The organism is Psychrobacter sp. ER1 (genome assembly GCF_048631835.1).
GTDB lineage: Bacteria > Pseudomonadota > Gammaproteobacteria > Pseudomonadales > Moraxellaceae > Psychrobacter.
Map to the genome: position 1 here is coordinate 980,414 of NZ_CP184640.1, position 115,343 is coordinate 1,095,756.

Annotated in this window: 83 protein-coding genes, 2 tRNA genes, 1 other RNA gene and 14 pseudogenes (2 of these 100 running past the window's edge); 49 read left to right on the forward strand and 51 right to left on the reverse strand. The window is 42.7% G+C overall.

From position 1 onward, the window contains the following. The 17 genes and pseudogenes from cgtA to ACOBWA_RS04615 all read left to right on the forward strand — a co-directional run. Positions 1 to 849: the 3' portion of an Obg family GTPase CgtA gene (cgtA, locus tag ACOBWA_RS04535; RefSeq protein WP_057759175.1), read on the forward strand. 357 nt of this gene lie to the left of the window's left edge; only the last 849 of its 1,206 coding nucleotides appear in the window; its start codon lies off the left edge, out of view; its stop codon occupies positions 847 to 849. Positions 850 to 927: 78 nt separating this feature from the next. Then, a complete protein-coding gene (gene proB, locus ACOBWA_RS04540) occupies positions 928 to 2,100 on the forward strand; it encodes a glutamate 5-kinase (protein WP_057759177.1) in 1,173 nt (390 codons plus the stop codon). A 92-nt stretch (positions 2,101 to 2,192) separates the two neighbouring features. Then, positions 2,193 to 3,329 carry a uroporphyrinogen decarboxylase gene (gene hemE, locus ACOBWA_RS04545; protein WP_420230330.1) on the forward strand — a complete coding sequence of 379 codons (1,137 nt, stop codon included), beginning with the start codon at positions 2,193 to 2,195 and terminating at the stop codon, positions 3,327 to 3,329. 137 nt (positions 3,330 to 3,466) lie between these two features. Then, positions 3,467 to 4,534, forward strand: a complete 1,068-nt coding sequence (argC, locus tag ACOBWA_RS04550) for an N-acetyl-gamma-glutamyl-phosphate reductase (protein ID WP_102094429.1) — start codon at positions 3,467 to 3,469, stop codon at positions 4,532 to 4,534. A gap of 103 nt (positions 4,535 to 4,637) precedes the next feature. Beyond that, complete coding sequence (locus ACOBWA_RS04555) at positions 4,638 to 5,504, forward strand: hypothetical protein (protein ID WP_420230331.1); 867 nt, start codon at positions 4,638 to 4,640, stop codon at positions 5,502 to 5,504. A 163-nt stretch (positions 5,505 to 5,667) separates the two neighbouring features. After that, positions 5,668 to 6,063, forward strand: coding sequence for an ATP-dependent Clp protease adaptor ClpS (locus ACOBWA_RS04560; RefSeq protein WP_101206289.1), 396 nt, complete (start codon positions 5,668 to 5,670; stop codon positions 6,061 to 6,063). Positions 6,064 to 6,699: 636 nt separating this feature from the next. After that, a pseudogene (locus ACOBWA_RS04565) lies at positions 6,700 to 9,239 on the forward strand (AAA family ATPase). 180 nt (positions 9,240 to 9,419) lie between these two features. Further along, positions 9,420 to 10,157 carry a uracil-DNA glycosylase gene (locus ACOBWA_RS04570; protein ID WP_201605546.1) on the forward strand — a complete coding sequence of 246 codons (738 nt, stop codon included), beginning with the start codon at positions 9,420 to 9,422 and terminating at the stop codon, positions 10,155 to 10,157. Positions 10,158 to 10,247: 90 nt separating this feature from the next. Beyond that, positions 10,248 to 10,709, forward strand: coding sequence for a tRNA adenosine(34) deaminase TadA (gene tadA / locus ACOBWA_RS04575; RefSeq protein WP_420230332.1), 462 nt, complete (start codon positions 10,248 to 10,250; stop codon positions 10,707 to 10,709). A 189-nt stretch (positions 10,710 to 10,898) separates the two neighbouring features. Continuing rightward, positions 10,899 to 11,666 (forward strand): (d)CMP kinase, encoded by a 768-nt coding sequence (cmk, locus tag ACOBWA_RS04580; protein ID WP_420230333.1) that lies wholly within the window; start codon positions 10,899 to 10,901, stop codon positions 11,664 to 11,666. 307 nt (positions 11,667 to 11,973) lie between these two features. Further along, positions 11,974 to 13,662 carry a 30S ribosomal protein S1 gene (gene rpsA, locus ACOBWA_RS04585; RefSeq protein ID WP_057759193.1) on the forward strand — a complete coding sequence of 563 codons (1,689 nt, stop codon included), beginning with the start codon at positions 11,974 to 11,976 and terminating at the stop codon, positions 13,660 to 13,662. A 319-nt stretch (positions 13,663 to 13,981) separates the two neighbouring features. Beyond that, complete coding sequence (locus ACOBWA_RS04590) at positions 13,982 to 14,287, forward strand: integration host factor subunit beta (protein WP_057759195.1); 306 nt, start codon at positions 13,982 to 13,984, stop codon at positions 14,285 to 14,287. Positions 14,288 to 14,349: 62 nt separating this feature from the next. Next, the gene (locus ACOBWA_RS04595) at positions 14,350 to 14,757 is read left to right on the forward strand and encodes a lipopolysaccharide assembly protein LapA domain-containing protein (protein ID WP_102091942.1); all 408 of its coding nucleotides are present in this window, start codon (positions 14,350 to 14,352) and stop codon (positions 14,755 to 14,757) included. Positions 14,758 to 14,861: 104 nt separating this feature from the next. Further along, entirely contained in the window at positions 14,862 to 15,560 is a 699-nt protein-coding gene (gene pyrF / locus ACOBWA_RS04600; protein ID WP_420230334.1) for an orotidine-5'-phosphate decarboxylase, read from the forward strand. Between the two features lie 208 nt (positions 15,561 to 15,768). Next, a complete protein-coding gene (locus tag ACOBWA_RS04605; protein ID WP_420230335.1) occupies positions 15,769 to 16,320 on the forward strand; it encodes a metallophosphoesterase in 552 nt (183 codons plus the stop codon). Further along, positions 16,320 to 16,580: a hypothetical protein gene (locus tag ACOBWA_RS04610; protein WP_420230336.1), complete on the forward strand. Its 261-nt coding sequence runs from the start codon at positions 16,320 to 16,322 to the stop codon at positions 16,578 to 16,580. The genes ACOBWA_RS04605 and ACOBWA_RS04610 overlap by 1 nt, the downstream gene beginning before the upstream one ends. A 157-nt stretch (positions 16,581 to 16,737) precedes the next feature. Then, positions 16,738 to 17,574, forward strand: a complete 837-nt coding sequence (locus ACOBWA_RS04615; protein ID WP_238053188.1) for a histidine phosphatase family protein — start codon at positions 16,738 to 16,740, stop codon at positions 17,572 to 17,574. 154 nt (positions 17,575 to 17,728) lie between these two features. Here the strand turns inward: ACOBWA_RS04615 and rpsT are convergent. Next, positions 17,729 to 17,994, reverse strand: a pseudogene (gene rpsT / locus ACOBWA_RS04620) (30S ribosomal protein S20). Between the two features lie 464 nt (positions 17,995 to 18,458). Between rpsT and ACOBWA_RS04625 the strand changes: the two are divergent. From ACOBWA_RS04625 to ACOBWA_RS04645, 5 genes are all read left to right on the forward strand, one after another. Then, positions 18,459 to 19,160: an NAD-dependent epimerase/dehydratase family protein gene (locus ACOBWA_RS04625; RefSeq protein ID WP_420230337.1), complete on the forward strand. Its 702-nt coding sequence runs from the start codon at positions 18,459 to 18,461 to the stop codon at positions 19,158 to 19,160. A gap of 208 nt (positions 19,161 to 19,368) precedes the next feature. Next, complete coding sequence (rraA, locus tag ACOBWA_RS04630) at positions 19,369 to 19,887, forward strand: ribonuclease E activity regulator RraA (protein WP_420230715.1); 519 nt, start codon at positions 19,369 to 19,371, stop codon at positions 19,885 to 19,887. 217 nt (positions 19,888 to 20,104) lie between these two features. After that, complete coding sequence (mfd, locus tag ACOBWA_RS04635) at positions 20,105 to 23,815, forward strand: transcription-repair coupling factor (protein ID WP_420230338.1); 3,711 nt, start codon at positions 20,105 to 20,107, stop codon at positions 23,813 to 23,815. 149 nt (positions 23,816 to 23,964) lie between these two features. Continuing rightward, positions 23,965 to 24,396: an HIT domain-containing protein gene (locus tag ACOBWA_RS04640; protein WP_057759208.1), complete on the forward strand. Its 432-nt coding sequence runs from the start codon at positions 23,965 to 23,967 to the stop codon at positions 24,394 to 24,396. Between the two features lie 307 nt (positions 24,397 to 24,703). After that, positions 24,704 to 26,125, forward strand: a complete 1,422-nt coding sequence (locus ACOBWA_RS04645) for an adenylate/guanylate cyclase domain-containing protein (protein ID WP_420230339.1) — start codon at positions 24,704 to 24,706, stop codon at positions 26,123 to 26,125. 96 nt (positions 26,126 to 26,221) lie between these two features. Here ACOBWA_RS04645 and fdx read toward each other — a convergent pair whose 3' ends face one another. The 9 genes from fdx to ACOBWA_RS04690 all read right to left on the reverse strand — a co-directional run bounded on the left by fdx (position 26,222) and on the right by ACOBWA_RS04690 (position 33,381). Then, entirely contained in the window at positions 26,222 to 26,560 is a 339-nt protein-coding gene (gene fdx / locus ACOBWA_RS04650; protein ID WP_101206134.1) for an ISC system 2Fe-2S type ferredoxin, read from the reverse strand. An 86-nt stretch (positions 26,561 to 26,646) separates the two neighbouring features. Beyond that, on the reverse strand, positions 26,647 to 28,527 hold the full coding sequence (hscA, locus tag ACOBWA_RS04655; protein WP_420230340.1) for a Fe-S protein assembly chaperone HscA: 1,881 nt from the start codon (positions 28,525 to 28,527) through the stop codon (positions 26,647 to 26,649). 209 nt (positions 28,528 to 28,736) lie between these two features. Next, entirely contained in the window at positions 28,737 to 29,318 is a 582-nt protein-coding gene (gene hscB / locus ACOBWA_RS04660) for a Fe-S protein assembly co-chaperone HscB (protein WP_420230341.1), read from the reverse strand. Positions 29,319 to 29,491: 173 nt separating this feature from the next. Then, on the reverse strand, positions 29,492 to 29,812 hold the full coding sequence (gene iscA / locus ACOBWA_RS04665) for an iron-sulfur cluster assembly protein IscA (RefSeq protein ID WP_021814983.1): 321 nt from the start codon (positions 29,810 to 29,812) through the stop codon (positions 29,492 to 29,494). 232 nt (positions 29,813 to 30,044) lie between these two features. Next, on the reverse strand, positions 30,045 to 30,455 hold the full coding sequence (gene iscU, locus ACOBWA_RS04670; protein WP_057759218.1) for a Fe-S cluster assembly scaffold IscU: 411 nt from the start codon (positions 30,453 to 30,455) through the stop codon (positions 30,045 to 30,047). Positions 30,456 to 30,609: 154 nt separating this feature from the next. Continuing rightward, the gene (locus ACOBWA_RS04675; protein ID WP_420230342.1) at positions 30,610 to 31,836 is read right to left on the reverse strand and encodes an IscS subfamily cysteine desulfurase; all 1,227 of its coding nucleotides are present in this window, start codon (positions 31,834 to 31,836) and stop codon (positions 30,610 to 30,612) included. Continuing rightward, positions 31,833 to 32,342: an Rrf2 family transcriptional regulator gene (locus tag ACOBWA_RS04680; protein WP_420230343.1), complete on the reverse strand. Its 510-nt coding sequence runs from the start codon at positions 32,340 to 32,342 to the stop codon at positions 31,833 to 31,835. The genes ACOBWA_RS04675 and ACOBWA_RS04680 overlap by 4 nt, the downstream gene beginning before the upstream one ends. Positions 32,343 to 32,737: 395 nt before the next feature. Further along, positions 32,738 to 32,869 carry a hypothetical protein gene (locus tag ACOBWA_RS04685; RefSeq protein WP_420230344.1) on the reverse strand — a complete coding sequence of 44 codons (132 nt, stop codon included), beginning with the start codon at positions 32,867 to 32,869 and terminating at the stop codon, positions 32,738 to 32,740. Then, entirely contained in the window at positions 32,866 to 33,381 is a 516-nt protein-coding gene (locus ACOBWA_RS04690; protein ID WP_420230345.1) for a hypothetical protein, read from the reverse strand. The genes ACOBWA_RS04685 and ACOBWA_RS04690 overlap by 4 nt, the downstream gene beginning before the upstream one ends. Before the next feature lie 523 nt (positions 33,382 to 33,904). Between ACOBWA_RS04690 and ACOBWA_RS04695 the strand changes: the two genes are divergently transcribed. Beyond that, positions 33,905 to 34,177 (forward strand): HU family DNA-binding protein, encoded by a 273-nt coding sequence (locus ACOBWA_RS04695; protein ID WP_045445077.1) that lies wholly within the window; start codon positions 33,905 to 33,907, stop codon positions 34,175 to 34,177. Positions 34,178 to 34,527: 350 nt separating this feature from the next. Then, on the forward strand, positions 34,528 to 36,402 hold the full coding sequence (locus ACOBWA_RS04700) for a SurA N-terminal domain-containing protein (RefSeq protein WP_420230346.1): 1,875 nt from the start codon (positions 34,528 to 34,530) through the stop codon (positions 36,400 to 36,402). 191 nt (positions 36,403 to 36,593) lie between these two features. On the opposite strand, the gene purH is transcribed toward ACOBWA_RS04700, so the two are convergent. The 7 genes from purH to mrcB form a co-directional block, all read right to left on the reverse strand. Continuing rightward, positions 36,594 to 38,174, reverse strand: coding sequence for a bifunctional phosphoribosylaminoimidazolecarboxamide formyltransferase/IMP cyclohydrolase (purH, locus tag ACOBWA_RS04705; protein WP_201605573.1), 1,581 nt, complete (start codon positions 38,172 to 38,174; stop codon positions 36,594 to 36,596). 168 nt (positions 38,175 to 38,342) lie between these two features. Next, on the reverse strand, positions 38,343 to 38,519 hold the full coding sequence (locus ACOBWA_RS04710; protein WP_420230716.1) for a helix-turn-helix domain-containing protein: 177 nt from the start codon (positions 38,517 to 38,519) through the stop codon (positions 38,343 to 38,345). A 343-nt stretch (positions 38,520 to 38,862) separates the two neighbouring features. Continuing rightward, positions 38,863 to 39,777, reverse strand: coding sequence for a DUF3426 domain-containing protein (locus ACOBWA_RS04715; RefSeq protein ID WP_420230347.1), 915 nt, complete (start codon positions 39,775 to 39,777; stop codon positions 38,863 to 38,865). Positions 39,778 to 39,803: 26 nt separating this feature from the next. After that, positions 39,804 to 40,124, reverse strand: a complete 321-nt coding sequence (locus ACOBWA_RS04720) for an MJ0042-type zinc finger domain-containing protein (protein WP_420230348.1) — start codon at positions 40,122 to 40,124, stop codon at positions 39,804 to 39,806. Positions 40,125 to 40,296: 172 nt separating this feature from the next. Continuing rightward, positions 40,297 to 41,223: a 50S ribosomal protein L11 methyltransferase gene (gene prmA, locus ACOBWA_RS04725; protein WP_102090395.1), complete on the reverse strand. Its 927-nt coding sequence runs from the start codon at positions 41,221 to 41,223 to the stop codon at positions 40,297 to 40,299. A 133-nt stretch (positions 41,224 to 41,356) separates the two neighbouring features. Beyond that, the gene (locus tag ACOBWA_RS04730) at positions 41,357 to 42,169 is read right to left on the reverse strand and encodes a tetratricopeptide repeat protein (RefSeq protein ID WP_420230349.1); all 813 of its coding nucleotides are present in this window, start codon (positions 42,167 to 42,169) and stop codon (positions 41,357 to 41,359) included. A 63-nt stretch (positions 42,170 to 42,232) separates the two neighbouring features. Then, complete coding sequence (gene mrcB, locus ACOBWA_RS04735; RefSeq protein WP_420230350.1) at positions 42,233 to 44,737, reverse strand: penicillin-binding protein 1B; 2,505 nt, start codon at positions 44,735 to 44,737, stop codon at positions 42,233 to 42,235. Positions 44,738 to 45,174: 437 nt separating this feature from the next. Between mrcB and ACOBWA_RS04740 the strand changes: the two genes are divergently transcribed. After that, the gene (locus tag ACOBWA_RS04740) at positions 45,175 to 48,036 is read left to right on the forward strand and encodes a heavy metal translocating P-type ATPase (protein ID WP_420230351.1); all 2,862 of its coding nucleotides are present in this window, start codon (positions 45,175 to 45,177) and stop codon (positions 48,034 to 48,036) included. A gap of 119 nt (positions 48,037 to 48,155) precedes the next feature. Here ACOBWA_RS04740 and ACOBWA_RS04745 read toward each other — a convergent pair whose 3' ends face one another. After that, entirely contained in the window at positions 48,156 to 48,878 is a 723-nt protein-coding gene (locus ACOBWA_RS04745) for a Bax inhibitor-1/YccA family membrane protein (RefSeq protein WP_420230352.1), read from the reverse strand. A gap of 415 nt (positions 48,879 to 49,293) precedes the next feature. On the opposite strand from ACOBWA_RS04745, the gene ACOBWA_RS04750 reads away from it, so the two are divergent. Together ACOBWA_RS04750 and ACOBWA_RS04755 are read left to right on the forward strand one after the other, a co-directional pair. Further along, positions 49,294 to 50,202 (forward strand): NAD(+) kinase, encoded by a 909-nt coding sequence (locus ACOBWA_RS04750; protein WP_057762401.1) that lies wholly within the window; start codon positions 49,294 to 49,296, stop codon positions 50,200 to 50,202. Positions 50,203 to 50,257: 55 nt separating this feature from the next. Beyond that, the gene (locus ACOBWA_RS04755; RefSeq protein WP_102094259.1) at positions 50,258 to 50,569 is read left to right on the forward strand and encodes a YeaC family protein; all 312 of its coding nucleotides are present in this window, start codon (positions 50,258 to 50,260) and stop codon (positions 50,567 to 50,569) included. 125 nt (positions 50,570 to 50,694) lie between these two features. Here ACOBWA_RS04755 and ACOBWA_RS04760 read toward each other — a convergent pair whose 3' ends face one another. The 5 genes and pseudogenes from ACOBWA_RS04760 to ACOBWA_RS04780 form a co-directional block, all read right to left on the reverse strand. Beyond that, positions 50,695 to 51,069, reverse strand: a complete 375-nt coding sequence (locus ACOBWA_RS04760) for a HopJ type III effector protein (RefSeq protein ID WP_057759243.1) — start codon at positions 51,067 to 51,069, stop codon at positions 50,695 to 50,697. A gap of 179 nt (positions 51,070 to 51,248) precedes the next feature. Next, positions 51,249 to 51,416: pseudogene (csrA, locus tag ACOBWA_RS04765) on the reverse strand (carbon storage regulator CsrA); the annotation flags it as partial. 430 nt (positions 51,417 to 51,846) lie between these two features. After that, positions 51,847 to 53,133 carry an aspartate kinase gene (locus tag ACOBWA_RS04770; protein ID WP_057759246.1) on the reverse strand — a complete coding sequence of 429 codons (1,287 nt, stop codon included), beginning with the start codon at positions 53,131 to 53,133 and terminating at the stop codon, positions 51,847 to 51,849. A 387-nt stretch (positions 53,134 to 53,520) separates the two neighbouring features. After that, positions 53,521 to 56,192 (reverse strand): annotated as a pseudogene (gene alaS / locus ACOBWA_RS04775) (alanine--tRNA ligase). A gap of 154 nt (positions 56,193 to 56,346) precedes the next feature. Beyond that, positions 56,347 to 58,062, reverse strand: coding sequence for a DUF389 domain-containing protein (locus ACOBWA_RS04780; protein ID WP_420230353.1), 1,716 nt, complete (start codon positions 58,060 to 58,062; stop codon positions 56,347 to 56,349). Positions 58,063 to 58,372: 310 nt separating this feature from the next. Between ACOBWA_RS04780 and ACOBWA_RS04785 the strand changes: the two genes are divergently transcribed. Continuing rightward, positions 58,373 to 58,585, forward strand: coding sequence for a hypothetical protein (locus ACOBWA_RS04785; protein WP_057759250.1), 213 nt, complete (start codon positions 58,373 to 58,375; stop codon positions 58,583 to 58,585). Between the two features lie 131 nt (positions 58,586 to 58,716). Here ACOBWA_RS04785 and ACOBWA_RS04790 read toward each other — a convergent pair whose 3' ends face one another. Continuing rightward, complete coding sequence (locus ACOBWA_RS04790; RefSeq protein ID WP_420230354.1) at positions 58,717 to 60,120, reverse strand: L,D-transpeptidase family protein; 1,404 nt, start codon at positions 60,118 to 60,120, stop codon at positions 58,717 to 58,719. Positions 60,121 to 60,478: 358 nt separating this feature from the next. Between ACOBWA_RS04790 and prmB the strand changes: the two genes are divergently transcribed. Further along, the gene (prmB, locus tag ACOBWA_RS04795) at positions 60,479 to 61,651 is read left to right on the forward strand and encodes a 50S ribosomal protein L3 N(5)-glutamine methyltransferase (RefSeq protein ID WP_101206117.1); all 1,173 of its coding nucleotides are present in this window, start codon (positions 60,479 to 60,481) and stop codon (positions 61,649 to 61,651) included. A gap of 144 nt (positions 61,652 to 61,795) precedes the next feature. Continuing rightward, positions 61,796 to 62,899 carry a chorismate synthase gene (aroC, locus tag ACOBWA_RS04800; protein WP_093068921.1) on the forward strand — a complete coding sequence of 368 codons (1,104 nt, stop codon included), beginning with the start codon at positions 61,796 to 61,798 and terminating at the stop codon, positions 62,897 to 62,899. Between the two features lie 151 nt (positions 62,900 to 63,050). Here the strand turns inward: aroC and ACOBWA_RS04805 are convergent, their stop codons facing one another. The 4 genes from ACOBWA_RS04805 to ACOBWA_RS04820 form a co-directional block, all read right to left on the reverse strand. After that, on the reverse strand, positions 63,051 to 63,251 hold the full coding sequence (locus ACOBWA_RS04805; RefSeq protein ID WP_420230355.1) for a hypothetical protein: 201 nt from the start codon (positions 63,249 to 63,251) through the stop codon (positions 63,051 to 63,053). 235 nt (positions 63,252 to 63,486) lie between these two features. Then, positions 63,487 to 65,280, reverse strand: a complete 1,794-nt coding sequence (gene creC / locus ACOBWA_RS04810; RefSeq protein WP_420230356.1) for a two-component system sensor histidine kinase CreC — start codon at positions 65,278 to 65,280, stop codon at positions 63,487 to 63,489. 16 nt (positions 65,281 to 65,296) lie between these two features. Continuing rightward, the gene (locus ACOBWA_RS04815) at positions 65,297 to 66,076 is read right to left on the reverse strand and encodes a response regulator (protein WP_420230357.1); all 780 of its coding nucleotides are present in this window, start codon (positions 66,074 to 66,076) and stop codon (positions 65,297 to 65,299) included. 230 nt (positions 66,077 to 66,306) lie between these two features. Then, on the reverse strand, positions 66,307 to 67,671 hold the full coding sequence (locus tag ACOBWA_RS04820) for a glycerophosphodiester phosphodiesterase family protein (protein WP_420230358.1): 1,365 nt from the start codon (positions 67,669 to 67,671) through the stop codon (positions 66,307 to 66,309). 445 nt (positions 67,672 to 68,116) lie between these two features. Between ACOBWA_RS04820 and ACOBWA_RS04825 the strand changes: the two are divergent. The 3 genes and pseudogenes from ACOBWA_RS04825 (at position 68,117) to ACOBWA_RS04835 (ending at position 71,148) form a co-directional block, all read left to right on the forward strand. Beyond that, positions 68,117 to 68,787: pseudogene (locus ACOBWA_RS04825) on the forward strand (alpha/beta hydrolase). A gap of 85 nt (positions 68,788 to 68,872) precedes the next feature. Next, positions 68,873 to 69,231: a transfer-messenger RNA gene (ssrA, locus tag ACOBWA_RS04830) on the forward strand. Between the two features lie 288 nt (positions 69,232 to 69,519). Then, the gene (locus ACOBWA_RS04835; RefSeq protein ID WP_420230359.1) at positions 69,520 to 71,148 is read left to right on the forward strand and encodes a long-chain-fatty-acid--CoA ligase; all 1,629 of its coding nucleotides are present in this window, start codon (positions 69,520 to 69,522) and stop codon (positions 71,146 to 71,148) included. A 281-nt stretch (positions 71,149 to 71,429) separates the two neighbouring features. Here the strand turns inward: ACOBWA_RS04835 and ACOBWA_RS04840 are convergent. From ACOBWA_RS04840 to ACOBWA_RS04885, 10 genes and pseudogenes are all read right to left on the reverse strand, one after another. Next, a tRNA-Leu gene (locus tag ACOBWA_RS04840) sits at positions 71,430 to 71,516 on the reverse strand. Between the two features lie 124 nt (positions 71,517 to 71,640). After that, a tRNA-Cys gene (locus tag ACOBWA_RS04845) sits at positions 71,641 to 71,714 on the reverse strand. 181 nt (positions 71,715 to 71,895) lie between these two features. Beyond that, entirely contained in the window at positions 71,896 to 72,030 is a 135-nt protein-coding gene (locus ACOBWA_RS04850) for a putative transporter small subunit (RefSeq protein WP_219621825.1), read from the reverse strand. An 84-nt stretch (positions 72,031 to 72,114) separates the two neighbouring features. Continuing rightward, the gene (locus ACOBWA_RS04855; RefSeq protein WP_319823146.1) at positions 72,115 to 73,764 is read right to left on the reverse strand and encodes a sodium:solute symporter family protein; all 1,650 of its coding nucleotides are present in this window, start codon (positions 73,762 to 73,764) and stop codon (positions 72,115 to 72,117) included. Positions 73,765 to 74,549: 785 nt separating this feature from the next. Continuing rightward, on the reverse strand, positions 74,550 to 75,629 hold the full coding sequence (locus ACOBWA_RS04860) for a formate dehydrogenase accessory sulfurtransferase FdhD (protein ID WP_420230717.1): 1,080 nt from the start codon (positions 75,627 to 75,629) through the stop codon (positions 74,550 to 74,552). Positions 75,630 to 75,738: 109 nt separating this feature from the next. Next, positions 75,739 to 78,060: an FdhF/YdeP family oxidoreductase gene (locus ACOBWA_RS04865; protein ID WP_420230360.1), complete on the reverse strand. Its 2,322-nt coding sequence runs from the start codon at positions 78,058 to 78,060 to the stop codon at positions 75,739 to 75,741. Positions 78,061 to 78,276: 216 nt separating this feature from the next. Then, positions 78,277 to 79,070 (reverse strand): annotated as a pseudogene (locus ACOBWA_RS04870) (ABC transporter ATP-binding protein). Between the two features lie 64 nt (positions 79,071 to 79,134). After that, entirely contained in the window at positions 79,135 to 80,034 is a 900-nt protein-coding gene (locus tag ACOBWA_RS04875; RefSeq protein ID WP_101204314.1) for an ABC transporter permease, read from the reverse strand. Between the two features lie 441 nt (positions 80,035 to 80,475). Continuing rightward, positions 80,476 to 81,516: pseudogene (locus ACOBWA_RS04880) on the reverse strand (ABC transporter substrate-binding protein). Between the two features lie 77 nt (positions 81,517 to 81,593). Continuing rightward, positions 81,594 to 82,643: an ABC transporter substrate-binding protein gene (locus ACOBWA_RS04885; protein ID WP_420230361.1), complete on the reverse strand. Its 1,050-nt coding sequence runs from the start codon at positions 82,641 to 82,643 to the stop codon at positions 81,594 to 81,596. 604 nt (positions 82,644 to 83,247) lie between these two features. Between ACOBWA_RS04885 and ACOBWA_RS04890 the strand changes: the two genes are divergently transcribed. Then, positions 83,248 to 83,649 carry a hypothetical protein gene (locus ACOBWA_RS04890; protein ID WP_420230362.1) on the forward strand — a complete coding sequence of 134 codons (402 nt, stop codon included), beginning with the start codon at positions 83,248 to 83,250 and terminating at the stop codon, positions 83,647 to 83,649. Positions 83,650 to 83,743: 94 nt separating this feature from the next. Here the strand turns inward: ACOBWA_RS04890 and metG are convergent. After that, a pseudogene (metG, locus tag ACOBWA_RS04895) lies at positions 83,744 to 85,836 on the reverse strand (methionine--tRNA ligase). A gap of 359 nt (positions 85,837 to 86,195) precedes the next feature. Next, positions 86,196 to 87,611 (reverse strand): GntP family permease, encoded by a 1,416-nt coding sequence (locus tag ACOBWA_RS04900; protein WP_420230363.1) that lies wholly within the window; start codon positions 87,609 to 87,611, stop codon positions 86,196 to 86,198. A gap of 391 nt (positions 87,612 to 88,002) precedes the next feature. Between ACOBWA_RS04900 and ACOBWA_RS04905 the strand changes: the two genes are divergently transcribed. The 6 genes and pseudogenes from ACOBWA_RS04905 to dcd all read left to right on the forward strand — a co-directional run bounded on the left by ACOBWA_RS04905 (position 88,003) and on the right by dcd (position 94,138). After that, positions 88,003 to 89,343, forward strand: coding sequence for a short-chain fatty acid transporter (locus tag ACOBWA_RS04905; RefSeq protein WP_420230364.1), 1,341 nt, complete (start codon positions 88,003 to 88,005; stop codon positions 89,341 to 89,343). Positions 89,344 to 89,598: 255 nt separating this feature from the next. Next, a complete protein-coding gene (locus ACOBWA_RS04910; RefSeq protein ID WP_420230365.1) occupies positions 89,599 to 90,312 on the forward strand; it encodes a CoA transferase subunit A in 714 nt (237 codons plus the stop codon). A 141-nt stretch (positions 90,313 to 90,453) separates the two neighbouring features. Continuing rightward, positions 90,454 to 91,082, forward strand: a pseudogene (locus ACOBWA_RS04915) (3-oxoacid CoA-transferase subunit B). Positions 91,083 to 91,209: 127 nt separating this feature from the next. Continuing rightward, positions 91,210 to 92,009, forward strand: a pseudogene (locus ACOBWA_RS04920) (3-hydroxybutyrate dehydrogenase). Between the two features lie 196 nt (positions 92,010 to 92,205). Beyond that, a pseudogene (apbC, locus tag ACOBWA_RS04925) lies at positions 92,206 to 93,428 on the forward strand (iron-sulfur cluster carrier protein ApbC). A 134-nt stretch (positions 93,429 to 93,562) separates the two neighbouring features. After that, positions 93,563 to 94,138 (forward strand): dCTP deaminase, encoded by a 576-nt coding sequence (gene dcd, locus ACOBWA_RS04930; RefSeq protein ID WP_058024138.1) that lies wholly within the window; start codon positions 93,563 to 93,565, stop codon positions 94,136 to 94,138. Positions 94,139 to 94,287: 149 nt separating this feature from the next. Here the strand turns inward: dcd and ACOBWA_RS04935 are convergent, their stop codons facing one another. The 6 genes and pseudogenes from ACOBWA_RS04935 to ACOBWA_RS04960 all read right to left on the reverse strand — a co-directional run bounded on the left by ACOBWA_RS04935 (position 94,288) and on the right by ACOBWA_RS04960 (position 100,656). Continuing rightward, on the reverse strand, positions 94,288 to 94,725 hold the full coding sequence (locus ACOBWA_RS04935; protein WP_102078541.1) for a ClpXP protease specificity-enhancing factor: 438 nt from the start codon (positions 94,723 to 94,725) through the stop codon (positions 94,288 to 94,290). Between the two features lie 132 nt (positions 94,726 to 94,857). Beyond that, a pseudogene (locus ACOBWA_RS04940) lies at positions 94,858 to 95,471 on the reverse strand (glutathione S-transferase N-terminal domain-containing protein). Positions 95,472 to 95,665: 194 nt separating this feature from the next. Then, the gene (locus ACOBWA_RS04945) at positions 95,666 to 96,379 is read right to left on the reverse strand and encodes a cytochrome c1 (RefSeq protein ID WP_101205476.1); all 714 of its coding nucleotides are present in this window, start codon (positions 96,377 to 96,379) and stop codon (positions 95,666 to 95,668) included. After that, on the reverse strand, positions 96,379 to 97,599 hold the full coding sequence (locus ACOBWA_RS04950; protein WP_370587744.1) for a cytochrome b: 1,221 nt from the start codon (positions 97,597 to 97,599) through the stop codon (positions 96,379 to 96,381). Before ACOBWA_RS04950 ends, ACOBWA_RS04945 begins: the two co-directional genes overlap by 1 nt. Positions 97,600 to 97,606: 7 nt before the next feature. Then, the gene (petA, locus tag ACOBWA_RS04955; protein ID WP_057759305.1) at positions 97,607 to 98,191 is read right to left on the reverse strand and encodes a ubiquinol-cytochrome c reductase iron-sulfur subunit; all 585 of its coding nucleotides are present in this window, start codon (positions 98,189 to 98,191) and stop codon (positions 97,607 to 97,609) included. 521 nt (positions 98,192 to 98,712) lie between these two features. After that, on the reverse strand, positions 98,713 to 100,656 hold the full coding sequence (locus ACOBWA_RS04960) for an ATP-binding cassette domain-containing protein (RefSeq protein ID WP_420230366.1): 1,944 nt from the start codon (positions 100,654 to 100,656) through the stop codon (positions 98,713 to 98,715). Between the two features lie 231 nt (positions 100,657 to 100,887). On the opposite strand from ACOBWA_RS04960, the gene ACOBWA_RS04965 reads away from it, so the two are divergent. The 3 genes and pseudogenes from ACOBWA_RS04965 to ACOBWA_RS04975 all read left to right on the forward strand — a co-directional run bounded on the left by ACOBWA_RS04965 (position 100,888) and on the right by ACOBWA_RS04975 (position 104,307). After that, the gene (locus ACOBWA_RS04965) at positions 100,888 to 101,145 is read left to right on the forward strand and encodes a SlyX family protein (protein ID WP_420230367.1); all 258 of its coding nucleotides are present in this window, start codon (positions 100,888 to 100,890) and stop codon (positions 101,143 to 101,145) included. 219 nt (positions 101,146 to 101,364) lie between these two features. Further along, a complete protein-coding gene (locus tag ACOBWA_RS04970) occupies positions 101,365 to 102,597 on the forward strand; it encodes an OmpP1/FadL family transporter (protein WP_420230368.1) in 1,233 nt (410 codons plus the stop codon). A gap of 382 nt (positions 102,598 to 102,979) precedes the next feature. Beyond that, positions 102,980 to 104,307: pseudogene (locus ACOBWA_RS04975) on the forward strand (OmpP1/FadL family transporter). Positions 104,308 to 104,725: 418 nt separating this feature from the next. Here ACOBWA_RS04975 and putP read toward each other — a convergent pair. Both putP and ACOBWA_RS04985 read right to left on the reverse strand, forming a co-directional pair. After that, positions 104,726 to 106,224: pseudogene (gene putP, locus ACOBWA_RS04980) on the reverse strand (sodium/proline symporter PutP). Positions 106,225 to 106,680: 456 nt separating this feature from the next. Further along, on the reverse strand, positions 106,681 to 107,553 hold the full coding sequence (locus ACOBWA_RS04985; RefSeq protein ID WP_101205469.1) for a LysR family transcriptional regulator: 873 nt from the start codon (positions 107,551 to 107,553) through the stop codon (positions 106,681 to 106,683). Positions 107,554 to 107,928: 375 nt separating this feature from the next. Between ACOBWA_RS04985 and leuC the strand changes: the two genes are divergently transcribed. From leuC to ACOBWA_RS05015, 6 genes are all read left to right on the forward strand, one after another. Then, a complete protein-coding gene (gene leuC, locus ACOBWA_RS04990; RefSeq protein ID WP_057759320.1) occupies positions 107,929 to 109,347 on the forward strand; it encodes a 3-isopropylmalate dehydratase large subunit in 1,419 nt (472 codons plus the stop codon). A gap of 142 nt (positions 109,348 to 109,489) precedes the next feature. Then, the gene (leuD, locus tag ACOBWA_RS04995) at positions 109,490 to 110,140 is read left to right on the forward strand and encodes a 3-isopropylmalate dehydratase small subunit (RefSeq protein ID WP_057759322.1); all 651 of its coding nucleotides are present in this window, start codon (positions 109,490 to 109,492) and stop codon (positions 110,138 to 110,140) included. Positions 110,141 to 110,277: 137 nt separating this feature from the next. Beyond that, positions 110,278 to 111,000, forward strand: coding sequence for a hypothetical protein (locus ACOBWA_RS05000; protein WP_420230369.1), 723 nt, complete (start codon positions 110,278 to 110,280; stop codon positions 110,998 to 111,000). A 63-nt stretch (positions 111,001 to 111,063) separates the two neighbouring features. Next, positions 111,064 to 112,167 (forward strand): 3-isopropylmalate dehydrogenase, encoded by a 1,104-nt coding sequence (gene leuB / locus ACOBWA_RS05005; protein WP_420230370.1) that lies wholly within the window; start codon positions 111,064 to 111,066, stop codon positions 112,165 to 112,167. Positions 112,168 to 112,532: 365 nt separating this feature from the next. Continuing rightward, complete coding sequence (locus tag ACOBWA_RS05010) at positions 112,533 to 112,796, forward strand: hypothetical protein (RefSeq protein ID WP_420230371.1); 264 nt, start codon at positions 112,533 to 112,535, stop codon at positions 112,794 to 112,796. 53 nt (positions 112,797 to 112,849) lie between these two features. After that, positions 112,850 to 113,653, forward strand: a complete 804-nt coding sequence (locus ACOBWA_RS05015) for a L,D-transpeptidase family protein (protein WP_420230718.1) — start codon at positions 112,850 to 112,852, stop codon at positions 113,651 to 113,653. A gap of 259 nt (positions 113,654 to 113,912) precedes the next feature. Here the strand turns inward: ACOBWA_RS05015 and infA are convergent, their stop codons facing one another. The 3 genes from infA to ACOBWA_RS05030 all read right to left on the reverse strand — a co-directional run. After that, on the reverse strand, positions 113,913 to 114,134 hold the full coding sequence (gene infA / locus ACOBWA_RS05020; protein WP_021814850.1) for a translation initiation factor IF-1: 222 nt from the start codon (positions 114,132 to 114,134) through the stop codon (positions 113,913 to 113,915). Between the two features lie 121 nt (positions 114,135 to 114,255). Continuing rightward, a complete protein-coding gene (gene truA, locus ACOBWA_RS05025) occupies positions 114,256 to 115,089 on the reverse strand; it encodes a tRNA pseudouridine(38-40) synthase TruA (protein ID WP_102094922.1) in 834 nt (277 codons plus the stop codon). A gap of 43 nt (positions 115,090 to 115,132) precedes the next feature. Further along, a protein-coding gene (locus ACOBWA_RS05030; protein WP_420230372.1) for an asparaginase crosses the window boundary here: on the reverse strand, positions 115,133 to 115,343 show its end. Its footprint extends 890 nt past the window's final position; 211 of the gene's 1,101 nt are visible here — the last part of the coding sequence; the start codon falls outside the window, past its right edge; the stop codon is at positions 115,133 to 115,135.

Here is a 115,343-nt window from a genome sequence, read left to right on the forward strand (position 1 = left end):
GGTGGTGATGGTGGTCTAGGTAATACCCATTTCAAAAGCTCGACCAACCAAGCACCGCGTAAAGCGACGTCAGGTTTTGAAGGTGAGCTAAAAGTTCTTAAGTTTGAGCTAAAAGTGGTGGCTGATGTTGGTTTGATTGGTTTGCCTAATGCTGGTAAATCGACTTTTATCCGTCAAGTCTCTGCTGCTAGACCGAAAGTGGCTGATTATCCTTTCACCACGCTAGTACCAAACTTGGGTGTGGTCGATATTGGTCGTCATCGCTCATTTGTAATGGCCGATATTCCTGGCCTTATCGAAGGTGCATCAGAAGGCGCAGGACTTGGTATTCGCTTCTTAAAACATGTTGCGCGTACGCGTCGTCTGCTACACTTAGTTGATGTCAAGCCTGTTGATGGCAGCGACCCAGTCGAGAATGCCCGTGTTATCTTAAACGAGCTTGAGCGTTTTTCTCCTGAATTGGCTAATTTACCGCAGATTTTGGTATTAAACAAAATCGATCAGGTCAATGATGAAGATTTGAATGCGCTTTGTACTCATATTGTCGCAGAGCTTGGTTGGACTGGTATGGTCTTCCGTACGGCAACGCTAACTGGTGAAGGCGTTGATGCGGTCAAATATCATCTAATGAATGATATCGAACTTGAGCGTGAGCGTGAAATAGAAGATCCTATCTTCGCTGAAGCACAAAAAGAACGTTTTGAGCGTTTAGAAGCTGAAGTACGTCTTAACACTGAAGCACAGCGTGAAGCATATCGTGCAGCTCGTAAAGCGGCGCGTGAAGGCTTGGATGCGTCTGATTTTGACGACGATGATGATGATGGCGTTGAGGTAATGTACGTTCCTTAAGCTAGTATGCTTGAGCAGTTATACTTGAATTGTGAATTTAATCCCTACAATCAATTGATATGAAAAAAAGGAGTTTATATGGCAGATGACATAGCAAACACGATGGAAGAAGCAAGATTTGTTAAGCAAACTCGCAACTTTGATATTCAGCGCGTTATTGTCAAAATTGGTTCATCACTATTAACCAATAACGGTCGAGGGCTGGATCGTACTGCCATATATGAGTGGGCAAAGCAAATTGCTAAGCTGCACAAAAAAGGCGTTGAGGTACTGCTGGTATCGTCAGGTGCTGTTGCTGAAGGTGTGGTACGTATGAATCTTGAGGAACGTCCCAAGAAACTAGCAGCACTACAAGCCTGTGCTTCTATTGGTCAAATGGGGTTGATTGAAACATGGTGGTCAGCTTTGATTCAGCATGGCATTCAAAGCTCGCAGCTCCTGCTAACTCATGATGATTTATCTAATCGTAGTCGTTATCTCAATACGACTGGGGCGCTGACACAGTTATTAGAATGGCGCGTACTACCTGTTATCAACGAAAACGATACCATCACGATTGATGAGATTAAATTTGGCGATAACGATACTTTGGGTGCGATGGCAGCCGCGATGGTTAATGCTGATTTGTACATTATCTTAACCGATCAAGAAGGTGTCTTCACTGATAACCCACGTGATAATCCTGATGCCAAGATGATTCGTCAAGAACGTGCAATGGCGGATTATTTATTTGATATTGCAGGAGACGGCGGTAAGCTTGGACGCGGTGGTATGTTGACCAAAATCCGTGCTGGACGCCTTGCGGCAATGGGCGGATGTCCTACCGTTATCGTCAGCGGTGCTATCGATGACGTTATTACCCGTGTGGTATCAGGCGAAGCTGTAGGTACGTTGCTGACGACCAATGACGAAGATAAAATCATCGCACGTAAACAGTGGCTAGCAGCGCATCTACGTATGTCAGGTAGCTTGGTCGTTGATGCAGGTGCTGCAAGAGCATTGACTGAGCACAATAGAAGTTTATTGCCAGTGGGTGTTGTAGAAGTGCAGGGCGGTTTTGATGAAGGTGATGTGGTAGAAATTATCCATCAAGATACAGGCGAACGTATAGCCGTTGGGCAGGTAAATTTCTCATCGAATGATGCGCGCCGCGTCGCTCGTGAGCGTACCGAACAGTTCGATAAGATCTTTGGCAGTAGCGAAGAACGTGTCGTCATGGTACACCGCGACAATCTTGCATTAACTGTATAGCGCTTTCATATAACTTTTTTTATTCAACTTATTTTATCCAGCAAAATATCCATTTATAAATATGGATATTGTGCTGTTTTGGAGATTTGTACATGAGTGCTTCAGACGGTAGTAACTCGGTTCAGCAACAGTTTGCACCTTTAAAAAATGATAGATTGCTACGTGCATTACGTTTTGAACCCATTGATACCACACCGGTATGGATGATGCGTCAAGCTGGTCGTTATTTACCAGAGTATAAGGCCACTCGTGCTGAAGCGGGTGACTTTATGAGCCTGTGCAAAGATACAGACCGAGCTACTGAAGTGACTCTACAGCCATTGCGCCGCTATGACTTAGATGCTGCTATTTTGTTTAGTGATATTTTAACTATCCCTGATGCGATGGGATTGGGCTTGTATTTCGAAACAGGTGAAGGTCCTAAATTTAAGCATCCTATTCGTACGCAAGCAGATCTTGATAGATTGCCAGTGCTTGAGCCAAACGATTCTCTAGACTATGTCATGCGTGCTGTAACCAGCATTCGTAAAGCATTGAATGGTCAAGTTCCATTATTTGGTTTTTCTGGTAGTCCGTGGACATTGGCTACTTATATGATAGAAGGCGGTAGCTCGAAGGATTATCGTTATACCAAGGGCTTTTTGTATAGTAACCCTGACTTTTTACATCAGTTATTAGACAAGCTTGCAACGTCAGTTATTGACTATTTAGATGCCCAAATCGTCGCTGGTGCTCAAATTGTACAAATATTTGATAGTTGGGGCGGGGCGTTAGGCCATCGTCAATTTATCGAATTTTCACACATTTATAATAAACGTATTGTCGCCGAACTAAAGGAACGTCATCCACAAGTACCTGTAGTGCTATTCACTAAAGGCGGTGGGTTATGGCTTGATATTCAGGCTGACAGCGAAGCAGATGTGTTAGGTCTAGACTGGACGATGCCGATTGATCGTGCACGTCAAGTATTGACTGAAAGTCAGCGTCAATTGACCAAAAAGCATAAAAAACTGCAAAGCAGCAAAGCTATCCAAGGTAATCTAGATCCAGCGACGTTATATGGTTCGCCTGCAACTATCCGTTCGGAAGTGAATGCGATGCTTGACCGTGCTTACGCTGATGGTGAAAAGACTGGTTACATAGCAAACTTAGGTCATGGTATCACCCAGTGGGTCAACCCTGACAATGCCAAAGTGTTTGTGGATGCAGTACACGACTATAAAATTTAAGAATCAGAATATTTAGAGAGTGATTCTGTCTTTGTTCTGTATTTGTAGAATTGCATGATTTGTAAAATTACACGTATTACAGGCAAATATAGAATCTATCAGTGCGTATTTAGTATTTACCAAGAAAAGGGTGTTTTATGATTTCAGCAGCGATCGTCGGTGGCACAGGCTATACGGGTATTGAGCTCATTCGCTTATTATCTGCTCATCCTGAGGTTTCTATTGATTTATTAACTTCTCGTAGCGAAGCTGGCACTCGTGCTGATGAAATCTTCCCAAGCTTACGCGGTGTGTCTGACATCGTTTTTAGCGACTTGGGTGATAATACGCTTGCTGCATTGCAAAAATGTGATGTTGTGTTTTTTGCGACGCCACATGGCGTAGCAATGAAGCAAGCTGAAGCGCTTACTCAAGCTGGCGTCAAGGTTATCGATTTGGCTGCTGATTTTCGTTTGCAGTCACTGACTGACTTTGAGCATTGGTACAAGCAGTCACATGCTTGCCCTGAATTGTTGAAAACAGCAGTCTACGGCTTACCAGAAATCAATCGTGACAAGCTTGCGAATGCGTTACTAGTAGGCAACCCAGGCTGTTATCCAACCACTGCGATTTTGGGTCTAAAACCAATTATCGAAGCTCAGAATAAGCAAGCAGAGCGTTTGATCGAGTCTCGTATTGTAATTGACGCAAAATCTGGTGTATCTGGCGCAGGTCGTCAAGCATCACTTGCACTCAATTATGCTGAGACAACAGATAGTTTTAAGGCTTATAGCGTCGAAGGTCATCGTCATTTACCAGAGATTGAGCAGGGTGTCGCACAGTTATTAGACAGTCAATTTACGCACCGTATTCGCTTTTTGCCGCATTTAGTACCGATGATTCGTGGCATGCTCAGCTCTATTCATATGGAACTGACCGATGCTGGTGCGGCTATCGATTGGCAGCAAGCGTTTGACAATAGCTATGCGTCAGAGTTGTTTGTTGATGTCATGCCAAAGGGGCTTTATCCCGATACGCGCAGTGTTCGCGCTAGTAACCGTTTACGCATTGCGGTACATCAGGACAATGAGCGCGCTGAGCTAACAGTTATCGTTGTTCAAGATAACTTAGTCAAAGGTGCTGCTGGGCAGGCTGTTCAAAACATGAACGTGATGTTTGGTTTTGACGAGTCAATGGGGCTAAACTTTGCACCGATTGTTCCTTAATATCAACGACTTCATATTCCAATCATTCACATTTGCGGTGCTAGGTATTGATTATAAATTCGGCTATAATGACTTGCCCTTACCCTTAAGAGATACTGTCTAAATGCGTTCTCAGCTCGTACTACGCTTTTGCTCACAGCCAGCACGTCTATCGTGCAAAGACTTGGTTATAGATAGCTTGGAGCGCAAACAGCATTCCTTTAGAAATAATAATGTCCCTATAAGTGGTATTGCTAGCTCACAACGCGGCGCTTCTACATTGGTATTGGCACTGTTTGTAGTGGCTGTATTAGTGACAGCGGTGGTTGGGCTGGTATTCGGTCATAAGCTTGGTTACCAACGTGGCCTTCATTCGATGGAAACAGAAGCCAAGCAAGCAATCATCGATAGCACTGAAGCGACACAAGCATTAGAAGACTTGCGCCTTAGCAATAAGATAGCCACTAACCAAGCGGCAACTGCCAAACAAGAACTGGCCATCAGTTTGGCTAATTTAAAAGAACTGCGTGAAAGCCAGCAAGAATTAACAGTAGAAAATAAGCAAGTATCGCAGCTCAATGAGCTATATTCAGATGTCATCCGTAAGAAAGGTGGCATGCCTTTACAGGTATTAGGTGCCAAAATTTCGCCATTACCTGAAAATGCTTTTGAGTATGGTTTTGATATTGGGATGCTCAGTAGCGATGGTCAAGCCAAACGATTGAGGCCTGTATTGACGCTACTTAACAATGATGATCTTGTAGAAGTACCTCTTGACCCTGCATACCATATGATCGAAGGTATCGTTCGGATACGTGGTCGCTTTGTAATGCCATCAGGCTTTAGACCATTGCAAGCCAAACTGACTTTGCAAGCTGGTGGTCAGAAAGTAGAGCAATTGTATGACTGGAAGCTCGGTGATAGTGTGGATAACATGCTACCATCGCTCCTAGATTTACCAGAAGTTGATGAAAGTCCTATCGTACCTTAATTACCTCATGTCTTAATAAAATACTCAGTGACGATGCTGTGGTTGAAATCAAAGCACAATGACCTTAATTAGTGGTTGTGCTTTATACCATGCCTTATCGCCTGCCTTAACATTCTCTATCTTAAACTTACCTTATAATTATATTTTGATTATGATGAAAAAAATGATATCACAAGCCACGCCAACGGTTGCTGATTGGCACTTTCCCAATATGCCTGCTCATCGTGCACAAGACGGTGATACCGATGGCGAAACGTCACCGCAAGCAGATGTATTGGTCGCAGAGCCTGAAGTAGCCAAACCGCCCATGTATGCGGTCGTTATGTACAATGACAACTACACGCCGATGGAGTTTGTTGTATACATATTGCAGTCAGAATTTCGTCATAGTATGGATTCTGCAGTTGAGATTATGCTGACCATTCATAATAGCAGCAAAGGCATTGCTGGCATTTATCCCAAAGATATCGCCGAGACTAAGGCCAAAAAAGTAAATAGTCTGGCACATCGTGAAGGTTATCCGCTATTGACCCAAATCGAACCGCATCAAGGCGAGTAGAGCAATTTATTAATTTCTTATACTGATATATGGCTCTATTAAAGCTTTACCTATTGTTCTCTACTTCTAAGCAATCCATATCAAAGCTCACCTTTATAGTGAGCTTTTTCGACTTTTCAGTCATTCCCTTTATATACAAGTATAATCTTTTAAAATAGTTTTATTATCCATATAGTATTGATTTTTATAGCTAATAACCCTATCTATTAAACAGCCTGTCCAATAGTTTTAGACTAAGTATCTCCGTTGAACTTGATAAAACTCCGTCATTTCTAGCTTTTCAACTATCAATCTCTCTTTCTATCTAATCAGTTTTTCAACATTTAATATTCGTTATTAAGGTTGTCGCTACTAGCTTGTAGCACGCTTTGATACATTTTAGTCTGTGTTAATAGATTGACTCCGTCGAAGTATCGTGTTGATATAAAGAAAAGCGGCCATGGATAGTTGTGATTACTGTTGGCTGATAGCGAGATTATAGTATTTAATCAATAGTCTACCGCTCACCTCATTTATTCATGACGTCTAATAATACGAATATAGCCCTTGAACAATTCATCTATCGCCCTGATTTACTTACTAACTCATTCATAAAACTATCAATTATAAAGATAGATATAACCGTAGGAAGTTGTTATGTTAAGTCGTCATCTTGAAGTTTCTCTACGTTTAGCAATGACGCTTGCGCGCCAAAAATCGCATGAGTATCTCACTGTTGAACACTTGCTTTTGGCCTTATTAGAAAACACTCATGCTGCCAATACGTTGACTGCTTGTAATGCTAATGTCTCGGCGTTGCGTACTGAGCTTGAGGTTTATATTAATAAACACACGCCAACTATCGATGCTGATACAGAACAGTCACCGCAGCCGACTCAAAGCTTTGATCGTATTTTGCAACGTGCTATTTTTCACGTGCAGTCGATTGGTGGTGGTCGATTGGTAGAAGGTTCTGATATTTTGGTCTCTATGTTTTCAGAACATGATACCTATGCTGTCTACCTGCTTAAAAAACAGGGCATCAGTCGCCTTGAGTTAACCCAGTATTTATCACATGGTCAAGATAAAGAAGAGCCATCTGAATCACGTGGTTCTGCAGGCACTGAGCGTCGTAGTGCTTCTGAAAAGACCAACAAAGATCCCTTGGTTGAATTTGCAACCAATCTAAATCAGCGAGCTGCTGAAGGTAAAACAGATCCTTTGATTGGTCGTGCTTCTGAAATTGAACGTGCTGCCCAAGTACTGTGTCGTCGTCGTAAAAATAACCCATTGCTAGTAGGTGAGCCTGGTGTAGGTAAAACCTCTATCGCTGAAGGTTTAGCATGGTTAATTATTAATGACAAAGCACCGAAGCCCCTTAACGGTTGCGTGATTTATAGCCTTGATATTGGCTCACTGATTGCGGGAACTAAGTATCGCGGTGACTTTGAAAAACGCATGAAGTCATTGCTTGATGCGCTAAAGAAAAACCAAATGCTATTCTTTTTATCGATGAAATTCATATGATTATTGGTGCTGGTTCATCTATGAGCAGCAATATGGACGTATCGAACCTTATCAAGCCAGCGCTTGCTAACGGTGAGCTGCGTTGTATCGGTTCAACAACCTTTACTGAGTATCGCCAAGTATTTGAAAAAGACCATGCATTGTCACGTCGTTTCCAAAAAATCGATGTTAAAGAACCGAGTGTGGATGATACCATCGATATCCTGCGCGGTCTGAAACCTCGTTATGAAGAATTTCACAATGTTGAGTATACGGATGAAGCGTTGGTCACAGCGGTACAGTTATCAGCCAAACATATTCATGAGCGTTTCTTGCCTGACAAGGCTATTGATGTGATTGACGAAGCAGGTGCGTATAAGCGCTTAGGCGTGGTGCCTGATGTCGATGATATCGAAGCGGAAGAAAGTTTCATTGCTGATTTAGAGCAAGATTTTGATGCGCAGATTGATGCTGATATCGAAGGTATCGATGGTGATACAGATAATGAAATGCAGGATGAGGCAGCGACTGCGAAAGCGAGCGATAGTGCTAAATCAGCAGATGGTGTGAAATTATCAAAAGGTCAAAAGCCACCGATGAAAATCGATGTGGCTGATATCGAAGCTATCATTGCTAAACTGGCACGTATTCCACCTAAATCTGTATCGAGTGATGACAAGAGTATCCTTGAGCACCTAGATCGAGATCTAAAGCACTTGGTATTTGGTCAAGATGAGGCGATTGCTACGTTGGCTGATGCTATCAAGCTATCACGTGCAGGATTAAAAGCACCAGATAAGCCAATTGGTTCGTTTATGTTTGCAGGTCCGACTGGTGTGGGTAAAACAGAAGTATCGCGTCAGTTAGCGAACCTGTTAGGTGTAGAATTAGTACGCTTTGATATGTCAGAGTATATGGAAGCGCACACGGCATCACGTTTGATTGGCGCACCTCCAGGTTATGTTGGCTATGATCAAGGCGGCTTACTCACCGAAAAAATCAATCAGCATCCACATTGTGTATTGTTGCTTGATGAGATTGAAAAAGCGCATCCAGATGTGTTCAACTTGTTACTACAAGTGATGGATCATGGTACGTTGACTGATAACAATGGTCGTGTGGCCATCTTTAAGCAAGTCATCGTTATTATGACAACGAACGTTGGTGCTGATAGTATCAGTCGCTCGTCAATGGGCTTCACGCAACAAGACCATAGTCGTGATAATACAGAGTCGCTGAAACGTGTCTTTACGCCAGAGTTCCGCAATCGCTTAGACGCCATTATTCAGTTCAATCCTCTAGATACGTCAGTTGTTGTATCGGTTGTCGATAAGTTCTTGGTTGAATTACAAGTACAGCTTGATGATAAGCAAGTGACATTAGAGATTGATGACGATGTACGTGACTACTTGGCGGATAAAGGCTATGACCGTTTAATGGGTGCACGTCCGATGCAACGTCTGATTCAAGATGAAATCAAAAAACCGTTGGCAAGTATGATTTTGTTTGGTGATTTGGTCAATGGCGGTGTCGTACACCTGACCTTAGAGCCTAAAGTCGATGATTCCCAAGAGAATGATACAATGAAGCCTGATAAGGTGTCAGACAAAGGCTCAGCTGATAGTCGTATTATTCTGACAGTTGTTGAAACTCATGAACCACAACCTGACTCTGAGTCTTTAGCCAGTTAAGTTGTTTAATGTTGATGTCACAAAAACGGCTACCGTACTACTGCGGTAGCCGTTTTTTTATTGCTATAATTCATCAACAAAGCGTACACCATTTTTTGTTAGTATGATTATTTACAGTAAGCTAGCTTTAACAAAGCTATGGAACTTATAACAAGATAACAAGTATAAAAAGGACACACTATGGAACTATTTGATGAACCGACAACCAAGACTCCAGAACAAAAACAAGCAATTTTAGACAATGTCCGTTTACCAGAAGATTGGAAAACAGCGTTAGCAGATGAACTAACGTCTGAGAATATGGACAATCTACGCGCGTTTTTAAAGGAAGCCTATCAGTCGGATGATAGTATCTATCCGCCTGCACCATTGATGTTCAATGCGCTTAATCTCACGCCGTTATCACAAGTCAAAGTGGTAATCTTGGGCCAAGATCCTTACCATCGTCCAGGTCAGGCTATGGGGTTATCATTTTCTGTTCCTAAAGCCATTCCAAAGCCACCATCATTAAATAACCTGCTCAAAGAAATGGCAGATGACATTGGCATTCGCCCTTCAGCGCATGGCGATTTGACATACTGGGCGCAGCAAGGCGTTCTCCTGCTTAATAGCTCATTAACTGTCCGAGAAGGCGAACCAAACAGTCATCAGAATAAAGGCTGGGAGCAGTTTACTGATGCTGTCATCGATGCAGTTAATGAACAGACAAAGCATACCGTATTTATTTTGTGGGGTAGTAAAGCCCAGAAGAAAGGTAAGTATATCGATACCGATAAGCATTTGATCCTGACAGCGGTACATCCATCACCACTGGCGGCAAACCGTGGCGGCTTCTTTGGTACTAAACCTTTTTCTAAAACAAATGATTACTTGGTGCAGTATGGCCAAACTCCAATTGACTGGCAATTACCACAATAAATGCAAAATATACAGAATATAAGCTTAATGCCATATCAATCTTCAACTATTCAATCCAACACCTTTTGGTCAGTTGAAGATGTTAAATGGATGCGAGAGGCAATTGAACTTGCTAAGCAAGGTGCTGAACGAGGAGAGGTGCCGGTAGGTGCGGTATTGGTACATGATCAGCAGATTATTGGCCAAGGGTTTAATCAACCCATTAGTAGCCATGATGCTACTGCTCATGCAGAGATAGTTGCATTAAGAGATGCTTGTACGCGTTTAGAAAACTATCGATTGCCGCTACAGACTACTTTATATGTCACTCTAGAGCCTTGTACGATGTGTATCGGCGCATTAATCCATGCGCGTGTAAACAAGTTGGTGTACGCAGCGAGTGAACCGCGTGCCGGGATGGTTGGTAGTCAAATGAACTTATCATTACAACCTTTTTACAACCATAGTATTCAAGCCTATAGCGGGTTATGCAGCGAGCATAGTAGTCAAATACTCAAGACATTTTTTCGTGAGCGTAGGCAAGCGGCAAAAAAGAATAAGGCCACTATGTAAACTCAAAATACTAATAAACAAGATATCAGTCTTGGTGCTAGTGGTCACGATGATTTTTTGCTATAATATTGCCCTATTTGATAGCACCCATCTTAATAGGCTATTAAAGACTTAACATACGAATAAATATTGTTTTATTAATGACATACGATAAACGATATAAGTAACGCATATTATTGAGTAAGTATTATGACTAGTTCTACACCTGATAATGTTTTACTCAATACAGAGAATAGCCACATCTCATCAGTGCGCTATCCTGTTATTTGTATCGATGGTCCTAGTGGCGCTGGTAAAGGTACTGTTACATGGCGTCTGGCACAAGTGTTAGGTTATCAGTTGTTAGACTCTGGTGCGCTTTATAGAATTGTTGGTCTAAAAGCCTTTCAAGCGGGTTTAATCAGCGCAGATGCCAGCCAACCAATTGACGAAGATGCTGTATTAACATTAACTGAAAGCTTAGAGATAGCGTTTGTACCAAACAATGACTCAGGACGTGTAGATATCATTGTTAATGGACAAGCGGTAGGTGAGCAAGTACGCAATGAAACGGTCGGAGGCTATGCATCACAGATAGCTGTCTTTCCACAGGTTCGTCAAGCATTGCTCAAGCTACAACAAGATATGGCCACTCGTTCTGGTTTAGTAGCTGATGGTCGCGATATGGGTACGGTTGTTTTCCCAGATGCTGATGTTAAAGTATTTTTGACGGCCAGTGCTGAAGCCCGTGCAGAGCGCCGTGTGACTCAGTTGTTGAACGCTGGTCAAACAGCAGATTTTGAAGCGATTTTAGCGACGATAAAAGAGCGTGATGACCGTGATGAAAATCGTAGTACAGCGCCGTCGAAGCCTGCGGCAGATGCTTTATTACTTGATAGTTCAGCGCTTAATGCTGATGCAGTATATGAGCAGGTCAAAAAGCATTGCCAAGATAAAGGTGTGTTTTTCACTAGTTAGTCATTTAATAGCTAGTAAAAACAACATATTAAGTACTAAAAAGTTTCCTATTAATCATTGTTTTAGTATAAAATAATACGGTTAAGTGAAATTTTATTGAAGCAGTAAGAAAAATTTAGTTTATTCAAGATGTTGTATTCGATATAAGACAGTTGTTGTTAGTCAGTTTTTATTACGATGAGCTCGCTATCAACAAACGTTTTTTTATATGATTGCATGGGATATAAAACCAGTATTTCGTTCTATACAATCATAAATTTGATCCGTACTGTGCTGGACAGGATACGGCTATACAAAGGTAGACATAATGGAATCATTTGCTGAACTATTTGAAGCGAGCATTGAAGAGCAGGGCCTAGATATCGAGCGTGGCTCGGTTATTACAGGTGCTGTTGTGGCCATCGATAGCGATTGGATCACAGTAGATACTGGTCTTAAATCTGAAGGTATCGTCGCTCGTGAAGAGTTTTTAAGCGAAGAAGGCGAACTTGAAGTTGAAGTTGGCGATAGCGTTGATGTCGTAGTTGAAGCGGTTGATAACGGCATGGGTCAAACCTTGCTGTCACGTGAGAAAGCTAAACGTGTTGAAACTTGGAACTTCCTTGAAAAAATCGCTGATAATGATGAAATCGTTAAAGGTATCATTTCAAGCAAAGTTAAAGGCGGTTTCACTGTAGATATCGGTTCAGTACGCGCATTCTTACCAGGTTCATTGGTAGATGTACGTCCTATCCGTGATACAACGCATCTTGAAGGCAAAGAGCTAGAATTCAAAGTCATCAAACTTGACCAGAAGCGCAACAACGTTGTTGTTAGCCGTCGTGCAGTTATGGAAGCTGAAAACTCAGCTGAGCGCGAAGAGCTATTGAACAAGCTTGAAGAAGGCATCGAGATCGAAGGTATCGTTAAGAACCTTACTGATTACGGCGCGTTCGTTGATCTAGGTGGTATCGATGGTCTATTGCACATCACTGACATGGCATGGCGCCGTATCAAGCACCCATCTGAAGTTGTTGAAGTTGGCCAAGACCTAAAAGTTAAAGTATTGAAGTTTGACCGTGAACGCAACCGCGTTAGCCTAGGTCTAAAACAACTTGGTACTGATCCTTGGGATAACGTTGGCGGCACTTACCCAGTAGGTAGTGTTGTAAAAGCTCGCGTAACCAACTTGACTGACTATGGTTGTTTCGCTGAGATTTCTGAAGGTATTGAAGGTCTAGTACACGTATCAGAAATGGATCATACCAACAAAAACATCCACCCATCTAAAGTGGTTCAAGTGGGCGATGAAGTTGAAGTAATGATTCTTGATATCGATGAAGAACGTCGTCGTATTAGCCTAGGTATCAAACAAACTCTAGCTAACCCATGGGATGAGTTTGATAAGAAACATGAGCGCGGTGATAAAATCACTGGTACTATCAAATCAATCACTGACTTCGGTATCTTTATCGGTCTAGACGGTGGTATTGATGGTCTTGTTCATCTATCTGATATCTCTTGGAACGAAACTGGCGAAGATGCTATTCGTAACTACAACAAAGGCGACACCGTTGAAGCAATGGTATTGTCTGTAGATGCAGAAGCTAACCGTATCAGCCTAGGCGTGAAGCAGTTAAGCTCTGATCCATTCAACGAATACCTAGTCAATAATGACCGTGGTGCTATCGTTAATGGTAAAGTAAAAGAAGTAGATGCTAAAGGCGCTACTATCGAACTTGCTGACGAAGTTGAAGCTTATCTACGTGCTTCTGAAATTCAACGTGACCGCGTTGAAGATGCAACTAAGCATCTGACTGTTGGTGATGACGTTGAAGCGAAAATCATCAGTGTTGATCGTAAAACACGCAACATCAATTTGTCTATCAAAGCGAAAGACGAAGCTGAAGAGCGTCAAGCGATTAAAGATCTTGGTAGCACCAACACTACTGCTGCTCCAGGTTCTGATGCACAGCCAAAAACTATTGGTGATTTGATCAAAGAGCAAATGCAGTAAGCTGTAAGCTATTGATATAAAAGTAATATAAAAAAGCGACTTCGGTCGCTTTTTTTATGATTAGATTTTATTAATACAGTTAGTAATAGAGGTTTTTAGCCAAATGGGAAAACTCTTATTCCCATTTACGCTAATATCCGCTATCATTTGCACCATTGAGCAACGAGATGATAGTTATAAGCTTTTTATAGTCATAATGTGATTCTGAAGATTTTTTAAAAGATTCAGTCTTTATAATTCAATTATCCAAACGCATTTCATGCTATAGAGCGTTGACTTATCATCAGCTTATCCATCAATCAACAAGGCAAGCTTAATAATGCAGCAAGCGATTAACAAATCCGAATTTATTAGTAATTTGAGTGCAAACTGTGACAACATGGCAGATACCGTGGTTGATGACGCAGTGCGTGAAATCTTAAACTTGATGACCCATACTTTAGCCAATGATGGCCGAGTCGAAGTTCGCGGATTCGGTAGTTTTTGTCTACATCACCGCCGTGCCCGTATGGGGCGCAATCCTAAGACAGGTGAAAGCGTACCTGTACCGGCTAAAGCGATTCCACATTTTAAGCCAGGTAAGGCCTTACGCGAAGCAGTAAACGATACGGTAGCAAACGGTTAATTAAACCAGCACTGGCTATCTAACCGTCAAAATTTATCATTCCAAACAGAGGTAACTGTCTCATGCGCTTTCTACTATTTGTATTGCTATTCTTGAGCTTTGCCTATTCACTTGGTTTGGTATTGGCAAATAATACTGAGGTCGGAGTCAACCTACTGTTTTCACAAGCACCTACGATGAATCTAGGGTTGCTACTTATTTTGTGTTTGATGCTAGGTATTGTTATTGGTATTTTACTGGCATTGCTTATCTTTCGTGTGCTGCAAAATAAGTGGGAAATCTCACGTCTGCAAAAAGCAAACGCAAATCTACAAGAGCAATTGACTCAAGCCAATACAGTTATCGATCGTCAAGCAAGCGCGCCAACAGTAGATGAAGCTGTTTATGGTGCTTCTGCTGCCAATGTACAAAGTAGTGACGCAACTAGCCTAACTGAAGGCTCTACTCTGTCCAAGCGTAGACGAGATTAAGTCGTTAAGTGATTTTTTAGGTGATCTGCTAGGTGATAGCTTAACGATCGCAGTACTGACCTCAAATACAATACTTTGATAACTTCAAAATATATGGTAAAACCATGAATAATGTAATTAACTCTCCAGTTGTCGTCGCTCTAGACAATATGACGGTAGAGGCGTCTCTAGCGTTAGCTGACCAGTTAGATCCATCTCAATGCCGATTAAAAGTCGGTAAAGAGCTGTTTACCCGTTGTGGCCCTGATATCATCAAGGCACTGCATCAACGTGATTTTGAAGTGTTCTTAGACTTAAAATTTCATGACATTCCGAATACCACTGCTCAAGCAGTGTTAGCGGCCGCTGAGCTTGGTGTATGGATGGTGAATGTCCATGCTAGCGCAGGGTTAGAGGCCATGTCGTTGGCAAAACAGCGTTTGCTAGATAGAGATCTTGATACCTTGCTCATCGCAGTTACCGTATTGACCTCTATGGATAGTGAAGCGTTGATGCAAACAGGCATCACTGATAGCTTAGATACCCAAGTGAGCCGACTAGCACAACTGACTAAGCAAGCTGGACTTGATGGGGTGGTGTGCTCGGCTCAAGAAGCAAAGGCACTTAAAGCATTATGTGGTCAGGATTTTAAACTGGTGACGCCTGGTATTCGCTTAGCTGAAGACAATGCAGATGATCAAAAACGTATCTGTACACCAAGTCAGGCGCTAATAGACGGTTCTGATTATTTAGTCATTGGTCGTTCGATCACTCAAGCTTTAGATCCTGCTGCTAAACTACAGACAATACTTCAAAGTATTTAAGTTTGAATAAATGTTAAGAAAAAGACAGCCTAAATGGCTGTCTTTTTACTTTTTGATGGTATAGAAAAAGCTGCTACACTACTTAAATTTATTCTTACAACCTTTCTAAAATATAATAACTATATTAAAAACGCTCATTTAGCTAAATATCAGTAGTACTGCTATGAGCGTTTATCGCTAATTAGATTTTTAATAATAACGCCACTAAATGATGTTGAATAATATGAAATTACAGATATTGAGTGACTTACATATTGATAGTTATGCACGTCAATCGCACCCCGTTGGACATATTCCTAAAACTGATGCAGATCTAGTATTGGTAGCAGGAGATACTGCTAATAGCGACAAAGGTATGCCGTGGTTGCAAGAACAAGCGGCGCGCTTAGAAGTTCCCCTGATTACTATCGCTGGTAATCATGAATACTTTGATGAAGACGTATTGAGCTTTGACCATAAACTGGCAACTTGGGATAACTATGATACTGTGTCTAAAAAAGGCGTTCGCGTCTTACAATGTCAGCATATCGATATCGGTGATATACGCCTTTTAGGTTGTACGCTTTGGACAGACTATCAGTATCATGCTAACGAAGATACCATGGCTGCTGCTAGGCATTTTATGCGTGATTACAAGCAGATTTACGCAGGCAACGAACTGTTTTCACCTGAAGTATCTATGCAGATTCATGCTGAGCATCGTCAGTGGCTACAGCAAGCTTTGATCGAATCTTATAAACTTGGTAAAAAACTGTGGTAATGAGTCATCATAGCGTCAGTGCGTTATCGGTGTCTGAAAAGTATGCCAATCTACCGAGTAATGCGGCTTTCGTTAGTGACTTGTCAGGATGGATGCACGAAGACTGGGCACCGATGCTATGGGTACACGGACATACTCATGAAGCATTTGATTATAAAATTGGTAATACGCGAGTGATTGTCAATCCACGAGCTTATCCAAATGAGGTTAGCAGTACGGCATTAGAGTTCGCGTGGGACAAAGTCATTGATGTTGGCTAGGACCGTGTGTAAATATTTGGCAAATCTCCATTTATTCTAGGTATAGACTCTTTTGAATAACGCATTTTTCGAAAGAGTACATAGTATTTATAAGATATATTGCAACTAGATTTGTCTGTGGTTCATTCCTGATAAGAAATCTGCTAGGCTTGCTGTCATGAGTAAATATTTGAATAACACCCTGTCAAAAATATCTGCTGACAAGCTTGCGAGTCACACCCCAAGCGCGCCTGCACCTTCGCACCTACCAGATAGCATGATCTCTTCCGTCAGTCTATTGCCTGAAAATAAGCGACTGATTCTATTTACTAGGCACTCTTTACGAGAGCGCTCTGATGGTAATGGTTTTGCCAGCTATCAGTTACCGTTGACTCCTAAAGGCCGTATACTGGCAAAGTCTTGGGGTCGTTGGTTATCAGGTCATCTACCATATTCGCTCGACGTCGATAGTATTTCTAGCCCCATTGGACGTTGTATCGATACCGCGCAGCTGATGCAAGAGGGGGCAGGACTACGGCGTGACATTACGCATCAATCATTGTTAGTTGAGCCTGGTAGCCTTGTCACTGAACCTGAAATAGCCAATCCAGTATTTAAAGAAATTGGCGTCCTGAACTTTATCAATCGCTTTTTGCAAGGCAATTTGGAAGGGACTAAAAACACCTATCAGGGCGGTTTGGATATTCTGTCGCTTTTTTACCAGAATCAGCCGCAGCATGGCCATCTGATGCTCGCTGTGAGTCATGATACGTTGCTATCTGCATTCTTAGCGGTTATGTTCGATGTGGTAGAGATTGATTGGAATGATTGGCCAAAGATGATGGAAGGCGTGTTCTTATGGTTCGATGATAAACCCTTTGATCAAGCGAGCGCGCATTTCATTTGGCGGGGTCAAGTATATACTCGGCCGATTAGTTCATTGTTAGACAGTTATCGTGCAGCTGGTTACCATCCTAGCAAGTTGCTATTGCCACCAGAAGTGCAGTGGAATTAATGTTTTGTTTAAACATTGAAATGAGTTGATAGAGCCCCTATTCGTCGAATACATTTTGAATAGGCATAAAAAACCTTGCCACGGTATTAGAACCAGTAACAAGGTTTTAATCATTACGCTATAAAAGCGAAATGCGGTCTAACCAATACAAATCTTAAGCTTGTAGGCCTTTGATTGTTTTGTTTAGGCGGCTCTTACGACGAGCAGCTTTATTCTTATGAATAATACCTTTGTCAGCCATACGATCAAGAACTGGTACCGCTTTTTGTAAGCTTCGGTAGCCGCGTCATAATCTTTAGCTGCGATAGCCGCATCAACACGTTTTAAGTAAGTACGAACCATAGAGCGTTGTGACGCAGAGTTCTGACGACGTTTGGTGTTTTGACGGGCGCGTTTACGAGCTTGTGCAGTATTAGCCACGCGTATCTCCTTGATAAAGATAGATAAAAATATGAATGTTGATTGCAATAATGGGTTTAACAATCATCGGTGACGAGCAGCCGTCTCGTCAAATATGATGTCGATGTCTGATATTAAAGTATCTAATATGAATAGATCATCGTAAGCGCCAGAGCTGTTTGGAATAATTAAACAGCGTTGACGTGTAAAGCCGATTATCTTAGCAAATTATTGAACTAAGGACAATATATTTGATGATTAATGCTCAAAGAAGTTACGTAATATCATCGAATTTGGGTCATTCTAGTAACTAAATCAATAGTAAGCGTTGATAGACGTAGAGGGTTGATAAAATCTCTTACAATATATCCTATATAATAGCGTCAGTTATTGAGGAATTTAGGTATGATATTCTAACGATAGACCTTGATATAGGTATTTTCTCATCAATATAGTTCATCTAATGTTATATAAGTGGATAGGATATGCAGCGAAAAGCAATTGTGATTGGCGCAACGGGGTTAGTAGGGCAGCATTTGGTAAAGCAACTGAGTGAGCTTTATGACACATTGATTGTGATTGCTCGTCGCCCGCCACGCTACATTAATGCCAGCATGCGTTTTTATCAAATCAATGATTTTGATAATCTCTCTGAAGTGTTTGCAAGTGTCGGTGCCGATCGAACCACGGATGCTTTTAGTTGTTTGGGTACGACAAAAAAGCAGGCTGGTAGTGATGAGGCGTTTCGCAAAGTAGATCGAGACTATAATGTAAACTTTGCCAAGTTATGTCGTGACAAAGGGGTAGAGAATTTCTTTTTACTCTCCTCAATGAATGCGGATATTGACAGTCGTTTTTTATACAATCGAGTCAAGGCTGAGACAGAGCAGGCTGTTATGGCATTAGATTTTGGCCAATTGGTCGTCTTTCGTCCGTCATTATTGCTTGGTAAGCATAAAGGTCGTCCGCTTGAGAGCATTGGTCAAAAAGCCTTTAGACTTATCTCGCCGCTCGTGTCAGAGTCACTATCGTTACATCCTATTTCTGCTAAACGCGTTGCCAGTGCTATGGCCATGAGTGCTCATGATATCTACCATCGTAGTAAATATCGTACTGAACCTCAAATTAAGCATATCGACATTATCGAAAATAAGCAGATGCTAGCGATGACCCGTGTCAAAAAATAAAAGGACAGTTTTTCTAGTGACAGATTCAGTCTCAAAACTGGAAAGCTACAGATACCGATTGTTAATTATGTCAGGACAAGTTTGCATTAGAACAAGAATACAAGAGTAAAAAATACAATAACTATTATCAAAGCATCAATAAGTATTTCAATAACAGTCAGTTGAATCACTAAAACAAGGAGCAGAAGCAATGTCAGAATCGATACAAATGGATAGAGGGACTTTTGTCACTTGTGATCTATTGGATGCCAATCCTGAGTCGCAAGTATGCTTACCAAATATCGAAGGTAAGTCATTCCGTCAGTTTGGTGCAAAAGACAAATTCTGCGGTGAAATCGTGACGGTCAAGTGCTTTGAAGACAATAGCCGTGTTAAGTCACTGTTGAATAGCGATGGCAAAGATAAAGAAGGCAATGGCAAAGTGTTGGTCGTTGATGGTGGCGGCTCTATGCGATGTGCATTACTAGGCGATATGATTGCACAATCAGCTATCGACAACGGTTGGGCTGGGGTTATTGTATATGGTTGTGTCCGCGATATTGATGACATGGCAGCGATGAATCTTGGTGTGATGGCGCTTGGTTGTATCCCGCGCAAATCAACTCGCCGTGATGAAGGTCAAACGGATATCGAAATCAGCTTCGGTGATTTGACGTTGAATTCGGGTATGTTTGTTTATGCGGATAACAATGGCATCATCGCTAGTGATAAACCACTTATCAGCTGAAGCTTTAGGCTTGGCTTGATTAGCAAAAGCGAAAACCTCAGCTGATAAGTTGGGGTTTTTTGTTATGTAACGACAGTTAAAGCGCAATAATCGTTGTTAACCCTCAATCATTAATGGGTAAACTCTTAAGTGACAAACCGTTACGGCATAAGTTTTGGTAATTGCTCAAATATTCGTATAATAGCTTTCTGACTCCTTAACTTTGATCCTATTCTTTATGCCTATTACTGCTTTGACTGACGCGTTTGACCCTATTAACCAGCAGTTGTTTCCTATCCAAAATGCCGAGCGGCGTTGGCTAGCGCCTGTCCATGGTGCGGTCAGCAGTTTATGGTTGGCAAGCTTGGTGCAAACGCCTATGTGGAATGTTGCCGAGCGCCTAAAAGTTGTGGTGGCACGTGACCAGAACCAACTTAATCAGATAGAGACTGAGCTGGCATTTTGCGGAGTCGATGCTTATGTGTTCCCTGACTGGGAGACACTGACTTATGATGAGCTATCTCCGCATCAAGACATCGTCAGTGAACGTATCAATCTGTTGACAGATATGCCAAAAACGGGCGTGCTGCTTATTTCAATACAAGCCCTCATGCATCGCGTCGCACCGCCAAGCTGGTTGATTGGACAGCATTTTGATTTAAGTGTCGGCGATCGTTTTGATATCAATACCCAACGTGGGCTATTGGCAAAAGCAGGTTACCGAGCGGTTGAAAATGTCTTTGAACCAGGTGAGTTTGCAGTACGTGGCAGTATTATTGATATTTTTGCCATGGGTCAGCCTTTTCCGCTACGTTTAGACTTGTTCGATGATGAAATCGAAACGATTCGCTTTTTTCATCCTCAAACGCAGCGTACATTGACTGCCGATGATTTGAAGGCGATGTTAACAGGCAATGATACCAGTATGGCAAAAGAGTCATTGTCACTACTGCACAAAATGCCAGATATCTCTAAACCTATTGACCAATTTCAAATCTTGCCCGCAAAAGAATTCCCGCTCGATGAAGGGCGTGAGACGTTCCGCACGAACTTTGCTGCGATGTTCCCTAATACCAGTAGCCGTAAGTCTGAGCTGCACAAAGACGTAATGGCAGGAATTGCTAGTAGCGGATTAGAGTATTATCAACCACTATTTTTTGACTTAAAAGACTGGAAGGCGGAGAGTAGTTTATTTTCCTATTTACCAAGCGATGCGTTATTTATCACCGATGAATTAATCAATGAAAAACAAGCTGATTACTGGTCACAAATCCAGCGCCGCTACGAAGAGCGTCGCCATGATATTGATAAGCCTATATTAGAGCCAGCAATGCTGTATCTATTATCTAACGCGCTTAACGAGCAGCTAAACCAGTATCCAAGAGTGATATTAAGTGCTCGTGATGAACTGGCTACGATGAATGATGTGGCAGTTTCAGAAAGTATAGATGCCTCACAAATACCATTGCCAGTGAGTGTCACTAAACAACAAGGACTGGTGACATTAAGTGCTCAAGAGCCGCCACAGTTAGCAGTCAATCATCAAAAGTCTGAACCATTATCCGAATTGCTCGACTTCTTGGATACGCAATCAAAGACTTCAACACCCGTACTAATCGTTGCAGAAACCGCAGGCCGTCGCGAGATTCTTATTGAATTGTTCAAAGGCAAAATTGACATCAAGGCGTACGATAGCTTTGAGGCCTTTCTAGCCGCAGATAAAACCAGCGCTATTAACAACAGTCACCTACCGCATGTCGGTCTGACCGTGGCACCGATCGAACGTGGTGTCTATGTGCCTGAACGCTTGGTGTTAATTAGCGAGACACAGCTGTTTGGTCGTCAAGTCTTACAGACACGCCGTCGTCGCCAAAGCGGGGTATCAGAAGAGTTCTTAGTCAAGAGCGTTACTGAGATAACAGATGGCAGTCCAGTGGTGCATATTGAGCATGGTATCGGTCGTTATAATGGCTTGATTACCTTAGATGTGGGCGATGGCGAGCAAGAGTTTATCCATTTAAAATATTCTGATGACGCTAGTATCTATGTGCCAGTGGCCAATCTGCAAATGATTAGTCGCTATAGTGGCGGCGATCCGGCCTTAGCACCGCTACATAAGATTGGTAGCGGCAAATGGGATCGAGCCAAGCAAAAAGCATTGGAGCAAATTCATGACGTCGCTGCTGAATTGCTCAATATGCAGGCAAGACGTGAGGCCAAAGTTGGTATTCATTTTAAGATAGACCCATCACAGTATGAGCTATTCGCTAGCCAGTTTGCCTTTGAAGAAACCGCCGACCAAGCCAATGCTATTCATGCGGTAATGGAAGACATGAGACAAAACCAGCCGATGGATCGTCTTATTTGTGGTGACGTTGGTTTTGGCAAAACAGAAGTCGCGATGCGAGCCGCCTTTATTGCCGTTAGTGCTGGCTATCAGGTTGCCGTACTGGTGCCTACTACGTTGCTTGCTGGTCAGCATGAAGACAATTTCCGTGATCGTTTTGCCGATTGGCCAGTTCGCATTGAAAGCTTATCGCGCTTTGGCGGCAAAAAACATCAAGAAATGGTATTGGCTGATTTGGCCGCTGGTAAAGTGGATATTGTCATTGGTACTCATAAACTGCTACAACCAGATGTGAAATTTGCCAACCTTGGCCTGATGATTGTTGATGAAGAGCATCGCTTTGGAGTGCGTCATAAAGAGCGTATCAAGGCCATTCAAACAGATGTGGATAGCATGTCTATGACGGCGACTCCGATCCCTAGAACACTTAATATGGCGCTCTCAGGTATGCGTGATATGTCGATTATCGCCACACCGCCTGCACGACGACTTGCCATCAAAACTTTTGTAATGCAAAAAACAGAAGCTTTGATGAAAGAAGCCATATTGCGTGAGTTATTACGTGGTGGGCAGGTCTATCTACTACATAATGATGTTGCTAGTATCGAGCGTATGGCAGAGACCATTCGTGACCTAGTTCCAGAAGCGCGAGTAGGGGTGGCACATGGGCAAATGCAAGAGCGTCAGCTTGAGCAGATCATGCAGCAGTTTTATCATAAAAAGTTCAACGTGTTGGTTTGCTCTACCATTATCGAGACGGGTATTGATGTGCCCAATGCTAATACGATTATCATTGAGCGTGCAGATAAGTTTGGTCTTGCGCAATTACATCAGCTGCGTGGCCGAGTAGGACGTAGTCATCATCAAGCGTATTGTTACTTACTAGTGCCTTCCCTTAAAGGCCTCAAAGGCGATGCCAAGCGCCGTTTGCATGCGATCGAGCGTGCTAATACTTTAGGTGCAGGCTTTATGCTGGCAAGTGAAGATTTAGAGATTCGCGGCGCAGGTGAGATATTGGGTAAGCAGCAAAGTGGTAATATGCAGGCGATTGGTTTTAGCTTATACATGGATATGCTTGAGCGTGCGACTAAAGCCATTAAAGCTGGCAAGGAGCCTGACTTAAATACACCATTGTCGTTGACCAGTGAAATCAATCTACACAGCTCTGCCCTCATTCCAGAAGAGTATCTACATGACGTGCATCAGCGCTTATTGTTCTATAAGCGTATTAGTAATACCGATGATAAAGAAGCATTGACGGATATTCGTACGGAGATGATAGACCGCTTTGGAGCACTGCCAGATCAAACCAAGCAGCTATTCGCTATTCATGGATTACGCTTACAAGCAGAGCCGCTTAAGATTAACAAAATTGATGCCAACAGTAGTAGTATGACGCTGGAATTTGCGCCAGATACTCCAGTTGATGCGTTAGCGATTATTAAATTGATCCAATCAAATGGTCAGCATTATCGTATGAATGGCGCATCTGGTATCCGTTACCAAAATAGCGATAAACTGGCCACACCGCAACAGCGCGTAACGGTCATACAAGAGCTGCTGCGCTATTTTAGCGAGCACATGGTGACAGAGCCTGCTTAGTACATGGCTAGATATCAGTAGGCTCAGTAGTCATATTAAACCAATAAATTATGGTGCTATTTTATCAACCCGATAACTGATAAAATAGCCCAACTAACTTTTTAACCCTCTGTATTTTATTTGCATTAAACAACAAGAGAACCGTCATTATGTTCCAACTTCATCATAAACTTGCTGCTGATAGTTTTTTAGTGGGGGATTTTCCATTATCCACTTGTCGTTTAATCAATGACTGCCAATTTCCTTGGCTGATATTAGTGCCACGTGTCTCCGGTATCAAAGAGTTATATGAGCTGTCTGAGGCAGATCAAACACAGTTTTTACGAGAGTCCAGCTGGTTGTCGAGTCAGTTAGCTAAAACCTTTCAAGCTGATAAAATGAATGTGGCCGCTCTTGGTAATCAAGTGCCACAACTTCACTTTCATCACATTGTCCGTTATCAAAATGACATGCAATGGCCAAACCCAGTATGGGGTGTGCCAGCTGTCCCATATACTAAAGAAGTATTGGCGCAAATGCAGCAAACATTGATGATGGCATTACGTGGTCATCACCAAATGCCGTTTGATTGGCAAATGTAATTATCATTCTATCCTGCATTCAATAAGAGTAGATTGAATTTAAATTCAATATATAAAAGAGAGGCCAGATACTTAAATGTATCTGGCCTCTCTTTATTTAAATTTTAATAAAACTGTAAAATAGCAAATAAACTAGACAAAAGGTCGTCTTTTAGTCATCAGTAACCTTGTTTTACCTTATTTCGAAAGTATAATATATTATTAGATATATCTTATGATAAATCGTCATAAGGGCAAATGATGCACGTGTGCTAGTGTGATATATCCTTGTCTCTCATATCGCTCGAAACATTTAAGTGAAACTCATATGACCTTCTCAGAGACACTAAAATCAAGGTCGCCGCTGAAAGATGCTGGAGTTTGTCGTTTCGATTATCCAGAAGTGTTCGTTTTAATAATGACGGTTGTTTTGCGTGCTATGTATTACGACTTCCGTCCTATCTCAATGGCACTATTGGTTATTATTACATTGCCAAGTCTCCTGATCCTGATATACAACTACCGACGTCAAACTAGCTTTTGGACGTCTAACATCGTTATTATTCTATTATCGGTTGTCATTGGCTCCCTACAATTTTGTATGATCATATCAATCAGCTTGGCTGTTTTGATTGGTATACGTATCATTCTTAGCCGGCCTGAGAACCAGCTCAAATTGCTTACAGTGTCATTTATAACGGCTATTGTTTTTTATTACGTGGTTACCATTTTAAGTAATGATGAATTGGACTGCGGTGATAGTTGGCTACCACCTACAGTACTGCTAGCTAGTATGATTGTTATCCTATGTCAGTTTCGACGTATGTATCAAGAATATATTGGTTATAAGGCTTCCGCCCATAAGGCAGCGGGACGCCTAAGCACGATGGTATCAGTGATCAATAAGCTTACCCGTTTTGTACCACCACAAATTTGGGAGCCTATTGTCAAATCGGATAGCCCTGTTAGGGTTTCTAATAAACGTGCAAAAATAACTATCATGTTTTCGGATATCGTCGGCTTTACCGAGCTATCTGATAGTCTAAGCTCTGATAATTTGGCAGATATACTTAATACCTATATGCATTGCATGACGTCGATCGCTAATAAGCATGGTGCAGTGCTTGATAAGTTCATTGGTGATGGTATGGTATGTTTCTTTGGTGAACCGAATAGCCGTGGCTCGCGTCAAGATGCACTAGATTGTGTGGCGATGGCAATTGATATGCGCCGAGAAATGCGCACTTTACGTCAAAAATGGCGGCTAATGGGGTTTGAAGGCTTATATATACGTGTTGGTATCACCACTGGCTACTGTCACGTTGGTAATTTTGGTAGTAATAGTCGATTAAGCTATACCATCATTGGTAAAGAAGCCAATTTGGCCTCTAGGCTTGAGTCCTGTGCGGGCAAAGATCAGATATTGGTCAGTGAAAGCACTTACGATTATATATGCCATAACTATGAATGCGAGCACGTTGCCGCATTTTGCTTGAAAGGTATTGATGAAAAGGTCGATGCATGGCAAGTACTTGATCCTAGTGCCAGTACAGGTCATCTGTCTAAATGGGTTGACCACACATTGCCTGGTTTCAATTTGCATTTGAATTTCAAGGATATGAAAGACAATGATTATCAAGATATTAGAGCTCGTTTGAATTTTGCGCTAGAACTCATCGAGCAAGAGGAAGAAAAAGTAGTAAAGGACATAGCAGCAGAAAGTAAGCGTGAGGATGCCAATCGCAAATAAGCGTTTCAAGTTTGATATATTAAAATCATATATAGAAAAAGGCCAGCTATGTGATAGCTAGCCTTTTTAATCTTAACTAGGAAGTATTATCAGTGTTTAATGATTTTCTTTAGCATGATTGAGGGTATATTTAGGAACTTCGATGGTCAAATCCTCGTCATCAAGCATGACCTGACAAGATAAACGTGAGTCAGGCTCTAGTCCCCAAGCACGATCAAGCAGATCCGCCTCGATATCATCCATCTCATCCAAACTGTTGAAACCTTTACGTACTACAACATGACATGTGGTACAAGCTTTTGACATCTCACAAGCATGCTCAATTTTAATGCCTTTTTCTAATAGTGCTTTGCATAAGTTTTCACCAGCTTGTAGCTCAACTTCTGCGCCTTCAGGGCAAATTTCGTGGTGGGGTAGTACGGTAACTTTTGGCATAAATTATCTGTCCGATGCTAATCAATTTAAAAAATATTAGAAGTTAGCTTAACGTGTCAGTTAAGCTATATATGTCGATGTATTTATTACCAGTCTTTGGCACTAGTACCGGCCATACTGGTCTTGACGCTTTGATTCATAATACGTGCAGCAAAGGCATCACTATGTGGTTTGAGCTGTGCTTGTTGCGTTTCAATAAGTGCTAAGTCATCAGTGCTAAGAGAGTTACGTAGCGCTTGTATATTCTCTGCTAGTGACTGTTGTTCTTCGACAGAGAGTAATGCTGCAAATTCGTTAAGTGCCGACTCTAGGGCAAGTACTTCACGTTCCGCTTCTACTTTAGTCTCAATTAAAGACCGCGCATTTTTGTCTTCTTCTGCGTATTTAAACCCTGCAACCAGCAACTGTTCTTTTTGCTCATCTGATAGACCATAAGAAGGCACAATCTCGATTTTGCTTTCTGTTTTGGTCGTAGTTTCTTGTGCACTGACAGTAAGCTGACCATTAGCATCAATACTAAAGGTAACTTCGATACGAGCAAACCCAGCTTTCATTGGCGGGATGCCATACAGCTCAAAACGTCCAAGTGAACGACAGTTCTCTACCGTCTCACGTTCACCTTGCACCACGTGAATCACCATGCCTGTTTGACCATCTTGATAAGTGGTAAACACTTGACGTTTCTTCACAGGGATTGGCGTATTGCGTGGAATAAGTACTTCGACCAAACCACCCATGGTCTCAAGACCTAATGATAATGGCGTCACGTCCAATAACAATAAATTGTTTTCACTATCACCATTAACCAATTGATGAGCAGTTTGGGCAGCACCTAAAGCAACTACCTCATCTGGATTCAGACGGCAAAGTGGCTGCTTAGCAAAAAATTCAGTCACAACTTGCTGTACTGCAGGCATACGAGTCGAGCCGCCCACTAAGATAACTTCATCTAGATCTGTAGTAGACAGCTTGGCATCGCGTAGGACTTGTTCGCACACGCTTAGGGTACGGCGGCTAACAGGCTCTACGATAGTTAGCACGTCTGTACGGCTTAATACGCCTTGATAAGATTGATCATTGACAGTGACATTGATGTCCACTTGCTCAGCATCAGTCAATGCTTGTTTATAAGCTTTTGCTTGTTGAGCTAGTATTGATTTGTCGTGCAGGCTTACGTCTTTTGGATCGATATTTAATTGTTTAATGATCCAATTGGTAATAAGACGATCGATATCATCGCCGCCTAGTGCGCTATTACCACCAGTTGCCAACACTTCAAAGACACCATCGGTAAGCTTTAAGATAGAAACGTCAAAAGTACCACCGCCCAAATCATAGATTAAGTAATAGCTCTCTTTTTTACTGTCTTCTGATGATTGGTCAAGCCCGTAAGCGACCGCAGCGGCCGTTGGTTCATTTAATAAGCGAAGTACGTTGATACCCGCTGCTTGAGCGGCATCTTTGGTTGCTTGGCGCTGTGCTTCATCAAAATAAGCGGGAACCGTAATCACGGCACCTTCAATACTATCTGCAGGTAAAGCGCTTGCTGCACGTTGCTCAAGAGCGGCTAGTATACGCGCCGATACTGCAACAGGAGAAACCTCACCTTGAGCCGTTACAAATGCAGGCATATCATCTTTATTGCCAGATAACTCATAAGGATGAGAGAATTTGATATCAGCTTGACTACGACCCATAAAACGCTTAGCCGAGACGATCGTATTTTTTGGATCATCTGCTAAATGAGCTAGGGCGTCATAGCCAACCAATGGCGTACCAGTAGCTGGATAATAGACAACAGACGGTAATAATGTATCTGTCGCTGCGCCTGCCTCTAAGACTTGTGCCTTACCTGAACGCACCACAGCAACCAACGATCGTGTAGTACCAAGGTCGATGCCCAAGCCAAATTTATGTTGGTGAGGTTGAGCGCTTTGATTGGGTTCAGCAATTTGCATTAAAGACATAAGGATAACTCAGAGATAAAATAAATAAGTGAAATGGAGCAAATATAACATATGCAGTACGAGAGCTTAACGTCGGTAATCTCATTCCATGGAATACGGATTCTGACAGTTTGATGCGCTTAGACTCAAAGATTATACGGTATCACGGTCACTATTTTAAACAAATATATAGAATTTAGCTTATTAGTGAGAGTCATAACCACAGATGTTTAGACGTATAAGTCATCATCATCTGAATGCGATGAATTTGCAACATCATCAAGCCCAGTCGTCACATCAGCATTTAGCTTAACTAAAAATTTTAGCTTCTGTGTCGCATCAATCGCTGTTTGCCAATCTTGATTTTGATAAGCACTGTTGAAGCGTTCAGATTGTATTGCTAGACGATTTGTAATTTGAGGATGTAATTGCTGCAAGGCTACAAGATCTTTGTCTTCGATAGCATCATCTAGATCCATACGCATCTGCATCGCATCTTCCAAAAAGTCTAAATCTGCGATTGAGTGCTCTATGTTTTGTGCTTGATCTGCCATGTCTAATAAATAACCGGCACGACTATCAGGAGCGCTTAGCGTTTGATACGCTTGATTAATTAAAGCCGACGCTTTTTCAGACTGCAACTGTGCTTGAACCATATCGGTCTGGTTTTTGGCGACATTATCAGGATGAAAGCGTTTTTGCAGCAATCGCAAACGTTGCTCTAGATTACTTTGGTTGATTTCAAATTGTACAGGCTGCTCAAATAGGGCAAAGAAGTTATCAAACTGTGGTTCTGAAGTAATATCTGTCATAATCTGATGCCTTGCTTTTTATTTATTTTTGAAGTCATGACCTAGCTAAGAATACTGAATCGCTTGGCTACTTAACTACATTAACCTTTCTTCATGGCTATAGCAGAGATACTGCACTATTCTTATGAAAGCTTGTTGAAGCATAAATCTATCAGTTTTCAGCCATTGAACCATTAAACTGTGAAAGACTCACCGCAACCACATTCACCCTTTTGGTTAGGGTTGGTGAATTTAAAGCCTTCGTTTAGACCTTCCTTTTCATAATCCATCAACAAGCCGTCTAAATACACGAGGCTTTTAGGATCAATAAAGATGCTAACGCCGCGACTTTCATAACGCGTGTCGTTTTCATCAGGGGTATCTACAAACTCTAAAACGTAAGCCAAGCCCGAGCAACCCGCCGTACGGATACCAACTCGAATGCCTTCGCCTTTGCCGCGATTGTCCAAAAAGTCTCGAACATGCTGAGCGGCGCGTTCTGTCATTTCAATCATGCCAACTCCCATTGACTATTAATCATAAATATCAATAAAAAAATCTAGATAAACTGACAACCAGAATTACAAGATTGCCAAAACAATAGGCTTGCGACTATTAGAAAACAAAAGGTGACAATTACATAAGTGTCATTGTCACCTCTTTAGCGTCAGTAGCGATTACACATTGCTACTTTAGCGTTGCTAGTACAACATAGCGCATACGCTAGCAGGCTTAGCCTAGTTTAACTTAGATCGCAGCTTCTTCTGCTGGAGCTGCTACGCCATGCTTACCTTTATAGTCGCTAATAGCGGCTTTAATAGCGTCTTCTGCAAGTACAGAGCAATGCACTTTTACTGGTGGTAATGCTAGCTCTTGAGCGATATCGTTGTTTTTGATTTCGCCAGCTTGATCCAAGCTCTTGCCTTTTAGCCACTCAGTAACGAGCGAGCTTGAAGCAATCGCTGAACCGCAGCCATAAGTCTTGAAACGTGCATCTTCGATAATACCATTATCGTCGACTTGGATTTGTAGACGCATTACATCGCCACATGCTGGGGCACCGACCATGCCGGTACCAACGTTTTTGGCGTTTTTGTCAAGATTACCAACGTTGCGTGGGTTTTCGTAATGATCAATAACTTGGTCACTATAGGCCATGGGGTTTTCTCCTAGTTAGATGATGAGTAGTCGTTTATCAACTTTAAATGTCTAACTACTCATCGATAATTGGGGTCAAACGCTTAATTTAATTGTCTGATCAATTGTTTAATAAATATATATTGCTAGCTATGCTAAAAAGCTATATTAGAAATTAGTGCTCAGCCCACTCGACTGAGTTTAAATCAACACCTTCTTGGTACATATCCCAAAGTGGTGATAGAGCACGTAGTTTATCAACAGCTTCATGCATCTGTTTGATAACAGTATCGATGTCTTCATCAGTGGTATAACGGCCGAAGCTGAAACGGATTGAGCTATGTGCTAACTCATCTGGGCGACCAATTGCACGTAGTACATACGATGGCTCAAGCGTCGCTGATGTACAGGCTGAACCTGATGATACCGCTAAGTCTTTAAGTGACATCATCAATGACTCGCCTTCAACGAAGTTAAAGCTGATGTTTACAATGTTTGGTACGCTATTCTCAAGATCACCATTTAAGTAAATCTCTTCGATGTCTTGTAGGCCATCCCAAAGCTTTTGACGTAGTTTGGCTGCATGTGCGTGATCTTCTTCATAGCGCTCATTGGCCAAAGCAAATGCAGCTCCTAGACCAACGATCTGATGCGTCGGTAGAGTACCTGAACGCATACCGCGCTCATGACCACCGCCGTGTTGTTCAGCTTTCAAGCGAATACGTGGCTTACGACGAACAAACAATGCGCCGATACCTTTAGGACCGTATGCTTTATGACCTGAGAAGCTCATCAAATCAATTTTCATTTCTTCAAGATTGATTTTTACTTTACCAACAGACTGTGCACCATCAACATGAAAAACTACGCCAGCTTCGCGAGTGATTTCACCAATCGCTGCAACATCAGTAATAGTACCAAGCTCATTGTTTACCATCATAAGTGATACTAAAATCGTATCATCACGTAGTGCTTCTTTTACTTGCTCTGGCAGGATAAGACCTGTGCCTGGCTGTGGCTCAAGATACGTAATCTCAAAACCTTCTTGCTCAAGCTCACGGCAAGTATCTAATACAGCTTTGTGCTCAATTTTACTGGTAATGATATGTTTGCCACGAGACTGATAGAAATGTGCTGCACCTTTAATGGCTAGGTTGTCAGACTCAGTTGCGCCAGAAGTAAAGACGATTTCGCGTGGATCAGCGTTGATTACTTCAGCAACTTGACCGCGAGCAGTTTCTACTGCTTCTTCCGCTTGCCAGCCGTAACCATGTGAGCGTGAAGCTGGGTTACCAAAGACACCATCTACAGTCAAATACTCGCTCATTTTAGCAGCTACTGATTTAGCAACTGGGGTAGTGGCGGCATAATCTAAGTATATAAGGTTGTTATGTTGGCTCATGCTGGGTTTGCCTCGCTGTTCGATAGATTAATAGTATTAATGTCTTTTATGGAAATATCTTTTGTAGAGATGTGCTGACGCTCTGAGACTGACTGCACGTTTTCCATATCTAATAATTGCGCTAATGTTATATTTTTCAAGTACTGTTCGATATGATTCGACAGTGCACACCACAGATCGTGAGTTAGGCACATTGTACCACCTTGACAGTCACCGCGTCCTTCACACTGCATCGCGTTTACTGACTCATCAACCGCAGATATGATGCTCATCACATCTATCTCATTCAATGGTTTAGCTAGGTGGTAACCACCTGCAGCACCGCGAATACTCGTGACAAGGCCGCGTTTACGAAGTTTAGAAAATAACTGTTCAAGATACGATATTGAAATCGATTGTCGTTTGGCGATATCGGATAATGATACAGCACTGTCTTGCTGGCTGGTCTGTAATGCCAAATCTAATAATGCGGTAACAGCGTATCTGCCCCGAGTAGTCAAACGCATGTGTTATCTCCAAACTTAATGTCATTTATGTTTAACAACGATCTTAGCCAAAGGTTTTAATAAGTACTCATAAGATAAAAAGAGCAACCAATAATACGTCAGCTAAGTTTTGTCTTATCGTTATTGAACAACAGATGATTAACCCGATGTGTGCAACGATTAAGGTAATTATACTTAATCCCGAGTAATTTAGTCAAGATTAAAGTGTGGTTCAATGGTTAATCAAGCTTATTGCTGTAATTGATAAAAACAATGATGTTTAGAAGAGATATATGAGTGAGACATAAGTAGCTTAATTCGTCTGCTACAAATATATTTGACTAAGTAAAAAATAAGCGTTCAATATCTATAAAAGACATTGAACGCTTATTTATAGGTAATTCAGCGAACCAAAACTAATTCATCAATAGTGCGATGACTGAGCCGATCATAATCACAAGTGCCACAACAGTGACAATCATCAACGTCTTTTGCTTGCTTTGAAGCTCTCTTACGGTTGTTTCAAGTTCACGGTTTTTAATGGTCAAGGTATTAATCTGTGTTTGCTGTTCTTTAATACGAAGTTTGTAGTTGTTCTTTTTTCTTCCAAGTCAGCTTCTGTAGGTTTGGTTTTAGTCTTGCCACCCTTTATCTTTTTGATCAAACCTTGAATCAAGCTGCCAAGCCCAAGTTGCATAATAAATTGTTTGACCAGTTGTACTTGAATCGACTCACCGCGCATCTGTAGCTTTTCGGTGGTTTCGCTATCATGAGTGGTGATGGCGTTGATAACTTGAATGCTGTAGGCATTGATAACCACGTCAGGCTCACTACGACCAATCGGCAGTTGCGCATCTAGTAACACGCCCTTGGTACTAAAGGTGGCAAATACTTCTACATGCGGTAAATACAGGCGAAGCGCCACCACGGTGCCTTGCTTGGCGAGCGGATAAGCGGCCTTACGCAGTTCAGGATCCAAACGTAACAGTAATGTCAGCGCTGACTCGATAAATACTAAAATGATATTAAGAAAAGAGTGAGACAACGTAGAACGCTTCATGTAAGTAATCCGTTTTTTATTTAGCAAGTTTTAGATATTGAGCAAACAGAAGTCTGTATTTGCCCAAGACTTGCAGTGATATTTTGCTTATAGTAACGTCTTTATAATAAAAAGTAACGCTAGTTTCTGTAGTGGCTAAACTATTACATTACAATTTAGCAGTCAATAAAGACACTCTTATTTATGACCAGTAATATACAAACTTAATGTATAGCAATGCATAGACAGCAATTGACAAATCTGTCAAAGCGTAGAAAATAGGAAAGCCAATCGTCTCAGTTATGCAGACTCGGTTATATATAAATTCTTAACGCTTTGCGTAACATTAGGTGTCAAATACGTAGTGTAGAGAACAAAAATATGTAAAATCGCTTGCGCTCCTTATGCTGCCTTGATATAAAGACGATAACAAAGAAGAACCTGTTAATGCGCCAGTTAGGTAGTTTTTATTGCGTAAGCACCATGAGAGCGTTACAATACTTGGCGTAAGCATTTATTACCCCTTAAACTTGAAGGAAATTTTATGAATAAGTCAGAATTAATTGATAGCATCGCAGACAAAAGTGGTCTAAATAAAACCCAAGCTGGTGATGCACTAAACGCTGTTATGGAAAGTGTTGGCGAAGCACTAGAAGCTGGCGATAGCATCTCATTAGTTGGCTTTGGTACTTTCAGTGTAAAAGATCGCAAAGCACGCACTGGTCGCAACCCTAAGACTGGCGAAGAGCTAAGCATTCCAGCAAGCAAAGTACCAAGCTTTAAAGCTGGTAAAAACTTAAAAGAGCGCTTGAACTAAGCCGATTTTTTAAGCATAAAATGATAGTCGATGGTCTATAGCTGAAGTAATGAGCTAGCCATCGAAGAGAGCACCTAATATTTAGGTGCTTTTTTATCGCTATAGTTTGTATCATGCGTCGTGAATATTTTGAGTCTGCATGAAAAATCACGTATCATAGGGCGCGCGATAGGTGTGTCATTTAAGTCAGATTTCTTTAGTAAATTTTGTTTTTTACTATAAAATGCATACGCTCTTACTCTTACCATTGCTAGCTTAGATAGCACTGATGTTGGCAGGTTGCACTTAACAGCTCCTAACAGTATTACAATGGTTTTTCATCAATATAGGTTAATAAAGCAGAGATAACTATGGATAAATTGCGCGATTTCTTAAAAAGCTGGCCAGGTCGCATTTTATTGATTTTATGCCTATCGCCGCTCGCTCTCTTGGGTGTCGAAAGCTATTTTGGCGGCAACGTCGATCCTAACCAGATTGCGCAGGTAGGTGAGGCAAGCGTAGGACTGTCCGAGTATCAAACTGCTGTCAATAGCCGTCGTTCTGAAGTACTAGAGCAAGTCGAAGATGCCAGCTTATTGAATGAAGATGTGCTTCATGAGCAAGTATTAAAAGGTCTAATCGACCGTACGTTGTTAGAGCAGCAAGCAGGCAAGCTTGGTATGACAGTGTCTGACGACACGATCAATCGTCTGTTACGTCAAGAAGAAATATTCCAAGATGCAGAAGGTAACTTTTCAAACGATCAGTTCTCAAACTTCTTGCGTCAACGCGGCATGACTAAAAACCAGCTATTTGCAGAATTTCGCAATCAGTTAAGCTTGGATCAATTAAATGCCAGTATCGTTGGTACGGCCGTTTATCCTATGCAAGCGGTCAGTCAATTGATTGATTTGCAACTTGAGTCGCGCAACGTTTGGGTACACCGCTTTAATTGGCAAGATTATGCTGATAAGGTTAAGCTTAGCAAAGCCGACATTCAATCATATTATGATGCCAACAAAGACACATTGAAAAGTGCAGCGATGGTTGACTTGGCTTATATCCAGCTCAGCCCGCAAACTATCAAGGTTGATGAAGTAACAGCAGAAGAGTTGCAGCAGCAGTATGAAGCATATAAGCAGAGCATTTCGGCTACTGATGAGCGTAAAGTCAGTCAGATACTGTTTACTGGTAAAGATGCCAAGACAAGAGCCGATAAAGTGAAAGCACGTCTGAATAAAGGTGAAGCGTTTGCTGCGCTTGCTAAAGCAGAGTCGGACGATCCATCAGGTGAAACAGGTGGTGATATCGGACGCTTTAATCCGTCAGTGTTTGGCAGTGATGCAGATACTGTACAAGAGGCACTAGAAGGGTTGAGCGTTGGTGATGTGACTGCGCCTATCAAGACTAGCTTTGGTTATCAGATATTTACGGTTACTGAAGACAATGGCAAAAAAATTCCAAGCCTAGACAGTATGCGTGATGAGCTGACTGCGAAAGCAAAAGAGTATAAACGTCAGGAAATCTATGCTGATAAAGTAACGTCAATCAATGATTTGGCGGCAGATGGCTTCAGTATCGAAGATATCGCACAGCAAGAAAACGTCAGTTTAAAGCGTATCAAAGATTATCGTAAAGTGAATAATAAGTCTGCATTGTCGCAACCAGCAGTGGTTAAACAGGCCTTTGATGAGTTTACTATTCAAGATCAAGCGGTAACGGCGGGCGTAGAAGTTGGTAACGGTACCGTATGGCTACAGCCAAGCAATTATCGTCCTACTAAGACGCTTGCTCTAGCAAATGCAACCCCAAGAATCACTCAAATACTTCGTCAGCAGAAAGCGACAGCATTAGCTTTAAAAGACGCTAAAGCATTGGCTGCTGGTATCAAGACGCCAGCTGATATAAGTAAGCAGTCGGTAAGCTTCCAATCACTGGGTGAGATTAACCGTCAAACGACGCAGCTAACGGACAAAGAGCGTGGATTGGCATTTAGTCAGCAAGCCGCTGATAACGGTGTTGTCGCGATCGCTAGTGAGACTGAGATGGGTGCAACGCTACTGGTTGGAGACCGTATTAAAACTGAGCAGCAGTCGCCACTGTCTGATATGCAAAGAGCGCAAACAGCCAGTATTATCCGTGACAATTTAGGCCAAGACCAGTTGCAAGACTATTTGGACTATCTACGTATGGTGTATACGGTTGAGATTAATGAAAGCAACATGGCAAACGCACAAGGACGCTAAGTATTTGCTAGTTTATTATTCTTATTCTTATTTTTAGACGTAAAAAAGCCACTGTATCGATTGATACAGTGGCTTTTTTTGGGTGATGCTTTAACGATAATTATCACAAATGTTATATAGACTGAAAATTAGTCGCAGTAATAAATACAATTGCTGTGACTAATCCCAGTCTTAAATTAATAGGTGATTGTTTAATGGCGGAAATGGCGCATGCCAGTAAATACCATCGCAATACCATGCTCATTAGCTGCTGCAATGGTCTCGTCATCACGCATAGAGCCACCTGGCTGAATGATAGCAGAGATACCTACTTCAGCAGCATTATCAATGCCATCACGGAAAGGGAAGAAGGCATCTGATGCCATAACAGCACCTTCAGTTGCTAGTCCAGCATGCTCTGCTTTGATAGCAGCAATACGTGCTGAGTTAACGCGGCTCATTTGGCCTGCGCCAACACCGATAGTACGTTGGCCTTTTGCGTAGACAATGGCATTAGATTTGACGTATTTTGCCACGTTCCAGCTGAACAGTAGATCTGCCACTTGCGCTTCAGTTGGTTGTACATCAGTGACGATTTTTAGGTCGTTAGCCGTGATTAAACCAAGGTCTTGCTCTTGTACCAGTAGGCCACCGTTGACACGCTTATAGTCAAGTTGGATATCGCGTTGATCTGGTGCTGGTAGCTCGCCGCATACCAATACGCGTACGTTTTTCTTAGTAGCTGTCGCTTCAAGTACACCGTCTTCGATACTAGGTGCAATGATTACTTCTACGAACTGATTGTCGATAATGGCTTTTGCAGCAGCAAGCGTCAACGGACGGTTGAATGCGATAATACCACCAAAAGATGATTCAGGATCAGTGCTAAAAGCAGTACGATAAGCAGCTACTTGGTCATTATCAACCGCGACACCGCAAGGGTTGGCATGCTTAACGATAACGCAAGCAGGCGCGCTGAAAGCTTTAACGCACTCAAGCGCAGCATCGGTATCAGCGATGTTGTTATAAGACAATGCTTTACCTTGTAACTGCTTAGCCGTTGCGATTGAGGCTTGTTTGCTTTTTAAAGGCTGGTTTTCAGTATAGAAAGCCGCGTTTTGATGCGGGTTTTCACCGTAGCGTAGGTCTTGTGCTTTTTCAAGCTGTACATTGAATGTACGTGGGAAGTTTTCTGGCTCTTGAGTTTCGTTGACACGGCTACCTAAGAAGTTTGCAATCATACCGTCGTACTGTGCCGTATGCTCAAACGCCTTTACTGCTAAGTCATAACGTAAAGCAGTCGTCAGTTCGGTGCCACCGTCTAAGGCGTTAAGTACACGGTCATAATCAGCTGGATCAGTGACGATACCTACATGAGCGTGGTTTTTCGCTGCTGAACGCACCATGGTAGGGCCGCCAATATCGATGTTTTCGATAGCGTCGTTCATAGTTACGTCAGCACGTGCGATAGTTTCAGCAAAAGGATATAAGTTCACGACGACTAAGTCGATACGTTCGATCGCATGATCACTCATTACTGCATCATCTGTACCACGGCGTCCTAGGATGCCACCGTGAATCTTAGGATGTAACGTTTTAACACGGCCATCCATCATTTCAGGAAAGCCTGTGTAATCTGATACTTCAGTCACGTCGACATTGTTTTCTGTGAGCAGACGATAAGTACCGCCAGTAGATAATAAACCAAAACCTGCTTTGAGAAGGCCTTGAGCAAACTCGACGATATTAGACTTATCGGAGACCGATAGTAGGGCAAGTGGGGTTGTACTCATAAGAAATTTTCCATAAAAAAGCCTGACGTAAACGTCTGGCAAGGTGATGATGACAACGGTATGCCGTATCATGATAGATAAAGCGCGGAACGTTTGATTGCCATACATAATGATAGTCAATGATGATGGGTAAGCTCATATAACAATGCTACATTAAATCATAGGTCTTCATTTTTTGCGCAAGGTGCCTCGATTTAGGCCTAATATCTGAGCACATTTGGTTTGGTTGCCTCTTGTTTTTTCTAGAACGACAGATAAGAGAGGCTCTTCGACTTGCTTCAAAATCAATTCATATAAATCAGTGGGCATCTCATCTCCTAGCATCGCAAAGTACTGACGTACCACACGCTCTACATGAACTCGTAGAGGTTGCTGCGCACTATTTGTATAGTGTTGACTAGCAAAATCAAAGCCGTGCGTAGGTGATTGGTATTCGTCTTTATTATAATCGGCAGGGTGCTCAGAGCTTTTAGCAAAATGATTGGCATTATGCTGTGCATGAGGTGCCATAAAATAATATCCTTGAGATGAAGAAAAATTCTGATTGTAAGGGGTCAGAACCATAGTATATCAAATTAATATCGCCTAGCGCTGATAGATTCATCGTTATCTTGGCTATCACGGTTTAATTGAAAGTGAATTTACGGTGTATTTTCTACTCACGCTTATTTATATATGACAACTTAATTTAATAAAGAGCGGTCATAGTAATGTCGCGGATCTGTGCATTAGCGACAGGGATAGTAAATAATAGCTGTCTATCTGTATTGGCAGCTAACTGACTTTGCTTGCCTAATAAATAATCATTTGGATCTGCAATGAACTCTCCAATAATCTCATCTTTACCGTAAACGCTTATTTTTACATTTGGATATAGTTGTGATTGCAGGCTTCCGTTACTCAGAGTAGCGCCTATATCGCTAAATGTACCAGCAGTTTTAATCTGACTGCTTCTATGAAAGGTATTGCTGATGGTAAGCGCTGATAAATCTGCACTGGGCAAGCTGCAGGCAGCGACAGAGCATATTGATTGGAGACGCTGAGCATAGGTTGGGTTTTTGACTAAGTTCTCTAAGTTAAAAATAACATACTGAGCCGCGAGTAGCAGTGCTAGGACCAAACAACCTAATATCCATAATAATGATGCAATAGAACGTGTCGTTTGGGTTGGTGCAAACGGTAGCTGTGTTTTTCTTAAACGATCGTCGACAGCAGGCTCTTCATCTTTAACGGGTACTCCCATATCAGATAGAAGCTGTGATAAGTCTGTGTCATCTGGCGGTGTTTCTTCGTCTTGATTTTGTTCTTCTAATAGTTTTTGCAGCCATGAATTGTTATCAGTACTCTCAACATTGGCATGAATATCATTGGCCGCTGCCGAGCTGAGCATGTCCTGTGTTGATGAGAATGCTGATATTGTACTAGTGGATGGTTTCTTTGTTGATGGATTAGGGCTTTTGATAGTTTCTTTAGAAGAGGGCGCTTTTGGTTTTTCTATGGTTGATACGCTAGGACTGGTATTACTGGCTTGGGTTAACCATGCATCCATGCTATCTAATGAGTCATACTCTTGAACGACTTCTTCTGGATCGTCTATATCCATATCATCATAGATTAAACCATCATAATTTAAAGCATCAGATGATTTTTTCTTATTGGTTGAAGCTGTGGGGGCTTTGGAATATTTTGAGGCTTATGCTGATTGCTACTAGTAGACGCTTTTTGCTCGTTTGCTATTGGTTGAGTTTGAGCTTTTTGTTGAGCAGGAATATTTTTTTGTGGTGTTGGTTTTTGAATAACCTCAGAATTTACCACAAGATGCTTATTGACCAAAAAACTTTGCTGGCACCGATCACAGCTGATGGTAGCATTGACTTGATTTAATTGAGTTTGTTTAACGCTATAGCAAGCTTGGCAATGGGGGCATTGGGTTTTTATTGGTGTGGTCATAGAGGCGAATCCAAAAAAGTATGGTTATCAATACCGCTTAGCCACTCACCAATAGCTGCTCACAATACTCATTGTACTTTTTCAATTTCGATGAGTTATGGGCAAAGACAGAGTGGCGTCAAACACATAACATTTGACTGCCCTCTATCGTAACAGATGTAATTAAATGTTGCTAGCTGGTAAATGTACCTGATAAACGCTGCCAGTGTTGGTCTTCTTGCGCAGTAAAAGCATGCTTAGGGTCCAGTGCAAAATATGGCTGATAAGCTTCAGTGACTTGCTCGGTTTGCGACTCAATCAAACCTGCCAATACGATACGGCCCTTTGGCGCAATCAGTGTTGCAAAGTAAGGTGCTAAACCAATAAGCGGCTTTGCTAGAATATTGGCAACGATCACTTCTACAGGCAACACATCATGTTGCGAGCAGTACTCTGTAAATTCTTCTGGTAGAAATGCCTGTAAACGATCGCCTACATTGTTGCGTACCGCATTCTGATTGGTAGCAAGTACCGCCTGCGGGTCGATGTCGACTGCATATACCTGACGCGCACCCAATAGCAAAGCAGCAATCCCTAGAATACCTGAGCCACAACCATAATCGATAACCACTTTGTCTGTTAAGTCTTGCTCTGTTAGCCAGTCTAGACATAGGCGAGTCGTAGCATGATAGCCAGTACCGAATGCTAAACCTGGGTCCATAATGATATTGGTGGCTTCAGGGTTAGGCGGCGTTAGCCAGTCAGGTACAATCCATAAGTCATTAGCACATTCGATAGGATGATAGTTGCTCATCCACTCGCGCTCCCAGTCCTTATCATCAACAGCCGTTAGCCAAATACGAGTAGCCTGTACTTGTGCAGCAATTTCATGACTTAATTGCTCAACCGCTTGACGACTACCAGCATCAGTAGTCGCATCAAATAGTCCTGTTAGTATCACCTCATCCCACAGCGGTGATTCACCTGGAAGTGGCTCAAACAGAGGTTGATCGCCAGCATCGTCTAAAGCTATTGATAATGCGCCTGCTTCTAACAAAAGCGCTTCAGCTAAGTCGACGTTTGATTTTTCGCATTGTAAATGCAGTTGTTGCCATGCCATAAAGATAACCTTAAGCGGAAATAAAAATAAGTGTAGGTGTTAGGGGCTGCCCTAGATAAATCTACATACAATGAAATGTATGATGTATATAGAGGTTTTAACTAATGAATCTAAAATATGCAAATATCAGTTATTAGCGTAATGCTTGTTTTGCTTCATTGACCACGCGTGAGTTACCCTGAGCTTGTCCTGATTGCAATATAACCTGCCATAGTGCTCGTCTACGATTACTGTCTTGAGAGACGCTAAGACCACGCCGTGCCATCGCTTCTGCCTTACGGGGTTGGTTCTTTTTTAATGCTACTTGTGCCAAATAAAAATATACCGCCGATGACTTGGGCGCTAGACGCTGCGCACGGGTAAAGCTGCTTTCTGCATTGGTTAGATTGCCCGCTTTCAATTGACTGATGCCTACTTGCATCAAATTGCGAAACGCAGGCAGATTACTATTGTTGCTGGCAGATTGTTGAGTACGTTGCTGCGAGTTTCTTCTAGCGTGCTCTAGTAGCTCATTATGCGACGGTACCGATGGCTCAGAGATTATATAGTCGTTACGAGAAGGCGCAATGATAACAGGGTCAGGCTGAATCACGTCTGGTGCAGGAGGTGTAAATACAGGTGTCTCTTCCGTTAACGGATTTGGGGTTTCGGACTGTTCAACTGCATCGTAAGGCTCGGTTGGATAGTTGCTTTGATCATTTGCTTCCGTGACAGGCGCTTGAGCAGTTGTCGTTGATGGCACGGTCGGTTGTGACGTTGGTAATGTTTGAACAGGCGTTGTTTGCACTGTGGTCGATGTACTAGGTGCCGTCTGACAGGCACTTAGGCTTAGCATGCCAACGATCGCGCTGCCTGCAAGTAAGGTATTGCTTGACGTAAATTTATTACGCCATAGCATTATGGTTTGTTTTACTGAAGTAGTTGTCCGTAAAGATGACACCATCATGTTAAAACCTTTTTTAAATATTAAAAGCTAAATATCAAAAACATTATTAAAGCCATTCAACAACTAGAACCATTCAACAGCGCGGTCATACCAAGTATCAGCACGGTCTTCATCACCTTCACTTTGCTCGCTGCTACCTTCTGCACCATCAGACTCAACAGCTTCGCCATTTGGAATTTCTAAACCTTCGCGGCGACGTTGTTGATTGATATCACCTTGCTGATTTTGGAACTGTGTCTGTTCACGAGCACGATCTTGCTGATACAGGCTTAGCGCACAACTGCTAGCTTCTTCTGGTAAATGAGCTGACATTACTGGTAAGTAGCGAGCGTTCGCACAGCGTTCATTAGACAGTTTGCCTGAGTTGTTCTCTAGCCATAACCACTCAATACCTTCTGGCTCTGGTAGAGCAACTGGAGTCAGTTTTAGGCGTTTCATATAATCTACCCAAACTGGTAAGGCGCCAGTACCACCACTCAAACCAATCGGTTTATTGTCATCACGACCAACCCAAACGACACTTACATAATTGCCACTATAGCCTGCAAACCAAGCATCACGGTAGTCATTTGTCGTCCCCGTTTTTCCGGCTAGGTTTAAATTGCTGCCGAGTGATTGCGCACGTCTGGCCGTACCATTTGAGACGACTTGCTGTAATGCATAGTTGGTCAAAAAGTTGGTTTCAGGTGGAATACTGCGCTGAGTGTTAAGCCCAGTACGCTGTAAAATACGGCCGCGATCATCAATGACCGTACGGATACTATGAATAGGCGTACGGAAGCCACCAGTGGCAAAGACTTGGTAAATACCAAGCATATCCATCGGACTCAAATTAACTGAGCCTAACAATGCTGATGGGTAAGGTGGAATTTTTTCTTTGATACCCATGCGCTGTAATTGCTTAGCAAAGGTATTAACGCCGAACTCCATACCTAAGCGTACTGCCGCTTGGTTATAGGATTGAGACAGTGCCGTGGTAAATGGAACATAACCATGATCACGATTGTCGTAGTTTTTAGGGTTCCAGTCAGTACCGTCGTTTAGATTGACCGTAATAGGGGAGTCATCTACTGAACTGGCCAAGTTATAACGACCGCTCTCAAGCGCAGTCATATAAATGATAGGCTTCAGCAACGAGCCAACTTGGCGTTTGGCATCGACCGCGCGGTTAAACCCTGTAAATTCACTACCACTACCCACGACAGATACTAGCTCGCCAGTCTCAGGGTTGGCACTCACTAACGCACCTTGTAAATCCTTAGTTTTGCTACTATTACGACGCAGTTCACCAAGTTTTCTATCAACGGCTTTATCTGCTGCCAATTGAGCGATAGGGTCTAGAGTACTGATAATAATCAGACCTTCGTTCTTGAGGTCATCAGAATAATAAACGGTATTTAGCTCACGTTTGACAATATCTAAGAAGTCAGGGAACTGGCTTTTGCCTTCAGCAGGCTTATCCACGATGCCAAGCGGTTGCTTTAAGGCTTTGTCGTAGTCTTCTTGGCTCAATGTGCCCATGGTCAGCATGTTGTTAAGCACCACATCACGGCGTGCTTTTGAGTCATTTGGATTGCGACGTGGGTTATAAATACTTGGACCTTTTGCCATACCAACCAGCATTGCTTGCTGATCTAAGCGCAGCTCATTAAGAGGTTTGTCAAAATAAAACTGTGATGCCAAACCAAAACCATTGATAGAGCGGTTGCCATTTTGACCCAGATAAATCTCATTCAAATAGGTCTGTAGAATTTCATCTTTGCTGTAATGCAGCTCAAGCAGCACGGCCATCAATGCTTCGTTGGCTTTGCGTTTGATAGTGCGATCTGAATTGAGATAGAAGTTTTTAATCAACTGTTGGGTGATGGTCGAGCCACCTTGTCTGGCACCACCAGTAAAGTTATTTATTACGGCACGGGCGATACCACGTACTGATACCCCTTTGTGCTCATAAAACGCGCGATCTTCGGTAGCGATAAGGGCATCAATTAACGGCTGAGGCACTTCGTCCAAAGACACAACCATCCGATCTTCATTACTGTCGGGATAGATACCACCGATATTGACAGGCTCTAGACGAATGATGCCGCTCTTAGCCGGCAGAGTACTCTGGATAGATTCTACTTTATTACCAGAAATCGTCATTTTGATGACTTGCTCGGCATCTTTATCATTAGCACTATACGTAAAGCCGCGAGTGTGAATAAAGTAAGTATTACCTGTTCGGTGATAGGTACCTGTGCGGTCATAAGCTTTGTTGCTTTGATAATTGAGCAACTCTAGCCATGTCTTCATTGTATCTCTATCGACATTGGCGCCTTGGTACAGCTCAAGCGGCTGCGAATACACTTTGGCTGGAATGTCCCAGCGCTTACCCTCAAACTTATGAGTAATGGTGCGATCAAGTTTGATTAAATACAGTGCCAACAGCACCATGCCTGCGATAATGATAACTAATAGCAGACTACTAAAGACCAAGCCGCGCTGCTGCGAAGGTAGCGTATGCATAGCAGACTTAGATGACGCTGATAACTTGGTATTTGGTAACTTGTAATTAGGTTTTTGCACGGATGTCGCACCATTTTTGGATAAAAAACTGCCTCATAATGACGCAAATTGACAAATTTTTCAATCTATCATCGTTAACGCAGGCATTTATTGGTCGTAGACCATGAGCGATGGTACTGCTCATAGCGATGGCTTATAGTATAATCCCTATTAAAATACCGATACTTGTAATAAAGCGTCAGTCACTTTCAATCTGGTAGATAAACGCCATATAAGATAACAATTTACGATTGTCCTCACGATGTATTTTGTATGAATTCGCTGTTGCTAATTGTGTGCTATTAGCCGTTTGTTATGAATACTATGCTACTAACAGTAGTAATATTCATGTGATTAAAAACGGCTCTATGGCATGACGTACAGTACAGTCAATACGAGCAAGTTTGCTTTAAATGAATGCATTTTGAGCAAGCCTGTCAAAGGAAGTAAGCGCGACTATGTCTAGTATCCCATCATCAGTATCATCTGTTACCAATCATTCTTATGAAGACACTTCTATTATCGAAGGCTTAGTGCTCCCGTTGGCTGACCACTGCTTTCACTGCGGCGATCCCGTACCTCAGCCACCGTTTCATACCGAGATATTAGGTCAGTCACGAGAGATGTGTTGTATGGGCTGTCAGTTAGCTGCCCAAAGCATTGTAGAGGCTGGTCTTGAGCAATATTATCTTGACCGTTCAGAGATTAATCGTACGGCAAGTTTGCCAACTCAGCTGACGCGTCTCGAGGTCTACGATCATGACGAGATAAAATCACAGTTCGTTTACGCGCAAGATGGCATGTCAGTAGCAGAGCTGTCTGTTAATAACTTACGGTGTGCTGCCTGTACTTGGCTGATTGAGTCGCGTCTCGATGAGCTAGAGGGTATTGGTAAATGTCAGGTAAATTTGACCAACCAACGTATGCGGGTCATTTGGGATGAGAACAAATTACCCATCAGTCGCATTTTAGCGGTCATCAACGAAATCGGCTACGAAGCCAAGCCTTATCGGCAAGATACTCATGAAGCCATGCTGGCACGTCATAATAATCAAATGTTATTGCGTCTAGGCATTGCTGCACTAGGTTCGATGCAAGCGATGATGTATGCCGTTGCGCTTTATTTTGGCGAGTATAGCGACATGTTGATATTTCAGCGTGACTTTTTGCGTTGGGTGTCTTTATTTGTGAGTACGCCTGTATTTTTCTATGCTGGTATTCCTTTTTTTACCTCTGCATGGTCAGCAATTCGTGCGCGCCAGGTCAATATGGATGTGCCCGTCAGTCTTGCGTTGATTATTACTTTCTTTGCCAGTCTCTACGCTACCATCACTGGGCAAGGGGAGACGTATTATGACTCGGTCAGTATGTTTATCTTCTTTTTGTTGGCAGGGCGTTATATCGAGCATAACGCACGTCTAAAAGCCGCGACTATGGCTAATGATTTGGTTGTGGTTGAGCCGGTATTGGTACAAAAAGTCGCTGAAGACAAATCAGCTGCCGAGCGTATTTTACAGCAGCTTAAAGAAAATGAGTCTCAGCAAGCTGAAACTACTGAGGGTGAGACTGCTACATTAAGTGAGAACGCTATTGAGCAGACCAGCGATTTGGCTATCAATAGGGATGAAGATCAAAACGCGTCGAGTGCTATAGTAGAAGTTATGCCCGACTTTATGAAGAGTATGGACGCCAATGTTCATCAGCTCACATCGGGTATTGCTCAAAATTGGCAGCAGTCACGTAACCAACAGAATGCGCTATCACAAGTAGAAGACGATATAGAGTCAAAGCAAATGGTCACCGCCCATAGTTTACAAGTGGGTGATATTATTTTGGTTGAAGCGGGTTCTGAGATTATCAGTGATGGTATCTTGCTAAGCTCTACTGCAACAGTGTCACAAAGTCTACTGACGGGCGAAGGTGATTTAATCATCAAATCCCAAGGTGATTATATTGTCGGCGGTGCGCAAAACGACAGCCAGCCGTTTGAGATGTTGGTGACAGCGCTACCAAAAGACAGTCAAATAGGTCTGATTGATCGATTGATGAACCGCGCCATGAGCGAAAAACCCAAACTGGCGCAGCAAGCAGATAAGCTGGCACGTTGGTTTGTGGCACGTATTTTGGTGCTATCAGTTTTAGTATTTGTTGGCTGGTATATCGTTGACCCAAGCCAAGCTATTTGGGCAACAGTCGCCGTATTGGTCGCTACTTGTCCTTGCGCTTTGTCGTTGGCGACGCCAATTGCCTTGACTGTCTCGACGAACCGTTTAGCCAGCTATGGTTTTTTGACGACGCGTGGCCATACCTTACAAACGCTAGCTGAAATCACGCATGTTGCTTTTGATAAGACAGGCACGCTGACTTATGGTAAGCCAAATTTATTAAATATCGAATTAATCACATCGAAAAGTCAGACCGAAACTGACGATTTATCATTAAAAGTGCAAAAAGATACGCTGCTGGCCATTGCAGCTGCACTAGAAGTAGGGAGTCGCCATCCAATTGCCCACGCGTTACTGACGGCAGCCTATCAGTTACACCTGCCATCGACGCAAGCCGTACAGCATTATCCAGCAGGCGGTGTAGAAGCGATGATTGATGGCACTGTATATCGAATCGGTCATAAAGACTTTGCATTAGACAAAATAAATGACGGTGCCAATAACGTCTCTGAGAGTAACGATTTAACCATCAATTTGGTGGCGCAGCGAGCCAGCTCAGCAGTAGTATTGTCTTGTCAAAATACTGATAGCAAAAAATGGCAGGCGCTGGCATGCTTTTATTTCAATGACAAGGTACGTGATAGTGCGCAGTCGATGCTGGATACGCTCAAAGAACTAGGTATTGAGTCTGTTATGTTGACAGGTGATCCAAGCCCGCAAGCGCTAGTCATGGCTGAGAGTTTAGGTATGCAAGCTGCATACAATGGCCTATCACCGACTGATAAAGTCAATCATATTCAGCAGCTGCAAGCTAACGGTGCTGTGGTATTGATGGTGGGTGATGGTATCAACGATGCGCCAGTGTTAGCAGCAGCAGATGTCTCGACTTCGATTGCAGGTGCGGCAGACTTAGCACAAGTATCCAGTGACAGTATTATCTTAAATGGACAAATCGAGGCCATCACTGCGGCTAAACGTATCTCTGATAAGACGGAACGTATTATCAAGCAAAACTTCCGTTGGGCGCTCGCTTACAACAGTATCGTCCTGATACCAGCGGCTTTAGGCTATGTGCCACCATGGCTTGCTGCAATTGGTATGTCGCTCAGTTCGCTATTTGTCGTATTAAATGCATTGCGCTTAAAACGTGCTTAGTCTCTTTAAAAAGCATTCAATATAAACAGGTCTGTAAAGTTTGCTCATAAAAAAACCGCCTTGCATCAAATGGAAGGCGGTTTTTTCTATACAGAGATACTATTAGGTAGCTTTTACAGTTAGTCTTGTAGATAGCTTAATAGACGCATAAATTCGATATACATCCAGACTAAGGTCGCAAGAATACCAATACTGAACAACCACTCGTAATCTTCAGAAACACCCATCGCAACACCGCGATCAATATTATCGAAATCTAATAGCAAGGTGAAAGAAGCGATAACGATGACAAATAAGCTAAAGCCAATAGCGATAGCGCCACCTTCAAATAGGAACGGCAATGATGAGCCAAACGCTAGAGAAAGTACCCACTGTGCGACATAGACAAGCATAATGGCAATGACCGCCGAGGTCACGATAGAACGGAACTTTTCAGTAACCTTAACTAAACCTGAACGATATAACCTAAGCATAACTGCAGCTGTGACGAAAGTTGCGCACATTGCAGTGACTGGTACTGTTGGATACATTCTCATGAAAAATAATGAGATGCCGCCCAAAAATATACCTTCTAACAAGGCGTAAGGCACTGCCAAAGTCTTGGCTTTTTGCGGCTTGAAGGTAATAAAAAGAGCCAGAACAAACGCAGCAATCATGCTACCAAAGGCTGCCATCGTAATAAAACCTTGCGATAAACCTGCCATAAGCGCATAAAAGAAAAAGCCCACACCAGTAATAGCTGATAAACCAAGTAACAAGCTGGTCTTTTGAATTACGCCCTTGACCGTCATTGGATTACCGCCGATCGCAAGTTCTGCGCGACTGACAATAGGATTGGCCATACATAAGTCCTTAATAATAAAATATAAAAATAGTAATGTTAGTTACTTTAGCAAAACCGCCATTATTGTCAACTGTGTTTACGTGACAACTGCTGCGGTGCAACCTCAGGCTGCTCATTGGCTAGCGCATCGGGCTACTGTATCGCTCAATACGCTAATTGAAAAACTGAACAGACAGATTCGGCTAAGTAAAACATTCGATAGCTTTTATATGGGGTCAGTTACGACAGTTAACAACGATAATTCATAAACATGCTAGTCTAAGCGCGCATTTATCGCTATCATTACCTTGTACTTCACCGTTATACCGAGTCGTTTTATGGAAAACTCAGCGCAGTCAGCAAGATTGCCACACTTACATGAATCAGAGCTATTCCACGCTATTAAAAACCCCGCCTTTAGGCGCATTGGTCTAATGGGCCGTGCTGGTAAACGTAGTGTTACTCAAAGCTTGGTACAGATTGCCCAAACCGTCAATGATATGAATTTGACGTTGATAATGGATGTACAAACGGCCAATTTACCAACGCTTGACCTCACAGACATAGAAAGAGTCAAAATCGTCAAACGTGGTTTGATTGGTGAGATTTGTGATTTGGTTATTGTGGTTGGCGGTGATGGTTCGATATTACATGCTGCTGAAGCGCTAGCACGCTACCGTGTACCTGTACTTGGTGTAAACCGTGGTCGCTTAGGGTTCTTAGCAGATGTAAAACCTGATGAAGCTGCCTTTAAGTTACGCCAAGTATTGATGGGAGACTATCAACTGGATCATCGGTTTTTATTGACGATGGAGATACGAGAAGGGCGCAAAATTATCCATGAAGACATGGCACTGAACGACATCGTACTGCACGCCGGCAAATCCGTACATATGATTGATTTTCAGATGAAAATTGATGGACATGACGTTTATAGACAGCATAGTGATGGTTTGATAGCAGCAACACCGACTGGCTCTACTGCTTATGCTTTATCAGGTGGCGGTCCAATCATTCATCCGAGTATGGACGCTATTTGTCTGGTGCCGATGCATCCCCATACATTATCTAGCAGACCGATTGTGGTCAGTGGTAATAGTGAGGTTTGTATTCGTATCCACGAAGACAATCGTACTCAGCCGATGGTGAGTGCGGACGGTAAGCCAAGCGTGCCACTTGAGCAAGAGCAGCGCCTACATATTCGTAAGCATCCTGATAAGCTTACCTTGTTGCACCCGCCTGGGTTTGACTTTTATGAGGCCTGCCGTACAAAGCTGCACTGGAACGTACATGCCGAAGAATTCAGTCTTGATGTCGATGATGATATTATAGACGATGAATAAGCGTATCTATTAGACCAAAATATGATACAAAAAATGGTAGTGGAGAGTAGGTAAGATGGATAAACAAACAATACTAGCAAGTCTAACGCCCGAAGTGGTTGATAAATTTCGTATGGCGATTGAGCTAGGTAAATGGCCTGACGGTCGTAAGATTACCGCTGAGCAGCGCGAGACTTGTATGCAAGCAGTGATGGTATGGGAGCATGAGCACCTACCGCCAGCCGAGCGTACAGGTTATATTCATAAACCCGTAAAAGACGATGGTACTGTCGTTGGCGCTGAATGTGATGTCGAGCATGAGCATCACTACCCTAATATGCCGAATCCTAAAGGTGCGGTACAGCCTGTTAAGTTTCGTGATAAATAGGTTTATAAGAAGTCTATAATAGTTGTGATAAAGACAATTGTCATAAAAAAGCCACGCTATATAGCGTGGCTTTTTTACTTTACCAATAATTAAATTATCAGAAATAGCTTAATCACTATAAATGATTAAATAGCAGTCGTATCGACACTAGGACGAACCGTTAGCGGGTTCTTTTGCATCAAGAATCCTTGCCAGCCCCAATGTAAAAAATTACGGATATTGGCATGATCGGTACCGTTAGGCGTTGCTTGCACCTTGGCATAATGTTCGCCAAATAGTTTAAGCGTGTCCAATTGGTTTAGGCCATGGTGCTTAGCAAAACCAAAAATCTTTGCGCTACCTTCGTTCTCACCGGCTGCATTATGTACCATCCCATTTACGAAAGGAGCAGGTGCATAGCGATAAAAATCATCGATAAAGCTGATGACATCATTGAATCCAATGGCTTTTTTGTTCAAACCATTAAGTAATGCCGATACATCTGATTGGCGGATACTCATAAATAAATGACCTCAGAGCAGATTAAAAAAACAATATAATATTTATGTGTGCTCAATGATGATAGTAGCCGTTGAGCGTTCAGTATTATAATTTAGCTAGCTTAGCGATTAAAGTAGTCTTCGTCATCAAACGAAGGCGAAAAGTTGCCTTGCTCAAGATGCTGCATTTGCGACTGTACAGAACGCTCATGCTGAATACGTTGATAAATCTCTTCGCGGTGTACTGCAATATCTTTAGGTGCGTTTACACCGATACGTACTTGATTGCCTTTGACGCCTAGAACCGTCACACTTACTTCGTCGCCAATCATTAGCGTTTCGCCCACGCGGCGTGTCAAAATTAACATGCGTCACACTCCTTATGTCGCATCAACAAATTATTACTCATCAGATTACTTCTCAATTGCAGAACATCACCGCAGCACCAAACATGCAATATAACCATTATCACGATGCCAGATATCGTGCCAATAGCGGTAATGATAGGTAGATTCATTTAGCCCAAATGAAAGCCCCATTATAGGCGGCATAACAGATACTGTCACGGTTTTTCACAAAACTATTAGGTAAATGCTCATTTCAACTATGCTAAAAAATAAAAATAGGACCTAAAAAGATCCTATTTTATTTAAGTACTGTTTTTATTTAGATACTATTAATTCAAACGCTATTAATTTAAATGCTGTTTATTTACATACTATATAAAGTATAAAGTCATTAATAGCGATTAATAGATAACCATTAAAGCTAATGCTATATTTTAACAGTTTTTATGTCTTATAGCCCAGCGATTTTGCTTTCACCGTCTTCACGATCTAGGCCAAATGCCGTGTGCAATGACTTAACGGCTTTTTCTAAGTGTTGATCCTGAATTAGGACCGACACTTTGATTTCGCTGGTTGAAATCATTTGGATATTGATGTTGTTTTCAGCCAGTGTTTGGAACATAAGACTAGCAACACCAGCATGTGATCGCATGCCAACACCAACCAATGACACTTTAACGACTTCACTGTTGCCCAATATTTCTTTGGCGCCAATTTCATCTTTTACTTCTTCGTTAAGCACTTTTAGCGTCTTATCTAAATCAGTGCGGTTAACTGTGAAAGTAAAGTCAGTAGTACCGTTATCCGAAAGGTTTTGTACAATCATATCGATTTCGATATTGGCACGACCAATTGGGCTTAAGATAGCAGAGGCGATACCAGGATGGTCAGGCACGCCGCGTACTAAGATTTTTGCTTCGTCTCTGTTGAACGCGATACCTGAGATGATTGCCTGTTCCATATTGTCTCCTTCGTCTATCGTTATTAGGGTACCCACGTTGTCTTGAAACTCTTGGTCAAAGCTACCGTCTGTGTTTTCATCAAAGCTAGAGAGTACACGTAGCGGCACGCCATATTTACCAGCGAATTCTACTGAGCGAATTTGTAGAATCTTAGAGCCAAGACTTGCCATTTCAAGCATTTCTTCAAACGTAATTTTTTCAAGCTTTTTGGCTTTTGAGGTCACACGAGGGTCAGTGGTATAGACACCATCGACATCGGTATAAATTTGACACTCGTCAGCGCCTAAGGCTGCAGCAATCGCCACACCTGTGGTATCAGAACCGCCGCGTCCTAATGTGGTCGCGTTGCCTTCTTCGTCAATACCTTGGAAACCTGCCACAATAACGATATTGCCAGCATCTAATTGCTCGCGTATGTTTTTGTCATCGATACTTTCGATACGGGCTTTGTTATGGGCGTTGTCGGTCTTAATCGCGACTTGGCGACCAGTCATTGAACGGGCACCAATACCAAGCTCTTTAATCGCCATAGCGAGGAGTGAGATAGAAACCTGCTCACCTGTTGAGACCATCTGATCGTATTCGCGAGGATCAGGCTGCGTGCTAATTTGGCGGGCTAGATCAATCAAACGGTTGGTTTCGCCGCTCATGGCTGAGACTACGACGACCACTTGATGACCATTGTCATGCCAGCGTTTGACTCGTTTGGCGACGTTTTTGATGCGGTCGATACTACCCATCGAGGTGCCGCCGTATTTCTGTACTATTAACGCCATAAAAATCTACCTATTTATTCAATAATGACTTTTTATTGTCATTGATGAGAGTCAATGTGATGCTCGTCAATGCTTGTATAGATAAAGCCAGATGATAAGAGTTATGCCTTTAGGTTTTTCATTCTTCTAATGGTATCTATCAACCTTATAGAATGAACAATATGCCCAAACGTTGACCTTTATACCATATCTACCGCATAACTTTAAGCCTCAGGAGCGCTTAGATGTATGGCGATTGGTTATAGTAGTTATAACCAATCACGTATTCTATGTGTAATAGAGTAAAGCTATGCGATAAATATAAAGTACATTGTGACGCGCTATACCAATATATTCGCGAGTTTAGTATTCGCTAGCTTAGCTTAGCTTAGCTTAGCTTAGCTTAGCTTAGCTTAGCTGGGTTTCAATCCAAGCAGGTAGAGCGCTGATAACCGCTGCACTGTTACTAGACTTCGGTGCGCCGCCTTGTGCGTAGTCAGGCTTACCGCCACCTTTACCACCAAGCTCACCTGCTAAATGACGAATAATATCACCAGCTTTCACTTTGGCAGTGACAGATTTTGCGACGCTCGCTGCGAGTGCTAATTGGTCATCTTTATCACCAATTAATACAATCACGCTATCAGGCAGTTTTGATTTGATATCGTCCATCAGCGTACGGATAGATTTACCATCGATACCGCTTAAAGTACTGATAAGAACTGGGGTACCTGCGATCGTTTGTACATCATCAAGCAAATTGGCTGCTTGAGCACTGGCGATTTTTTGCTGCAAGCGCTCTAGTTGCTTTTCTAGGTCACGTTGCTTATCAGCCATCGTACGGACACGCTGCGCTACTTCAGGACGTTTTACTTTCAGCTGACTTGCCAATTCGCTCAGTTGTTGCTCGCTTTGCTGAATATTTTTGACCGCATTCATGCCAGTGACAGCTTCAACTCGGCGGATACCAGCCGCAATACCAGACTCACTGGTGATTTTCAGCACACCGATATCGCCCGTACGCTGTACGTGCAAGCCACCACATAGCTCGATAGAGAAAGGTTTGCGCTGACCATCGACGATACGGTCTGTACCCATGGTTAGTACTCGAACATCACTGCCGTACTTTTCGCCAAACAGTGCCATAGCGCCTTGATTCATCGCTTCGTCAATCGACATGTGCTCGATACGGGCAGGGGTGTTGGCTTGAATTTGCTCATTAACGAGACGTTCAACACGCATGATTTCAGCGGCGCTAACAGGTTTGTCATAAGCAAAGTCAAAACGTAGTACTTCGCTTGAGACTAGTGAGCCTTTTGCGTGACCGCATCGCCTAGCACTTCTCTTAGCGCTGCGTGCAATAGGTGAGTGGCCGAGTGGTTTTTGGCGCTGGCTGCACGAATGCTAGACAGTACTTGCGCTTCAGCGGTTTGCTTAGTGCTGATATCACCCATGGTCACGACACCATAATGGATAATCGCCTGACCAGATTTTTTGGTATCTTGCACTTCAAAGACGCCAGATGCCGTACGGATTTCACCAAGCTCACCAACTTGACCACCACCTTCAGCATAAAATGGGGTGCGATCTAATACCACAACGCCTTCCATGCCTTCTGTTAAGCTGTCTGCTGGGTTGCCGTCTTGATAAAGCGCGTCAATAGTCACGCCGTCTTCTTCAAGCTGCTCATAGCCGATAAATGTCGTTGGTGTTTCTACTTGGATGACACTGCTGTAATCGACGTCAAACTTGCCAGCATCACGCGCACGCTCACGTTGTGCCTGCATATGCTCATCAAATTCGGCTTCATCAATAGCAATACCACGCTCACGAGTGATATCTGCGGTCAAGTCAAGTGGGAAACCATAGGTATCATAGAGCTTAAATGCAGCTTCACCAGATAGCGTATCGCCATCTTGTAAGCCTTCAAGTTCGCTGGCAAGTAAACGTAAGCCTTGAGCCAATGTTTTAGCAAACTGTGCTTCTTCTTTTTGAATAGCACTCTCGATGACGCTCTGCTTGTCTTGTAGCTCAGGATAGGCACTGCCCATTTCAGCGACGAGTGGCGCAACCATTTTATAGAAAAACTCACTATCAGCGCCAAGCTTGTTGCCATGACGTACCGCACGACGAATGACACGGCGCAATACATAGCCGCGACCTTCATTACTTGGCGTGACACCATCAGCAATCAAAAATGCTACAGCACGAATATGGTCGGCGATGACTTTTAATGATGATTGTTGCTCGTTGCTGATCTCTAAGATGTCAGCTGCTGCATCCATCAAATGGACAAATAAATCGATCTCGTAGTTGCCATGAACGCCTTGCATAATGGCACTAATACGCTCAAGACCCATGCCTGTATCGACGCTAGGTGCTGGCAGTGGTAACAGCGTGCCGTCTTTTTGACGATTGAACTGCATGAATACGCAGTTCCAAATCTCAATATAGCGATCGCCGTCTTCTTCTGGCGTACCTGGCAAACCGCCTTCGATATCGGCACCATGGTCATAAAAACCTCGGTGCAAGGGCCACAAGGACCCGTGTCACCCATCGTCCAAAAGTTATCAGAAGCGTAAGGAGCCCCTTTGTTATCACCAATACGAATGATGCGCTCACTTGGAATGCCGATGTTTTTATTCCAAATCTCAAAGGCTTCGTCGTCAGTTTCATAAATAGTCACATAGAGACGATCTTTATCAATCGCTAACCACTTATCTGAGGTCAAAAACTCCCAGATATACTCGATGCCTGCTTGCTTGAAATAATCACCAAATGAGAAGTTGCCAAGCATTTCAAAGAAAGTATGATGACGTGCGGTATAGCCGACATTATCCAAATCATTATGTTTGCCGCCAGCACGTACACACTTTTGAGAGGTTACCGCACGTGTATAGTCACGTGGTTCCATACCCAAAAAGGTTTCTTTAAACTGATTCATACCGGCATTGGTAAATAGCAATGTCGGATCATTGTGTGGAATCAAGCTAGACGATGAAACTTGGGTGTGCTGCTTGCTTATGAAAAAAATCGATAAAGGCTTGGCGAATATCGGCTGAGCGAAATGGCTGGCTCACAGCGGCTCCTTACTGACGGATAGAATTGAGTAAATGACATAAAATAATTTTGCAAGCGATTTTAGCACAAACGCCCAAGCTCTTGGTACAAGAGTTATAACTACTAGGTTATTATACGTGTGCTAGTCACTGTCTAATTTGTAGAGTATGCAGACTAATTGGTCAAAATTGCCGCATCCGTTTCATCTAATTTGTCTTGTGTGGTTGGATTGGACTCGATTACTTGTACGGGTAGATAGCGTAGTTGGAGCTTGATTGGCAAGTACTCTGGGAAATTCTCTGCCATATCATTAGTAATGAGCGTTTCAATCTGGCGAACATCGTATGAGCTTGGTAAAGTCTCTCCACGCACAATCGCCCGCACCACTTGGTTTTCTTCTGAGGTATCAAATTGCGTATTGGTCAATACATTACCTTGATCGATAAAGTAGTTGTTGATGGCTTCTTTGACACTACTCTCAAATACTTGCTGCTTGGCATTGGTCTGTAGATTGATGGTTAAGTAGGCACCTAAGCCACCAAGTAGCAACAAGGTCACGGCATTGCGCTGCAAAAAGGTCAGATAAGTATTGGATTTATAATCGTCATCGACCAAACGACGGAAGCCTAAGACCCATAATACAAGCGCGTTGGTAAACTGGATAGCAAGAATGTTAGTCGCTGCCAATAATAGCGCACCAAGCCCAAGCTGCATCTCGCCATTAGCGAGCAAGATACCGCTAGCTGCTAGTGGTGGTACCAGGGCTGTGGCAACTGCAACGCCGACAACAGCAACCGAGAGATGCGGAGATACCATCGCGTACGCGCCAGCCGTACCACCTGCTAAGGCAATCATTAAATCCATAGAGGTGGGCTGGGTACGTGATAGGATTTCTGCGGTTAGCGGTTGGTCTTTATGTAGCCAACCAACGATAAAGCCGACCAATACCACCAGCGAGACACCGATAATGACGGTAAAAAGCGACTTACGTAGCAATGGCATACGGTGATCGATAATTGCTAGCGCTATACCCGTGATAGGGCCTAGCATCATCGCAACCAACATCGCTCCGATGACCACGGCTGCTGAATTAGTCACTAGGCCATAACTGGCAATGATGGCAGATAAGATGTTCATGATGAAGTACATCTTGCTAGGTAGCGCGTTCGCCTCAATCCTAACCCGTACTTCTGGGTAATCTACCTTTTGATTGCTGAATTGCTCGGCGACAAACTGCTTATAAGACTCAAGTTTGGCTTCTTTTTCCTCTTGAACCTCATCTTCATCACTTTTACCTTGAGACTTTTGAGCGTCGCTATCTTCTACAGCGGTGTCTTTATTTTGGCTTTTATCTTCTGAGTCATTATTTTGATGGTCATCATCGCGACTAGATGCATTTTTTGTTTTTTGTTGATTGGCTGTTTTGTTATCTGATGACTGTGCTGCGATATTTGTGTCATCAGCAGGGTCATCAGCATAGTCGTCTTCTGCTTCTACCGTTACTTCAGCATCACTATCATCTTGAGCACTTTTTTCTGTTGTTTCTGCCGTATCCGACTGAAAGAAATCGGACTTTTCTTTTGCTTCTATAGATTCTGACTTTGCAATTTCTGATGCTTCAGTATTTGACTGTGACTCAGGTTCTGTCGATTCTAAGGTTGCTACGACCACATCGTCACTGATGGTTTCCATGGTTATCTCAGCGTCAGGTGGCTGCGCACATTCAGTGTCTACTTCGGAGTCTATTTCGTCATCTGTATCAGTCGATTGCTTGTGTTGATTGTCTTCGCTTTCATCATTGTTTACAGCGGCATCATCAACTACGGGGTCAATTGTCGCGTCTTGATTTTGAGAGGCATCATTAGTGGCTGGTGAATCGTTTTGATCCACTGAGTTAGGCGCAGTCTTTTTTCAGATGAGGACATAGCAGATAGCGTTCTTAGTAGATAAAGAAAGTCATTATTGTAATGATAAATAGATAAAGATATAGGAGATTCTTGAAAATTGTAAAAAAGAGTAGAAAGAAGATGGAAGTAAGAACTGATGTTTCTTATATTTAAGTCTAAAACCTTAATAGTAGCATGGTTTTTATTAAAAAGTCATTCAATATAGATGCTACAAGGGTTCACGGTAAATACTTACTTTTTTGTGGAATTAAGGTTAAATATATTATATCCACAATAAAGATAAGGAGTAACTTATGAACTGGCCATTGTTTTCTGTCATCTACTCAATGACAGCCACCGTGACTATCGGGCTTTTTATGATTGGTGCTCTCATTACAGGGTTCGATGAGATATTTCATATTCAAATAGCGGTTGGATTGGGTGTTTTAGCTTCGATACCTGCAGGATTATTCTTTACCAAAAAAATTGGCAGTATTACTGGGAATGAGGAAGGCTACAAGACATAAAGGCGAACAGTATTATCGATATGAAGTGGAACCACCCATCAACAAACAAAAAAAGACCTCAATATTGAGGTCTTTTTATCATTAAAACTATCTGCTAACTAGCATCGAAGCTAGATTTAATAAGGCTCTATTTATTGAAGTTCGACAACTGCGCCATTTTCGATATTGGCATACACTTCTAACACATCCCAGTTGGTCAAACGAACACAACCTGCTGAGCCCTGACGACTGATACCTTCAGGTACTGGTGAGCCATGTAAACCGTAAGAAGGCTTAGATAATCCCATCCAAACGACACCGACCGGATTGTTTGGTCCTGGTGCTATCATATGAACTTTCTTTTGAGCGCCTTCACCGACAGTTGATTTATACCAAGGCATTTTCACTTTATTGATAATTTTGAACGTGCCTTTTGGAGACGGTGTGGCATCGCTACCAACGGTCGTCGGATAAGTAGCAACCAATTTGTCACCATTATAGGCATACAATGTTTTGTCGGCTTTGTTGGCGACTACGCGATTGATACGTTGGTTCAGCTTGTCACGAGTATTTAGCACCGTAATAGTCTCGCCAACAGCGTACTTTTTATTTTTGTTGAGTTTGTCTAAGTAACGTACATCCATATGGAAACGTTCACCTAGCATCTCTTTGATATCTTGATAATAAAGACCTTTCATTTTTGACTTCGCTTCTGAACCAGAAGGCGTGGTCGCAAAATTGGTATTGATATCGTCTGCGGTCAACGTATAAGTGACCAGTACGGGTTTGTTCGCAGGGATATTTTTAACCAAGGCATCCCAAGTTTTTTGGTCCATTTTACCAGTCGCTGGCAAGCCTTTCATCGTTTGGAAGTTAACAAGGGCTTTTTTGCTGTTCATGCCCCAACCACCATCGATAGGACCAGGAGAAGCATGGTTCCAATCGAGCAGCGCCTGCATTTTGATCGTCATCGCTGAGTTGACTTTCATATTAGGTGACCAGACAGCACCGTTCACTTGCTTAGCATAGTTCGACAAGTTCAGCGTTGTGTGCTTCTTACCATCTTTGTCTTCGATATTTTTGATGGTTGGGTCATCACTGAAGTCTTGACGCTTCTCACTCTCTGGTAACTCAAAAGCGAGTGGATCAGATGAGTCGATAGATGATAGGTCGCTAGGCGCCGCAACGGCTTGACCCTCACTAATATCATCATTGCGGTCAGCCTGCTCATCTTTGCGCGTCAGTTCTGCTGCGCTCATATTGTCAGCAGCTGGGGCTGGCAGGTTTTGGTTGGCTTCTTGCTTATTATTGATAAGCTGGTTCATGCTGTCGACTGGTTTCGCTTTCTCTGTATTTAACTGTACAGTAGCAGCGCCATCTGAGCGACTACGGTTCTCTTGCACATTAAGGCTAACCTTTTTGGCAATACCTGGCATAGCGTCAGCCGTGCGTACTGGCAATGTGCGAGTACTATCGGCAGGTGCAGCAATTGCGGCTACACTGGCGCTTACAGCTGCGATAGATATGGCAGTAATAATTGGCTTTATTTTCATCATATTGAGTCACTTGTGGTTGCTACTAATGCGGCTATTATGCGCATAATTTGATTGCATCGCAAACTTTTGACACATCTTTTTGCATTTAAGACTTGCCAAACGTCAACTGCTGACGTATTCGCTACAGTTGGGTAATAATTTAACCAAGGTGTGTATGGCGTCGTGCTCGATTCTTACGCAAACTGTTCATTATCCGCACTATTTTTTGTGCAAGTAAAAATGACAGTTATTGGCGCTACTAGAGGTTTACGTCTATAATGTAGGATTAAATTTTTAGTTCATAAACTGGCTTTTAGCAAAAAGCAGTTTTTAGCAAAAAGCAATTTAACCCGCTAGCAGTTAATCCACAAGGTGCGATATGTCAGAAGACCAAACAATGAGTGCAGAAGAGTTTCAAAACCAATACTTCAATGATGAGTCTGAGGGCTTAGACGGTGAGATGGAGTATGATTTAGAGACTGGACTTCTTGGTGAGCACGATGAATTTGCTAACTTACATGCAGAGCTAAACGAAGCACGTGAGCAGCTCGTCAGTATTCGCGACTTTATTCGTTTTTCAGTCACGCAGCTGCGTAACTATGACGTTGTTGTTGCACAAGGCACGACCGATGAGTTTGCAGAAGCGTCAGCCATTGTCTTGCATTCTTTGTCTCTCGATTGGTCTGCTAATGAGCAGATTTTAGACTGTCGTCTGACCACGTCTGAAAAACAGTTGGTACTAGGACTATTAGAAGAGCGTATCGCTGAACGTAAGCCACTCAGTTATTTGATTAACTTGTCATACTTCTGCGATTTGCCTTTTTATGTCGATGAGCGTGTCCTTATTCCTCGTTCACCGATTGCAGAGTTGATTCGTCAGCAGTTCCATCCGTACTTTGAAGTTACTGAATTGGCCAAACCGCTGGGTGTCAGTCCGAACGAAAAGTCAGCGGTATTTTATGATCATGGCTTAGATGTGAAGCAATTGTCGCAGCCTGAGCGTATCTTGGACTTGTGTACTGGCTCTGGTTGTATCGCAATTGCGCTTGCTACTCGTTTCGTTGATGCGTTGGTCGATGCCGTTGATATCGATAAAGGCGCATTAGAAGTGGCAATGGTCAATGTCGATCATCATGATCTTGGCCATCAAGTAAACGTAATCGAGTCTGATTTGTTTGCCAAGATACCTGCTGAGAACCAGTATGAGCTTATCGTTACTAATCCGCCGTATGTGGACGCTGCTATCATGGCAGATTTGCCGCCTGAGTTCTTATATGAGCCTGAGCATGCGCTAGCAGCGGGTCAAGACGGTTTGGATTTGGTACATCGTATTTTATTTGAAGCGCCAGATTACCTTAGCCCAGATGGGTTGCTGATCTGTGAAGTAGGTGATAGCGAGTGGGCACTAAAACAAGCCTATCCTGAAATTCAATTTGATTGGTTGAAGTTTGCACATGGCGGGCATGGTGTCTTTGCGATTACCTATGATGAGCTAGTCTCAAACCGTCAATTGTTTGCCTCTTATGTTCAGCTATTAGATAGCCTTCAATAGACAGATATTAGGTTAAATAGACGTCGGCTGCACGAGCCGAAACTATAAGCAACAATACAATCACTCATTACAAGCAACACAAGCAAGAACCATGAGTGATTGGTCACACAGTCATCAGTAGCGTTTACTTGTTTAAGGACAGTTATGGCAGGCAATAGTATTGGGCAGGTTTTTACGGTTACCACTTGCGGTGAGTCGCATGGGGCAGGCCTTATGGCCATCGTTGATGGCGTACCACCAGGTTTAGCATTATCTGCAGACGACCTACAAGTAGATTTGGATCGTCGCAAACCAGGTACGTCTAAGTATTCAACCCAGCGCCGTGAGTCTGATGAAGTTGAAATTATTTCTGGCGTATTTGAAGGCAAAACCACAGGTACGTCTATCGGTTTATTGATTCGCAATACCAATCAAAAATCTAAAGACTATAGCGATATCAAAGATACTTTCCGTCCTGGACACGCTGACTATACTTATAGTATGAAATATGGCTTCCGTGACTATCGCGGTGGCGGTCGCTCGTCAGCGCGTGAGACGGCTATGCGAGTGGCTGCTGGTGCTATCGCCAAGAAATACTTGCAAGAACGTCTGGGCGTACAAATCCGTGGTCACGTTACCCAAATCGGCAATGAGCATAGTAATGTCTTAGACCCAAGCCAAATTGACTGGGAATTTGTAAATAGCAATCCGTTCTTCTGTGCAGACAAAGAAGCGATTGGCCGTTTTGAAACTTTGATTGATAACTTGCGCCGTGAAGGCACTAGCTGTGGCGCGCGCCTTGATATCATTGCGAGCGGTGTGCCAGTAGGCTTAGGTGAGCCAGTATTTGATCGTTTAGATGCAGATATCGCTCATGCGATGATGAGTATCAATGCGGTCAAAGGCGTCGAGATTGGTGATGGGATGGCGGTGGCAGGTCAATTTGGACATAGCGCTCGTGATGAGCTGACCCCAGATGGGTTTGCAGCCAACCATGCTGGCGGTGTCTTGGGCGGTATCTCATCAGGTCAAGATATCCGTGTGAGTATTGCTCTAAAACCAACCTCTAGCATTACTACTGCTGGCAAGAGCATCAACACTCAAGGTGAAGCAGTCGATATGCTAACCAAGGGTCGTCATGATCCTTGCGTTGGTGTGCGTGCTACGCCTATTGCCGAAGCGATGCTAGCGATTGTAGTGCTTGATCATTATCTGCGTCACCGTGGTCAAAACGCCGATGTGAAGCCGCCAGTACAATCGATTACTTAGTATTTTTGTCGTAGAGTAATCAGCCCTTTGTTGTTTCCAGTAGTTTAATACTAGAAATAATAAAGGGCTTTCTTATGTCTAAATAAAATACAGGTGTTACCTAAATGCAATCAATACCTAAATACAACTAATGTATTGAGCTAGCTAAATATCAGGCTGCCAGTTGATACTCATCAATAGCCACACACTGCTGATGTCGAAATACCAATAATAACCGCTGACTAGGAATCGCTAGCCAATGACCAAAATCAATACTATCGACGCCTTGGCTCGTTAATGTTTGTGCACAGTAATGACGGCTAAAGCCGATTAGATTCTTGATGATAGTGTTATTAGTTAATTGATGTGACATAGGTTTTCTCCTCCTAATTTACTTTACGAATTTGACGGTTCAACAGATCCTAGTGCTATCGTAAAACAATGAAGTAGAAATCCTGTGTAGTCATGATGGAAAGTTGATGAACTATTATATAGTCACTCCACTATAAAAGTATTACAGCGTTAACCTCGCTTGAAGTATCACATATACATCTGCACTCGGTTGCCTTGTACTACCCTTAAATTGAATCGACTATAAATTATTACTCTCAAGCTAAGGGCAGGGTAATACTAACCATCACGCCAGAACGTTGGTCTTTACCAGTATCAGTGTTATCAGGGCTAATTTTATTATCGTTGGCATGAACATTATTAATGGCTACCTGACCACCATGATGTTCAATCACTTGCTTTACTAAGGTGAGTCCAAGGCCCGTGCCTTTCTTGAGCATATTACTACTATGGTCATTTTGCCTCGGCTCAGTCGTAGGATCTGCCGACTCTGTATATAGATTATTGCTGTCTGTGCGATTCGTTGTTTGTTCCGTTGCTTGAGCTGAGGGTTGGCTTTGATGAGACAAGCTAAAGTAACGCTCAAATGCTTTGGCTATAGCATATTCAGGTAGCAGCTTTCCATCATTGAATATATCGATAGTGACGGTGCGAGCAGTGCTGTGCAGTGAAATTTCAACGGTACGCTTTGCAAAGTGTATCGCATTATCAAGCACGTTTTGCAGTACCTGTATTAACCAAAATTGGTCAGCATACACACTGGTCGATGCCAGTATTTCTGCTGGCAAGTTTGCAGTATTGTTCACATTCTTATTATCAATATATATATCAATAGGGTATAGGTTCTGCTGTTGCTGCTTGGCGGCATTATCTTTGATCAGAGTTTGCAAAAGTGGTAATAGGGGAGTCAGTTGTCGGTTGAGTTTAAAGGTAGGCTGTTCTACTTGAGCAAGCAATAGAAGTCGGTCGATGAGCTGTTGCATTTTTACGCTTTGCTCACCAACCGTCTCGATGAGCATCTGCCGATCATCATAATCAAGGGTATTTCCATCCATGCCATCATCCTCTAATAGCTCACCACTGGCACGTATGGCGGTTAAAGGGCTTTTTAGCTCATGGGTCAAAGTATGGACGTAATCGGTGACGTAAGCACGATTTTCCAATCGATGCTTCATGGTCTCGATGGTATCTGTCAAGCTATTTAATTCATGACCTAGATAGAAATAGGGCTTTTTGGTGTCTTCTGCCAATGCACTGGTATATTGAGTCACTAAGGTAATACTTTGCTTAAGCCACCATGCTACTAGACCTGCCAGTATAAGGGCGGCGATACTGATAAGTAGTGCGGTGATAAGCATGCGGTTACGAGTGTCATCTAAATAAGGCAATACGCTAGCGACAGGCTTACCGACACTGACCACGCCAATGATATCTCCAGACGGATTTTTGATGGGCTGAGCCACATACATGACTGAACCATCGCGCCGCTGATAATCTCGCAGCGTGCTTCTTGCGCCGTATTGTCCTTTTAACGTGAGATAGACATCGTTCCAGCGTCCATAGTTCTGCCCTTCATTATTATCAGGTTTGGGCAGGGAGTCGTAAATGACTATGCCGCTACTGTCTGTCACATACACGCGAAAGCTACTGTAGCTTTTGGTTTGATCGACAGGACTGAGCGTTTCGCCCATCGTTGGCATGCCGACAAATGCAGCATCAAGTTGCGCTTGATACTCTTCATCATAGAGCTGTCCTGTAGATAACGGCACCTGTAGACTGGCCGCCAGTAATTTACTGGTGTCCAGTAGCGTGTCTTCGATGACTTGCTGCGCGGTTGGCTTAACGTAGCCAAATAACTGAGTAAACACCACCACGCCGCATATGACGAGCACCAACGCAACGGCTAGCCAAATTCTAAAAAATATACTTAAATTGAGCAGTCGTTTGCGTTTAGGGGCTTGCTGAGCAGTACCAATGGGGTGCAATTTAGCATACCAATTGCTTTGGTCGTTATGAATATCATTCTCAGCAGGATTGATTTTATTATTCATAAACTAGCAGCCACTGTTAAGCTGGACATAATGCGTAACCCAGTCCGCGATGCGTATGAATGACTTCAATACTCGTATCAACAGTCGCAAGTTGCTTACGAATCGACTTGATATGGCTGTCTATCGTGCGTGCTAGGCGATGATCGGGATAGTCGCTTACTGCATTAAGCAACTGCTCACGGCTAAAAACTTGCTGCGGTGCTTGTAATAATGTGAGCAAAATTTTGCGCTCAGTATTACTAAGTTCCAGCTTCTGTTCTTGCCACGTTAATGAATAATTGAGCGGTTGATAATGCCAAACGCCAGATTGATTTTCAAACGTTAATGCTTGTCCTGAAAGATTATGCGAGGAAGTATTATCAGTACTTTCATTTGAGTTTATGGTATGAGAGCCTGACTGCTGAATTAGCTGTTCACGTCGCCAAATGGCTTTTAAACGCGCGACCAATTCACGTGGACTAAAGGGTTTGGCGCAATAATCATCACCGCCCATCTCCAATCCTAGAATACGATCGACCTCATCGCTACGCGCTGTCAAAAACACGATAGGCAAATCTTTTAAGGCGTCGATATCAGGCGTATGACGTATTTGCTGACATAGGCTCAAGCCATCACCATCTGGTAGACCGACATCCATAATGATCGCCGATAGATCTTGTGCTTTATGACTATGCAACATGGGTAACACACTACTGGCATTATCCAACCAAGTTATTTGCCAGCCTTCGCGCTTGCAGGTAACCTTAAGCGACATCGCGATCGCAGGATCATCTTCTACCAGTAAAATATGGGTCATAGTCTCTACATCGTCTGATAAGCTTAGTAAATTATCGTAGCACAAAACAGCAGACTGCTCTTGCTGCCACGAGTTAAATGGAGTGAAAAGTTAATGGAAAAGTAGGGTGCTCAGTAGATAGTATGCGATGTAATTATTTTAATGCATTTAAAAAAGGCCAGCTCAATAAATAAGCTGGCCTTGGTAACGAAGATTAAGCATGGTTGTTTATTAATAGACTAAGCGAAAACTTACTTAAGACCTTTGCAATTGGCATAGTAGCTCACTGTAGCGGGCCAATCTGAAAAAATGCCTTGGACACCGACATCTTGCGCTAGTACGTCAATATAATTCATCATATCACCGTCATTGTTGATAGCATCACCAAGACCGCTATAGTACCAATCGCCACCATCCGTTAATGGCCCTGAACGCTCTATCGACCAAGTAATGATTTTTAGACCATTGGCTTTGGCTTGTTTTGCGTATTCTGATGGTTGCATATTTCCCTTACCATCAGTAGTGACTAACAACCAAAGTGCTGGAGCAATGGTGTTTATGCCACGTGCTTTGATATCAGCCAATGAGTGCTTCCAAGTGGTTGTGTCGTTTTTATCAAATGTTTTATTCTTAGCGGTCTCATTGCTGTCATCAATAAGATAGACGGCATTAGCCCCATAAGCTGGCTCGTTTTTGATCCAGTAATCAAGATCTTCTATATTGAATGACTGGGCAAATACATCACTTGCAGGTACATTTGCTGCCTTATAAGTATCTATCAGCTGTTGGCGGTAGTCGTTCAAACGATAGCCGTTAAACGGCATGGTCACTGCAGGCGCTTTTAGCTCAGGCGTGTGCTTCATACCCAGCTTGCGAGCCAACGCGATATGTTCTTTCAAGGTTAACACTTTGCCGTTTTGCGAGTATAAGTCCGTTCGCCAAGGCGCGGTTGCATTCATATATTCACTAATACTGGTTGCTTTTTTATTGGCAGCATCCATCTTACCCGTCAAGGTTTTAAACTCAGTAACGCTAATGTCTGAGGTTCGGCATTCGATACTATCGGCATTAGTAAGTTTGCCTTTAGCATCTAAGATGGGCGGTACGGTACATTGCTTGGCCAGCGGCGTGGCTAATATATTAGTAGTGGTGTGCAAATCGTTCTGGGCATGACGACAGACAAGCTCACCGTCATTGGTAAAAGCGACATCACATTCCAAGATGCCAGCACCCATTTGTGCTGACGCCACGTAGCTATCATAAGTATGTTCAGGCAGCTGTAATGGCGCACCTCGATGTGCAATAGAGAAGTCTGTCTTACTTGGCAATTGCCCCCTGCACGCCTGTAGCTCTTCTTTTAATGGTCCCTCGTCCATATCATTTATCAAATAAAACGGACGCACTCCATAGGTATATGCGACAGGTGAAGACGATTGTGATTGCGGTTGCGCTGTCGATAAAGGGGCTTTTGATGTGAGCATTGAGCTACTATCAGTAGTGCAGCCTACTATCAATAATGAGCTGATCAGCGTTAAAGGTAAGGCGAGATTCATCTTATTAACTTTAGCCAGCGTGTACTTACTCAGCTCAAGCGCTGATTTATTAGAAATTGTCATGTAAAATGTTCCTGCAAAATTATAAAAAATCCCATCGGACGTATGGATAGGAATTGAAAAATTAACGTTTGACTATTGGTTGCTACTTGCTAAAAGAAGCTAAGTGTCGTGCATTCTTGTAAAAGCTTAGTTTTGTAAGAGCTTAGCCTTGTAAGAACTTAGCATTAATGCGGATACAATTGTAGGCACATGTACTAAAGAATAGACAGCTGACAGTATTTGAGCTTGACAGTATTTAAACTTGATAGTATTGAGCTTATCGGTCGTAAAATCATACGTGTCTTCTTATACTGTTCACATTTTTGCTATTGGCCATTTAGTACCTCACTATTGACCATACTCTCAAACTAACAGATGATATTGACCATATAATGACACACACATTATTTTGGCAAAAAATATAGAAATGCTTAAGGCATATCTCACTACATTATTAAGGATAACTATGAGTAATTATTTAGACGCCGTCGTCGTTGAGCATAATCCCTCTCAAAAAAGATAGATCGGGCGGTGATTTGGCTGCACGGTTTAGGTGCTAGCGGTCATGATTTTGAGCCAGTTGTACCGCAGCTTGGCTTGGCTGATGATATGGCAGTACGTTTTATCTTTCCACATGCCCCTAAACGCCCAGTCACGGTAAATGGTGGTATGGTAATGCCAGCCTGGTACGACATCATAGAGATGAGTCTGGAGCGTAAAGTAGATGTGGCTCAAATTGAAGAGTCTGCTCAGCAGATACAAGATTTGATTAGCCGTGAGATTGAGCGCGGCGTATCACCAGAGCACATTGTTATTGCAGGATTTTCGCAGGGCGGAGCAGTGGCATATCACGTGGCACTTGGTTACCCAGAGCGCTTAGCTGGCTTGATGACGCTCTCTACTTACTTAGCGACCAATGACAATATTGAGTATAGTGCTGCCAATAAAGACATGCCGATTCTGATTGAGCATGGTACGCATGATCCAGTCGTGCCTGTTATCCTAGGTGAGCAAGCCCAGCAGTTATTGTCGGCAAAGGACTATAATGTGTCTTATAATACGTATCCGATGGCACATCAGGTCTGTATGCCGCAGATTCAAAATATCGGTAAATGGTTAAACATTGTTTTGGCGTAAATTATTAAGCTGTAACGTAATGTAATGCAGGCTACTTATAGGTTGAAACCTCACCGATATCTCCTATATAATAGCCAGTCTTATTGGGGATGTTCTGGCTTCGACGCTGGTGATGAAACTCAATGATGCATGTCGAGAGTGTATGTCCTCTCGTTAATCAAACATATATTGTTATAGTCGCAAACGACGAAACTTACGCTCTAGCAGCTTAAACCCTGCTTACTTAGTTGCTGATCACCTACAGTTGGTTAACTAAGTTGAAGCGTCCGCATGTAGGCTCGCCACAAGTGATTGTCTCAATTGCTTGGGTTCAAAAGTAGAGAATCGTCCAATCCATCCTGACTGTCGGATCGGTGCGGATTAAAACTAAAGACAGAAACTAAACATGTAGATTCATGAGCGTAATGCTGGCGGACGCGGGTTCAACTCCCGCCATCTCCACCAAACATTAAAAATCCGATCACTTAGGTGGTCGGATTTTTTTGTCCAAATTTTATGGTTAATTAAAAAAATGATACTGACAAACTTTTGATGAGAAAGTAAAAACTATTTATATAGAGTAATCATCAAGTCTTTGAAATTGAATTACAATTTTTCGTTGCCTATGGAGAACATAATATTAGCTTGTCTTAAAGAATAATTCTGATTATTCTTAGTTGAGGCCTATTCTTCGCATCAGGCGATGCAGTAGCAAGAATAAGCGGACTTTCAAATAACTACAGGGAATGTATTATGTTAGGAAAAATGATGTATCAGCCATTGCTGATCAGTGGTCTAATCGAACACGCTGCCCGTTATCATGGTGATACGGCGGTTTTGTCCAAAGAAGTCGATGGACAGATGACTCATACCAATTGGCGTACTGTCTCAGATAACTCAAAACGACTGGCCAATGCGTTGGCTACACTGGGACTTAAATCATCAGAACGCATAGCAACTTTGGCTTGGAATAATCGTCGTCATTTAGAAGCTTGGTATGCCATTTCAGGTAGTGGCATGGTTTGCCATACTATCAATCCACGTTTGTTCCCCGAGCAGCTTAGCTACATTATCAATGACGCTGATGATCGTGTACTGTTTTTTGATACTACTTTCCTGCCGCTAATCATGGCAATCAAAGAGCATATCAAAGGTGTTGAACACTTCATTTGTCTAAGTGATCGAGATGATAGTATCGTCGAAAAACTGCCTAATGTACTGTTCTTTGATGAGCTATTAGCAGAAAACTCGACTGACTTTGACTGGCCTCAATTTGATGAAGCAACAGCCAGCTCTTTATGCTACACCTCAGGAACTACCGGTAACCCTAAAGGAATTTTATATACGCATCGCTCTTCTGTGCTACATGCGATGGCGTTATGCATGCCTGATGTCTCCGCGCTCTCTGCACAAGATGTTTTACTGCCAGTAGTACCGATGTTCCATGTCAATGCGTGGGGCACACCTTATGCAGCTGCCTTGACTGGTTGCTCTCTCATACTTCCTGGTCCGAATCTTGATGGTGATAGCCTAGTATCTCTCATCGATGATTGTCATGTCACGGTTGCTCTAGGGGTTCCAACGATTTGGCAAAGTCTATTGACCGCTGCCAAAGCCAGAGGTAGTAAGCTTGATAGCATGACGCGTACTATTGTCGGAGGAGCCGCATGTCCACCATCGGTCATCAAAACGTTTAGAGAGGATTTTAATTGTGATGCAGTACATGGTTGGGGCATGACAGAAACCAGCCCACTTGGAACGATGAATCAAATAAAAGCCAAGCATAAATCGCTGAGTAAAGATGAGATTAATGAGTTGCGTAACTCTCAAGGTCGTCCGCCCTACGGCGTTCAGCTACGTCTCATAGATACTGATGAACCGCTACAGCAAGTTGAAGAAGATGGTATGTCTCAAGGTCGTTTACAGATCAAAGGGCATTGGATCATCAATGACTATTACACAGAAAATCCTGATGCGATAACTGAAGATGGTTGGTTCGACACAGGCGATATTGCAACCATTGATGCCGATGGCTATATGAATATTCGGGATCGCTCAAAAGATTTGATCAAATCTGGTGGAGAGTGGATATCGTCAGTAGAGCTTGAAAACATCGCAGTCGCCCATCCGCAGATAAGAATGGCGGCCGCTATTGCTGCAAAGCATAAAAAATGGAGCGAGCGCCCAGTATTGATTGTGGTGAAAGAACCAGATTCAGAAATCGATGAGTCGCAAGTGCTGAGCTTTTACGAAGGTAAAATCGCCAGCTGGCAAATACCTGATAAAGTTATATTTGTAGATAACATCGTGCTAAATGGCGCTGGGAAAATGGTCAAAAAGGATTTGCGTGATGACTATGGCAACGTATTGTTGGATAGCTGATTTAGCTGTTAAAAGCAAAAATTGACAATGCTACTTGCAAAATCAAGTTTGTAGTCTAGTTAGATTTCTCTAAGAATAGTGGTATAGGTGAGTAGGGCGTTTGAGATGCTCGTCATCTATATCGCTCGTCATGATTATTTTAAATGAGCACTAAGAGATTCATGTACATCAGATGCATAGATTGGGATAGATAGAGTAGGACAGTATAGAACGTCAGATACAACAAAGCCCCTGATATCAGGGGCTTTAGCTGTTCTATAAGATAGTATAGGACTATGTAATGGTACCCGGAGCCGGACTTGAACCGGCACGCTATTGCTAGCGAGGGATTTTAAATCCCTTGTGTCTACCAATTTCACCACCCGGGCAAAACTTGTTTTATCTAAGATGTAAACTAGCTGATAGACCATCTAGTTACTAGATAAGTGGTCGCTATTATAATCGGTTGTGATAATAATGCAAGCCAAAATTAACGTAAAGTTAATAAATAATTGGAGGCTGGAGTCGGAATCGAACCGGCGTTAACGGAGTTGCAGTCCGCTGCATGACCACTCTGCCATCCAGCCAATCAAGGTCGCCTATATTAGCAAAAATATAGTAAATTACAAGTCCTTTTTTCATTAAAAACAGCTTATTTATTATCTTATCTATATTTAGCCCCAATTTAGAAGCGTTTATACTGTTAATAGGCTTTTTCAAACTATTAGTAAACCAGTGTTTAATGATGATGGTTTAAAATATAGTGCGCTAAACTATATCTTTATTGTTACGTTTGGCACTTTTCACATCACGATAAGTGGCCGTGCAAATTAATACGAGTACGCCAAGAGTAATGGCGGGCCAAATTAAGATATATAAGCCGTAGATAAAAACGTTGTCCATGATATCTCCTTATAATATCGCTAAGTAAGTAGCGATTAGCCAAATACTTCTGGCCAATCGGCACTTGGATAAAGCGACTTTAGTTTAAGATTTAAGTGACGATGGGATTTCCGACTTTTTATCGTAATTGCCCACACGCTGCTTAATTAAGTCGAAGTCGAAGTGTTCGTCTCCCATCAGGCTGATAATCACACAGACGACGGTACTAGCGCCGTAAGCTGTTAGAGAGGCTAGCAGGACCATATATTGACGTAAGAAGCCAGTAGCGAAGATAAGCATCAGCACTAGCGTGATAACTGCGGCGACCATGCCAATCTTACGACCTAAGAATCCAAAGACCATTAGCCCAATAACAACCGCTGCACCGACACTGGCCAGTATTTCAAAGAATAGGGCGGTGACACCAGTGATTGGGAGTAATTCGAAACGGGCAACGCAAAATAAGAGTAGTCCGACGATAACTGCTGAGGTAAAGGCAGTATTGGTGACGCGATTCCAAAACACACTGGCGATAACAGGGAAGACAATAGCCCCCCATAGTGCACCAACAAATACTAGCATGACGAGAATATCAAGCTTAAAGCTCGCAAAAATTAGTCCAGCTGCTGTCGCAACAATCATCGTGCCGCGACCAATTAGCATCATTGTTTTAGGTTTAACATGGCCTTTTTTGGCGATATTTTTACCGTAGACATCAGCCATCATAATGGTTGATAGCGCTGATAAATCTGAGTCAGCGGTCGAGGACAACGACCCAATCACTAAAATAAAGAATAAGGCGATAAAGACGGGATGCAGATAAGTACTGACCATTTGAGGAATGAGGTTATTCATATTGCCATCGAGTGGCTCCACGCCAATCGTCACAGCCATTAGTCCAATCATTCCAAGACCAATAACGATACCAGCATAGCCGACTGTAGCAGTGATAAACGTCGCTTTAATCTTAGTTTTATCAATCGCAAATAGGCGCTGAGTGATGGTTTGATTACCGATAGCATATGCTAATACAGCGACGAAGTAAGGCGCACCTTGTTGAAAGAATGCCTCAGAGGAGAAAAAGTTCTGCTGCTCTAAAGTCAGGTTCGACAGCCCGCTGACCATAACCTCAGGGCCACCCATGCCAAATAACACGGCGGGAATAATGACAATGCCAATGGCCATTAGAGCGACCAACTGGGCGAAATCCGTAAAGACAGATGCTCGAAACCCTGATGTCAATGTATAACTCAGGACACCGATACCTGCGATCATTACCCCTGTTTGGAACGATAATGGCGACAGGACTGACACCAATGCCCCAGCAGCGGTAAAGTTGACCATCAAGCTAATTAAACTGCCCATAATATTGGATATGGCTAAGATTAATTGGCTTGATGAACCGTGGCGGGCATGAATCAGTTCACCTAGTGTATGGCCATCTGGTGCCAATTCACGAAAGCGCATACCAAAAGGGTAGATGAATAAAATCATCAATGCACCCCAAAAGCCATAATGTATCGGCCCTGATACGCCGTACTTATAGCCAGAGGTAGCCGCAGCGTAAAATGAGGCTGCCCAAATCCAAGTGGCGGTCATGCTGGCTGCACCCATACCAAAGCCAACACCGTGACCTGCGACCATAAATCCAGAAGTGGTCTCTTTATCTTTTTTGATTAATAAGGACAGTAAATAGGTGCCGCCATAAAATGCTAATAATAATAAAATAATCGTTAATGATGAAAATTGGAACAATGACTCAGTTTTCAAACTCAGACCTCGCAATTGTTAGTTGATGAATAAAGTTCAGCAAAAATGAAAGATACCAAACCATTAGGAATACAGCATAGCCTACACAGTCCTCATACCGAACGTATGTGGCTAATATAAATAGCGAAAATACCAACTGCAGTGGTAAGCAAATGCTAAGTGTTACGCCCAAATCTTAATGAGACAGATACTGTCAAATCAAAAAGACAGGGACTACTTTCAATAGGCGTCAGTTAATGGGTAAACCATCACGCTATTAATAGGCATACACAAAGGTAGCTACATGCTAAAGAAAACTCATGTGATGAGTGTCTATAGCGGAATTACGAATAAGCACTAAGCCATGATAAAATGACCCGAACTCGATTTAGACAGCCTTATCAGCTGTAATAAACAATAGCTGAGAAATCTCTACTCATCTATTGCGATTGATGTGTTACTAAGCGGCATTAATAAATAAAACTACATATTTGTTAAGTGCCTGTAACATATTTGCGGGATAAGAGTAACCTATTATGTCATTAACCTCAAACATTATCCGATATTTACCAAACAATGACCGAAGATGATATATAAGTATTTATTTAAAGAGATTTAATAAGATTTTTAATAAAGCATTGAAAGATAAGGTTTTATTATTAGTAGCATTGAGTGATATATCGCTATGAGCTAAGTTATAACCATGAATGAGTAGCTGAAGCTTTCATTAGAAAAATAGATAATGAGCGATAGATGATGGTTGCTCTCAATGAACAAGTAGAAGTGAATTTTTATATATTATCTTGTTTGGTATAGTAAGTGACTCGGTTATCACGTAAAAATCCAGCCAATCCAAGGCCATAACGCTCAGCCACGCGCACTGCTGTACTGGTAGGCGCTGACATGCCAACTAGCCACGGGATTTGACTTCGAATAGACTTTTGAACCAGTTCAATAGAGAGACGCGAAGTCATAAGCACACAGCTAACGTCTGCTTTTTGGCGTAATTGCCAACCGATGAGTTTATCAAGTGCATTATGGCGGCCTACATCCTCAAATAAATGTAGCTGCTGATTATGTATCGTCGCTGCGGCATGTACCGCACCTGTCAGTTGATGCGTATGTTGCGCGGCATCCACTTGTTGACGCAGTGCCAATAGGGAGTCAAGACTTGGTGCGCTCGTTTGAATGCCATTTATACCTGTCTGTCGGTTATGTTCATGGTGTAAATGGTCTTGTGAGTAAGTACTTAAATCAGGCAAAGCTTGCGTTAGTCCAGTAATACCGCACATACCGCAGCCTGTACGCCCTGCGAGCTGCCGCTTTTGTGCCTGTATACGTTGATGGCAGCGTTGGCTCAATACCAACTCCACGACATAGATATCGTAATCTTGAAATCGTTCTAAGCTTTGCTCAATTGATACTGAGTCAAGATCTTCGTCACTCGAATCTTGAACGAACTTCTGGTAGCTAGCGATATCTGCAAGGTGAGTCACTTCCCAGTCGAGTAACTCGTGACTGTATTGAATTAAGCCTTCGCTAAATAAGAACCCAACAGCCAAATACTCTAACTGATGAGGACTGGCCATCAACACAGCATAATGAATCCCATTAATAATGATAGAGACAGCAGCTTCTACTGCTAAGCTGGTGGTCTGAGATTCGATTTGAAGGTGAGAGTCATTATTAGGGTTGCTAATAACTGACGGGTAATGATGCTTTTGTGCTAAGTGACTACGAGCAAGTGGTGTCTCTGACAACCTATCATCGTTAGGTGATTTAGGTACAACTCTCTTAATGTCGGTTGAGTTATCTATCATAGTAGGGTCGATAAAAGCATCACTTTGCTCAGCGTTATCTTCAATGGTTATCACGATTTATCATGGCCTAAAATTATGAGCATGCTTAATTATGAGCGTACTTATGGTCATTTAGAGATCCAATGAAAGTGTCATTCTCATTGACTCTTCGCAGTATGATTTACGCAGGCGTAGCTATCGATGTATTTGCCTCTACGCGCTCTAAAACGACGGTCGTCGATTTGTACGCTGGGATATGGGAGTCTGGCGCATGTGTCTCCAAATCAAAGAGATCATTGCACTCAGGATAGTAAGCTGCAACAGCGTTAGAGGCAATATCCATCTCGCTTAATACCAACGGACCTAATATACGCGGTTGCTCTAGGCTATCTTTGGCACGCTGGCGAGTGACCATAACACGGTCACCCTTTTGCCAACCCAAACGGCTTATTTCATCGGGATGCATGAATAGCACATCACGACGATCCGTTTGACGATAGCGGTCTTTAAACCCAAAAATCATAGTGTTGAATTGGTCATGGCTACGGACACTGGTCAATTGCCAAACCTTTTGTGCTGTATTTTCAACATCATCGATATCGTTTGCGGCTGCCATTTGTGCGGCGACAAAAGTAATCGGATATTGTGGTACTTCAAACTGAGCTTTGCCGCTTTCGGTATTCCATACACGATGACGCGCCGCATGATACAAATGAAAGCCACGCTCAGAGGTGCGAATACGCTGGTTAAAGTCTTCAAATCCATTAATCGCTTGAGCGATATAGTCTCGAATAATATCGAAATCTTCACTCATCGCCAGCCAAGGAATAGACGTGTCGACGCTGAGTACATGGGTCGCAATATCCGCTACGATTTGAGCTTCAGATTTTAAAGTATCACTAACAGGTTTGAGCTTACCTTGAGTTGGTACGATCTGACACATTGAATCTTCAATAGTGGCAAACTGCTCACCCTTTGTTGTGACAATACGTTCGGTACGGCCTAAGCAAGGTAGGATCAAATTGTTAGCACCTGGGTATAGCATGGTCTCATTGAGCTTGGTACCAACAAATATATTAAGCTGAGTAGTGGTTAAGGCTTGCTCAATAGCGCTGGTATCAGGGGCGGCCACTGCGTAGTTACCACCCATGCCCATAAAGACTTTCAATTTACCTGCGATAAGAGCCTTGGCACCTGTGACGACATCGTAGCCATGCTCTTGCGGCATAGGGTGCTCAAACACACGCTCTAAGCTGTCTAGTAAGCTTTTGCTAGGGCGTTCATGGATACCCATGGTGCGATCGCCCTGTACGTTGGAGTGCCCACGCACTGGAGATGCACCAGCACCGTCGATACCAATCATGCCCATCAGCAGGAGCAAGTTGGTAATCATCGCGACATTGTCATCACCCTGCACGTGCTGAGTAATGCCCATGCCCCAAGTGCAAATCGTTGCTGGACTATCAGCCACGAGCTCAGCGAGATTGATAATATCTGTCTGAGAAATACCGCAGCCAAGTGTGATATCTGACCATGATTGCTCTGTTAGCCACTGTTTTAGAGGTTCAAAGCCTGAAGTATGAGTGGTAATAAACTCATAATTTATTTTATCGTTTTTGATTAACCACTTGGCAATGCCCGTCAATAAGGCTGCATCACCGCCGATTTGAATTTGAATAACGTCATCGACCATATCAGCACTTTGACCGGCTGCCATGTGTGTTGGTTTTTGCGGATTTCTAAATTTACTTAGGCCTTGCTCACGCATCGGGTTGATTGAGATGATTCGACAGCCTTGCTCATGCGCATGGGCGAGCATCTCTAGCATACGTGGATGGTTGGTCGCTGGGTTTTGCCCAAACATCAATATCAGCTTGGCTTGCTCAAAATCTTCTAGCATGACCGTCGCTTTACCAATACCTAGCTGTCTGCTTAGCATTACTGAGGTTGGCTCGTGACACATATTTGAGCAATCAGGCAAATTATTGGTACCAAAGCAGCGTACGAACAATTGAAATAAGAATGCAGGCTCGTTAGTCACACGGCCTGATGTATAAAATAGCGCCTCATCCGGTGAATTTAATTGTCCTAACTGTTCAGCGATTAAGCTGTAAGCGGCTTCCCAAGGAATAGGAACATAGCGATCTTGCGCCGCATCGTAATACATCGGCTCTGATAAACGACCACTGTGCTCAAGCTCGTAACCAGTCCAGCCCTGTAGTTCAGTAACGGTGTGTCTTGCAAAAAACTCAGCATCTGCTTTATGGGTCATGGTCTCACTGGCAATGACTTTAATGCCGTTTTCACAGACATCGATAGCTTTGTGCGACTTATGATCAGGCCAAGCACAACCTGGGCAGTCAAATCCGCCTTGGGGCTGATTGCTTTTAAATACACTTATACCGCCGCGCAAAAATGTCTTATAGTCCATTAGCTTTTGGGTAGATGAGATCAGCGCAGGCCAACCAGCAGCAGGGTGGGAATAAATAGGAATTTTGCGCATGACAGACCTCATATAGTAAGTGACAACGGCGAAGCTTTGATAGACGACAACTATATAATGGCCAGTGAGAAGTTCATATGATCATTAACTATAGATAACAAAAAACCTCCAAGAAAAATCAATTCTCTTGAAGGTTTTTGAGGTTGTCGGAAATGGTTATATTCGACAGGTACAAATTTATAAGTCGTAAGTCATGGACAGCATTAGCTCAAAAACTTAGCTTAAAATCAGGCTGTCATCTTCAACTTTTTCGCCACGTGTTTGCTCGAACATATCAAGTAGATCATGTACAGTCATACCTTTACGAATGTCGCCAGCTACATCTAATACGACTTGACCCTGATGTAGCATAACGGTGCGTGTACCATGTGCTAAGGCTTGTTGCATAGAGTGGGTAACCATCATCGTAGTCAGCTTATTGTCCGTGACAATCTTATCAGTCAATTCTAAGACAAATGCCGCAGTCTTTGGATCGAGAGCTGCAGTATGCTCATCAAGCAACAAGATTTTAGAGGGCTGCAATGATGCCATTAGCAGACTTACTGCCTGACGTTGACCACCAGAGAGCAGACCCATACGATCGGTTAGACGATTTTCTAAACCTAATTTTAAAACGGATAGTTTTTCTCGGAACAAATCACGGTTGTTTTGGTTCAATGCAAATTTTAGACCGCGATTACCGCCGCGTTTGTAGGCCAAAGCCATATTTTCTTCAATCGTTAGCGCTTCACAAGTGCCCGCCATCGGATCCTGAAAGACGCGAGCAACCCAATGCGCACGTTGATGAGCAGACTTTTTGGTCACATCAATGCCATTGAGCAAGATTGAGCCACTATCGACGCGTGTCGTACCGCTTACCGCGTTCAAAAAGTAGATTTACCTGCGCCATTGGTACCGATGACAGTGACAAATTCACCATCAGCAATGTTTAAGCTGATACCACGTAGGGCAGGGTTTTCGATAGGCGTGCCTGGGTTAAAGGTCAACCGTAAATCGGTGGCTTGCATCATAATCGTTATTCCTTATTGTCTCTTTAAGCGAAGCAAGTGTTATAAATACCTGCTTTGACTGTCATTAGGCGCGAACCTTGCGTGATAAAAACTTGGTTTTCGCTTTCGGCAATACCAAGGCTAGTACCACGAGCAATGCGGTAATCAAGTTCAAATCCTGTGGTCCAAAGCCGATACTACGTAGCGTATCGCTTGATAGTGCGACCTGAATAAACAGTTTGTACAATACCGCACCGACAACAACGGCAAAGGTAATCAGCCAAATACGCTTGGCAGGAATGATTGTCTCACCGATGATGACTGCTGCTAGACCGATAACAATCGTGCCGATACCAATTGAGATGTCCGCGCCACCCTGAGTCTGCACAAACAGCGCACCTGCTAGGGCAATCAAACCATTAGAAATCGCCATACCGATGATGGTCATCCACGAGGTATTGATACCTTGCGCCTGTGCCATTCTTAGGTTTGAGCCAGTAGCACGCATCGACAGACCTGTCTCAGTACTATAGAACCAGTTCAAAAATAACATAGCAGCTGCGACGACGACACCGATAATCAGGCAGCGCATCCAATAACCATTACCATCAGTCACCAAGGTGCTAAACACTGTGGTTTCACCAAGCAGGGGTAGGTTTGGCGCGCCCATGATGCGTAGATTGACAGAATATAAAGCAACCATGACCAAGATACTGGCAAGCAGTTGCAAGATGCCAAGTTTGACATGCAACCACGCAGTGACGATACCAGCGACTGAACCTGCTAACATCCCAAAAGCACAGGCCAACCATGGGTTGATACCAGCGATGATAGAAATACCAGCGACTGCACCGCCCAACGGGAAACTACCGTCAGCGGTCAAATCAGGGAAGTCGAGCGTACGAAATGAGATAAGCACACCGAGTGCTACTAGGCCATAAATCAGACCACTTTCAAGCGCACCGAAAAAAGCAATTAAAGACATAAGAGATCAGTAAGTCATAACCAAGTGTCTAGCGTATGGTACCAAGATAAGTAAATGGCAATGGCCAAAATCATCTACCTGCTAAACAGCTAAGCGGTGAATTTAACAGATTAAGCAATCTGCGGTTAGGGTAAACCAAAACATATCACGATTAACAACGATCATAAGCTACCTTGGTTTGAAGCGACGGTTCAAGGCACTGTAATATGAGCAATAAACCTATCCTCTACTTAACAAGTATCAGATAAATGGCCAGACAAATACAGCACTATTAAACACGCTTGCAAAAAGACTCTGTTTAGACAAGAAGCCCAGCCTAATGACTCATAGCTGGGTTTCTTGTTTAATCATTAGCCGTATATTTTAAGGTAGACAACACAGTATTGATTCGTGTCGCTTTCCTATTTATACCTGCTATTTTGAGCCAAATACAAAGGTGCGTTATTCTACCACTTCTTTTGCTTTATCGATAACCGCTTGTGGCAACGTGATGCCTTCTTCTTTAGCGTGTTTTGGACTGACGTATAGATCAAGCGCTTGTGGAGTGTAAACAGGGATAGCACCTGCTTTTTCACCGTTTAAGATACGTACGACAATTTTACCAGTTTCACGGCCAAGCTCATAGTAGTTCACGCCTAGAGCAGCAACAGCACCGCGCTCAACTGAGCTAGTATCTGAGGCAATAAGAGGAATCTTACTTTGTTTGGCGATTTGATAAAGTGACTCGTACGCTGATACCACGTTGTTGTCAGTTGAAGTGTAGATCATATCGACCTTACCTTCGAGACTACGGGCTGCCATCGCGATGTCGTTACTACGCTGTGCAGGCGCTTCTAATACATTGATACCGAGTGGTGTTAGCTTCTCTTTAGATTCTTTAAGATAATCGTTGAGTTGACTTCACCTGGGCTATAGACATAACCGACGTTCTTTAATCGATGGAATGATTTGACGCATCAAATCAATTTGTGGTTCATACGGTAGGGCATCTGATGCGCCTGTAACGTTGGTGCCAGATCCATCTAGCTTAGGTACCAGTTTGGCTGCTACTGGGTCAGTAACTGCTGAGAATACCAATGGAATGCTGCTAGTAGAAGCGGCAACAGACTGCGCAGACGGTGTTGCGATAGCGACGATAACATCTGGTGCATCAGCGACAAATTGCTTAGCAATCTGTCCTGCAGTCGCTGTGTTTCCTTGCGCGCTTTGGAAGTTAACCGTTAGGTTTTCACCGTCTTTAAATCCTGCTTCGTTTAGCTCGTCGATGACACCTTTACGTACATCATCAAGCGCTGGATGTTCTACGATAGCGGTAATAGCAACGGTCTTCATGGCCGTCGCTGCATCACCAGTAGCGGCAGCATTCGTGGAGCCATCATCTTGTGCTGATTGGTTACAACCAGTCAAGATAGCCGTACATACACCGCCTAATAATAAAGCCTTACCGAAATTAAAACGACCAAAACGATTTTGAGACAACATGGGTCTTACTCCTAAAATAATAGTGTGTCCATACACTATATAAATAATTGACGAGCTAATAGATAGCTTACTACTTTTTATTTGGTTTCGGCATCAATATCAACATTGATGGCACTTTCTAGTAATTCTGCTGGCAAGCTGACACCTTGTGTTTTGGCATGCTGAGGACTGACATATAGGGTCAGATCATTCATGACCTCAGGTTTGATGGTATTGACCGCTTCGCCATTTAACACGCGATATACCATCTTGCCAGTGGTACGACCAAAGTCATAGTCATTAACACCAAGAGCAGCAGTCGCGCCGCGTTTTACACTGAATTCATCAGATGCAACAATCGGTAACTTTAGCTCATTTGCTGCTTGAGTCATGGCCTCAAAGGCAGAGGCAACATTGTTGTCAAATGAGGTATAGATGATATCTGCGCGTCCTTGCAAACTGCGTGTCGCCATACCGATATCTGTTGGACGATTGGCAGGGATGTCTAATAGTGACAGACCTCGTGCTGGTAGAGCTTGTTTTAGATTTTCACGCAATGACACTGAGTTTGCTTCACCTGGGCTATAGACATAACCGATGGTCTTTAAGTCAGGCTTTATCTGCTGTAACAAATCCAATTGCGGCTCTAATGGCAGCTGGCTTGAGAGTCCAGTCAAATTGCTTTGAAAAGGCTTGCCATTTGCCGTAATGAGCTTGGCACCTAGCGGATCTGACACAGCAGTGTAGATAATAGGGATAGTGGTGGTCGCGGCTACCACTGACTGCGCAGAAGGCGTTGAGATTGCTACGATCGCATCAGGGTTGTCTCCTGCAAATTGCTTGGCAATCTGTCCTGCAGTCGCTGTGTTTCCTTGCGCACTTTGAAAGTTAACAGTTAGGTTTTGACCTTCGACATAACCATTATCTGCCAATTCATCAATAATACCGCGGCGCATATCATCTAATGATGGATGCTCAACGATTTGAGTAATGGCAATAGATTTGGCAGGCTTATCTGTAGCCGTGCTATTTTCAGCAGTCGCTGCGGTCTCGGTAGAGGAGTTTGAGCAGCCGATTAGTCCCAGTGTGCTAATGGCACTAAAAGCAACGCCATATAGGCTTAAGCGTAGAGTAGAAGCGATAGTCATTATTAGGTTAACTCATAGGTTATATCAATCCCAAAAACCAAGTAGATACGGCCAGACTGACTGAGCCTACTAACTTATATAGTAGTCATTTTACTCATCTGTTTGGTGTACTTTGGTTTTTTACCATGATATTGAAGAATGCAGATTAGCCAAGTCAATGCTATGTTGATGCTGAGATAGCAGGCTAACCATTAAATAAAGTAATCGTTCCATTGATTATTATGTTCATATTATGACAGTAATGTAAGTTATCGCAATAAAAAATTGTTTTGTGGCGGTCATGGTGATGGATAATAAAAAAATCATCACTTCTTTTTATCTTATCAAGACGCGTGGTGCATTAAAGCTCTTATGTAGATCTAAATATAACGGATGCCACTAGGGTACTTTTGTTTGCTCAAACCATATGCAAAAGGCTTACATCCTAGCAACGCATCTATTACGTACTCACTTCATAATTAACGTAAGCTAATTTTCATACGAGAAACATGATAAATCTAAAGACAATCCAGTCATTTTGATGACATTGTGCTGACATAGTGGATATGAAATAGACGCTATTATTTATCTAACTTTTTCGAATGACCATTTTAAGGATAATATTATGAACACTGCTAATCTTAAATTATTAACCATCGCTGGTATCACTGCTACTTCTTTGATTGGATTGCCTGCTATGGCAAAAGATGGTCATGGAAACGGGCACGGTGATGGACATGGTAATAGCAAAGGTAACTCTGCCCATGTCAGTAAAAACTACAAGCATAGCGGCAATGCCCACCCAAATATCAACGCTTATCGAAATGCTAGCCCAAATGCTTCATTTAAGCGTGATCTTGATAGATACGGTTATAGAGTAGTCGGCAAGATTGATAGAAGGGATTATGACCGTTCTGTCGTTTTAGACCGTTATGATGACCGTTACGTTCGTATTCGTACGCCAAAAAATAACATTGTGACGGTGATGAATGATACGTTGCAGATTATCGATATTTTGAGCAGATAAATATAAGGCTTAGTTTTTAGGAGTTTGCTAAATCAACCATAAAAAAGATGCCACTTAGGGCATCTTTTTTATTTTTCAACCCTAAAAATAACCGTTAAGCCAATACGTCGCCAACAACACAAGCATCTGGCAAGGTAACGACGGTTAAGCCTGTCTTTGGCTCGCCAGTTGACAATACCATGCCTTCTGATATGCCAAATTTCATCTTACGCGGGGCAAGGTTGGTGACACAGATGACTTTTTACCCGTCAGTTGCTCAGGCTCATAGAACTTACGAATACCGCTAAATACGTTGCGTGGCTTATCTTCGCCAACATCTAACGTGAACTGTAGTAATTTGTCTGCGCCTTCTACATGGTTACACTCTAAAACGTGTGCGACTTTCAGCTCGACTTTGGCGAAGTCTTCGATCCCAATGTAGTCCGTTTGCTCAGCATCCGCGTCTGTTGCAGGTGCCTTGTCTTTTGCGGCAGGCTTGCTATTATCAGTCGCAGCAGGAGCGTCTGCTTGAGTTAAGGATGCTTTAGAATCCTCTACCATTGCTTCAATATCTTTTTCTTCGATACGTTGCATCAGTGGTTTGAACTTATTGATTTTATGACCTAGCAACCACTCATTACGACTGGCAAAACTTAAATCATCAAGGTTCAAAAACTCTTTGGCATTATTAGTCAACTCAGGCAATACTGGTGCGAGATAAACCATCAATTGACGGAAGATATTGATAGCGACCGAGCAGATGTCTTGAACCTCTTGCTCAGTACCCTCCAACTTCGCTAGTGACCATGGTTTTTTGGCATCGATATATTCGTTGGCTTTGTCCGCACATTGCATGATTAAACGCATAGCACGCGAGAATTCACGATTCTCATAGGCAGCAGCAATCTCATCGCCCGTTTTGGTGATGTCTTCTAATAGCTCTGACTCGACGCAAATTTCTGACAGCATGCCGTCGTACTTCTTAACCAAGAACCCTGCACTACGACTGGCGATATTGACGACTTTACCAACCAAGTCAGAGTTGACCTTTTGCATAAAGTCTTCTAAGTCTAAGTTAATGTCTTCAACTTTATCAGACAGTTTGCTGGCAAAGTAATAACGCAGATATTCAGGATGTAAGTGCTCAGCATAAGTCTCGGCCTTGATAAAAGTACCACGTGACTTACTCATTTTTTCGCCATTGACCATCAAGAAACCATGGGCAAAGACGCCAGTCGGTGTACGGTATTCGCTACCAGCTAGCATGGCTGGCCAAAACAAGGCATGGAAGTAAACGATGTCTTTGCCGATGAAGTGATAAACCTCGGTTTTGTGCTCGTTTTCTTGTGCCCAGTAGCGGTCAAAATCAAGCGCTTGGTCTGTCCCTGCACGCTTATCACATAGGTTTTTAAAGCTTGCCATGTAGCCGACTGGCGCATCTAGCCACACATAAAAGTATTTGTCTGGCTCATCACTTGGGGTGTCTGGAATTTGGAAGCCGAAGTAGGGCGCATCGCGTGAGATATCCCAGCTGGCAAGTCCCGCCTCAAACCATTCTTGAAGTTTGTTGGCGACTGACGTTTGCAAGCGATTGTCACTGCGTGTCCAGTCCTGTAAGAACTGCTCAAACTCTGGCAAATCAAAGAAATAATGCTTGGATGTTTTAAGTACTGGCGTTGCATTAGACAATGTTGAATGCGGATCTTTTAGATCTGTTGCATCGTAAGTGGTGCCACATACTTCGCAGTTATCGCCGTACTGGTCTGGTGAATCACATTCTGGACAAGTACCTTTGACAAAGCGATCGGCTAGAAATAATTGCTTTTCAGGATCAAACAGTTGCTCGACATCTTTTGTGCTGATATGACCAGCATCATTGAGACGACGATAAATCAGCTCAGAGAACTGTTTGTTTTCTTCTGAATGAGTGCTGTGGTAATTATCAAAGTTGATAAGGAACTTTGAAAAATCCGCTTCATGTGAGGCTTTAACTGAGGCAATTTGTTCCTCTGGCGTTACGCCGTTGGCTTCTGCTTTGAGCATGATTGCCGTACCGTGTGCATCATCCGCGCAGACATAGGTGACCTGATGGCCTTGCGCTTTCATCGCACGTACCCAAATGTCAGTCTGAATATACTCTACAAGATGCCCCAAATGGATATAGCCATTGGCGTAGGGCAGCGCACTGGTTACTAGAATCTCACGCACAAAATCACCTATATTTTTATATAAACGGGTTAGTTATCGAACATCTCAAGCGGTTCATCGCTCATCGATGCGACATCGTTAATGCTAAAAACTTCTAAAAATAATAAAAATTCAAAAAGTGTGCCTATGATACCGTAAATCAAATAAATTTGTGATATTCCTTGGTAATTACTTCTCATTTGGCAAGCACTAATTAACCACAAACAATAGCCTTGCATTGAATCTGGTCATTATAGATTAGTTATCAATCAGCCATGAAAAAACCCACCAAGCAGTATGCCGAGTGGGTTTTTTATTTATCTATTATTCGTTTAGATACCAGTGGTTAGTCACAATAAATGGCTAAGCGATAATCTACCTTAGAATGAACCAAACATCGTCCCTAAGATAATAACAGCAACCACAGCGACCAATGGAATAACCATCGTAACCATCGCCAAATTTAAATAAGATTGCTTATGGGTCAGACCACAAATCGCTAGCAAGGTAATGACAGCGCCACTGTGCGGAAGCGTATCAAGACCACCTGCCGCCATGACGGCTACGCGATGCATTAGCTCAGGGTCGATGCCCGCATTGACGGCCATGCGCAGATAATCTTCACCCAAGGTCGACAGCGCAATACTCAAACCACCAGACGATGAGCCTGTGATACCAGCAAGCGTGGTCATCGCGACCGCTTCTGAGATCAGAGGGTTGTCAGGGGTAAGGTTTAAAATGCTATCACGAATGATAAGGAAGCCTGCGAGCGATGCGATAACTGCACCGTAACCCACTTCTGATGCAGTATTGAAAATCGGCAACATAGAATCATAAGTACCACGGTTGATGGTTTTTTGTAGGTTGTTCCAGTGTCCAATACGTAGCAGAATTAACACCACACAAGCCACGACCAACGAGATAATAATTGACCACAACCCAAGTGAGCCTGCGACATTTAAGTCTGGAAATTGAGTTTGTAGACTGCTGAAATCTATCGATGGGAAAACCATATAGGTCAATATAGCGTTTAAGCCAATAACCAATACGAGTGGAATCATCGCAATGGTAAAGGAAGTTTGATGCGTGCTTAATACCTCAACGTCTTTTGCAGCCGCTCCAACGCCGCCTACATCCTCTTCATCATGCTGACCATAACCTTCGCCCGCTGCATTGGCTTTTCTGGCACGTGATTGCAGCCACATCCAACCACAAATAAACATGATCGTACCGCCGATGATACCCAAGATAGGGGCGGCAAATACGTTGGTATTGTAGTAAGGAATGGGAATAGCGTTTTGAATGGCTGGCGTGCCTGGCAGTGCAGTCATCGTAAACGTAAATGACCCTAAGGCAATCGCTGCTGGAATCAAACGTTTTGGAATATCTGCCGCTCTAAACAAGTCTTTGGCGATTGGATAAATAGCAAAAGCCACAACGAACAACGATACGCCGCCATAGGTCAAAATAGCACAGACCAAAATCACCGCGAGGATAGCTTTGCTAGCACCGAGTTTTTCGACGACTGTATTGGCAATGGCAGTTGCAGCGCCAGAGTCTGCCATTAAACGCCCAAACAATGCCCCGAGTAAAAATATAGGAAAGAATTTGAGTAAGAACCCACTTAACGCGCCCATAAAGATATCAGTATAAGCGGGAATCGTGTTTAAAAAATCATCTGATAGTAAGACTGCTAGCGTCGCCATAATCGGTGCTAAGATCAGCACAGAATAACCGCGATAAGCAAAAAACATGAGTAATAATAGGGTAATGACAATCGCAAATGTACTAAACATGATAGCCCTCCTTGGCAAAATTAAGACAGCGTGTATGTCGCGCTTATCGATGTAGGTCAATAAAATTAATCAAAATATGTAATTTTTGATTTTTTATCAAATATTAATCTTAGAATAATATGATATTGACTTGCCTCATACCTCGCTACTGTACTGTCTCATTCGTTCTTAGTGTTATTGTCTTCTCGCTGCGAGAATTATATGTTAAGTTAGCATAAGTATTTTATACATGATATACCGATATAATATGTATTATTATAAATAAAAATATAAAGTATAATGTTTAATATGAGCCGCGCTTATCAAATGGAAGTTTATTGATAATAAGCGCTAACCATAAAAACTGGTCATAAATCTCATCACAAACAGCAAATTTACAAGGAATGTGAATATGTTTAGTGCCATCACTAACGTGAGCGTACAGCTGGTCAATCGCTATCTACCATCTCCGTTTGTCTTTTCAATTGTTTTAACCCTCATTGCCTTTGTCGTTGGCTTAGCTACTACTGGCCAAGACATGATTGCTATGGCAGGGCACTGGGGCAACGGACTGTGGTCACTGCATAGCTTTGCCATGCAAATGGCGTTGGTCCTAGTAACCGGTTATGCATTTGCTAGCGCTCCATTTATCCAGCGCTTATTGGACAATCTCGCTAGTAGAGTCCACTCTCCTACGACCGCCATTATCGTATCAACCTTAGTTGGGTTGGTCGGCTCATGGATAAACTGGGGCTTTGGTTTAATCATCGGGGCAATCTTTGCAAAGGCACTGGCCAGAAAAGTGGCCAACGTCGACTATCCGCTATTGGTCGCTGCCGCGTATTCAGGTTTCGTGATTTGGCATGGCGGTTTTTCAGGTTCGATACCGCTGACACTTAGCTCGGGCGGTGAGACGCTACTGACGCTGTCAGGCAATACCATGACCGAAGCAGTACCTTTATCGCAGACGGTATTTGCAGGCTACAACATGCTGCTAGTAGGTTTACTTATCATTATTTTGCCTCTGCTAAATCGCTTTATGCATCCTAAAAACCCTACGGTTATTGATCCTAAGCTGATCAAAGAAGAGATCTACGTCGCGCCCCAAAGAGACACGCCTGCACAAAAGCTAGATGATAGCCGTATTATCGCTGTCATCTTATTGGCCTTAGCACTGATGTACTATATCAGCGAGTTTGGTAGTAACGGTTTTAACCTAGGGCTAAATATCGTCATTGGGCTATTCCTATTTATAGGTTTGCTATCGCATGGCACGTTAGAGCGTTATTATCGTGCCGTACACTCGGGGATAGGTGGCATCACGGGTATTGTGCTATTGTTCCCGTTCTATGGCGGCATCATGGGTATCATGACGGGTGCAAACGCTGATGGTATCTCTATCAGTACGCAAGTGACCGAATTTTTTGTCAATTCCGCTTCCGCAGACAGCTTTCCGATTTTTGCATTTTTAAGTGCTGGCTTGGTCAACGTCTTTGTACCATCGGGCGGTGGACAGTTTGCGGTACAAGGCCCTGTTATGATTCCTGCTGGTATCGAACTGGGTGTTAGTCCAGCCATTACTGCAATGGCGATTGCATGGGGTGACGCATGGACCAACATGATTCAGCCGTTTTGGGCTTTGCCATTATTGGGTATCGCAGGTTTGGATGCACGCGCTATCATGGGCTACTGCCTAATAGTATTGGCAGTATCGGGTGCTATTATCATGAGCGTGTTTTGGCTATTGGTATAGTCATTTCACTATAAAAGTATTACTGCGTTCACCTTGCTTGAAGTATTAGATATACATCTACACTCGGTTGCCTTGTACTATTCTTAAATTGAATTGACTATACAAGGTTATAACGCTCCAAAGAAAAATAAGCATGATGAGTTTTCGTTGTTAGGTTTTATTAAAAGCAACAATCAAACGGATAATTGAGACACTTAATTCAGCATTAGTTTATGCACGGATTAAAAATATAAATAACAGTCATAGGAGACAAGCATGAGTCAATCAAAAGTATATAACAGTGCCGAAGAAGCGCTAAAAGGTATCGTTCATGATGGTCAAACACTCGCTATCGGCGGCTTCGGGCTGTGCGGTATTCCAGAATCGTTAATCGAAGCATTGCGTGATAGTAAAGTTAAAGAGCTGACCTGTATCAGTAATAACGCGGGCGTTGATGACTTTGGTCTTGGGCTATTATTACAGACTCGCCAAATCAAAAAAATGATCTCATCGTATGTGGGCGAAAACAAAGAGTTTGAGCGCCAGTATTTGGCAGGCGAGTTAGAAGTTGAGTTGACGCCGCAAGGGACATTGGCTGAAAAGCTGCGCTCAGGCGGCGCTGGTATTCCTGCGTTTTACACAGCAACTGGCGTGGGCACCTTGGTTGCCGAAGGTAAAGAGACACGTGATTTTGATGGTCGTACTTATGTGTTAGAGCATTCCTTACGCGCGGATGTCGCCTTAATCAAAGCGCAAAAGGCTGATAAAGCGGGCAATCTAATATTTAATAAAACCGCTCGTAACTTTAATCCAGATTGTGCGATGGCCGGTAAAATCACGATCGTTGAAGTAGAAGAAATCGTTGAGACAGGTACGTTTGATCCAGACGAAGTGCATCTACCGGGTATTTTTGTTCAGCGTATTGTATTGAATGCTAGCCCTGAAAAACGTATCGAAAAGACCACGACTAAAGCTGTAGAAGGCGCGTAAATAAAAACGTGGTCGACGCTTAATCGTACGTGACATTAATAGTTAATTTTAGATTGATAATAGTTTAGACAGCTAATTGATTAAACAACTGGCCGTCTAAATGAATAAAAATAGAATATCGCAAAAAATAAGGAAATCAGCATGGCATGGACAAGAGAGCAAATGGCGCAACGCGCTGCAAAAGAGCTACAAGATGGCTACTATGTGAACCTAGGCATCGGTCTCCCAACGTTGGTCGCCAACTACATTCCTGAAGGCGTGGACGTATGGCTACAATCAGAGAATGGCTTGCTAGGTATTGGTGAGTTTCCTACAACAGAAAACGTTGATGCCGACTTGATTAACGCGGGCAAGCAAACGGTGACCGCAGAAGCAGGTGCTAGCTATTTTAGTAGCTCAGAGTCTTTTCTATGATTCGTGGTGGTCATGTCAACTTGGCCATATTGGGTGCAATGGAAGTGTCAGAAAAAGGCGACCTTGCCAACTGGATGATTCCCAAAAAGATGGTCAAAGGCATGGGCGGGGCGATGGATTTGGTTGCAGGCGTACAGCGTGTGATTGTATTGATGGAACAAGTCAATAAGCATGGCGAACCAAAAATCTTGGCAAACTGTGAACTACCATTGACAGGCAAAGGCGTGGTTGATCGTATCATCACCGAGCTTGCCGTATTAGACGTTACTGATAACGGTCTAAAATTGGTTGAATTAGCAGATGGTGTTAGCTTTGACGAGTTACAAGAAAAAACGCCCGTCAACATTATCCAGTAATGTGATTGTCTTAAAATCAATGAGCTTTATCCCGCAGATAAAACGCCACTATAATTATAGTGGCGTATTCATTCAGTTCTATTTTTATAAAAATTAATAGTATTTTAGACCATGATAAGGAATATGTATGGCGACCCAATTAGAACAAGATTTGACAGGCAAAGTAGCATTAGTCACTGGCTCTGCAAGTGGTATCGGGCGTGACATCGCTGAAACTTATGCAAAAGCAGGCGCAGCGGTGGGTATTGCCGATATCAATCTTGAAGCGGCGCAAAAAACCGTCGATGCTATTGAATCTGCTGGTGGACGTGCTCTGGCGATTGCCATGGATGTTACCTCAGAAGATGCAGTAAACGATGGTGTACAACAGCTAGTTGATACTTTTGGTAGTATTGATATTTTAGTTTCTAATGCGGGTATTCAGATCATTGACCCTATCGATAAAATGGCGTTTAGCGATTGGAAAAAATGCTGAACATCCACTTAGATGGCGCTTTTTTGACCACTAAAGCCGCGATTAAGCACATGTATAAAGGTGATAAGGGCGGCACAGTTATTTATATGGGCTCTGCGCACTCACATGAGGCCTCATTATATAAAGCCCCTTACGTGACTGCTAAGCATGGACTACTAGGACTGTGCCGTGTATTGGCCAAAGAAGGTGCAGCGCACAAAGTACGCTCGCATGTGATTTGCCCAGGGTTTGTCAAAACGCCGTTGGTCGAAAAACAAATCCCAGAGCAAGCAGCTGAAAAAGGCATCAGTGAAGAGTCGGTTATTAACGATATTATGCTGGTCAATACCGTAGATAAAGAGTTTACGACAGTAGAAGACATTGCCCAATTGGCACTATTTTTGGCGGCTTTCCCAACCAATGTATTCACTGGACAATCTATCGTGGCCAGTCATGGTTGGTTTATGAATTAATATATGTACAATTTGCATATACCACAACGTCAGACCTACTGGCGTTGTGGTTTTTTTATGAGTCCAATTCAGCTACACTGTCACGATAGAAGGTTTGGCTAATATAATCATCAATGCTATCGGTTGTGAGATACGCAATGAGACGACTTGAGCGATTTGCCAGATCTACCCACTTGTATAGGCCATAATAGTAGCTATGTTTAACTTTATGAAGAAAAAACCACAAAAACCGAAACGCCTCAGCAGCAGGCAGAGCGTGATAGCGCCGTTGACAAAGTCCTACTTGGATATGAAATAGGTGCTGTCAGTATCGCCACGATGGTCACAGGGCTTGAGCGTGATGGCGAAACACTTACGTTAGACCTGCGTTTGCCAAAAGACAGCAACCCTGAAGCTACCCAGCAGGAGCTCGGGCAGTTGCTACATCCGCATGGTATTACGACGATTCATATGAATGTGCGTCTGCCTGCACCAGAAAAGGGTTCAGGATCAAGCTTACCAAAGCAGATGCCAAAGACAACCAATGCGATGGAATCCAAGCCTTCATCTGGCGCTAATAACAACGCTAGTAGCACTAACGCTGAGCCACCGATTACGAAAGCTGCACCTACGCAAGCATCGTTGGCCGCGCATCCTCGTATCCGTCATATTATTGTTGTGGCATCAGGTAAGGGCGGTGTTGGCAAATCAACCACCACGGTCAATATCGCCTTAGCACTACAGAAGCTTGGCAATCGCGTTGGTGTGCTAGATGCCGATATCTATGGTCCTAGTATGCCAACGATGCTAGGCGTTGCTGATGTGAAGCCGCAACTAGAAAACGAGCAATTCGTACCGGTCGATGCGCATGGTATGGCAATGCTCTCTATCGGTAGCTTACTCGATGGAGATAATACCCCTGTTGCATGGCGTGGACCGAAGGCAACGGGTGCATTGATGCAACTTTATAATCAAACCAACTGGCCGCAGCTAGATTATTTAGTGATAGATATGCCGCCAGGTACAGGAGATATACAGCTGACCTTGGCACAGCGCATACCAGTCACGGGTGCTGTCATTGTCACGACACCGCAGCATGTTGCCTTGCTCGATGCGCAAAAAGGCGTTGAGATGTTTAACAAGACCAATATTCCTGTGCTTGGCGTGGTTGAAAACATGGCGCTACATACTTGTAGCAACTGCAACCACACCGAAGCGATCTTTGGTACGGGTGGCGGTGAGTTTATCGCTGAGCAATATCAGGTACCACTATTGGGTCAGCTACCACTTGCCAGTGGCATTCGTGCACAAGTGGATAAAGGTGTGCCAAGCGTCTTAGCTGATGATGAGTTTGCACAATATTATCTAGATATTGCCAAAAATATCGAAACCAATATCAATAAATTTGCAAAGCCTGTCGATGATAAGCGGATTTTCTAGTGTCTAATGATTGAATAGGGTGCTGGTTGTTTAGCTAGTCTAAAACCAATGTAGGATAAAACAGCCATCATGCTATAAATCTAGCCGTCAATTCCGTATAATCGTCGCTATTAAATATTTGCTAAGGAACAACAATGTCTATTAAGTCTGACCGCTGGATTCGTAAAATGGCCGAAGAGCACGGCATGATTGAACCGTACGAGCCAGGTCAAGTACGTTTTAATGATGCAGGCGAGCGTTTGGTTAGCTACGGTACCTCAAGCTACGGTTATGATGTGCGCTGTGCTCCTGAATTTAAAGTTTTTACCAACGTACATTCAGTGGTCGTTGATCCTAAAAACTTCGATGATAAAAGCTTTATCGATATCGTTGGTGACGAGTGTATCATTCCACCTAACTCGTTTGCTTTAGCACGTACTATGGAGTACTTCCGTATTCCACGTGATGTATTGACTATTTGCCTAGGTAAGTCAACTTACGCGCGCTGCGGTATTATTGTCAACGTAACGCCGCTTGAGCCTGAGTGGGAAGGTCATGTTACTTTAGAGTTTAGTAATACGACCAATCTGCCAGCCCGTATCTATGCTGGCGAAGGCGTTGCGCAAATGCTGTTCTTCCAAAGCGATGCTGATGATGTCTGTGAGACCAGTTATAAAGATCGTGGTGGTAAATACCAAGGTCAACGCGGTGTGACACTACCAAGAACCTAATCAGTAAGTGCTGGGAAAGAGCTTATAAGTTATCTAAAGCTGATAAGCCCTTAGACAGAAAACAAAAAAAGCTAGTCATATTAAATATGGCTAGCTTTTTTATTGGGTTAAATAGAATTGGTCTAAGGTTCTATTTATTTCAAGATTTTCTACTTTAAAACCTTTAAACCCGCTTTATTATCGCGCTTTGGTTTAGGTGCTTTGGCAGGACTGTTGTTAGACATTGGTGCTGAGTCGTCTTCTGGCTGATAGTTGTCATACTCTTTTGGATCAAAGAACATCCCTTGCGAGTTCTCTTTAGCATAAATCCCCATCACCGCAGTAAGTGGTACCCAGATTTCTTGTGATACACCACCGAAGCGCGCACTAAAATGAATATAGTCATTTTCCATACTCATGTTACCAGTAGCACGGCTGGCGATATTCAATACAATACGACCGTCTTGCACATGTTCGGTTGGTATTTGCACATTGTCAGCAGTGGCATCGACCATCAAGTATGGTGTCAGAGCGTTGTCTTCTATCCATTGATATAGTGCACGTACCATATAAGGGCGGGTAGGTGTAATAGAGGTGGTTTCGCTCATTTAATGATTTCCTATACTAATAATTTTTAATAATGAAAAATATCTCGTTCAGCAACTTATCAAATGACAGATGCTAATTAACATCTATCTTATTTATACTTTATTTTAGGACAGCTTTCGATACTTGTCTAATCAACGCACACTTTTTTGGAAGCTACTGCGCTCAAACACTCTCGTCTGGTATTCAAATAATGGACGGCTAATGGCACGTGGCAGCTCAATACCCATCTCATCTAATCGCCATAATAATGGTGCTAATAACACGTCACACCAGCCAAACTCATCAGCCATAAAATAAGGCTTATGAGCGAACAGCGGTGACAGAGTAATTAATGAATCACTGAGCTGTTTTTTGGCAATGGCAGCTTGTGCTTTATTAAAACTGTCTGGATGCGTCAACAAGCGTTTACCAAGTACTAACCAATCACGCTGAATGCGCCAAGCCAGTTGGCGAAACTGTGCACGCTCTTGCGGTGTCTCAGGGAGCAGTTTGTTCGTATGATAGCGTTCCTCAAGATATTCAAAAATAACGTTAATCTCATAAAGCGCAATCTCACGCTGCTGTAATACAGGCAAGGTATGATAGGGGTTTAGCTCAGTCAAATCTTCAGGGCGCTCAGAATGTAAGCGAGACAAATAGTAAGCGAGCTTTTTTCTTCAAGTAATAGGCGTACCACATGACTGTCGTAGCCGTCATCAGCATACAAAATTAGCTGACTACTTGGAATGTCATTCGCATCAATCATGAAAGCCTAATGTTAATAGTGAAGGTTGTCATCGTAAACAAACTCGCAACGTTTATCAAGGTAGTGTACGTAAACATTAGCGCTGAGCAACTTATTTTCCGGCTTATCTAGTATTTACACTTTATATCAAGGCACAAAAAAGCACTACCGAAGTAGTGCCTTTTTAATTCTCAGAACCGTTTGCTGACTATGACTTATTTAACATCTTTCCAGAATTCTTTATTCAATAAGTAAACTGGGATGAGCAGTACTAATAAGAATAGAATTACAAAGAAACCAATTACTTGACGGTCGTGACGAGCAGGTTCACCCATCCACGCCATAAAGTTAACCAAGTCACCAACTTCAGATTCAAACTCTTCTTGGCTCAACTCTTCTTGCATGTTATGCAATACGTGAGGCATCGCTGCATTGGCCAGTACTAAGTTATTCGCGCCCCAAGGACGGCTTGGATCTTCATAGAACGACAGTAGGTAAGTATATACCCAGTCGTCGCCACGCAGACGTGTCTCAAGTGATAGATCAGGAGGCGCTGCGCCAAACCAAGACGCTTGAATCTCAGGATCTATCTCAGCAGTAATGTGGTCACCGATTTGATCGGTAGTAACCATCAAATACTTTTCAACCAACTCAGGCGGTATCTCTAAATCTTTGGCAATGCGCGAATGACGAACGTACTTGGCTGAGTGACACCCAGCACAGTAGTTCATAAAGATCTTCGCGCCGTTTTGTAGTGAGCCCTTATTGGTAAAATCAATAGGAGCTGTACTACAAGCCAGGTGTTCATCAACGCCATCTGCATTGGTGAATGTACCGCAGCCACTGCCTGAAGCCATTGCCGTACCAGCAGTCAAGGTTAATGCCGCGCCTAAGCCTAGACCAGCTAGGGATTTAATTAGCGTGTTCATTAGTGACCTCCGGTAACGCGTTCTGGTGGCTGTTTACACTTCTCAATCGCAGTGTAGAAAGGCATCAGTAAGAAGAACAAGAAATATAGAATCGTGAATACACGAGCCATGATGGTTGCCGTTGGTGTAGCAGGCGTCGCACCCAAGTAACCCAATACAACAAAGCTAATAGCAAAGACGGTCAGCGCAATCTTAGATAATATACCTTTGTAACGTATAGAGCGCACAGGAGACCTATCAAGCCATGGGATCAAGAACAGTACGGCAATCGCACCACCCATCGCAATCACGCCACCAAGCTTGTCAGGAACCGCACGTAAAATAGCGTAGAACGGCGTGTAGTACCATACTGGTGCAATATGTGCTGGTGTTTTCAGTGAGTTCGCTGTCTCAAAGTTTGGTGGTTCAAGGAAGAAACCGCCGCCTTCTGGGAAGAAGAATACCACTGCAAAGAAGCAGATAAAGAACACAACAATACCAACCATGTCATGCACAGTGTAGTACGGATGGAATTCGATACCGTCTAATGGCACACCATTTTTATCTTTTAGCTTCTTAATATCGATGCCATCAGGGTTGTTCGAACCCACATGGTGCAACGCCACAATATGCATAAATACTAGGCCCACGAGTACTAATGGAATAGCAACAACGTGTAGAGCAAAGAAGCGGTTTAGGGTAATACCAGAGATGATATAGTCACCACGTACCCATTCAGCAAGGCCATCACCAATCACTGGTAACGCCGCAGGTAAGTTCAAGATAACCTGTGCACCCCAGAATGACATGTTGCCCCAAGGTAGTAGGTATCCAAAGAAACCTTCTGCCATAAGTGCTAGGTAGATACCCATACCGATGAGCCAAATAAGCTCACGAGGTTTTTGGTATGAACCGTATAGCAACGCTCTAAACATATGCAGGTATACAACGACGAAAAACGCAGATGCGCCGGTTGAGTGCATATAGCGAATGAGCCAACCACCTTTTACGTCACGCATGATGTATTCAACAGACGCAAATGCCCCTTCGGCACTTGGGTTGTACATCATCGTAAGCCATATACCAGTCACCAATTGGTTGACTAGTACGATCATTGATAGTACGCCAAAGAAGTACCAAAAGTTAAAGTTCTTTGGTGCGTAGTACTTTGACATATGGTATTCATAGGTTTCGGTCGCTGGAAAACGCGCGTCCACCCAATGCATTAACTTTTTACCCATACTCATATTAAGCCTCCCCAACCGTCAAGATGGTACCATCCATACCATATTCTGGAACGGGTAAATTAAGTGGTGCAGGGACGCCGCTATATACACGACCTGCTAAGTCATATTTTGACCCGTGACACGGACAGAAAAATCCGCCGTACCAATCATTACCACCTAAATCCACCGCGCCCACATCAGGACGGTAGTTTGGTGCACAGCCCAAATGTGTGCAAACGCCTTCGACAACCAATACGGTTGGATCTAAAGAGCGAGTAGGATTTTTGCAATATTCAGGTTGTAGAGACGCATCAGACTCAGGATCAGATAATAGAGGTTTGACTGACTCTAGTCCTGCAACCATGTCTTCGGTGCGCTTAACCACATAAATAGGTTTACCACGGTATTTGACGACGATCATTTGTCCATCTTCGATAGAACCAATGTCTTGGGTCACTGCAGCCCCTGCAGCCTCAGCTTTAGCGCTTGGATACCAAGAACGGACAAAAGGTGTCGCCACGGCAGCTACCCCAGCTGCACCAATCGCGGCAGTTGAGGCAATAAGAACTCTACGGCGTTGTACATTAACGCCTTCGGCTTGGCTCATTAATACTTCCTCCAGGTGAATGAAATGGGATTATCCCACACTGGGTTTGTGGCTTAGAAAATATACAATATCAAGCCACTTTAGCTGTGCCTAATTTTGCTAATTGTTGCTATTCTAAGCTATTTCGGTGATAAAATAAATTATTGCGTTAAAAATAAAGCAACCTCAATAGGACATATTAGAAGGTTGAATATGATAATCAAACCAAAACAGTTGGATTATCAACGTTTAACGCTAACTTTGCTTTAACAAGGATTATGATGTGATGACCTTATAAATAATAAGGATTTTCAGCAATAGCGAATGATACTTGAAATTAAGGTAATGTTCACTAACTTTCACCATCTAACTACTTTGTAAGTTGCTGTAAAACAAATATCACCACTCTATATAATAAAGTAGTGATGTTTTCATAATGATTAATAAGGTTTTGTCAGACTATCAGAAACTTGTTTATCGAAATACGCAATGCAAAATACACATGCGATATTCCAATAAACTCAGCTAGAGAGTTGCCAATACTAGCCTTCAAGCTCGCTCCAGCGTTCAAGCTTGTGCATCATCTCATCTTCAATGGTTAAGAGACGCTCACTAGCAGCTGTCGCCGCATCAAAGTCAGTATTAAACCAAGAGCCATCGGCCAGCTTTTCTTGCAATTGAGCTTGTTCGGCTTCGAGTGCAGCGATTTCTTTTGGCAAGTTATCCAGTTCGCGTTGATCATTATAATTTAGCTTTTTGACTGCCTTATTTGGTTTCGCTGCTGTGCCAGACTTGTTTGTCGCTTTATTGCTTGCTGCATTGTTGGCAGGTGCTTTTGCAGCACGAGATGCTTCTTCGCGGTTCTTTTGTACGAGGTACTCTTGATAACCACCTACATATTCACTAACAGTGCCTTTGCCATCTTCATCTTCGCCAAACACCCACGTAGAGGTAACGACATTGTCCATGAATGAACGATCATGACTGATCAGCAAAATCGTACCACCAAAGCTGGCGACTGATTCTTCTAACAACTCAAGTGTTGCCATGTCCAAATCGTTGGTCGGCTCATCGAGTACCAAAATATTGGCAGGTTTCAATAACTGCTTGGCCAGTAGTACTCGGTTACGCTCACCACCAGACAGTGCTTTGACAGGTGTACGTGCGCGTTCTGGTGCAAATAAGAAATCTTGCAAGTAGCTCATGATGTGCGTCTTGCGACCGCCAACTTCGACAAAGTCAGAACCTTCCGAAACGTTTTGTGCAACGCTTGCTTCAAGGTCTAACTGATCACGCAGCTGATCGAAGAATGCAATTTTCAGATTAGTACCTAATTCGACACTACCAGACTTGGTCACTTCATCATCAGACATATCGAGTAGGGCTTTAATAAGCGTGGTTTTACCAGCACCGTTAGGGCCGACAATACCAATTTTATCGCCACGCATAATAGTAGTCGTAAAATCATCTACTAATATGTTGCCGTCATATTCAAGATGTAAGTTTTTAACTTTACAGACAAGCTTACCGCTTTTCTCGCCTTGACCCATGGTGATGTTTACATTGCCCACTTGCTCACGGCGATCGCTACGCTCTTCACGTAAGGCTTTTAATTCACGGACACGGCCTTCGTTACGGGTGCGACGAGCTTTGATACCTTGGCGAATCCAAACTTCTTCTTGTGCCAGTTTTTTATCAAAGTTGGCATTGTTCTTTTCTTCAGCTTGTAACTGTAGCTCTTTCAGCTCTTGATAGCGCGCGTAACCACCTTCGCCTTGTGTTACGTCATAGCTGGTCAATTGGCCACGGTCAAGCTCAATAATGCGAGTCGATAGCTTATTTACGAATGCTCTATCATGAGTCACGAACAACAACGTCAAACCTTGCCAGTCAAGCAAAAAGCGCTCTAACCATTCGATACTTTCGACATCCAAATGGTTGGTTGGCTCATCTAGTAGTAGCACATCAGGCTTAGTAACTAGCGCACGAGCAAGTAACACGCGGCGTTTACGACCACCAGATAGAGATGATAAGTCGTCTTCTGGATTAAGGCCCATGGTCGTAATCAGACGCATGGCATCGCGTTCTAAGTCCCAACCATGTACCGCATCGATATCATGCTGTAGGGTCGCCATATGCTCACAGGCATCCATATCGCCATTCGCGCACATATCGACTTGCTTATTATAGTTAATGAGCAAATCAGCCGTGCGACGACTACCGCCCATAACGATGTCTAATATGCGACCGCTAGTCTCAGGAACATCTTGCTCTAGCATCGCTACACGCATACTACTGTTGGTAATAATCTCGCCACTGTCAGGCTGCAATGAGCCATTGATCAGTTTAAACAAAGTAGATTTACCTTCGCCGTTACGGCCAATCAAGCACACACGCTCGCCTGTATTGATAGAAAAATCAATACCATCAAGAACAGGCGCGACGCCAAAGGCTAAGTGAATGTCTTTTAAATGAATCAGTGCCATAGAGTATCTTAAGCTTATATAATAGTGAGGTAGGGGTTGTTGCAAAATTGCCTGCAGTATAACATGCCACCGCGTCACTGTAGTGCGAGTAAATAGTTTTATCAGTACTATTTATTGCTTTTACTAACGGCTGCTATTCCATGATTATGTTTGTAGATTTATCACTAATCTACAGTACCTCTCAACAATCCATTCTTTCACTTTAATACTTACTATAATTTAGAGAAAAATATGAACCAATCTAAAACTACAGACGATACTTCTGATGTTCAAAATGATTTGCAAGCTCAAGTAGTCGATCTGCAAATGAGCCTCGCGCATCTTGAAGTAACTGTCGAACGACTGGATGACGTAATCACGCGACAAGACAGAGATATTCATACGCTGCAACGTCAACTACAGCTTATTTATAAACAAATCGAGGGTCAAGATACGGAAAGTGGCATTGCACCATTCGATGTAATGGCAGACAGACCGCCACATTATTGATAAGTAAGATTTGGAAAGAAAATCTTTTAATAACGGAAAATATATACGTATTTTTATATATAGATACTGTTTAATGACTATGTGGTCATAACATAGAAATAATGTGTTTTTGTAGTTGTTTTAGTGTTAAAAAATCTTTACTATCTTCCACCTCGGATGCTGTTTACTTAAGAAAATTAAGTAAAACAGTAAAACAATGCGGATGTTTGGAGATGTAAAATGCGCCACACCTTTCACTTAAAAACTCTTGCAGTAGCTATTGCTGCTCTATCTTTCGCTAGCGCTGCTAGTGCTGCTGGCCTTGATCGCTCAGGCCAAGATATCACCGCATTCCTACAAGACGGCACGTATGCAGAAGCTGTCTACACTTATATCGATGCTGATGTTACTGGTAAAGACTCTTCAAATAATAAGATTGGCGATATCGCCGAGTCTTATGACTTTTTCCGTTATGGCGTAAAAGCAGACATCAACGATACATTTAGCGTTGGTGTGTTATATGATGAGCCTTTTGGTGCTGCGGCTGATTATAGCGGTGAAAACGACTTTGTTTCTGTTGAACAAAATCCTAATTTACCTTTTGCACCAAATGGTGAAAGTACTAATGTAGAAGTGCGTACTGAGAGTATTACTGGCATCCTTGGCGTAAAACTTGGTGAGAATAAGAACTTCCAAGTATATGGTGGTCCAGTCGCTCAGCGCGTCCAAGCTGATGTAAAACTACGTGGACAAGCTTATTCTATAGCAGATGGTTATAGTACACATATCAATGCTGACCAAGATTATGGCTGGTTAGCTGGTGTTGCTTATAGTAAGCCTGAAATTGCATTAAAAGCGGCATTAACGTATCGTTCTGAGATTGAACATAATGCGCAAGCTTCTGAAAGTTATCCAGCTGCTGCTATTTTTGGGCTTCCAACAAGTAGTGTGGACAGTATTGAGATTACTACACCCAAGTCAGTAAACTTTGACTTCCAAACTGGTATTAATGCTACAACTTTAGCGACTGCTAAAGTACGCTGGGTACCATGGAGCGATTTTGCTATTACTCCATCGTCATATAATGGTGTTAGCCAAGCACTAGCAGCATCACCTTTTGGTGCTGGCATTCCTGCTGAAGGTTTGGATTTGGTCAGCTATGACGATGATCAGTGGCAAGTAGAGCTAGGGCTTGCTAAACGCCTAGCGCCAGCACTAGCAGTAAGTGGAACTGTTGGTTGGGATAGCGGTGCTGGCAACCCTGTGACCTCATTAGGTCCTACTGAAGGTTACTATAGCGCGGGTCTAGGTGCTAAGTATAATGTCACTGAAAACTGGGCGATATCAGCTGGTGGTAAGTATCTATGGCTTGGTGATGCAGAAGGACAAATCCCAAGTAAAACGATTGTTAGTGATTTCGAAAGTAATGATGGCTTTGTACTTGGTGTAAAAGTTTCTTACCAAGCTCAGTAATTCACAACTTAGCTATATAGCAAAACTTCTAAATATTATTAATAAAAAAGCGACTCTTTATAGGTCGCTTTTTTTGTGAACGATTTCTTAATGAAAATATATTTAGAAAATTTCAAATAAGAATGAGAGTTTATCTTCTGACTATGGGCGCTATCTCAAAATCATACTAAAGACAATAAGTAAATGACATTGTTCTATTTATATCTTATTTGTACTGTTCAGTCATAATTGAGAAATAAAGCACTTTAATTGTTGTTTTAGTGTCAAAAAGGCATTAGTATTCAACTTAGGACACGACTTTGATACTCTCAATGTTAAGCGCAGCAATGCTATATATTGATTATTAAAGTAGTAATACAACAAGGACCGTTGGAGATACACAATGCGCACTACCTTTCACTTGAAAACACTTGCAGTAGCAATCGCTACTCTCTCTGTCGCTAGCATGACTAATGCTGCTGGTCTTGATCGTTCAGGTCAAGATGTCACCGCCTTTTTCAAGACGGTACTTACGCTGAAGCCGTTTATACCTATATCGATGCTGATGTTAGTGGCTATGATAGTTCCAATAACAACCCATTCGATAATACCTATGTACGCGGTAACAAAACGGGCGATATTGCTGAGTCTTATGACTTTTTCCGTTATGGTGTAAAAACCGATATCAACGATACATTTAGTATTGGTTTACTATATGATGAGCCTTTCGGTGCTGCGGCGGAATATAGCGGTGATAATAATTTTGTCGCAAATACAAATCCAGTTGACTCAGGTGGTGAGTTTGCTAATGATCCAGCACCTAGCGGGCCACTAGGTAATGCGATAGTTGGAGCTGAAGCTGGAACTGCTGGTGAAAACACTAATGTAGAGGTTCGTAGCCAGAGCTTAACAGGTATTCTTGGTATGAAATTTGGCGCCAATAAAAACTTTCAAGTTTATGGCGGTCCAGTTGCACAGCGCATTGAATCTACAACGAAACTACGTGGTCTTGCTTATGGTCCAGCCACTGGTTATACTTCAAACAGTAACCCTGACATGGACTATGGTTATATTGCAGGTTTCTCTTTTAGTAAGCCTGAAATCGCTTTGAAAGCTGCGTTAACTTACCGTTCTGAGATTGATCATGATATTGAAATATCTGAAACCTACCCTTTAGCACCAACTATTGGTGGAATTGGAGTTCCTCCACGTGTTCTTCCAAGTACTCAAGATAGTAGATATGAGATTACAACTCCTAAATCAGTCAACTTTGACTTCCAAACTGGCATTAACCCTACAACGCTAGCCACCGCAAAAGTACGCTGGGTACCGTGGAGCGACTTTGTTATCGCGCCACCACTGTATAATGAAGTAAGCACTAACGCAGCACGCCCTGATGGTTTGAACTTGGTTGAATACGATGATGACCAATGGCAAGTAGAGTTGGGTCTGGCCAAGCGTGTCGCACCAGCACTTGCGATCAGCGGTACGGTTGGTTGGGATAGTGGTGCTGGTGATCCGACAACATCTTTAGGTCCTGTTGACGGTTACTATAGTGTTGGTCTTGGGGCCAAATACAACGTGACTGAAAACTGGGCAGTGTCTGCCGGTGGCAAATACTTATGGTTCGGTGACGCACAAGGTCAGCTACCTAGTGGAAAAATCGTTGCTGATTTTGAAGACAATGATGGCTTCATCGCTGGTGTAAAACTGTCTTATCAAGGAAAATAATCTTTCTATATAATTGTTAAATAATAAAAAAGCGACCTGTGACGGGTTGCTTTTTTATGGGCTTTCTATTACCTATTTGACTATTAGTGCTCGAATATAGGTAGAACAGCAAAGATTATTTGTATATTACTAAGTCATATAGCTAGGTAGCCAAATATACGGTGCTAAATAAAGGTAATTGTCTTAATAAAGGCCTACCGTTCAAGGGTGTGTAGCAGTTGGACTGCCAAATAGGCTAGGATAATCTAGCGTAGTATATCCATGCTACTATCTTTGTCCGTACAACTGTCTCATTTGTCATAATTTTTTTGTTTTAATACTGTAGTAGGTTAAATATACTAAATCGTTACTCATAAAAAAACCTCGCCAATAATGACGAGGTTTTTTTATAACAATAATCTTAAGATTTTACGTAAACTTATTTGTTTAAGTTTAACTCCATCTCTTTGTACTTAGCAGAAACTGAAGGTCTTGGGCCACCAGTCATCATACTAACGGCAAAGATAGCGATAGTACTTAAGATAAAGCCTGGAACGATAGCATATAACCAGCTATTTAGTGCCATACCATCTACTTGGAAAGGACCATAAATCCATAGGATAACAGTCAACGCACCAACAACCATACCGGCAACAGCACCATTACGGTTCATACCACGCCATGTAAGGCTGAAGATAACCAATGGACCAAACGCTGCACCGAATCCTGCCCATGCATTAGAAACTAAGTTCAATACTGAGCTATCTGGGTTAGACGCTAGCATAATGGCAACAATAGCGACAATGATAACTGAGATACGACCAACCAATACCTGGCGAGCTTCTGGTGCGTCTTTATCAAAGAATAGTTTGTATACATCTTTGGTTAGAGAGCTTGATACAACCAATAGCTGTGATGAGATAGTACTCATAATTGCCGCTAAAATAGCTGCTAATAGGAAACCTGAAACCAATGGATGGAACAAGAACTGAGTGAATACTAAGAAGATAGTCTCAGGATCGTCCAGCGTCATCGCAGTTTTTTGTACGTAGGCACGACCAGCAAAACCAGTCATTAGTGAACCAATAAGACTCACAACCATCCAGCTCATACCGATATTACGTGCAGTCGGTACATCTCTCACTGAACGAATCGCCATAAAACGTACGATAATATGCGGTTGGCCAAAGTAACCTAAACCCCATGCCATTAACGAGATAATACCGATGACACTCATACCGCTGGTAACGTCTAAAAGGGTAGGGTCGATATTTCTAACCGCTTCTGTCGTGGCTGAAATACCACCAAGATCAGTAAAGGCAACGACAGGTACGATTACCATGGCAAACAGCATGATGACGCCCTGTACGAAATCGGTCATAGATACCGCTAAGAAACCACCGAATAGCGTATAAGCCACAACCACACCAGCAGTAACCCAAAGGCCAGTACTATACGATAGGTTAAGTGAGCTTTCGAAGAGTTTACCACCACCTACAAGACTTGCAGCGGTATAGACGGTAAAGAATAGAATGATGACCACGGCTGAGATGACGCGTAGCATGTGCGACTTGTCTTCAAAGCGGTTGGCGAAATAATCGGGTAGGGTGATAGCGTTGTCAGCCACTTCGGTATAAACACGAAGGCGAGGTGCTACGATGAGATAGTTTAGTAATGCACCTAATGTCAAACCAAGCGCGATCCAAATACTGACCACACCATCGGCAAACATATAACCAGGTAAGCCAAGTAGTAACCAACCTGACATATCTGATGCACCTGCAGAAAGTGCGGTTACTGCTGGGCCTAAGTTACGACCCCTAACATATAGCCTTCAGTATCATTGGCTTGCTTAAAATAAGCGTAAACACCAATCCCAATCATCACTAAGAAATAGGCGCCGAGTGATATCAGCACGCCACTAGAAACTCCGTTCATATAAATTGTCCTTAACCAACATGGTTGGCTGTAATTATTTTTTAACTATAAAAGTTCTGTCCTACAAGGCGATGTCCAAAACAATATTTAAAGACAAAAAAGCCATTAATTGAGACATAATGGCTTTTTTCAGTATCTTCTGTAGTTTTATATGATTGATGTTGTTCTATGGCTAGCACTCATATAGAGATAGAGAACAATGGGAATTTCGCATTCCACTTATCTATTGTTATTGCTCGCATCTGCTATTTGTATATGAGTATTAGCAACCTACACAATCAACCAAAACCATTAAACCTACTGTTAACCATCATATCTTACTAGAAGTATTCAATATATGACTATCAGTGTCCTTGTGGTAAATTTTTGTTATAAAAACAACGTCAAGCGTATTATAACGCATGAGAGTCACAAATGCGAATAGCTTAATGGTTAGACTGTTATAGCGAGCTCTTTTTATTCAATAGGCGCAAGTAAGTCTAGTAGGGCGGTCACGCTGCTAGATTGAGTTAATTTTGGATTGATGACCACACCTAAATAGCGTTGTAATTCAATATTGTCAGCCATATCGATACGTTCCAAGTCTTGACTGACCATCGTTTGTGGTAGTACTGACCAACCAAGACCAACAGATACCAGCATACGGATAGACTCAAGAGGGTTGGTGCTCATCGTGGCATAAGGCTTCAGATTGTGCTTGGCAAACTCAGCCAAGGTAATCTGACTGGTAAAGGTATTGGCAGAAGGCAAAATGGCAGGATAGCGCGCTAACTGCTCCAACGTCACATTAGATTTAGTAGCCAAAGGTGATAGCGTACCCGTCATAAAATAAAGAGGGTCTGACCAGAGCGTGTGATAGGTTAGCCGCTTATCGTAGACAGGTGGAAGCGTAACAAAGGCTAAAGACAAATCACCATCTAGTACTGCTTTATGAGCTTTTTCAGAATCTACGAAGTGTACTTCTAACTGAACAGCTGGATAAGCTTGAATAAAGTGTTTAAGGACAGGTGCTAAATGATGTAGGCCAATATGATGGCTAGTACCAATGACTAATTTGCCAGAGACGATATGCTGAGAATGCTGCAAGTTGATTTTAAAATTCTCATAATCTTCCAGCCAACGCTTGGCATGAGGTAGCATTTCACTGGCAGCTTGAGTAGGTACAATTCCACGTCCTACCGTATCAAACAAGGTAATGTTAAACTCGTCTTCTAAGTTTTTGATACGTTTACTGACAGCAGGCTGCGTGATAAACAGCTTTTCTGCGGCGCCTGAGATACTGCCAGTGTGCATAACGGTAACGAATGTCGTCAAGTTTGTGGTGTTCAAACGAATGTCCTTAGCTACTTTACGAGCTATAAATAAAAGTTGGCTGACCCAATCACAACGTATTAGAAATAAAAGTTTGCGTCTGGTTAAAAATCATCAATTATTATTATAGGATTTGCCTGCTATAATCACAAGACATCGAGGCATATTGTGACATATTTATTCTAAAAAATTGGCTATTTGCCATTTAAAACGTATTTTAAGCGTTAATTTTAGTCATATGTTGGGTCTCATAAAGAAATAATATTTAAATTTTAGATACGACAGTAATTATTAAACATTGTAGATAGACATAGCATTTACATAGAATCTTAGCTTGGCAATGTGCAAGTAAGTAAAAAATTAAGTAATTAGTAACCTATAAAGGATAGCAACATGGCTGGTCAAACGTTATATGACAAACTTTGGAACGCTCACGAAGTCACTAAGCGCGACGATGGTTCGAGCCTGATTTATATCGACCGCCACCTGTTGCATGAAGTGACGAGTCCACAAGCATTTGAAGGGTTGGAATTAGCAAACAGAGCGCCATGGCGTTTATCGGCTAACATTGCCAGTCCAGATCACAATGTGCCGACTGTCACCAAAGAGCGCCTAGAAGGGGTGCCTGGGATTAAAGACAAGGTATCACGCTTGCAGGTTGTCACTTTGGATGATAACTGCACCAAGTTTGATATTGCTGAATTTACTATCAATGATGCCCGTCAAGGTATTTTGCATGTGGTCGGTCCAGAGCAAGGTTTGGTCTTGCCGGGTATGACGGTTGTTTGCGGTGACTCGCATACAGCGACTCATGGGGCGCTTGGCTGTTTGGCTCATGGTATCGGAACCTCCGAAGTTGAGCATGTATTGGCAACGCAGTGTTTGATTCAAAAGAAATCAAAAAACATGCAAATCCGTGTCACTGGTCAACTTGGTGCTGGCGTCACTTCAAAAGATGTGGTATTAGCTATTATTGCGAAGATTGGTACAGCAGGTGGAACAGGACACGCGATTGAATTTGCAGGTCAAGTGTTCGAAGACATGAGTATGGAAGGTCGCATGACCGTCTGTAACATGGCGATCGAAGCAGGTGCGCGTGTTGGTATGGTTGCGGTAGATGACACGACGATTGACTATGTCAAAGGTCGTCCATATGCGCCAAGCGAAGCACAATGGGAACAAGCGGAAGCCTACTGGCGTACACTATATTCAGACGATGACGCGGTATTTGATACTGTGGTAGAAATCGACGGTAGTCAGATCGCACCGCAAGTATCTTGGGGTACATCGCCTGAAATGGTAGTAGATATCACGCAATCTGTACCGACACCAGATCAAGCCATTGATGAAGCTCAAGAAGAGGGCTGGTTACGTGCTTATACCTATATGGGACTAGAGGCAGGTCAGAAAATTACGGATATCCAACTTGATCGTATATTTATCGGTTCATGTACCAATTCACGTATCGAAGATTTACGTGATGCGGCAGCGGTAATCAAAGGTCGCAAAGTTGCTGATAACGTAAAAGAAGCGATCGTTGTTGCAGGTTCTGGACAGGTGAAGTTGCAAGCAGAGGCTGAAGGCTTGGATACGTTGTTTACTGAAGCTGGTTTTGAATGGCGTGAGCCGGGCTGCTCAATGTGTCTTGCGATGAATGCAGATAAACTTGAGCCACAAGAACACTGTGCTTCAACGTCTAATCGTAATTTCGAGGGTCGTCAGGGCAATGGTGGTCGTACGCATTTGGTAAGCCCAGCAATGGCAGCTGCAGCAGCATTGGCAGGTCATTTTGTAGACGTTCGTACGTTTTAAGACTGATAATAAGTAGCTGACATCATGCTTGTATTAATGATAAATATATGAGCATGGTGTCAAAGATGGTAAAAACTTATTTACTGTTTAATACGCTTATCAAGACCATCAGCCAGCAAAAATATAATTGATAGGAAATTTTATGCAAGCTTATAACACCCAAACAGGTATCGTTTGCCCGTTAGATCGCGCAAACGTCGATACCGACCAAATTATCGCAAAACAGTTTTTAAAGTCTATTAAACGTACAGGTTTTGGCGTAAATTTATTTGACGATTGGCGCTATCTTGATGAAGGCTATCCTGGTCAAGACAATAGCACACGAGTTATCAATCCAGATTTTGTATTAAATAAACCACGTTATCAAGGTGCTACTATCTTACTAGCACGTAGAAACTTTGGTTGTGGCTCTAGTCGTGAGCATGCACCTTGGGCGTTATCAGAGTATGGTTTCCGTACGGTAATTGCGCCTAGCTTTGCAGATATATTTTACAATAACTGCTTTAAAAATGGCATGTTGCCTATTGTATTGGATGAAGCGATTGTAGATACATTAATGAAAGCAACGTTCGACAACGAAGGCTATGAGTTGACCGCGGATCTTGAACGTCAAGTCGTTATCACACCAACTGGTGAAGAGTATGCCTTTGAAGTAGATGCCTTTCGCAAGCATTGCTTGTTAAACGGACTGGATGACATTGGTTTAACATTGCAACAAAGTGATGCTATCAAAGATTACGAGCAACAAATGATGCAAAAAACACCGTGGATATTTAACGACGTACGAGCGTAGAAGGTCATTCTATAATCTACTGCTTATAAAACTGTGAGTAGTCGCAACGCAGCGTTGAGTTATGGCGGTGAACTGTCTAAAATGAAGAATAGTTTTTCACTACATTTTATTATCTCTCTTGAATAGTAGCCGCCATTATGAATACAAAACGTTATGCTCTATGGACAAGTACAATTGTTGCTGCAAGCTTATTATTGTCAGGCTGTCAGCTATTGATGACAGGCTATCAAAAAATAGATGAAGCAGAGAGTGCCGAGGCATGGGTAGGTAAAATTAAACCTATCGCTGGTGAAGTAAATATTGCCTGTGTGGGTACATATCATTGCGAAATTGTGCAGATAGATAAAACGCTCATTATTGCGCCCAACAGTCATGAGCCAATCAGTCCTCAGATTATGACAACCTTACCACGTCAAGAAGGTATGGCAAAAACATCGATGAATATGGATATGACACCACTGGTCAATAAAAATGCCATAAAAGTTGTGCCGTTAGCGCCTTCGAGTATGCCAGGATTGACCAACTACTATGCACGGGTCATGCCTGCCAAACACGAAGTACATGTGAATTTTTATCCAGAAAATAACATGGGCTATATTGAGCGTTTTGCGATGATTCATGATTTCACTGAAGCAGGTACCTATCAGTTACGTGCTTATCAGAAGAAGAACAGCGAAAAATCAGGCAGTCTATTGGACACAGCATCACCTGAGCCTTTATGTATTGAGCTATTGCAAGGTATGAAAGTACAGCGCCGATTCTGTAAGCAACTAGACGCTGAGCATCAAGGTGAGTTTGTAGAGACGGGTATGACCAAAGCAGTAACACTAGCACCTAAAGCCAAAAAAATGGCAGCATAAAATATGAGTATGAAAAGCTCAAAAATATAATCAACCAATAAAAATATTTCCAAAAGGATCAGTATGGCAACGATTTTAACATTAGCGGGTGATGGTATTGGCCCTGAAATTATGACCCAAGCCATTGACGTGCTCAAAGCTGTCAATGATAAGTTTTCACTTGATTTAACGCTTGAGTCTGGATTGATTGGCGGTGTGGCTATTGATGCAACTGGTGAGCCTTTGCCAGATGAGACATTGGCCCGTGCTCGCGCCGCAGATGCCGTATTGCTAGGTGCAGTTGGTGGTCCTAAATGGGATGCAATCGAGCGTAGTAAACGCCCTGAGCGCGGTCTATTGAAAATCCGCGGTGAGCTTGGTTTATTTGCCAACCTACGCGTAGCCAAGCTCTATCCACAGTTGGCTAATGCCTCAAGTATCAAACCTGAAATTATCTCAGGTTTAGATCTATTGATCGTTCGTGAGCTAACAGGCGGTATCTATTTTGGTGAGCCTCGTGGTATCCGCACATTAGAAAACGGTGAGCAGCAGGGCTATAACACGATGGTGTATAGCACAAGTGAGATTCAGCGCATTGGTAAAGTTGCTTTTGAATTAGCAAAAACGCGTGCGCAAGCAGCAGGCACAGCAGCTAAGGTATGTTCAGTTGATAAAGCCAATGTGTTAGAAGTCACCGAGCTGTGGAAACAGACGATGATCGAGATGCAACAAGCTGAGTATAGCGATGTGGCGTTATCACATATGTATGCCGACAATGCTTGCATGCAGTTGATTAAAGATCCTAAACAATTCGATGTCATGGTGACGGGAAACATGTTTGGCGATATCCTATCTGATGAAGCTGCAATGTTGACAGGCTCTATCGGTATGTTGCCATCAGCGAGCTTAGATGAGTCAGGTAAGGGCATGTATGAGCCGTGTCATGGCTCAGCGCCTGATATCGCAGGACAAGATAAAGCCAACCCATTAGCGACTATCTTGTCTGTTGCTATGATGCTGCGTTACACCTTCAAGCAAGAAGAAGCGGCACAAGCAATTGAACAGGCAGTCAGTGATGTGCTTGATGATGGTTTACGTACGCTAGATATCTTAGATAGTAGTGAAGCTGGACTTAAGCAGGTAGGCTGTAAAGAAATGGGTCAAGCGGTTTTGGCCAAACTGATATAAGTTAACTTGCGTTTAAAGGCTATTCCTATATAGCATTTTCCACAGTCTTATTTTGCGTGTTATATACCCATAAGCTACCAAGTGGCTTATGGGTTTTTTATTGTTTATCTGTTAGCCAAATTTATTTCTAAGCATTGTATTAACAGAGACGCTGTACAATAAAGCTCCTTTTAACACAAAGCTGTTATATGCTCACAAGGTAATATGACAACATTAATAGCTCATAAAGGAGCTAAAATATTTTGCTTTTAGCAGAAGTAAAATATTAAAAATCTAGATGCCAAAGGCAAGTTTTAAAAATCCAAAAAACTGTAGTATTTGCAAACTTAAAACAAAAATAGAATTTTTTAAATGAGGAGTGTTAGATGTATCAATTAACAAGAATCAGTAAAGCATTGACAGTGGTTAGTCTCTCTAGCTTACTATTCATGGGGCAAAGTATCGCAGCAGAGACAACGGATAGTGTGAGCTCAAGTAATAGCGTCAAAGCTCCGGCAGAAGTCAGTCCGGTGACTAATGGCGTAAGTCAAAAATTAACAGGAGATAGTAAAGCCGCGACTTCATTGAATAAGCTACTGCCTACTATTAAATACACAACTGAGAACCTATCTGACAATGCAAAAAGATAAACAATGTCACTTGGACGGCAGATGCAGATATTGATCGTAACGTAGGAACAAAGCTGCAGGCTCTATTAAACTGGCATCACAACGGAGTAGGGCCTGTTGATGGCTACTGGGGCAAAAATACTCGCAAAGCCATGCAGGCGTTTCAAAAAGCAAATGGTTTAGACGTAACCGATACGTTGAACAATGAGACGTGGCAAGCGCTGACCAAGAATGAGAAGCTCACAACTCAACCAGTGCTAGTCAGCTATCAGCTCACTGAAGCAGATGTGAATGTCAAAACCACAACCATACCTGCTGATTCTGTTGCCAAATCCAAACTTGAGGGGATGTACTACGAAAGTCTTACTGAGGCGTTGGCAGAGAAGTTTCATATTAGTGAAAAGTACTTAAAATCGCTTAATCCTGATGCCAGTTTTACTGCCGGTGAAATCATTACGGTATACAACCCTGGTAATCCTAATACCAAGCCTGTGCATCGCGTTGTCGCTGATAAAGCCACTGAAACACTTTACGCTTATGATGATAACAACAATTTGATCGCTAGCTATCCGACGACAGTGGGCAGTACAGCGACACCATCACCAACAGGTACGCATACTGTCAAAGTAAAGGTGCACGAGCCCAACTATACTTATACGGCGAATGACGGCAGCAAGTCTATCATTCCACCAGGTCCTAACAATCCAGTGGGCTCAGTATGGATTGGACTTAGTAAACCAACTTATGGCATCCATGGATCACCAGATCCTGCTCGTATCAGTCGTCAAGCATCAGCAGGTTGTGTGCGTTTGACCAATTGGGATGCGCTTAGTTTGCTCGGAGTCATAAAAAACGGCGCGACTGTCGAATTTAGTTAAATACGATAGTACTAAGTCGTAAAAACGGACAAAAAAATACCGCTAAAATCTAGCGGTATTTTTTGTGGTAAGTAGAAACAGTCAATACTAAATAACTAAAATATTGATAGGCAATAATGAGCAGATTAGCATTTTCATTATTATTATCAGTTTCACTACCCAAGCGTCATATCAGCTATCAGCGATAACGTAGCTATTCGGCTATTGGCTGTATCTTACCAATGCTAATACTTTCATAACCATATTGGTCAGTCAGTATTTAGTTTTTACCACGGTAGGTGATACGACCTTTAGATAGGTCATAAGGCGTCATTTCAACTTTAACCTTATCACCTGTCAAGATACGAATATAATGCTTACGCATCTTACCAGAGATATGCGCAATGATTTCGTGCCCGTTTTCTAAACGAACTTTGAACAAAGTATTAGGAAGGGTATCAATGACTTCGCCTTCAAATTCAATAATATCGTCTTTTGCCATAATTTGTATCAATCAATTAAAAAATAAGCCCATATTATACGTAAGTTAGCGGATTAAAGCAATACGAACCTGCTTTTGACTTGACAGCATGTAAGTGATATGTATGCCAAATGATAGTGATTTAATCAGGTAGATTTAACCAGACAGGCGTTAATGGTGCATCTGGCAATAAGCTTTGAAAACGTTCAGGATAATAGGCATTGATAAAATACAATCCATCACCTGAAGCGGTGGGCGGTGCAATCGTTCGATCCTTTTTATGCAAAATATTCAAAAAGTCTGCTGGCTCTAGCTCATGTCTACCAATGGCATATAATGTGCCCATCAAATTGCGAACCATGTGATGTAAAAACCCATCTGCTTGTATATCAAAAACGATAAATTGGCCATGAGCAAAAAGGTTGGCATGGCTAACCGTGCGCACTGGCTGATTGGACTGACAGGCCGCAGCACGGTAACTGCTAAAATCATGTGTACCGACGATATCAGCTGCTGCTTGCTGCATGGCTCCCAAATCAAGCGGTTCGTAGATATGAGTTACTTGGTGATTTAGTATCGCAGGGCGCTGTGCTTGGTTGAGCGTAATATAACGATAGCGACGAGCAATAGCACCAAAACGCGCATGAAAGTCAACTGGCATGGGTTGTATCCAGCGTAAAGCAATATCATCAGGGAGTAGGCTGTTCACACCGCGTAACCAGTTATGAGTAGGGCGATACGCATGAGTTGTAAAATGGGCAATCATATTACTCGCATGGACGCTGGCATCAGTACGCCCAGCTGCGATGACTTCTACAGGCTCGTTAGCCACTTTGCCGATAGCTGTCTCTAAGGCTTCTTGTACACCTAAAACCTCTCGTTGCCGTTGCCAGCCATGATAATGAGTTCCTAAGAACTCAATAGCAATCGCTAAAGTGTAGGTTGGTTCAGTTTCGATAATTTCAGTCTCAGACATTAGGGTTTCTAAACTTATAAAATTGGAATTAATCAAAAGTCGCTTATCGCTTTTTGATGCTAGTGCCAGTTTGGTTGACATTATTCAACCAACGCTGTCTGCGTCTTGCAGGACTATCATAGCGAAGTAGCAACCATAGTAATCGGGCATAAATAGCAGGTATGGTCAAACGTCCACCAGCAATGACATGATGCTCGTACTGCCAACTGCCTGCCGCATAGCTATCGCTGACGCCACCAAATGGACATTGACTG

What these genes read in the sequence shown, in the direction of transcription:
- ACOBWA_RS04885 (WP_420230361.1), bottom strand. Translation starts at nt 82,643, where the DNA reads ATGACTATCGCTTCTACTCTACGCTTAAGCCTATATGGCGTTGCTTTT.
- ACOBWA_RS04970 (WP_420230368.1), top strand. Translation starts at nt 101,365, where the DNA reads ATGCGCCACACCTTTCACTTAAAAACTCTTGCAGTAGCTATTGCTGCT.
- ACOBWA_RS04790 (WP_420230354.1), bottom strand. Translation starts at nt 60,120, where the DNA reads ATGATGAAAATAAAGCCAATTATTACTGCCATATCTATCGCAGCTGTA.
- ACOBWA_RS04640 (WP_057759208.1), top strand. Translation starts at nt 23,965, where the DNA reads ATGTTCCAACTTCATCATAAACTTGCTGCTGATAGTTTTTTAGTGGGG.
- ACOBWA_RS04770 (WP_057759246.1), bottom strand. Translation starts at nt 53,133, where the DNA reads ATGGCGTTAATAGTACAGAAATACGGCGGCACCTCGATGGGTAGTATC.
- ACOBWA_RS04890 (WP_420230362.1), top strand. Translation starts at nt 83,248, where the DNA reads ATGAACACTGCTAATCTTAAATTATTAACCATCGCTGGTATCACTGCT.
- ACOBWA_RS04745 (WP_420230352.1), bottom strand. Translation starts at nt 48,878, where the DNA reads ATGGCCAATCCTATTGTCAGTCGCGCAGAACTTGCGATCGGCGGTAAT.
- ACOBWA_RS04720 (WP_420230348.1), bottom strand. Translation starts at nt 40,124, where the DNA reads ATGACCACACCAATAAAAACCCAATGCCCCCATTGCCAAGCTTGCTAT.
- ACOBWA_RS04805 (WP_420230355.1), bottom strand. Translation starts at nt 63,251, where the DNA reads ATGTCACATCAATTAACTAATAACACTATCATCAAGAATCTAATCGGC.
- creC (WP_420230356.1), bottom strand. Translation starts at nt 65,280, where the DNA reads ATGAATAATAAAATCAATCCTGCTGAGAATGATATTCATAACGACCAA.
- ACOBWA_RS04570 (WP_201605546.1), top strand. Translation starts at nt 9,420, where the DNA reads ATGGAACTATTTGATGAACCGACAACCAAGACTCCAGAACAAAAACAA.
- ACOBWA_RS04755 (WP_102094259.1), top strand. Translation starts at nt 50,258, where the DNA reads ATGGATAAACAAACAATACTAGCAAGTCTAACGCCCGAAGTGGTTGAT.
- ACOBWA_RS04965 (WP_420230367.1), top strand. Translation starts at nt 100,888, where the DNA reads ATGAACCAATCTAAAACTACAGACGATACTTCTGATGTTCAAAATGAT.
- ACOBWA_RS04910 (WP_420230365.1), top strand. Translation starts at nt 89,599, where the DNA reads ATGAGTCAATCAAAAGTATATAACAGTGCCGAAGAAGCGCTAAAAGGT.
- infA (WP_021814850.1), bottom strand. Translation starts at nt 114,134, where the DNA reads ATGGCAAAAGACGATATTATTGAATTTGAAGGCGAAGTCATTGATACC.
- hscB (WP_420230341.1), bottom strand. Translation starts at nt 29,318, where the DNA reads ATGACAGATATTACTTCAGAACCACAGTTTGATAACTTCTTTGCCCTA.
- ACOBWA_RS04610 (WP_420230336.1), top strand. Translation starts at nt 16,320, where the DNA reads ATGAGTCATCATAGCGTCAGTGCGTTATCGGTGTCTGAAAAGTATGCC.
- iscA (WP_021814983.1), bottom strand. Translation starts at nt 29,812, where the DNA reads ATGATTGAAATGACAGAACGCGCCGCTCAGCATGTTCGAGACTTTTTG.
- ACOBWA_RS04835 (WP_420230359.1), top strand. Translation starts at nt 69,520, where the DNA reads ATGTTAGGAAAAATGATGTATCAGCCATTGCTGATCAGTGGTCTAATC.
- argC (WP_102094429.1), top strand. Translation starts at nt 3,467, where the DNA reads ATGATTTCAGCAGCGATCGTCGGTGGCACAGGCTATACGGGTATTGAG.
- ACOBWA_RS04690 (WP_420230345.1), bottom strand. Translation starts at nt 33,381, where the DNA reads ATGAAGCGTTCTACGTTGTCTCACTCTTTTCTTAATATCATTTTAGTA.
- leuB (WP_420230370.1), top strand. Translation starts at nt 111,064, where the DNA reads ATGGCAACGATTTTAACATTAGCGGGTGATGGTATTGGCCCTGAAATT.
- ACOBWA_RS04695 (WP_045445077.1), top strand. Translation starts at nt 33,905, where the DNA reads ATGAATAAGTCAGAATTAATTGATAGCATCGCAGACAAAAGTGGTCTA.
- aroC (WP_093068921.1), top strand. Translation starts at nt 61,796, where the DNA reads ATGGCAGGCAATAGTATTGGGCAGGTTTTTACGGTTACCACTTGCGGT.
- petA (WP_057759305.1), bottom strand. Translation starts at nt 98,191, where the DNA reads ATGAGCCAAGCCGAAGGCGTTAATGTACAACGCCGTAGAGTTCTTATT.
- ACOBWA_RS04820 (WP_420230358.1), bottom strand. Translation starts at nt 67,671, where the DNA reads ATGACAATTTCTAATAAATCAGCGCTTGAGCTGAGTAAGTACACGCTG.
- ACOBWA_RS04960 (WP_420230366.1), bottom strand. Translation starts at nt 100,656, where the DNA reads ATGGCACTGATTCATTTAAAAGACATTCACTTAGCCTTTGGCGTCGCG.
- ACOBWA_RS04815 (WP_420230357.1), bottom strand. Translation starts at nt 66,076, where the DNA reads ATGACCCATATTTTACTGGTAGAAGATGATCCTGCGATCGCGATGTCG.
- dcd (WP_058024138.1), top strand. Translation starts at nt 93,563, where the DNA reads ATGTCTATTAAGTCTGACCGCTGGATTCGTAAAATGGCCGAAGAGCAC.
- prmA (WP_102090395.1), bottom strand. Translation starts at nt 41,223, where the DNA reads ATGGCATGGCAACAACTGCATTTACAATGCGAAAAATCAAACGTCGAC.
- ACOBWA_RS04605 (WP_420230335.1), top strand. Translation starts at nt 15,769, where the DNA reads ATGATGTTGAATAATATGAAATTACAGATATTGAGTGACTTACATATT.
- tadA (WP_420230332.1), top strand. Translation starts at nt 10,248, where the DNA reads ATGCGAGAGGCAATTGAACTTGCTAAGCAAGGTGCTGAACGAGGAGAG.
- purH (WP_201605573.1), bottom strand. Translation starts at nt 38,174, where the DNA reads ATGAGTACAACCCCACTTGCCCTACTATCGGTCTCCGATAAGTCTAAT.
- ACOBWA_RS05010 (WP_420230371.1), top strand. Translation starts at nt 112,533, where the DNA reads ATGTATCAATTAACAAGAATCAGTAAAGCATTGACAGTGGTTAGTCTC.
- proB (WP_057759177.1), top strand. Translation starts at nt 928, where the DNA reads ATGGCAGATGACATAGCAAACACGATGGAAGAAGCAAGATTTGTTAAG.
- leuC (WP_057759320.1), top strand. Translation starts at nt 107,929, where the DNA reads ATGGCTGGTCAAACGTTATATGACAAACTTTGGAACGCTCACGAAGTC.
- hscA (WP_420230340.1), bottom strand. Translation starts at nt 28,527, where the DNA reads ATGTCTTTAATGCAAATTGCTGAACCCAATCAAAGCGCTCAACCTCAC.
- prmB (WP_101206117.1), top strand. Translation starts at nt 60,479, where the DNA reads ATGTCAGAAGACCAAACAATGAGTGCAGAAGAGTTTCAAAACCAATAC.
- ACOBWA_RS04700 (WP_420230346.1), top strand. Translation starts at nt 34,528, where the DNA reads ATGGATAAATTGCGCGATTTCTTAAAAAGCTGGCCAGGTCGCATTTTA.
- hemE (WP_420230330.1), top strand. Translation starts at nt 2,193, where the DNA reads ATGAGTGCTTCAGACGGTAGTAACTCGGTTCAGCAACAGTTTGCACCT.
- ACOBWA_RS04945 (WP_101205476.1), bottom strand. Translation starts at nt 96,379, where the DNA reads ATGAACACGCTAATTAAATCCCTAGCTGGTCTAGGCTTAGGCGCGGCA.
- ACOBWA_RS04555 (WP_420230331.1), top strand. Translation starts at nt 4,638, where the DNA reads ATGCGTTCTCAGCTCGTACTACGCTTTTGCTCACAGCCAGCACGTCTA.
- ACOBWA_RS05000 (WP_420230369.1), top strand. Translation starts at nt 110,278, where the DNA reads ATGAATACAAAACGTTATGCTCTATGGACAAGTACAATTGTTGCTGCA.
- ACOBWA_RS04785 (WP_057759250.1), top strand. Translation starts at nt 58,373, where the DNA reads ATGAACTGGCCATTGTTTTCTGTCATCTACTCAATGACAGCCACCGTG.
- leuD (WP_057759322.1), top strand. Translation starts at nt 109,490, where the DNA reads ATGCAAGCTTATAACACCCAAACAGGTATCGTTTGCCCGTTAGATCGC.
- ACOBWA_RS04675 (WP_420230342.1), bottom strand. Translation starts at nt 31,836, where the DNA reads ATGAGCCAACATAACAACCTTATATACTTAGATTATGCCGCCACTACC.
- ACOBWA_RS04560 (WP_101206289.1), top strand. Translation starts at nt 5,668, where the DNA reads ATGATATCACAAGCCACGCCAACGGTTGCTGATTGGCACTTTCCCAAT.
- ACOBWA_RS04680 (WP_420230343.1), bottom strand. Translation starts at nt 32,342, where the DNA reads ATGCGTTTGACTACTCGGGGCAGATACGCTGTTACCGCATTATTAGAT.
- pyrF (WP_420230334.1), top strand. Translation starts at nt 14,862, where the DNA reads ATGAATAATGTAATTAACTCTCCAGTTGTCGTCGCTCTAGACAATATG.
- ACOBWA_RS04760 (WP_057759243.1), bottom strand. Translation starts at nt 51,069, where the DNA reads ATGAGTATCCGCCAATCAGATGTATCGGCATTACTTAATGGTTTGAAC.
- mfd (WP_420230338.1), top strand. Translation starts at nt 20,105, where the DNA reads ATGCCTATTACTGCTTTGACTGACGCGTTTGACCCTATTAACCAGCAG.
- iscU (WP_057759218.1), bottom strand. Translation starts at nt 30,455, where the DNA reads ATGGCCTATAGTGACCAAGTTATTGATCATTACGAAAACCCACGCAAC.
- ACOBWA_RS04740 (WP_420230351.1), top strand. Translation starts at nt 45,175, where the DNA reads ATGTCTAGTATCCCATCATCAGTATCATCTGTTACCAATCATTCTTAT.
- ACOBWA_RS04950 (WP_370587744.1), bottom strand. Translation starts at nt 97,599, where the DNA reads ATGGGTAAAAAGTTAATGCATTGGGTGGACGCGCGTTTTCCAGCGACC.
- ACOBWA_RS04590 (WP_057759195.1), top strand. Translation starts at nt 13,982, where the DNA reads ATGCAGCAAGCGATTAACAAATCCGAATTTATTAGTAATTTGAGTGCA.
- ACOBWA_RS04615 (WP_238053188.1), top strand. Translation starts at nt 16,738, where the DNA reads ATGAGTAAATATTTGAATAACACCCTGTCAAAAATATCTGCTGACAAG.
- ACOBWA_RS04900 (WP_420230363.1), bottom strand. Translation starts at nt 87,611, where the DNA reads ATGTTTAGTACATTTGCGATTGTCATTACCCTATTATTACTCATGTTT.
- ACOBWA_RS04905 (WP_420230364.1), top strand. Translation starts at nt 88,003, where the DNA reads ATGTTTAGTGCCATCACTAACGTGAGCGTACAGCTGGTCAATCGCTAT.
- rpsA (WP_057759193.1), top strand. Translation starts at nt 11,974, where the DNA reads ATGGAATCATTTGCTGAACTATTTGAAGCGAGCATTGAAGAGCAGGGC.
- ACOBWA_RS04625 (WP_420230337.1), top strand. Translation starts at nt 18,459, where the DNA reads ATGCAGCGAAAAGCAATTGTGATTGGCGCAACGGGGTTAGTAGGGCAG.
- ACOBWA_RS04935 (WP_102078541.1), bottom strand. Translation starts at nt 94,725, where the DNA reads ATGAGCGAAACCACCTCTATTACACCTACCCGCCCTTATATGGTACGT.
- ACOBWA_RS04875 (WP_101204314.1), bottom strand. Translation starts at nt 80,034, where the DNA reads ATGTCTTTAATTGCTTTTTTCGGTGCGCTTGAAAGTGGTCTGATTTAT.
- ACOBWA_RS04850 (WP_219621825.1), bottom strand. Translation starts at nt 72,030, where the DNA reads ATGGACAACGTTTTTATCTACGGCTTATATATCTTAATTTGGCCCGCC.
- rraA (WP_420230715.1), top strand. Translation starts at nt 19,369, where the DNA reads ATGGATAGAGGGACTTTTGTCACTTGTGATCTATTGGATGCCAATCCT.
- ACOBWA_RS04715 (WP_420230347.1), bottom strand. Translation starts at nt 39,777, where the DNA reads ATGGATATAGACGATCCAGAAGAAGTCGTTCAAGAGTATGACTCATTA.
- ACOBWA_RS04750 (WP_057762401.1), top strand. Translation starts at nt 49,294, where the DNA reads ATGGGCCGTGCTGGTAAACGTAGTGTTACTCAAAGCTTGGTACAGATT.
- fdx (WP_101206134.1), bottom strand. Translation starts at nt 26,560, where the DNA reads ATGCCAAAAGTTACCGTACTACCCCACCACGAAATTTGCCCTGAAGGC.
- ACOBWA_RS04645 (WP_420230339.1), top strand. Translation starts at nt 24,704, where the DNA reads ATGACCTTCTCAGAGACACTAAAATCAAGGTCGCCGCTGAAAGATGCT.
- ACOBWA_RS04865 (WP_420230360.1), bottom strand. Translation starts at nt 78,060, where the DNA reads ATGCGCAAAATTCCTATTTATTCCCACCCTGCTGCTGGTTGGCCTGCG.
- ACOBWA_RS04595 (WP_102091942.1), top strand. Translation starts at nt 14,350, where the DNA reads ATGCGCTTTCTACTATTTGTATTGCTATTCTTGAGCTTTGCCTATTCA.
- cmk (WP_420230333.1), top strand. Translation starts at nt 10,899, where the DNA reads ATGACTAGTTCTACACCTGATAATGTTTTACTCAATACAGAGAATAGC.
- truA (WP_102094922.1), bottom strand. Translation starts at nt 115,089, where the DNA reads ATGTCTGAGACTGAAATTATCGAAACTGAACCAACCTACACTTTAGCG.
- ACOBWA_RS04730 (WP_420230349.1), bottom strand. Translation starts at nt 42,169, where the DNA reads ATGATGGTGTCATCTTTACGGACAACTACTTCAGTAAAACAAACCATA.